This window comes from Mesorhizobium sp. M0598 (genome assembly GCF_040320865.1).
In the GTDB taxonomy this organism is placed as follows: Bacteria; Pseudomonadota; Alphaproteobacteria; order Rhizobiales; family Rhizobiaceae; genus Mesorhizobium.
On sequence record NZ_JAMYQL010000002.1, the window covers coordinates 1 to 109035 of the forward strand.

The window sequence follows — 109035 nt, forward strand, 5'->3', positions numbered from 1 at the left end:
ACGTAGTTCAGTCCCCAGGAAAAGGTCAGCCCGACCATGATGGCGGCGGCCGCCAGATCGACGGCGTCACGGCGGTCGAGCGTATCTGTGGCGACGCCCACCGCCGCTAGTCCTCCGCGCTCGCGTCGTCGAAACCGAGCAGGTTCCAGCTCTGGCGCATATGCGGCGGCATCGGTGCGGTGACGTCGACAAAGCCCTTGTCGGGATGCGGGATGACAATGCGGCGCGCGTGCAGATGCAGCCGGTTCTGCATGCCGCCTGGAAAATCCCAATTGGTGTCGGCCTCGAAATATTTGGGGTCGCCGATGATCGGGCAACCGATATGGGCGGCATGGACGCGAAGCTGGTGGGTGCGCCCGGTATAGGGTTCCATCTCCAGCCAGGACAGGGTCTGCGCCGCCTGCTCGACGATGCGATAATAGGACACGGCGTGATCGGCGCCCTTTTCGCCATGCTTGGCGATGCGCACACGATCGCCGTCGGGCGTCGGTTCCTTGATCAGCCAGGTCGAGATCTTGTCCTCGCGCTTCGGCGGCACGCCCTTGACCAGCGCCCAGTAGGTTTTCTTCGTCTCACGCGCCCGGAACGCTTCGGCGAGCTTCATGGCGGCGAGCCTTGTACGAGCGACAACCAGCACACCCGACGTGTCGCGGTCGAGCCGGTGCACCAGACGCGGCTTCTCGCCCTTCTGGTTGCGCCAGGCTTCCAGCATGTCGTCGACATTGCGGGTGACGCCAGAGCCGCCTTGCACCGCCAGGCCGGCCGGCTTGTTGAAGACGAAGACCTTCGGGTCCTCATGGATCAGCATCTTGGCCAGGACATCGGCGTCGCCCTGGTTGCGGATCGAATGACCGGTGAGCGGGCTTTCACCTTTCTTGTCGACTTCGAGCGGCGGCACTCGCACCGTCTGGCCGGCTTCGACGCGGGTATCGGCCTTCACCCTGCCGCCGTCGACGCGGATCTGGCCGGAACGCAGCAGCTTCTGCAGATGACCGAAACCGAGACCGGGGAAATGGCTCTTGAACCAGCGGTCGAGCCGCATGCCCGCCTCGCCGGCGTCCACTGTGATCTGTTCAACGCCTGCCATGATTCCAATCGCCGTTTTGCAGGCATGCAACGGCATTCGCCGGTACCCGCAATCTCACTCGGTTATTCGTTGTCGGTTCCATATTGCAGAACCTGAACTTTCTCCAGCGTAATCAAACCACTTGTCATGATTGTTTCAAGCACGGGCAGGAAAGCGGCCAATTTTTCCTCGTCATCGACGATCTCGATGACGAGTGGCAGATCCTCCGATAGGCGGAGGATCTTCGTGGTGTGAAGCCGGCTGGAATGGCCGAACCCCATCGCGCCGCGCAGGACGGTCGCGCCGGCTATCTGCATTTCGCGGGCCCTCAGCACGATAACCTCATACAGCGGACGGCCATCTGCCTTGTCGTTTTCGCCGATAAATATGCGCAGCAATTGTGCCTGGGTTGGTATCTTCATTGCCTGGACCCTCTCAGCCGGTTGAGCCGAACTGCAAAGATGTGGCCAAGCCAGACGGCGGCAAGCCAGGCCACCACGGAGATCGCGATATTGAGTCCCGCCGCCACAAGCCTCCCGCCTTGCGCGAGGGTGAGTGTTTCAAGGCTGAAAGCGGAGAAGGTCGTCAGGCCGCCGCAGAAGCCGGCCATGAAGAATTGACGTTGCAGCGGACCGGCGAAGACGCGACCATCCGGTCCCGTCAATGTCGCGTAGAAGCCGATGAGGAACGAGCCAACAATGTTGACGAGGAGCGTGCCGAAGGGAAATCCAGCGCCCCACAGGGCAGTGCTCGTCGATGAGGCAAGCGCCCGCAACACACCGCCGATCATGCTGCCTGCGGCTACGGTCGCATAGAGCCGAACCGTTTCGTTGGTTCTGCGACGGCCAATGAGGCGCGCCGCATGCCCTGCCGCAGTGTCCGTCCCGTCGTGGCGGAGCTTCCGCAGGCCGCTCACGGCGCCCCGCCGCCAATCAGAAGACTTCCCGCAGCAAAGCCCAGCGTCACGCCGCCGAGGCTCAGAAAAACCGAAAGCAGCACATTTCCGCCGGCGCGCCGCCATTCGCCCTCGCGCGCCAGCGCCAGCGTCTGCAGGCTGAAGGAAGAAACCGTGGTGTAGCAGCCGAGGCCGCCGGTAACGGTAAAGGCCCAGATGGCGGGCATGCCGTCGCGCGCCACCGCATGCGCAACGACACCGATTGCAAACGCTCCCGAGACGTTGACGGCCATAGTGCCCCAGGGAAAGGTCTCGCCGACCCGGCGGGCGACGAAGCCGGACAGGAAGAAGCGGGCCATTGCACCGATCGCGCCACCAAGGCAGACAAGCAACAGATGATACATCGTGCTTCCTCGCGCCGGTCACACCACGGTGTCAGGCGGCTCCGGCCTTCTTCGGCTTGCTGGAGCCGATCATCTTCCAGTTCTTGTAGAACATGGCATTGATGCGCTCGACGCTGACCGAAACGATGGCGAGAAGAGCGGCGATCAGGCCCGGGAATGGCGATGGCCGGATGATGTCCATGAACACGCAGTAGCGGCGCCCATCATATTCGTTGACCGAGCGGTGCAGCAGCGTGTCGTCGAAAATATAGAGCGGATTGTCGTGCCAGTAGTTCCTGGCGTTGTTGCACTCGACGAAAACCTCGGCCTTCACCGGGAGAAGATTGTAGAGAATGCGCAGACTGAGCCGCAGCGGTCCGAAATGCCAGGAGGTCGATTCCCTGCCCCTGAACACCGACACGGCGATGGTCTTGATGTATTTGAAATCCTTGTTGAATTCGGCAACGTTGTCGATTTTGTGCTTGCCATACCACTGGTAGACATACATGCCGCGCCGGCCGCTGCCGAAATTGGCGTCGATATCGGCGATGATCTCGTCCTTGCGCGCTTTGAAGACGTCGAGAACCTCGTTGACCTCACGCTGATAGTCCGGAGGAAACTGGTCCAGTTTCCAGACACCGCGGTTTCTGTAGCACAGCAGATCGACCAGCAGATTGAAGGGCGAAAGCAGCCAGGTGAAGATGCCGTTGCCGAGGAAATAACCACTGAACAGGGCCCAGTTCTTGTTGTCGTTGCGCAACACGTCGATCAGGCCGAGGACAATGAAAATTGTCGTCAGGATGGGAATGAAATAGAAGCCGAGCGCCAGCAGCGGGATCGCTATGGCGAACTTCCGGAGGGTCTTGCGAGTTTTTTTTGTCATTTTTCCACGCGCCAGGCGCGATTCCGTTCTGAATATCGTCGGTACGTTTCTGGCCTGTCCGCCGGCCGAAGGCGCATCTTGATAGGGTTTTTTATCCCGCCAGACAACGGCGATCACACCAGTGTGCGACTGGCAGCTACTTTTCCCGCTCGCTGCGCAGCTTCGCCCAATAATCCAGCCGCTTCCTGATATCGCGCTCGAAGCCGCGCTCGGGCGGGTCATAGAATGTCTGCCTTCCCATCTTCTCCGGAAAATAGTCCTGGCCGGAAAAAGCGTCGGGCTCGTCGTGGTCGTAGCGATAGCCGGCGCCGTAATCTTCCTGTTTCATCAGCTTGGTCGGAGCATTGAGAATGTGCTTGGGCGGCAGCAGCGAACCGAATTCCTTCGCCGCCTGTGTGGCGGCCTTGAACGCGGTATAGACTGCATTGGATTTCGGCGCGGTGGCGAGATAGACGGTCGCCTCGGCGAAGGCCAGTTCGCCCTCGGGCGAGCCCAGATAGTCATAGGCGTCCTTGGCGGCGTTAGCGACGACGAGCGCCTGCGGGTCGGCCAGCCCGATATCCTCCATCGCCATGCGCACCAACCGGCGCCCGAGATAAAGCGGATCTTCGCCGGCGTCGAACATGCGGGCCAGATAGTAGAGTGCCGCGTCGGGGTCGGAACCGCGCACCGATTTGTGCAAGGCGGAGATCAAATTGTAGTGGCCATCCTGTCCCTTGTCGTAGATCGGCGCGCGGCGCTGGACGATGCGCTGCAGGGCTTCGGCGTCGAACACCTCCTTTGATTTCGCTGCGCGCCAGACCTCTTCGGCGAGCGTCAATGCCGCGCGGCCGTCGCCGTCGCTCATGCGGATGAGCATCGCCCGCGCGTCTTCATCGAGCGGCAGCGCCCTGCCCTCTGCCTCCTCGGCCCGCGCCAGCAGCTTGGCGATACTGTCCTCGCCAAGTGAGTGAAAGACCAGCACACGCGCGCGCGACAACAGCGCGGCGTTAAGCTCGAAGGACGGTTTCTCCGTGGTGGCGCCGACCAGCACGACGGTGCCGTCTTCCATCACGGGCAGAAAACTGTCCTGCTGGGCGCGGTTGAAGCGATGGATCTCGTCGACGAACAGCAGTGTCTGGCGGCCGTTCGAGCGGCGCAGCTTCGCTGCCTCGAACACTTTCTTCAGGTCGGCAACGCCGGAAAACACGGCCGAGATCTGTTCGAAGGCGAGGCTTGTCTCGCCGGCAAGCAGCCGTGCGACCGTGGTCTTGCCGGTGCCGGGCGGGCCCCAGAAGATCATCGAGCCGAGCGAGCCGGAGCCGATCAGCCGCGTCAGCGCGCCGTCGGATCCGGTCAGATGCTCCTGGCCGACGACCTCGCCGAGGTTCTTCGGCCGCAGACGGTCCGCCAGCGGCCTGCCGGGCGGCGTCTTTTCCGGTTCATCGACACTGAACAGATCGGCCATGCAACTTCTTCTGCCTGGAGCCCGATCATGCTGACGTTCGGGCTCAGTAACGCAACACCTGGCGCAGTATCTGCCCGCCGCGCTCGACGGTAAAGCGCCACCAGCGCGTATCCTGCTGGGCTACCTGTTCCAGGGTCGCCGCCTTGTCGATCGTCAGGCCATTGACCTCACGCACGATGTCGCCTGGCTGGAAGCCAAAATCGGCAGCAGGCGAATCGCGGTTGATGTCGACCACGGTGACGCCTTTGACATCGGTGCGCAGACCGAGCCGTTGGGCAAGCCGTGGCGACAGTTCAGCAACCTTGGCACCGGAAAACGGGCTGCGGCCGCGCAATGTGAGTTCCGCAGCTTTGGCGCCCTCAGGCGGCCGTTCCAGCGCGATGTCCATCGTCGCCTGCTGACCCTTGCTCAGAACGCCGAAGCTGGCATTCGTACCAATCGACAGCGTCGCCATCCGGTAGTCCAGCGCCCCGACGCTCTCGACCGGCTTGCCATTGAGCGACAGCACTACGTCGCCCGGCTTGAGCCCTGCCTTGGCGGCGGGTCCTGCCTCTTCGACCGAAGAAACCAGCGCGCCGGTCGGTTTGTCGATGCCAAGCGATTCGGCAATCTGCGGCGTCACCGCCTCGAACTCGGCACCGGCATACGGCCGCTCGAAGAAGTCGAGCCCGGCCTTGGCCGCGTCGGCGAAGGCGCGAACCATGTTCGAAGGGATGGCAAAGCCGATGCCGATCGAGCCGCCGCTACGGCTATAGATCGCCGTGTTGATGCCGATCAGCTGCCCTCCCATGTTGACCAGCGCGCCACCGGAATTGCCGGGGTTGATGGCGGCGTCGGTCTGGATGAAGAAGCTGGAATCGGAGACGCCGATATGGCTGCGCGCCACCGCCGAAATGATGCCGCTGGTGGTGGTCTGGCCGACACCGAACGGATTGCCGATCGCCAGCACCAGATCGCCGACCTCGAGCGCGTCGGAATCGCCGATAGCGATCACCGGGAACGGCTTGTCAGAAGAAATCTTGAGCACGGCGAGATCGAGCGTCTCGTCCTTAAGCAGTACCTTGCTGTCGAATTCGCGCCCATCGGCGGTCGCGACCTTGACCTGGTCAGCGTCCTTGACGACGTGGAAATTGGTGACCACGATGCCGGTCGGATCGACCAGCACCCCCGAACCGAGCGAGGACTGCGCGCGCGGCTGCGAGCGGCCGAAGAACTCCTCGAAGAACGGATCGCCGTCGAAGGGCGACGTCACCTTGGCGGTCTGCGAGGCGTAGACATTGACCACGGCCGGCGCCGTCTGCTTGACCAGCGGCGCGAAGGACAGCTGCACCTCCTCGCGGCCGAACGGCACGCGCTTGTCGGGGCCGGAGGTGGCGTTTTCGCCTTCGACGCCATGCAATAGATCCGTCAGCACGTCGGACAAACCGGGATCTGGCTTGGTCTCCTCCGCTAGCGCGTGCCTCGCCGCCGGCACGACGGCCAACGCCATCAAGGCGCAGATCAGAACTATGGACAGCCGTTTAACGCGCATTCCGAATCCTCCAAGTCGGGCGCCATTGTCCTGACGATTGTGCAAAATGAAAGGCTAAGCCGCTGAAATCGGATTATTTTGGGTGGCAAACCAGCTATAGGTGAGCTTGAAACTGGAAAACCTTGTCGGCCCTTATGAGAAAACAACTCGTTTCATTCCGTGACTTTTTGAAGACCGGCACTTTGGGGCCTGTTATCCCCGGCATGAAAATGATCGAAATTGCCGAAGCGTTCGGCGCGCCGGATGATTGGATCACCAAGTATGCCGAGACGATTCCCGTCTATTGGATATATGGTCAGCTCGAAGCTTCCTTTGATAACGAGCCGCCTCACGATCTGAATTGGTTTCAGATCGAACATGTGCATGCCATCCGCGGCAAGACCGAGCGCATAACCGACCAATTTGCTCTTTCAATGGATGGGTTCGACAGCAGAACAAAGCCATCGGAATTCCTGAACGCGGGCCTGTGGACACCAGAAGAAGCTATGGTCTTCTACATCGCATCGAGGAACGACATCGACCTGAACATCTGCGCGGGTCCGATCCAGATTTATTTCCGCGTTGATACCGACTTCATCGAAGATCGGGACGCCGAAAAATATCTGAACGGCGTGACTGTGTCCCAATTGATAAGCGATATCGATCACCGAACGGAGATCGACAGTGTTTATTCCTATTCGCATCCAGCAATCGAGCAAATAACAAACGCGATTGATTGGAAGTCAATAAGCGGAAGAAACTACCTCAACTTTGCTCGGCAAGAGGTAGCCGCCCCAATGGAAAAGGGGCCGCAGGCCCCTTAAACTCACTCAGAAAAACCAAGCCTTATGCGGCTGCGGCTTCCTCTTCGGTGCCTTCGGCCTCGATGCGGGCACGGTCGCCGGCGCCCTTGGCCGAGGTGTCGCGGTCGACGAATTCGATGACGGCCATTGCGGCATTGTCACCGTGGCGGAAGCCCGCCTTCATGATGCGCAGATAGCCGCCATTGCGGGTGGCGTAGCGCGGCGCGATGGTATCGAACAGGCGCTTGACGACGCCTTCATTGCCGATCTGGGCAATCACCTGGCGGCGAGCGTGCAGGTCGCCGCGCTTGCCGAGCGTCACCAGCTTCTCGACGATCGGACGCAAATCCTTCGCCTTCGGCAGCGTGGTGAGGATCTGCTCGTGCTCGATAAGCGACACGGCAAGGTTGGCAAACATCGACTTGCGATGGCTTATGCTGCGGGCGAACCGGCGGCCTTTAAATCCGTGGCGCATGGCTCTTCTCCTTCATTGCGGTTTCAAGAGGCCTGAGCCCCAGTTGGTTAGCCGCATGATCTTGTCCGAAAAGTCTGCAACTTTTTGCTGCGCTGACCTTCGGTTCGGGATCATGCTCAATATTGGTCTTCGTAACGCTTGGCGAGGTCTTCGATGTTTTCCGGCGGCCAGTCCGGCACTTCCATGCCGAGATGCAGGCCCATCGCCGCCAGGACTTCCTTGATCTCGTTCAGCGACTTGCGGCCGAAGTTCGGGGTGCGCAGCATCTCGGCTTCGGTCTTCTGGATCAGGTCGCCGATATAGACGATGTTGTCGTTCTTCAGGCAGTTGGCCGAACGCACCGAAAGCTCGAGCTCGTCGACCTTCTTGAGCAGCGCCGGGTTGAAGGCAAGCTCGGTAACCTGTTCGGCGGCGACTTCCTTCTGCGGCTCGTCGAAATTGACGAACAGGCCGAGCTGGTCCTGCAGGATGCGAGCGGCGAAGGCCACCGCGTCCTCGCCCGAAATCGAACCGTCAGTCTCGATGGTCATAGTCAGCTTGTCATAGTCGAGAACCTGGCCCTCGCGGGTGTTCTCGACCTTGTAGGAGACCTTCTTGACCGGCGAATACAGGCTGTCGACCGGGATCAGGCCGATCGGCGCGTCCTCGGCGCGGTTACGGTCGGCCGGCACATAGCCCTTGCCGGTATCGACCGTGAATTCCATGCGGATTTCAGCGCCTTCGTCCAGCGTGCAGATGACGTGATCGGGATTGAGGATCTCGACGTCGCCGACCGTCTGGATGTCGCCGGCGAGAACCGCGCCCGGTCCCTGCTTGCGGACGACCATGCGCTTGGGGCCGTCGCCTTCCATGCGGATGGCGATTTCCTTGATGTTCAAGACGATGTCGGTCACGTCCTCGCGGACGCCGGCGATGGACGAGAATTCATGCAGAACGCCGTCGATCTGCACGGCGGTTACAGCCGCGCCACGCAGCGAAGACAGAAGCACCCGGCGCAGCGCGTTGCCGAGGGTGAGGCCGAAGCCGCGCTCGAGCGGCTCGGCGACCAGCGTGGTCAGCGTCTTCTTCTTCGACGAGAACTCGATCTTGTTCGGCTTGATCAGTTCTTGCCAATTTTTCTGGATCATAGTGCTTTCCTTCCGTTGTCCCGCCACCATCCAATCGTGGCGGGCGACCTGGAATGCCGTGGAGGAGCGCCCTTGAGGCGCTCGCGCGGCGTTCGGTAAATTCTAAAGCGCGTCGCGCTTTAGGTTTTTGCTTTTATGCATGTCGCTGCCCCAAAACCGCTTTACACTTTTGGGCGACATGCATTAGACGCGGCGCTTCTTGCGCGGGCGGCAGCCATTGTGCGGGATCGGCGTCACATCACGGATTGAGGTGATGGTGAAGCCGGCAGCCTGCAGCGCGCGCAGCGCCGATTCTCGACCGGAGCCGGGTCCACAGACCTCGACCTCGAGCATGCGCATGCCGTGTTCCTGGGCCTTCTTGGCAACATCTTCTGCGGCCATCTGGGCAGCGAACGGGGTCGACTTGCGCGATCCCTTGAAGCCCTGGGCTCCGGCCGACGACCAGGCAATCGAGTTACCCTGCGCGTCGGTGATGGTGATCATCGTGTTGTTGAAGGTCGAATTGACGTGGGCAACGCCCGACGAGATGTTCTTGCGTTCGCGACGGCGAACACGAGCGGCTTCCTTGGCCATGATGGTCCTTTCAGTTGATCTCTACACCGCCGTAATGCCAGCGGCTCCACCTGGTGAATGGTGAATGGTAAAATGGTGAATGGCCACAACGTCGGCTCTTGGCCTTCGTCACCATTCACTATTCACCCTTGACCATTCACAAATTACTTCTTCTTTCCGGCAATCGACTTAGCCGGGCCCTTGCGGGTGCGTGCATTGGTATGCGTGCGCTGGCCGCGAACCGGCAGCGAGCGGCGGTGACGCAGGCCGCGGTAGCAGCCGAGGTCCATCAGCCGCTTGATGTTCATCGACACTTCGCGGCGCAGGTCGCCTTCGACCTGGTAGTCGCGGTCGATGGTCTCGCGGATCTGCAGGACTTCGGCGTCGGTCAGCTGGTTGACGCGGCGCTCGGCCGGGATGCCGACCTTGTCGACGATCTCCTGGGCGAACTTCTTGCCAATGCCGTGAATGTATTGAAGCGCGATGACGACGCGCTTGTTGGTCGGAATATTGACGCCGGCTATACGAGCCATGTTCTTCTCTTCTCCATATAGGCCGGACGAGCCGGCGCTTCAAGTTGCCCCGCGTCCGGTGGAGGCCGGCCCTTGCGGGAGTTTCCAGTTCAAAGCGGCCTGCCTTGCCCTTGCGGACAAGCAAGCCTCATGCCTGATAGGAAGACGGGCCGCCATACCCCAGCGGACCGCTCCAGTCAAGCGCAATCGTTCGATTCTCTAGCCGGCCGCCTGGCCAACTTTCCGGGTCGTCGCCCTGAGCACCGCCTCGATCTGCTGCGTCACCGCATCGATGTCGGCCATGCCATCGACGCCCCTGAGTTTGCCCTTGGCGTAGTAGTACCCGATCAGCGGCGAGGTTTTCTTGTAATATTCCCTCAAGCGTTCCTCGAACACCGCTGGGCTGTCGTCCTTGCGCACCGGCAGGCCTGCGGCCTTGGCGTCTTCGGCGCGCTTGACGATTCGGCCAACCAGCGCCTTGTCATCGACGACAAATTCGATGACAGCATCGAGCTCCAGTCCGCGATCCGACAGCATTTCCTCAACGGCGTCCGCTTGCACCAGGGTTCGCGGGTACCCGTCAAGGATGAAGCCGTTTGCGCAATCAGCTTGATCGATGCGCTCGGCCACGATGGCGTTGACGATAGCGTCGGACACCAGTTCGCCAGCGTCCATCACCGCCTTGGCGCGCTTGCCGACTTCGGTGCCAGCCTGGACAGCAGCACGCAGCATGTCCCCCGTAGAAAGCTGTGGGATGCCGTGTCGTTCTACCAGTCTTAGTGCTTGTGTCCCCTTGCCCGCCCCCGGCGGTCCAAGCAATATCAACCTCATCTGGCCTTTTTCCCCCCGCGCAGCTTCGACTTCTTGATCAGGCCCTCATACTGGTGCGCGATCAGGTGACCCTGAATCTGCGCCACCGTATCGAGCGTTACACTGACCACGATCAGGAGCGAAGTGCCACCAAGGTAGAACGGTACGCCAGTCGCTGAAATCAGGAACTCGGGCAGCAGACACACCAGCACCAGATAAATGGCGCCGACGACGGTGATGCGGGTGAGCACATAGTCAATATAGTCCGCAGTGCGCTCGCCCGGACGATAGCCCGGGATGAAGCCCGAATGCTTCTTGAGCTGGTCGGCGGTGTCCTTCGGATTGAAGACGATCGCCGTATAGAAGAAGGCGAAGAACACGATCATCGCCGCGTAGAAGGCCATATAGAGCGGCTGGCCGTGGCCGAGCGCCGCCAGGATGGTGCTGGCCCATGCAGGCATATTGGTGGTCTGCGAGAAGCCGGCAACCGTTGCCGGAAGCAGCAGCAGCGACGAGGCGAAGATCGGCGGAATGACGCCGGAGGTGTTAAGCTTCAGCGGCAGATGCGAGGTATCGCCCTGGAACATGCGATTGCCGACCTGGCGCTTGGGATACTGGATCAGCAGGCGGCGCTGGGCGCGCTCGAAGAAGACGATCAGCGCGATGACGATGATGGCCAGCACGATGATCGCCAGGATCAGGCCGGTCGACAAGGCGCCGGTGCGGCCAAGCTCCAGCGTGCCGGAGATGGCGCGCGGCAGGCCGGCGACGATGCCGGAGAAGATGATCAGCGAAATGCCGTTGCCGATGCCGCGAGCAGTGATCTGCTCGCCAAGCCACATCAGGAACATGGTGCCGCCGACCAGCGTGACGACGGTAGAGATGCGGAAGAACATGCCGGGATCGTTGACGATGCCGTTGCCGCCCTCAAGCCCGACCGAAATGCCGTACGCCTGAACCAGCGCCAGAAGCACGGTGCCGTAGCGCGTGTACTGGTTGATGATCTTGCGGCCCTGCTCGCCTTCCTTCTTCAGCGCTTCCAGCGACGGAATGACCGAGGTCATCAGCTGCATGATGATGGAGGCCGAGATATAGGGCATGATGCCGAGGGCAAAGATCGCCATGCGCTGCACGGCGCCGCCGGCGAACATGTTGAACATGCCGAGCACGCCCTTGCTCTGCGACGAGAAGGCCTGGGCGAAAGCGTCGGGATTGATGCCGGGCAGCGGAATATAGGTGCCAAGGCGGTAGACGAGCAGCGCACCGATGGTGAACCAGATGCGCTTCTTCAGATCCTCGGCTTTGGCGAAGGCCGAAAAATTCAGATTCGAGGCCAGTTGTTCAGCAGCCGAAGCCATGCCTGATTCTCCGCTTGGTCACGCTCGATGCCCGCAGCTCAGGCGGCGCGTGTCACCGAAGCTCACGAGATAAGCTCCGGACTGCAAACATGCAAGCGGCCGCGTTGATGCGGCCGCCACATCTGTCAGATCAAAGCACGACCGCAGGCAAAACCGAATTCCACCTTTGCCGACCGTGCTTCAAATTGCCGTTACTCGGCGGCTGCCTGCTCAGGCAACTTCACCGAGCCGCCGGCCTTTTCGATCTTCTCGATCGCGGCCTTGGAAGCACCGGCAACGTCGAAGGCAAGCTTGGCCTTGATGTCGCCGTCCGAGAGGATGCGCACGCCGTCCTTGACGCGACGGATGACGCCGGCCGCAACCAGCGCCTCGGCCGTCACAACTGTCTTAGCATCGAGCTTCTTGGCATCGAGCGCGGCCTGGATGCGGGCCAGCGACACGACGGTGAAGCTCTTGGCGAAGATATTGTTGAAACCGCGCTTCGGCAGGCGGCGGTAGAGCGGCATCTGGCCACCCTCGAAGCCGTTGACGGCGACGCCGGAGCGCGCCTTCTGGCCCTTGACGCCGCGACCGGCGGTCTTGCCCGAACCGGAACCGATGCCACGGCCGAGACGCTTCTTGGAGTGCGTCGCGCCGTCCTTGTCACGCAGATCATTGAGTTTCATCTGGGTTCTCCTGCGCTCTGGCTCAGCCCTCGTCCACGACGCGGACGAGATGCTGGACGGCAGCGATCATGCCGCGCACCGAGGGCGTATCCTCCAGCGTGCGCTGCTTGTGCATCTTGTTGAGGCCGAGGCCGACCAGCGTTGCGCGCTGCTCCTTCGGCCGGCGGATCGGCGAACCGATCTGCTCGACGGTGATGGTCTTGGTTGCTTTCTTGGCCATGGTCAGATCCCTGGTCAGCGTCGACTATTCTTCAGCCGCAACGGCGGTGCCGCGGCGGGCCTGAAGGGTCGAATACTTGATGCCGCGCGCGGCAGCCACATCCTTCGGATGCATCTGGCTCTTCAGCGCGTCGAAAGTGGCGCGAACCATGTTGTAGGGGTTCGAAGAACCCATCGACTTGGCGACCACGTCATGCATGCCGAGCGTCTCGAAAACGGCGCGCATCGGGCCGCCGGCGATGATGCCGGTACCTTGCTTGGCGGCGCGCAGCAGAACGCGTCCCGCGCCCCAGCGTCCCTCGACGTCGTGGTGCAGCGTGCGGCCTGAGCGCAGCGGCACGAAGATCATGTCGCGCTTGGCCGATTCGGTCGCCTTGCGGATCGCCTCCGGCACTTCGCGCGCCTTGCCGTGGCCGAAGCCGACGCGGCCCTTCTGGTCGCCGACGACGACAAGTGCCGCAAAGCCGAAGCGCCGGCCGCCCTTGACGACTTTGGCGACACGGTTGATGTGGACGAGCTTGTCGACCATGCCGTCGTCGCGCTCTTCGCGATCACGGCCGCGGCCGCCATCCCTACGTTCCTGTGCCATATCCTGTTCCTTGTTTTTTTCCGGAAGCACGGTTGATGATGATATCCGGCACCTCTGCGGGTCGCCGGGGGCGAAAACTCTTTTTTCCTTCGCATGATCTTATCCGAAAAGTCTGCAACTTTTTGCTGCGCTGACCTTCGGTTCGGGATCATGCTCTAGAAGCTCAGACCACCTTCACGGGCAGCCTCGGCCAGCGCCTTGACGCGGCCGTGGTAGATATAGGCGCCGCGGTCGAAGACGACTTCCTTGACGCCGGCCTTCGAGGCGCGTTCGGCGATCAGCTTTCCGATGGCAGCTGCAGCCGCGGTGTCGGCGCCGGTCTTGAGCGAGCCCTTGAGCTCCTTCTCGAGCGTCGAAGCAGCCGCGATGGTGTGGCCCTTGGCGTCGTCGATCACCTGGACGTAGATGTTCTTCGACGTGCGATGGACCGACAAGCGCGGACGATCGCCGGCAACCTTCTTGATCTGGCGGCGGACGCGCTGGGCGCGGCGTTGGGTGGATTCTTTCGAGCCCATGATATCAGTTCCTTGCCTTCAAAAAACGGGGGCAACCATATGCGGTAGGACGAGCCTCCCGCGACCGCTCCCCGCGGCGTTAAAATTACTTCTTCTTGCCTTCCTTGCGGACGATCTTCTCGCCAGCATAGCGAACGCCCTTGCCCTTGTAGGGCTCGGGGCTGCGATACTCGCGGATCTCGGCGGCAACCTGGCCGACCTGCTGCTTGTCGATGCCGGTCACGGTGATTTCCGTCGGCTTCGGCACCGAAATCGTCACGCCCTGCGGCGTCTCGTAGACGACGTCATGGCTGAAGCCGAGCGCCAGCTGCAGGTTCTTGCCTTGCATGGCGGCACGATAGCCGACGCCGGTGATCTCGAGCTTCTTTTCGAAGCCGTCCTTGACGCCCTGCAGGATGTTGACGATCTGCGTGCGTGACATGCCCCACTTGGAACGGGCAGTCTTGGTCTGGTCGCGCGGCTGGACAGCGATCTCGCTGCCTTCCATCTTGACCAGCACTTCGTCGTTCACCACGAACTTCAGCTCGCCCTTCGGACCCTTCGCCGTCACGGTCTGGCCGTTGACGGTCGCGGTCACGCCCTGCGGCAGCGAAACGGGTTTCTTTCCAATACGAGACATTTTGTTGTCCTCGTCACTTCTCTTGTTTCAGGTCTCGGCTTTCGGGACTAGATCCCGAAAACCTGTTTCCAACCGGGTCACATACCAGATCAGAAGATCTGGCAGAGGATTTCCCCGCCGACATTCTGTTCACGCGCTTCGTGGTCGGCCATCACGCCCTTCGGCGTCGAAAGGATGGCGATGCCGAGGCCGTTGGCGACGTGCGGTATCGACTTGGCCGAAACGTAGACGCGGCGGCCGGGCTTCGAGACCCGAGCGATTTCGCGCACCACCGGCGCACCATCGAAATACTTCAGCTCGATCTCGATTTCGGACTTGCCGTTGTCGAAGTCGGTCTGGCTGTAGTCGCGGATATAGCCTTCCGCCTTCAGCACGTCGAGGACGCGGGTACGCAGGCGCGAGGCCGGCGTCGAAACGCTCGACTTCTTGCGGCCATACGCGTTGCGGATGCGGGTCAGCATATCGCCGAGAGGATCGCTCAATGACATGTTATGTCCTCCTTACCAGCTCGACTTGACCAGGCCCGGGATCTGGCCGTTATTGCCGAGATCACGAAGCGCGATACGCGATACTTTGAGCTTGCGATAATAGGCACGCGGACGTCCGGTGACTTCGCAGCGGTTGCGGATGCGGGTCTTAGCCGAGTTGCGCGGCAGCGCCGAAAGCTTCAGCTGGGCGCGGAAGCGCTCTTCCATCGGCTTGGACTGATCCATGATGATCGCCTTGAGCACCTTGCGCTTGGCAGCGAACTGGTCCGCAAGCTTGCGGCGCCTGTTGTTCTTCTCGACTGAGCTGGTCTTTGCCATTTCAGATTTTCCTTTTCTCGCTGCCGTTACTGGCGGAAGGGGAAGTTGAAGGCCTTGAGCAATGCCCTGGCTTCGTCGTCCGTCTTCGCAGTCGTACAAACGATGACGTCCATGCCCCAGATCTGATCAACCTTGTCGTAGTTGATCTCCGGAAACACGATGTGTTCCTTGATGCCCATGGCATAGTTGCCACGGCCATCGAAGCTCTTCGGATTAAGTCCGCGAAAGTCGCGGACGCGCGGCAGTGCGATGTTCACGAGGCGGTCGAGGAACTCGTACATGCGTTCCTTGCGCAGCGTGACCTTGGCGCCGATCGGCATCTTCTCGCGGACCTTGAAGCCGGCGATCGAGTTGCGGGCGCGGGTGACAACGGCCTTCTGGCCGGCGATCATCGCAAGGTCTTCCGCGGCGATCGAAGGCTTCTTCGAATCGCCAGTCGCCTCGCCGACGCCCATGTTCAGCACGATCTTGTCGATGCGCGGAACCTGCATCTCGTTCTCGTAGCCGAACTGCTCCTGCAGCGCCTTGCGGATGGTCTCGTTGTAGACCTGCTTGAGGCGCGGCGTGTTCTGGGCAGTTGCCTGCTTGGTTTGAGCCTTAGCCATTGATGACTTCTCCCGAGCGCTTGGCGACGCGCACCTTCTTGCCGTCCTTCTGGAAGATGAAGCCGACGCGGGTCGGTTTGCCATCCTTGGGGTCGGCCAGCGCGATGTTCGACAGCTGGATCGGCGCTTCCTTGGTGATGATCCCGCCCTCTTGGGACTGGGACTGCTTCTGGTGACGACGGATCAGGTTGACGCCGCGCACCAGCGCGGTGTCATCCTTCGGCTGTACCGAAAGGACTTCGCCCGAACGGCCCTTGTCCTTGCCGGCCAGCACGACGACCTTGTCGCCTTTTCTAATCTTTTGCATTGGTCCGGCTCCTTACAGCACTTCAGGCGCGAGCGAGATGATCTTCATGTGGTTCTTGGCGCGGAGTTCGCGCGGAACCGGTCCGAAGATACGCGTGCCGATCGGCTCTTTCTTGTTGTCGACGAGAACGGCTGCGTTCTTGTCGAAACGGATCACGCTGCCGTCCGGGCGGCGGATGTCCTTGGCCGTGCGAACCACGACCGCCTTCATCACATCGCCCTTCTTGACGCGGCCGCGCGGGATGGCTTCCTTGATCGACACCACGATGATGTCGCCCACGGAAGCGTATTTCCGCTTCGAGCCGCCCAGCACCTTGATGCACATGACACGACGGGCGCCGGAATTATCCGCGACGTCGAGGTTTGTTTGCATCTGAATCATGACTGGCCGCCTTCTTCTTTTCTAACGGGACGGGTTTCTCACCCCTCCCCGGTCTGTCCAAAATTCGTTTCGTTAGCCCTGATCAGGCCTGGTCCGAAGACACCACGACCCAGCGCTTGTCCTTGGAAATCGGCTTCGATTCCTGGATGAACACCTGATCGCCGACCTTGTGGGCGTTGTTCTCGTCGTGCGCCTTGTACTTCTTGGTCATGCGCACGGTCTTCTTCATCACGGGATGCGTGAAGCGCCGTTCGACCTTGACGACAACCGTCTTCTCGTTCTTGTCGCTGACGACGGTGCCCTGCAGAATGCGCTTTGGCATGGTTTTCGTCCTTAAGCCTTCTTGGCCGCGGACTTTTCCGCAGCGATGGTCTTGATACGCGCAATGTCCTTGCGGACCTGCCTCACGCGCGCGGTCTTCTCAAGCTGGCCGGTGGCCTTCTGGAAGCGCAGGTTGAACTGCTCCTTCTTCAGGCTGGCCAGGTCGTCGGTCAGCTGGTCCTGGGTCTTGGTCCGGATGTCTTCGGCTTTCATGATCAGCCCGTCCTTATTCTGCGATGCGCTGTACGAAGCGCGTCCTGACCGAGAGCTTGGCCGCGCCGAGACGCAGCGCCTCACGGGCGGTTTCCTCGTTGACGCCGTCGATCTCGAACATGATGCGGCCCGGCTTGACGCGTGCCGCCCAGTAGTCGACCGCGCCCTTGCCCTTACCCATACGGACTTCGGTCGGCTTCGACGTCACCGGCACGTCCGGGAAGATACGGATCCACACGCGGCCGGCACGCTTCATCTCGCGGGTGATCGCGCGGCGGGCCGCCTCGATCTCACGCGCGGTGACGCGGTTCGGCTCAAGCGCCTTCAGCCCGAAACCACCGAAATCCAGGTTGGTGCCGCCCTTGGCGGTACCGTGGATGCGGCCCTTGAACTGCTTGCGGAACTTTGTGCGCTTTGGCTGCAGCATCGTTCTAACTCCAAATTCCTAAATGTCTTACGCGTTTTCGCGACGGCGACCGCGTTCGCGCTCACCACCACCGCCATGCGCATGATCGCCCTCGGTGGCGCGGCGCTCCGAAGCCATCGGGTCGTGCTCGAGGATTTCGCCCTTGAACACCCAGACCTTGACGCCGCAGATGCCGTAGGCCGTATTCGCCTCGGCCGTGCCGTAGTCGACGTCGGCACGCAGCGTATGCAGCGGCACGCGGCCTTCGCGATACCATTCCATGCGCGCGATCTCGGCGCCGCCGAGACGGCCGGCGCAGTTGATGCGGATGCCTTCGGCACCGAGGCGCATCGCCGACTGCACGGCACGCTTCATGGCGCGGCGGAACGCGATGCGGCGCTCGAGCTGCTGTGCGATCGACTGGGCGACCAAGGTCGCGTCGATCTCCGGCTTGCGCACTTCGACGATGTTCAGATGCGTCTCGGACTTGGTCATCTCCATCAGCTTCTTGCGAAGCTTCTCGATGTCGGCGCCCTTCTTGCCGATGATCAGGCCCGGACGCGCCGCATGGATGGTGACGCGGCACTTCTTGTGCGGACGCTCGATCACGACCTTCGAGATCGCAGCCTGCTTGAGTTCCTTCTCAAGATATTTGCGGATCTTGATGTCCTCGTGCAGCAGCTTGCCGTACTCGCCGGTGTTCGCGAACCAGCGCGAATCCCAGGTGCGGTTGATGCCGAGACGCAGACCGATCGGATTGACTTTCTGGCCCATTATGCGGCCTCCCCTTTTTCTTCGACTTCACGAACGACGATCGTGAGGTGCGAGAACGGTTTCTCGATACGGCTGGCGCGACCACGGCCACGGGCATGGAACCGCTTCATGACGATCGACTTGCCGACATAGGCTTCCGCCACGATCAGCGCATCGACGTCGAGGTCGTGGTTGTTTTCCGCGTTGGCGATCGCCGATTCCAGCGTCTTCTTGACCGTGCCGGAAATCCGCTTGGCCGAGAATTCGAGATCGGAAAGCGCTGTCGCGACCTTCTTGCCGCGGATCAGCGCGGCAACGAGGTTCAGCTTCTGCGGGCTGATACGGATCGTGCGCAACACGGCGCGCGCTTCGTTGTCAGCAAGCCTGCGCGGAGCTTTGGCCTTGCCCATGATTATTTCCTCTTCGCCTTCTTATCCGCGCCGTGACCGTAATAGGTCCGGGTCGGAGCGAATTCACCGAACTTGTGACCGACCATGTCCTCGTTCACCGAGACGGGAACGTGCTTCTGGCCGTTGTAGACACCGAAGGTGAAGCCGACGAACTGCGGCAGGATGGTGGAGCGGCGGCTCCACATCTTGATCACCTCATTGCGACCACCTTCACGAACCTTGTCCACCTTCTTCAGAAGGTAGCCGTCGATGAAGGGGCCTTTCCAAATCGAACGAGTCACTTGGCGTTACCTCTTCTTAGCTCTTGCGCTGATGGCGCGAGCGCAGGATGAACTTGTCGGTCGCCTTGTTGGACCGCGTCTTCTTGCCCTTGGTCGGCTTGCCCCAGGGCGAAACCGGATGGCGGCCACCCGAGGTGCGGCCTTCGCCGCCGCCATGTGGATGGTCGACCGGGTTCATGGTCACGCCGCGATTGTGCGGACGTTTGCCGCGCCACACGGTGCGGCCTGCCTTGCCGTCATTGATGTTGCCGTGGTCCGGGTTAGACACGGCGCCGACAGTGGCCATGCAGGAGCCGTGGACGACACGCTGCTCGCCCGAATTGAGGCGCAGGATCGCCATGCCCTGGTCGCGGCCGACGAGCTGGCCATAACCGCCGGCCGAACGGGCGACCTGAGCGCCCTTGCCGGGCTTCAGTTCGATATTGTGGACGATCGTGCCGACCGGCATCGAAGCCAGCGGCATCGCGTTGCCCGGCTTCACGTCGACCGATTCACCGGCCACGATCTTGTCGCCGGGAGCCAGACGCTGCGGGGCGATGATGTAGGACAACTCGCCATCGTCATACTTGATCAGCGCGATGAAGGCGGTGCGGTTCGGATCGTACTCGATACGCTCGACCGTGCCGACGACGTCGAACTTGCGGCGCTTGAAGTCGATGATACGGTAGGTGCGCTTGTGACCGCCGCCGATGAAGCGGGCCGTGATGCGGCCGTAATTGTTGCGGCCGCCCGACTTGGTCAGGCCTTCGGTCAGGCCCTTGACGGGCTTGCCCTTGTAGAGGCCCGAGCGGTCGACGATGACCAGCTGACGGGTGCTCGGCGTTACCGGGTTGAATTTTTTCAGTGCCATTGTTCTGTCCTCGCGACCTTGCTCAGAGACCCGTCGCGACGTCGATCGACTGGCCTTCGGCCAGCGTCACAACCGCCTTCTTGACGTCGCTCTGGCGGCCGATCGTGCCGCGGAAGCGCTTGATCTTGCCCTTGCGGACAAGCGTGTTCACGGCCATCACCTTGACGCCGAACAGCGCTTCGACGGCGGCCTTGATTTCCGGCTTCGACGCCTTCTTGGCGACATTGAAGACGACCTGGTTCTGCTCGGAAGCCATGGTCGACTTTTCGGTGATCGCCGGCGAGACGATCACGTCGTAATGACGAAGGTCGGTCATTTGAAGCGCTCCTCGAGAGCCTCGACGGCGGCCTTGGAAAGGACCAGCGTGCCGCGGCGCAGAATGTCGTAGACGTTGATGCCCTGGATGGGCAGCACGTCGATGTTCGGGATGTTGGTCGCCGCCAGCTTGAAATTCTTGTCAAGCTCGGCGCCGCCGATCACCAGGGCGTTGCTCAGGCCCAGCGTCGCGAAATTCGCGATCAGTGCCTTGGTCTTGGCCTCGGTCAGCTTCAGCTCGTCGATGATGATGATCGACGCGCTCTTGGCCTTGGCCGAAAGCGCATGCTTGAGGCCGAGCGCGCGCACCTTCTTCGGCAGATCGTGCTCATGGCTGCGCACGACCGGGCCGTGGGCCTTGCCGCCGCCGCGGAACTGCGGAGCGCGAGCCGAATGGTGACGGGCGCGGCCGGTACCCTTCTGCTTGTACATCTTGGCGCCGGTGCGGGCGATTTCCGCGCGACCCTTGGCCTTGTGGGTGCCCTGCTGTTTCTTGGCAAGCTGCCAGCGCACGACGCGCTGCAGGATGTCCTCGCGCGGATCAAGGCCAAAAATCTCTTCGGAGAGCTTCAGCTTGCCGGCGTCCTTGCCGCCAAGCGTTGTGATCTTGAGGTCCATTATTCCGCTCCCTCTGTGGCCGGGGCCTCGTTCGTGGCGGCACCGTCAGTCGCAATGGCGCGGATCGCGGCTGGCTTCGGCGCATTGGCCGGAAGCGCCACCTTGGCCGCGTCGCGGACCAGAATCCATGCACCCTTCGAACCCGGGACCGCACCGCGGATCAGGATCAGGCCGCGATCGGCATCGGTCGAGACGACCTCGACATTCTGCGTGGTGACGCGGGTGTCACCCATGTGGCCGGCCATATGCTTGCCCTTGAACACCTTGCCCGGATCCTGGCGCTGGCCGGTCGAGCCGTGTGTACGGTGCGACACCGAGTTGCCGTGCGTCGCGCGGCCGCCACCCATGTGGTGCCGCTTGATGACGCCCTGGAAGCCCTTGCCGATCGTGGTCCCCGTCACATCGACCTTCTGGCCGACGACGAAGTGCTCGACGGTGATCTCGGCGCCAACATCGATCATGTTGTCGGCGGAGACGCGGAACTCGGCAACCTTGGCCTTGGGCTCGACGGAAGCGGTCGCGAAATGGCCGCGCATCGCCTTCGACGTGTTCTTCACCTTGGCAAGGCCAACGCCGAGCTGGACGGCGGTATAGCCGTTCTTCTCCTGCGTGCGCTGCGCCACGACCTGGCAGTTCTCCATCTGGAGAACAGTGACGGGAACATGTTCCCCGGCATCGTTGTAGATGCGGGTCATTCCCACCTTCTTTGCAATCACACCTGAACGCATCGGTTCAATTCCTTTAGAGTTCCCTGTCGGGGCTGTCGCCCCTCCACGCCTCTTGTTCCTTCAGAGTTCCGGGTCGCCCCGCTGACCTCTGGTTCCTTAGAGCTTGATCTCGACGTCGACACCGGCGGCCAGGTCGAGCTTCATCAAAGCATCGACCGTCTGCGGGGTCGGGTCGACGATGTCGAGCAGACGCTTGTGCGTGCGCATCTCGAACTGCTCGCGGCTCTTCTTGTCGACGTGAGGCGACCGGTTGACCGTGAACTTTTCGATCCGCGTCGGCAGCGGAATGGGGCCGCGGACGTTGGCGCCGGTGCGCTTGGCGGTCGACACGATTTCCCGCGTCGAGGCGTCGAGCACCCGGTGATCAAACGCCTTCAGGCGGATGCGGATATTCTGTCCGTTCATGCGTCACTTCCTTGTTCTGGCGCGGCGCGGGCAGCGCCCGCGACAGATCGGTTTAAGTCCAAATTACTCTTTGATGGTGACGACGATGCCGGCACCGACGGTGCGGCCGCCTTCACGGATGGCGAAGCGCAGCTTCTCTTCCATGGCGATCGGCACGATCAGCTCGACATCGACGGTGATGTTGTCGCCCGGCATCACCATCTCGGTGCCTTCCGGCAGCGACACGATGCCGGTCACGTCCGTCGTGCGGAAATAGAACTGCGGACGGTAGTTGGTGAAGAACGGCGTATGGCGGCCGCCCTCGTCCTTGGTCAGGATGTAGGCTTCGGCAACGAACTTCTTGTGCGGCTTGACGGTGCCGGGCTTGGCCAGGACCTGGCCGCGCTCGACGCCTTCACGGTCGACACCGCGCAACAGCGCGCCGATGTTGTCGCCGGCCTGGCCCTGGTCGAGCAGCTTGCGGAACATCTCGACGCCCGTGCAGGTCGTCTTGGTGGTCGGACGGATGCCGACGATCTCCAGCTCCTCGCCGACCTTGACGACGCCGCGCTCGACGCGGCCGGTCACCACCGTGCCACGGCCCGAGATCGAGAACACGTCCTCGATCGGCATCAGGAACGGCTTGTCGAGCGGACGCACCGGCGTCGGAATGTAGGCATCGACCGCAGCCATCAGTTCGCGGATGGCGTCCTCGCCGATCTTCTTGTCGCTGTCTTCAAGTGCGGCAAGCGCCGAACCCTTGACGATCGGAATGTCGTCGCCGGGGAACTCGTTCTTGGTCAAAAGCTCACGCACCTCGAGCTCGACCAGCTCGAGCAGCTCGGCGTCGTCGACCTGGTCGACCTTGTTCAAGAACACCACGATCGAGGGCACGCCGACCTGGCGGGCGAGCAGGATGTGCTCGCGCGTCTGCGGCATCGGGCCGTCGGCGGCCGACACCACCAGGATCGCGCCGTCCATCTGCGCGGCACCGGTGATCATGTTCTTGACGTAGTCGGCGTGGCCGGGGCAGTCGACATGGGCATAGTGGCGGTTGGCGGTCTCGTATTCGACGTGCGCCGTCGAAATGGTGATGCCGCGCGCCTTCTCTTCGGGCGCCGCATCGATCTGGTCGTAGCGCTTGTATTCGCCAAAATACTTGGTGATCGCCGCCGTCAGCGACGTCTTGCCATGATCGACGTGACCAATCGTGCCAATGTTCACATGAGGCTTAGTGCGCTCGAATTTACCTTTTGCCATGTGATCTCTCCATTCCTGCCAGCCCGTGCGGGCCTTGAATTAAGTTACTGATGCAACTCGTTTCGAGTTACGCGTATTTCTTCTGGACTTCCTGGGCGACCGCGGTCGGGACCGGCTCGTAGTGGTCGAACTGCATCGTGTAGGCCGCGCGGCCCTGGCTCATCGAGCGAAGGTTGTCCACGTATTTGAACATGTTGGCGAGCGGCACCATCGCGTTGATGACCACAGCCACGCCACGGGCTTCCTGGCCCTGGATCTGGCCGCGACGGCCGTTCAGGTCGCCGATAACGCTGCCGACGTAATCTTCCGGCGTCACCACTTCGACCTTCATGATCGGCTCGAGCAACTGCACGCCAAGCTTGGGCGCTGCTTCACGGAAGCAGGCGCGGCCGGCGATTTCGAAGGCCAGAACCGACGAGTCCACGTCGTGGTAGGCGCCATCAATCAGCGTCGCCTTGACGCCGATCATCGGGAAGCCGGCGAACGGGCCCGAGGTCATGACGCTGTTGATGCCCTTTTCGACACCGGGGATGTATTCCTTCGGCACAGCGCCGCCGACGATCTTGGTTTCGAACTCGAATTCGCTGCTTTCCGGATTCGGCTCGAACAGTATCTTGACGCGGGCGAACTGGCCGGTACCGCCGGTCTGCTTCTTGTGCGTGTAGTCCTGCTCGTGCTTGCGGGTGATCGTCTCGCGGTAGGCCACCTGCGGCGCGCCGACATTGGCCTCGACCTTGAACTCGCGGCGCATGCGGTCGACGATGATGTCGAGGTGAAGCTCGCCCATGCCGGAAATGATCGTCTGGCCCGATTCCTCGTCGGTCTTGACGCGGAAGGACGGATCCTCGGCGGCCAGGCGGTGAAGGGCGAGACCCATCTTTTCCTGGTCGTTCTTGGTCTTCGGCTCGATGGCGATCTGGATGACCGGATCGGGGAATTCCATGCGCTCGAGGATGACCGGATGCAGCGGATCACTGAGCGTGTCGCCGGTGGTGGTGTCCTTGAGACCAGCGAGGGCGACGATGTCGCCGGCAAACGCCTCTTCGACGTCGGCGCGCGAATTCGCATGCATCTGCAACATGCGGCCGATGCGCTCTTTCTTGCCTTTCACGGTGTTGTCGACCGAGATGCCCTTGGTGAGCTTGCCCGAATAGATGCGGGCAAAGGTGAGCGAACCGACGAACGGGTCGTTCATGATCTTGAAGGCAAGCATCGACAGCGGCTCGTTGTCGTCGGCATGACGCTCGATCTCGGCGTCGGTCTTGGCGTCGACGCCCTTGATGGCCGGGACATCGGCCGGCGACGGCAGATATTCGACGACGGCGTCGAGCAGCGGCTGCACGCCCTTGTTCTTGAAGGCCGAGCCGCAGAACATCGGATAGAACTTCACCGCGATCGTGCCCTTGCGGATGAGCGCACGGATCTCGTCGTTGCTCGGCATCTTGCCTTCGAGGTAATTCTCGAGCGCCGTCTCGTCCATTTCGACGGCGGCCTCGATCATCTTCTCGCGGTATTCTTCGGCACGAGCCTTGAGGTCGGCAGGGATCTCGACGATGTCCCAAGCAGCGCCCAGCGTCTCGTCGCGCCAGACCAGCGCGTTCATCTCGACGAGGTCGACGACACCCTTGAACTCGGTCTCGGCGCCGATCGGCAGCTGCATGACGACGGCATGTGCACCGAGGCGCGAACCGATCATCTCGACCGAGCGGTAGAAGTCGGCGCCGATCTTGTCCATCTTGTTGCAGAAGATCATGCGCGGCACGCGGTACTTGTCAGCCTGGCGCCAGACGGTTTCCGTCTGCGGCTCGACACCGGCATTGGCATCGAGCAGCGCGATGGCGCCGTCGAGCACGCGCAGCGAGCGCTCGACTTCAATGGTGAAGTCGACGTGGCCGGGGGTGTCGATGATGTTGAAGCGGTGCATCTTGCCATCGCGACCCTTCCAGAAGGTCGTGGTCGCGGCGGACGTAATGGTAATGCCGCGCTCCTGCTCCTGCTCCATCCAATCCATGGTGGCAGCGCCGTCGTGGACTTCGCCGATCTTGTGCGACTTGCCCGTGTAATAGAGGACGCGCTCGGTGGTCGTCGTCTTGCCGGCGTCGATATGCGCCATGATACCGAAATTGCGGTAGTCTTCGATTTTATATTCGCGGGCCATGGGAGGTGCCTCTTCAGTCTCGTTCGCGCTTTACCAGCGGTAGTGCGCGAAAGCGCGGTTGGCTTCTGCCATCTTGTGGGTGTCTTCACGCTTCTTGACGGCGGTGCCGCGGTTGTTGGCCGCGTCCATCAGCTCGCCGGAGAGGCGGTCGACCATAGTGGTCTCGTTGCGGTTGCGGGCGGCGGCAATCAGCCAGCGGATGGCCAATGCCTGACGGCGCTCGGGGCGCACGTCGACCGGAACCTGGTAGGTGGCGCCGCCGACGCGGCGCGAACGCACTTCCACATGCGGCGCGACATTGTCGAGCGCCTGATGGAAGACGGTGACCGGCTCCTGCTTGGTCTTGGACTGAACCTGGTCGAGCGCGCCGTAGACGATGGTCTCGGCAACCGACTTCTTGCCGTCATACATGACGGCGTTCATGAACTTGGTGACGATCAGATCGCCGAACTTCGGGTCCGGATTGATCTCACGCTTTTCTGCACTGTGACGACGGGACATTTTTTCTCTGCCTCAATTCTACGCGGTGGCCTGGATCCCGGATCGTCGCTTGACGCCGCCCGGAACGACCTTGGCTACGCTTCGGTCACTTCGGACGCTTGGCGCCGTATTTCGAACGGCGCTGCTTGCGGTTCTTCACGCCTTGCGTGTCGAGCACGCCGCGGATGATGTGGTAACGGACGCCCGGAAGATCCTTGACGCGGCCGCCGCGGATCATCACCACCGAGTGTTCCTGAAGGTTGTGGCCTTCGCCGGGGATGTACCCGATCACTTCAAAACCATTGGTCAGGCGGATCTTGGCCACCTTGCGCAGCGCCGAGTTCGGCTTCTTCGGCGTCGTGGTGTAGACGCGCGTGCAGACGCCCCGCTTCTGCGGGTTCTGCTGCATGGCCGGGACCTTGTTGCGCTTCACCGGCGCAATGCGCGGCTTGCGGATCAGCTGGTTGACGGTAGGCATTAAACCCTCTTGTCTCTCAATTCCGTGTCTCGCCCGGTCAGGGCCGCTCAAAGCGTCATTTCCATACGCAAATTCGGGCCACAAACCGCGCCTCGCGGTCTTGCCCGAACAAATGGCAGAGGAAGCGGAAGCCGCTTCATGCACGCCGGAAATGTCTTTTCGCTCGTAAAACGAACCCTGTTTGAGGCAAACTCCAAAGCGTGTCGCTTCGGAAGCAAGAGCCTCACATCGGTTCTGACTGGGCGGCTTCTACTCGTATGGCCACTGTCCGTCAACCCCGGAGCGGCAAATATTGCGCTGAACCCGAGGCGTGGCAGCCATGCGAAAAGCGCATGTAATTTTCTTGCGCCGTTTTTCAAGAGGATGCCAGAAAGTGACCGGCTTGCCGCTGTTTCCAGGCCGTGCTTCGTGCGAAAAGGCGGCATGAGCAGCCCAAACCCCCTCGCCCGGAGGTACGAACCCGTGAATGACAATGAGGAGCGCCCGGTCACCATTATTACCGGCCGGGTGTGGAAGCGCAAAGGCGGCAAGCCGGAAGGCGTGCATGTGATGCTGGTCGCGCCGGACGACGATTCGGCGGTGCGCCGCGCTCTCGAATCGCTTGCCGCCGAAGGTTATGCCGAGGCAGAGCTCGATCAGATCGGCGACATGGACGGCGTGCCGGACGAGGAGCCGCATCTGTCCGCCTATCAGGGCGCGCTCGAAGGCGAAGTGTCGATCGTGACGTTCGATGTGCCGATCTGAAGAGATCTGAATCGCGGTCGATCTCACGGGCCAGCAACACAAGCCCGGCGACTTGCCCGGCACAAGTTCTCTGCTAAGAAGCGACCTCTGGCAAAACCAAGCACACTCAACCTGCGGAGCTCCCATGTCCTCTAATCCCATCAAGCTCGGCATCGTCGGCGTGGGGAAGATCGTCCGTGACCAGCATCTGCCGGCGCTGGCGAAGGACCAGGATTATCGCCTGGTCGCCGCAGCGAGCCGCCATGGCAAAGTCGAAGACATCCCGAATTTCCCGACGATCGAGGCGATGCTCGACGCAACGCCAGAGCTCGAGGCGGTGTCGCTGTGCATGCCGCCGCAGTTTCGTTACGACGCCGCGCGCTTGGCGCTCACGGCGAAAAAGCATGTCTTCCTGGAAAAGCCGCCCGGCGCCACGGTCAGCGAGGTCGAAGACCTGAAGGCGCTGGCGACAGCGAACGGCGTCTGCCTGTTCGCCAGCTGGCACTCGCGCTATGCGCCAGCTGTCGAAGCTGCGCGCGCATTCCTTGGATCGACAACGATCAGGTCGGCCGCCATCAATTGGAAAGAAGACGTGCGCCGCTGGCATCCGAATCAGGAATGGATCTGGGCTCCCGGCGGCTTTGGCGTGTTCGATCCCGGCATCAACGCGCTGTCGATCGCTACCCACATCCTGCCGCCGATGTTTATCAGCTCGGCAGAACTCGATTTCCCCGAAAACCGCGCGGCCCCCATCGCCGCCCATATCGCCTTCCGCACTTCGAACGGTCTGCCGGTGACGATGGAACTCGATTGGCGTCAGACCGGCCCGCAAAGCTGGGACATCCTGGCCGATACCGAGGCCGGATCGATGGTGCTTTCTGGCGGCGGCTCAAAGCTCGCCATCGATGGCCGCGTCGTTCACGAGGAGCCGGAAGCCGAATATCCGATGCTCTACAAGCGCTTCGCCGAGATCGTGCGCGCCGGCACCTCCGACGTCGATCTCGCGCCCCTGCAGCACGTCGCCGACGCCTTCATGCTCGGCAGGCGCAATGTGGTGGAAGCTTTTTTCGATTGACGAGTGGGCGCCGGCCGGATCGCAGGTCTGGTCGGCGCACCGCACAAAATCAATTGACGATCGCTATTGCAAAGCCGTCATAGCCCTTGGCGCCAACAGTCTGGATCGCGGTGCCTTCCAGACGTTTGTCGCTGCCAATGAACGAGAACGCCGCGCGTGCCCCTTCGACATTGGCGTCGCGACCATCTTCATTCACCACCGCGCCGTCACGGATGACATTGTCGCAGACGATGACGGTCCCCGGCCTCGAAAGACGCATGGCCCAGGACAGATAGTGCGGGTTGTTCGGCTTGTCGGCGTCGATGAAGATAAAGTCGAACGGCCCGGCATTCTCGGCGCCTAGGGCCGCAAGCGATTGAAGCGCCGGTCCGACCCGCAGTTCCACCCGGTCCGACACCCCTGCCCGTTCAAAGTTCGACCGCGCGACACTGGCGTGGTGCGAATCAAGCTCCAGCGTCACGACCTTGCCGTCCATCGGCAATGCTCGCGCCATCCAGATTGTTGAGTAGCCGCCCAATGTGCCGATTTCGAGTACCTTCTTTGCTCCCTGCATTCGCGCAAGAAGTGAGAGCAGCTTGCCTTGTGCCGGGGAAACGTCGATAGGCGGCAGGCCCTGATCATGGTTGGCCGCCAGAACGGCATCGAGGGCGGGATCCGCCTCGAAAAGAGCTTCGACAATGTAGTCGTCGACAGAAGCCCAAATCTTCCTGCTCATCGTTTCCTCTCCGATCCGCTTGAGGAACCAAAATGCGAAAAGGGGCCACTTAGGCCCCTTTCCTATCTTCTCTTGCTTGCGCGCTTACTGCGCGGCGTTAACCATGTCGGTCAGCATCGGCTCGGCGACCTCGACGCCGGACGCCTTGCGGCGCTCGTCGATGATCAACTCGTCGCGCGAGGTGGCGATGCGCCGGATCTGGCTCATCGTACCGCCGGTACCGGCCGGGATCAGCCGGCCGACGATGACGTTTTCCTTCAGCCCCTGCAGCATGTCGGTCTTGCCGGCAACCGCAGCTTCGGTCAGCACCCTCGTCGTCTCCTGGAAGGAGGCGGCGGAGATGAAGGACGGCGTCTGCAGCGAGGCCTTGGTGATGCCGAGCAGCACCGGCTGGCCTTCGGCCGGCTTCTTGCCTTCCTCGACCAGGCGCTCATTGACCTCTTCCAGCTCGATCACGTCGACGTGGTCGCCCGGAATGTAGGTCGAATCGCCCTGCGTGGTGATCTCGACCTTCTGCAGCATCTGGCGAACGATCACCTCGATGTGCTTGTCGTTGATCGACACGCCCTGCAGGCGGTAGACCTCCTGGATCTCGTTGACGAGGTAGGAGGCAAGCGCCTCCACGCCCTTGATCGCCAGGATGTCGTGCGGCGCCGGATTGCCGTCGAGGATGTAGTCGCCCTTCTCGATGACGTCGCCGTCCTGGAGATGGAACGGCTTGCCCTTCGGGATCAGGTATTCGACCGGCTCAAGCGTCGAGTCATGCGGCTCGATGATGATGCGGCGCTTGTTCTTGTAGTCGCGGCCGAAGCGGATCGTGCCATCGATCTCGGCGATGATGGCGTGATCCTTCGGACGGCGTGCCTCGAACAGTTCGGCCACACGCGGCAGACCGCCGGTGATGTCCTTGGTCTTGGCGCTTTCCATCGGGATACGCGCCAGCACGTCGCCGGGACGAACCTGTGCGCCCGGCTCGACCGAAAGAATGGCCTCGACCGAGAGCAGGAAGCGGGCGTCGCCGCCCTTCGACAGCTTGCCGACCTTGCCCTTGGCATCCTGGACGACGATCGCCGGCTTGAGGTCGTTGCCGCGTGGCGTCGAACGCCAGTCGATGACCTCGCGCTTGGTGATGCCGGTCGATTCGTCGGCGGTTTCCTGGACGGAAATGCCATCGACCAGATCCTCGAATGCCACCCTGCCCTCGATTTCGGTGAGGATCGGGCGGGTATAAGGATCCCACTCGGCGATGCGCTGGCCGCGTTTCACCTTGTCGCCATCGTCGACGAAGATGCGCGAACCGTAGGTAACGCGGTGCGTGGCGCGTTCCTTGCCGGCTTCGTCGAGGATCAGCACCGCCATGTTGCGGCCCATGACCATCAGCTGGCCGTCGGAGTTGCGCACCACGTTGCGGTTGCGGATCTCGACCTTTCCCTCATAGGAGGCTTCAAGGAACGAGGAATCCACCACCTGCGCCGTGCCGCCCATGTGGAAGGTACGCATGGTGAGCTGAGTGCCCGGCTCGCCGATCGACTGCGCCGCGATAACGCCGACAGCCTCGCCCTGGTTGACGGGAGTGCCGCGGGCCAGATCGCGTCCGTAGCAGACCGCGCAGACGCCGACCCTGACCTCGCAGGTCAGCGCCGAACGGATGCGAACCGACTGCACGCCGGCCTTTTCGATCAGTTCCACGTCACGCTCGTCCATCAGCGTTCCGGCCTTGACCAGAACCTCGCCGGTGACCGGGTGGGTGATGTCGTCGAGCGAGGTGCGGCCGAGAACGCGCTGACCAACCGAGGCGACGACCTGACCGGCATCGACGATCGGCTGCATAGTGAGGCCCTTGTCGGTGCCGCAGTCGAGCGAGTTGACGATGCAGTCCTGCGCCACGTCGACAAGACGACGCGTCAGGTAACCCGAGTTCGCCGTCTTCAAGGCGGTGTCGGCCAGACCCTTGCGGGCGCCGTGGGTCGAGTTGAAGTACTCGAGCACGGTGAGGCCTTCCTTGAAGTTCGAGATGATCGGCGTCTCGATGATTTCACCGCTAGGCTTGGCCATCAGGCCGCGCATGCCGGCGAGCTGGCGCATCTGAGTGGGCGAGCCGCGCGCACCGGAGTGCGACATCATGTAGATCGAATTCATCGGCTTCTGACGGCCGTTGTCCTCGAACTCGACCGCCTTGATGCGGGCCATCATTTCGTCGGCGACCTTTTCCGAGCACTTGGCCCAGGCGTCGACGACCTTGTTGTACTTCTCGCCCTGGGTGATCAGGCCGTCATTGTACTGCTGCTCGTATTCCTTGGCCAAAGCCTCGGTGTCGGACACCAGCTTGATCTTGGCGTCCGGGATCAGCATGTCGTCCTTGCCGAACGAAATGCCGGCGCGGCAGGCGTGGCTGAAGCCGAGAGCCATGATGCGATCGCAGAAAATGACCGTCTCCTTCTGACCGCAATGGCGGTAGACGGTGTCGATCATCTTGGAGATGTTCTTCTTGGTCATCTCCTGGTTGGCGGTCTCGTAGGGCACGTTGTGGTTCTTCGGCAGCAGCTCACCGATGATCATGCGGCCAGGCGTGGTGTCGTAGATCTTCGACACGACCTTGCCGTCGGCGTCGACCGTGCGGAAGCGCCCCTTGATCTTGGCATGCAGCGTCACCGCCTTGGTCTCGAGCGCGTGCTGGAGCTCGCCCATGTCGGCAAACACCATGCCCTCGCCCGGCTCGTTCTGGTTGACGATCGAGAGATAGTAGAGACCGAGAACCATGTCCTGCGACGGCACGATGATCGGCGCACCGGAAGCCGGGTGCAGGATGTTGTTGGTCGACATCATCAGCACGCGGGCTTCGAGCTGCGCTTCCAGCGACAGCGGCACGTGGACCGCCATCTGGTCGCCGTCGAAGTCGGCGTTGAAGGCCGTGCAGACCAGCGGGTGAAGCTGGATCGCCTTGCCTTCGATCAGGATCGGCTCGAACGCCTGGATACCGAGGCGGTGCAGCGTCGGTGCGCGGTTCAAAAGCACCGGATGCTCGCGGATGACCTCGTCGAGGATATCCCAGACCTCCGGACGCTCCTTCTCGACCAGCTTCTTCGCCTGCTTGACGGTCGAGGAGTAACCCTTGGCGTCGAGACGGGCGTAGATGAAGGGCTTGAACAGCTCGAGCGCCATCTTCTTCGGCAGGCCGCACTGGTGCAGCTTGAGCTCCGGACCGGTGACGATGACCGAGCGGCCGGAATAGTCGACGCGCTTGCCGAGCAGGTTCTGGCGGAACCGGCCCTGCTTGCCCTTCAGCATGTCGGACAGCGACTTCAGCGGACGCTTGTTGGCGCCGGTGATGACGCGGCCGCGGCGGCCGTTGTCGAACAGCGCATCGACGGCTTCCTGCAGCATGCGCTTTTCATTGCGCACGATGATGCCGGGCGCGCGCAGCTCGATCAGCCGCTTCAAGCGGTTGTTGCGGTTGATGACGCGGCGATAGAGGTCGTTCAGATCCGACGTGGCGAAACGGCCGCCGTCCAGCGGGACAAGCGGGCGCAGATCCGGCGGGATCACCGGAACCACCTTCATGATCATCCATTCCGGACGGTTGCCGGACTCCATGAAGTTCTCGACGACCTTGAGCCGCTTCACGTACTTCTACTGCTTGAGCTCGGAGGTGGTCGAAGCCAGCTCAGAACGCAGATCGCCGGCGATCTTCTCGAGGTCCATGCCGGCCAGAAGGTCGTGGATCGCCTCGGCGCCGATCATGGCGGTGAACGAATCCTCGCCATACTCGTCGACGGCCATCATGTACTCTTCCTCGCTGAGCAGCTGGTGCTCCTTCAGCGCGGTGAGGCCGGGTTCGGTAACGATGTAGTTCTCGAAGTAGAGGACCCGCTCGATGTCCTTCAGCGTCATGTCGAGCAGCGTGCCGATGCGCGACGGCAGCGACTTCAGGAACCAGATGTGGGCGACCGGTGCCGCCAGCTCGATATGGCCCATGCGCTCGCGGCGGACGCGCGACAGCGTGACTTCGACGCCGCACTTTTCGCAGATGACGCCCTTGTATTTCATGCGCTTGTACTTGCCGCACAGGCATTCATAGTCCTTGATCGGGCCAAAAATGCGCGCGCAGAACAGGCCGTCACGCTCCGGCTTGAAGGTGCGATAGTTGATGGTCTCCGGCTTCTTGATCTCGCCGAACGACCAGGACAGAATCTTCTCAGGGCTGGCAAGCGAGATCCGGATGGAATCGAACACCTGCGCAGGCGCCTGGGGATTGAAGAGATTCATGACCTCTTGGTTCATGCCGTTCTCCTTTTCGGGGTCCTCGAAAACCCCTTGCATCTAGCGCGGGCCAAACGCCCGCCGACTTGATCGGCCATCGGCCGAGAATTTGGTGCGTCCGGTCGCGGGAAGACCGCGGCCGGACGTCTTGCTTACTCGGCCGCGTCGGGCAGCCGGATCGGGTTGTCGTCGAGCTTGGTGTTCTCCAGCTCGACATTGAGGCCGAGAGACCGCATTTCCTTGACGAGAACATTGAAGCTCTCGGGGATGCCGGCCTCGAATGTGTCGTCGCCTCTGACGATCGCCTCGTAGACCTTGGTGCGGCCGGCGACGTCGTCCGACTTCACCGTCAGCATCTCCTGCAGCGTGTAGGCGGCGCCGTATGCTTCGAGCGCCCAGACCTCCATCTCGCCGAAGCGCTGACCACCGAACTGCGCCTTGCCGCCCAGCGGCTGCTGGGTAACGAGCGAGTACGGACCGATCGAACGCGCGTGGATCTTGTCGTCCACAAGGTGGTGAAGCTTGAGCATATATATGTAGCCCATCGTCACTTTGCGATCGAACGGCTCGCCGGTGCGCCCGTCATAGAGCTGCGACTGACCGCTGGTGTGCAGGCCCGCCTGCTCCAGCATGATATTGATGTCGGCCTCGTGCGCGCCGTCGAACACCGGTGTCGCGATGGAGACGCCGCGGCGCATCTGCTCGCTGAGGCGAACGATGCTCTCGTCGTCATATTCGCGGACCGGCTCGTTGCGGTCGTTGGAAGGCATGAAGCTCTCGAGCGTCTTGCGCAGCGGCTTGATGTCGCCCGCCGTCTTGTACGCGTCGATCAGATCGCCGATCTTCCTGCCCATTCCGGCGCAAGCCCAGCCCAGGTGCGTCTCCAGAATCTGGCCGACATTCATGCGGCTCGGCACACCCAGCGGGTTAAGCACGATATCGGCATGCGTGCCGTCCTCGAGAAAAGGCATGTCCTCGACCGGAACGATCCGCGACACGACACCCTTGTTGCCGTGCCGGCCGGCCATCTTGTCGCCGGGCTGCATCTTGCGCTTCACGGCCACGAAGACCTTGACCATCTTCATGACGCCCGGAGGCATCTCGTCGCCGCGCTGCACCTTCTCGACCTTGTCCATGAAGCGCTGCTCGAGCGCCTTCTTGGAATCGTCGTACTGGCCGCGCAGGGCTTCCAGTTCGCTCTGGAGCTTTTCGTTCTCCACGGCAAACTGCCACCACTGCGAACGCGGATACTCGTCGAGCGTGTCCTTCGACAGCTTCGAGCCCTTCTTGAAGCCCTTCGGCCCGGCAATCGCTTCCTTGCCGACGAGAACGTCGGAAAGACGCGAATAGACGTTGCGGTCGAGGATCGCCTGCTCGTCGTCGCGGTCCTTGGCGAGGCGTTCGATCTCCTCGCGCTCGATCGCCATGGCGCGCTCGTCCTTCTCGACGCCGTGGCGGTTGAAGACACGCACTTCGACGACGGTGCCGAAGGTTCCCGGAGGCATGCGCATCGAGGTGTCGCGCACGTCCGAGGCCTTTTCACCGAAGATGGCGCGCAGCAGCTTTTCTTCCGGCGTCATCGGGCTTTCGCCCTTCGGCGTGATCTTGCCGACCAGGATGTCGCCCGGCTGCACTTCCGCACCGATATAGACGATGCCGGCCTCATCGAGGTTCTTCAGCGCTTCTTCCGAGACGTTGGGAATGTCGCGCGTGATCTCCTCCGGCCCCAGCTTGGTGTCGCGGGCCATGACTTCGAACTCCTCGATGTGGATCGAGGTGAAGACGTCGTCGGCGACGATGCGCTCGGACAGGAGGATGGAATCCTCGTAGTTGTAGCCGTTCCACGGCATGAACGCGACCAGCACGTTACGGCCGAGGGCCAGATCGCCGAGCTCGGTCGACGGGCCGTCGGCGATGATGTCGCCCTTGTTGACCCGGTCGCCCATGCGCACCAGCGGACGCTGGTTGATGCAGGTGTTCTGGTTCGAACGCTGGAACTTCATCAGCCGGTAGATGTCGACGCCGGACTTGCCGGGATCGAGATCTTCCGTGGCGCGGATGACGATACGCGTCGCGTCCACCTGGTCGACGATGCCGCCGCGGCGGGCGCCGATGGCGGCGCCCGAGTCACGGGCGACGATCGGCTCCATGCCGGTGCCGACGAACGGCGCTTCGGCGCGCACCAACGGCACGGCCTGACGCTGCATGTTCGAGCCCATCAGCGCACGGTTGGCGTCGTCGTTCTCGAGGAACGGGATCAGGGCCGCGGCCACCGACACCATCTGCTTCGGCGACACGTCCATTAGATCGACGTTTTCGCGCGGCGCCATCATCACTTCGCCGGCGTTGCGGCAAATGACGAATTCGTCGACGAAATGACCATTCTTGTCGAGCTCGGCATTGGCCTGCGCGACGTGGTGCTTGGCCTCTTCCATAGCCGACAGGTAAACGACTTCATTGGTCAGCTTGCCGTTGACGATCTTGCGGTACGGGCTCTCGATGAAGCCGTATTTGTTGACGCGCGCGAAGGTCGCAAGCGAGTTGATCAGGCCGATATTCGGTCCTTCCGGCGTCTCGATCGGGCAGATGCGGCCGTAATGCGTCGGGTGCACGTCGCGCACCTCGAAACCGGCACGCTCGCGGGTCAGACCGCCCGGTCCAAGCGCCGAAAGACGGCGCTTGTGGGTGATCTCCGACAGCGGGTTGGTCTGATCCATGAACTGCGACAGCTGCGAGGAACCGAAGAACTCGCGCACGGCGGCAGCCGCCGGCTTGGCGTTGATCAGGTCCTGCGGCATCACCGTATCGATCTCGATCGAGGACATACGTTCCTTGATCGCGCGCTCCATGCGCAGCAGGCCGACGCGGTACTGGTTCTCCATCAGCTCGCCGACCGAGCGCACACGGCGGTTGCCGAGATTGTCGATGTCGTCGATCTCGCCCTTGCCGTCGCGCAGTTCGACCAGCGTCTTGACCACGGCCAGGATGTCGTCCTTGCGCAGCACGCGCACGGTATCCTCGGCCTTGAGCTCGAGGCGCATGTTCATCTTGACGCGGCCAACGGCCGACAGATCATAGCGCTCGCTGTCGAAGAACAGCGAGTTGAACATGGCTTCAGCGGTTTCCAGCGTCGGCGGCTCGCCGGGGCGCATGACGCGGTAGATGTCGAACAGCGCGTCCTGGCGGCTCTCGTTCTTGTCGACGTTGAGCGTGTTGCGGATGTAGGCGCCGACGTTGACGTGGTCGATGTCGAGGACCTTGATCTCATCGTCACCGGTGCCAAGCAGCACTTTCAGCGTCTTTTCGTCGATCTCGTCACCGGCTTCGAGGAAGATCTCGCCGGTCGCGTAGTTGACAATATCCTCGGCAAGGTAGTTGCCGAGCAGATCCTCGTCGGTCGCCTTGATCGCCTTGAGACCCTTTTCGCCAAGTGCCCTGGCCTGGCGGGCGGTGATCTTCTTGCCGGCCTCGACGACGACTTCGCCGGTGTCGGCGTCGACTAGGTCACCAACGGCCTTGAGGCCGCGGAAACGCTCGACGTTGAACGGGATGCGCCAATGGTCGCCGGCGCGCTTGTAGGTGATCTTGTTGTAGAAGGTCGACAGGATCTCTTCGCCGTCCATGCCGAGCGCCATCAGCAGCGACGTCACCGGAATCTTGCGGCGGCGATCGATGCGGGCATGCACGACGTCCTTGCTATCGAACTCGATGTCGAGCCACGAACCGCGATAGGGAATGACGCGCGCGGCAAACAGAAGCTTGCCGGACGAGTGCGACTTGCCCTTGTCATGGTCGAAGAAGACGCCTGGCGAACGGTGCATCTGCGAGACGATGACGCGCTCGGTGCCGTTGACGATGAAGGTGCCGTTCAAGGTCATGAGCGGCATGTCGCCCATGTAGACGTCCTGCTCCTTGATGTCCTTGATCGACTTGGCGCCGGTATCCTCGTCGATATCGAACACGATGAGGCGCAGCGTCACCTTGAGCGGCGCCGCATAGGTCAGATCGCGCTGACGGCATTCGTCAACGTCGAATTTCGGTCCCTCGAACTCATACTTCACGAATTCCAGCATCGAGGAGCCGGAAAAATCGGAAATCGGGAAGACCGACTTGAAAACTGCCTGCAGTCCCTCGTCAGGACGCCCACCCTTGGGCTCCTCCACCATCAGGAACTGGTCATAGGATGCCTTCTGAACCTCGATCAGGTTCGGCATCTCCGCAACTTCCGGGATCTTTCCGAAAAACTTGCGTACGCGTCTGCGGCCATTGAAAGTCTGGGTTTGGGCCATCGTCGCTCCTTAGCTCAATTCTCGGGACGAGCCTCGCCGCGGCTCGCCTTGCATCTCGGGCCACCTTGGCGGCCCTGTCTTGTTGCCCGCCGCCTGTCGGCGGCTTCTTGTCTTTTCACCCGCCGCCAATTGGCGGCGGGCCAGAAACGGGAGAAAACCCGTTTCCTGAAGGCCGGTTTGCGGCCCTCAGGAAAGAGGTTTTCGCACTCTTCGCGTTACGCAGCCTCCCTTCGACGCGAAAGGAGTGGCGGACGGCGCGACGCCGTCCGCCGGTACTCAACGCTTACTTCAGTTCGACCTTGGCGCCGGCTGCTTCCAGCTGGGCCTTGAACTTGTCCGCGTCGGCCTTGGAAACGGCTTCCTTGACCGGCTTCGGAGCCGCCTCGACCAGGTCCTTGGCTTCCTTGAGGCCAAGACCGGTGATGGCGCGAACTTCCTTGATGACGTTGATCTTCTGAGCGCCTGCCTCGGTGAGGACGACGTCGAATTCCGTCTTTTCCTCGACCGGAGCAGCAGCGGCCGCAGCGCCGCCGGCAGCGGCAACCGCCACCGGAGCAGCGGCGGAAACGCCCCACTTTTCTTCAAGAAGCTTCGACAGCTCGGCCGCCTCGAGGACGGTCAGCTTCGAAAGGTCGTCTACGATCTTTGCCAGATCAGCCATTGCAATGTTCCTTCATAAGGTTCGAACGTGTGTTTGTGATAGCGAGGAACGGCCTCATGCCGCCTCGTCCTTCCGGGCGTAAGCGCCGATGACGCGCGCGACCGAAGCCGCAGGCGCATTGACGATCTGGGCGATCCGGGTTGCCGGCGTGGCGATCATGCCAACCAGCCTGGCGCGCAGCTCATCGAGCGACGGAAGTGTGGCGAGTGCCTTCACACCGTCGGCATTGAGCGAGGTGGTACCCATTGCGCCGCCGAGAATGACGAGCTTGTCATTTCCCTTGGCGAAATCGGACGCGACCTTCGGCGCCGCAATCGGATCCTCCGAATAGGCGATCAGCGTCTGCCCCTTGAACAGCTCGATGATCGATGCGGAGTCCGTGCCCTGAAGAGCGATTTTGGCGAGACGGTTCTTCGCGACTTTGACGGTGCCACCGGCGGCGCGCATTTTCGACCGAAGGTCGTTCATTTGCGCGACGGTGATACCGGCGTAGTGGGCCACGACGACTGAACCAGCGCTTGAAAACGCATCATTCAGGCCCGTGACGAGTTCGCGTTTTTCCGCTCTGTCCACTGCCTATCTCCAGTTGACCCCTGCCCTCTACGAAGGACAGGCGTCGGGTTGCCTTTTGCCGGCCGGGCCATCCAGTAACGGATCTCCCGAACGACGCTCGAGGATCCTGCCCCCTTTCGCCACACCTGCCGGCAAGCCGGACGGTGCGCAGACAAAAGGCAAACACGGTTCGAACCTTTCATTGGAGCTTGTGGCTCCTTTGTCCGGTCTTCACCCGTCTCATGCAGGCCCGCATGAATTAAGGCCCACATCACCTAAGGCTTGGGGGCCGCCTGCAATCTCGGACAGGATGTCCGGAAGCCTTTCGACTTCCGGTACCGGGCCGCCGACAGGTCGGAGGCCCGGAATTCTTTCACGGATCAGCGTTTTAGCGGCCGATCCAATTGTTCGTATCAGGACGCTGCGAGCGTCGAGACGTCGAGCTTGAGGCCCGGGCCCATCGTCGAGGTGACCGACACCTTCTTGACGTAGTTACCCTTGGCACCAGCCGGCTTTGCCCTGGTCACCGCATCAGCGAAGGCACGGACGTTTTCTTCCAGCGCCTTGACGTCGAACGAGACCTTGCCGACGCCGGCGTGAACGATGCCGGCCTTCTCGACGCGGAACTCGACGGCGCCGCCCTTCGATGCCTTGACGGCGGCGGTAACGTCGGTGGTTACGGTGCCGACCTTCGGGTTCGGCATCATGCCGCGCGGACCGAGCACCTTGCCGAGACGGCCGACCAGCGGCATCATGTCCGGCGTGGCGATGCAGCGGTCGAAGTCGATCGTGCCCTTCTGGACGATGTCGACCAGATCCTCGGCTCCGACGATGTCGGCGCCGGCGGCCTTGGCCTCCTCGGCCTTGTCGCCACGCGCGAAGACGGCGACGCGAACGCTGCGGCCGGTGCCGTTCGGCAGGTTGACCACGCCGCGGACCATCTGGTCGGCATGGCGCGGGTTGACGCCGAGGTTCATCGCGACTTCGATCGTCTCGTCGAACTTCACCGAGGAGCGATCCTTGAGCAGCTTCAGCGCCTCACCCAAAGCATAAGCCTTGTTGGGATCGATGCCTTCGCGGGTCTTCGATACACGCTTTGCAATCTTTGCCATGATCTCAGCCCACCACTTCCAGACCCATCGAGCGGGCGGAGCCCTCGACCATGCGCATGGCCGCCTCGACGTCGTTTGCGTTCAGATCCTTCATCTTCTGCTCGGCGATGGCGCGCACCTTGTCGCGGCCGATCGTGCCGGCCTTGACCTTGCCCGGCTCCTTCGAGCCCGACTTCAGGTTCGCAGCCTTCTTCAGGAAGTAGCTCACCGGCGGCGTCTTCATGACGAAGGTGAACGACTTGTCCTGGTAGTAGGTGATGACGACCGGAACCGGCGAGCCCTTTTCCATTTCCTGGGTCTGCGCGTTGAACGCCTTGCAGAACTCCATGATGTTGATGCCACGCTGACCAAGCGCCGGGCCGATCGGGGGCGACGGCGTGGCCGATCCCGCGGAAACCTGGAGCTTGAGCTGGCCTGCAATTTTCTTAGCCATCTCTCTTCCTGCCTTTTCTCATGCCGGTCTTGCCGGCGGTTGCAGTCTGGTGGTGCGGTCCGCGCGGCCGGCTAAAGCCGCATTCGCCTCCCACCCGTTTTGGCCGCGCGATCTCCGCGCCGCCTTCCCTGCCGCCGAAACCGGTGCAGGGATTTCGGATCAGCCCTTCTCGACCTGTCCGAATTCCAGATCGACCGGCACGGCGCGCCCGAAGATCGATACTTCCACCTTGAGCCGCGCCCGCTCCTCGTCCACTTCCTGGACGAAACCGTTGAACGACGCGAATGGTCCATCCGAAACGCGGATCGCTTCGCCGATCTCGAACGTCACCGACGGCTTCGGCCGCTCGACGCCTTCCTGAACCTGGTTCAGGATACGCTGGGCTTCGGCTTCGGTGATCGGCACCGGCTTGGAGTCGCCCAGGAAACCGGTGACCTTCGGCGTGTTCTTGACGAGCGAGAACACGGCATCGGTCAGATTGGCTTTCAGCAGCACATAGCCCGGAAAGAACTTGCGCTCGGCATCGACCTTGCGGCCGCGGCGGATCTCGACGACCTTCTCGGTCGGCACCACGATCTGCTCGATGTCGGCGGACAGGCCCTTCTGCTTGGCCTTGTTCTCGATGTCCTCGGCGACCTTCTTTTCAAAGTTCGAGTAGGCGTGGACGATGTACCACCGCGCGGTCATTTCAAGACTTCTCCGTAATCGCCGGACTTACTGTCCGAGGCCGAGGATTTTTTCGACCGCAAAGCCCATGGCCACGTCTGCGGTAAAGAAAAAGATCATCGCGATGACCGCGAACACAAGGACCATCACCGTCGAGATCATCGTTTCGCGCCGCGACGGCCAAGTGACCTTGGCGGTCTCCGCGCGAACCTGCTGGAGAAAGGTGAAAGGATTTGTGGTTTTCGAAGCCATATGCCGCTCTGTCTGCAAGACCCGTTGGCCGGGTCTCCTGGATGATCCCGCTGGCCGGGACGTGCCGCTTGAGCGTGCGTTCGCGCCGAATCAGCGCAATCATTTCGCCCATGCAAATCAGACGCGTAAAGCCGGCTTCCCAGCTCCACGCGTCGCGTGTCTGTTTCGTCTACATAAAACCGATTCTTGATCCACGCAAGTGGCAAGTGTCCGCTTTATGGCCAAACGCCGCCTCGGAACCATCCAGTCGTTCCGTCCCGGCTATGCGGCCCTTATGCCGCAACTTATGCTATATGGCAAGTCACAAGCCGGTTTTCAAAGGCCGCACTGCAAAAGAATTGCTTTTAGGTATCCATTCGAAGAATGGCACGGGCAGCAGGGCTCGAACCTACGACCTGCGGTTTTGGAGACCGCCGCTCTACCAACTGAGCTATGCCCGTATGCGCATGTCGGCGCAGCAGGCGCTTCCTAAAAGCTTCCGCGCGCTCTGTAAAGAGCGACGTGCGCTACCCGGCCTTCATCTTCGAAAGTCCAGGCGTCCTCCCGGCCATTTCCCGTCGATCCTTTGATTGCTGACGATCAAGCCGACCCGGGGACGCACGATTTCCGGGTCGGTCAGATTGATGTATTTTCCCGCCAGCCCTTTCGCACCCTGGCGCCGGGCATCGATGAGCCCCTTGCGCACGCCATTATGCCAATCGAACAGCAGGTAAACTCTCTCTCCCGCCGTCTTCACCTCGCCCCGGCCGGACTTCCATTTATCCTCGGTATCGCCCGGGATCGTGGGATCGGCACCGCCGTTCCATCGGCTGGACCAGCTGCCTTCGATGGTGTCGTTGCGGTCGCGGTCGCGGTCGGTGCCCCATGCCTCGGCATTTTCATCGCTTGGAGTTCCCTCCAGTTTCACGCCGGCGGCGAACGCCGACACCTCCTCGTCGTCGGGAGTGGGGACGTCCATGAAGCCAAACGGATTTCGGATTCCGCGGTCGCTGTCAAAGACGCTGTCTGAATTTTTCTTGCCTTCCGATCTCATCGCAAAGCCTCCGGTTTTCAATGTGGCCCCGCCATTCGACGGCGACCTTAGACCGTTAGCCTGGAGGACCGAGACCTCCATAGCCACCCGTTTTCCTGGCCGGCAGGCTTTCGACCGATTCGCGCGCGGTCAGGTTCCCGAAGGCGGCTTGTAGGGGCCGCCCGGCACCCCCCAGCCCCAGGCCGGCATTGGTTCCGTCTCGGGGTCGCAGGTCGGGCCCTTGTTGGAGTTCATCTTGGCCAGCCGCGATCCCCATTCGACATAGGCCATGAAAGCCGAGCGGAATTCGGGATCGTCAGGCAGGCCGACCTCGTCGGCGGCGTCGGCGAGAAGGTTGATCCAGCGCCGGCGCTGCTCCTCGGTCAGATGCTTGCCGAGATGGTGCATCACCATCTCGCGATGGCCGCCGTGCTTTTCGCTGTAGGTTTTCGGTCCACCAAAAACTTCGCCGATGAAAGCCGCGACGTGAGCGGGATGGTCCGGCGACATGTGCTTGAACACCGGCCCGACGATGGGGTCCCGAGAGACGTTGTCGTAGAAGGTTTGGGTCAGGCGGTTCAGCGCTTCGGTGCCGCCTGCCCATTCAAACAATGTCGGGACATCCTGGCTCATTCGCGATCCCTCCGATGCTGGTCTTCAACCGCGCTGGACGATAGCGGAAACATCGAGCGCCGCTCAACCTGCCTCGATGGCCAGTGCAAGGTTGCGCTAAAGCTTCGCCGGCGTCTCTGCCTCGGCGCTGGCGGACGGCAGAACGCGGCAGTTGTCGGGCTTCGGCGACGACTTGCAGATGGTGGCGCCCGTCAGCGCGTCCACCGATTGCGGCCCCGTCGTCAGTCCAACCTTCAGCATTAGGTCTGGTTCGAGCTGGCGCTCGACCGAGCGCTGCTCGAGCGCGGCGAACAGACCGGGACCAATCGCCATGTCCTCGAGATAGGTCTTAATTATCTGCTGCTGTCCCATCAGGTACATGCCGAGCCGCGCTTGCGGACCGACAAACCGTCTGACGCCGCCGGCAAGCATGAGCGCGCAGGCCGAATCGCATGCCGCTCCCGAATCGACGGTCAGGCCGGCATAGGCGCCCTCTTTAGCCAAGCAACTCCACTCTCCCGGGTCGCAGCCAACGAAATCGGTGCGGGCGACGGCGATGTCGAGCTTCTTTTCGTGGATAAGTCGCCCCACCGCCAGAGCACTGAACAGGTCGCCTCCTTGTGAGCTGACCACCACCGGCAGCCGTCGGTTGCCAAGCATGGCGAGCAACTGGCGCAGCTTCTGCGGGGTCTGAGGCGCAATCGCGCCTTCGGCCGAGATCCATTCCGGGCAGTTTGGATTGCAAAGCGGGTTGCTGCCGCGGACCAGGACGAAGCGCATGTCTGCGACCTCCTTCGGCCGCGGGGTTTCGAGCCCTGCGGGTGCAGGCTCGGCTTTCGCCACCACTTCGCCGGCCGGCTTCGTGATATTCGCCGGCGCCGGCACCTCCCTGCAACTCGCCGGCAACGGATCGGACGTGCATAGGGTTGGCGCGGTCAGCAGGTCGACGGCATCCCGGCTGGTGACGAGATTCATTTGCAGCATGTCGTAGGGAGCCAATTGCTGGATACCGCTGGCCGGTGTGCTTTTCATGGTCTCGAGCACACCCAGGCCGACGCCCATCTCCTTCAGATAGGCCGCCAGCTTCCGCTCCAGCGGCTTGTTCATCTCATAGGTCTTGTAGCTGCCGGCGTTCTTCCGGCTGACGACCCTGGTGCTGAGTATCTTCTTCTTGCCTTTCACCATGCGATAAGTGGTGCGGTACAGCAATTTCGTCCGGATATAGGTCGTGGTGATCTGATGGACGCCGAGAAAGGCCCATTCCCCGACCACGCGCCGGATGCCACCGGAAAACATCAACGGACAGGCGGAATTGCAGATGGCGCCATCGGCATAAGCATTGCCAAAATAAACGGCGCCCTTGCCGTCGTTTTCCTTGCAGTTCTTCACATCTGGCAGACAGCCGACGAAGCGGGTTTTGCCAACGGCGATATCGAGCTTGTTCTTGCGGATCAGGCGACCAAGTGTCAGCGCCGCTTCGACATTGCCGCCGGGGGAATCGACGACGATCGGCAGCTTTCGGCCGCCAAGCGCTTTCAGCGCGCGTTTGAACAGGGCCGGCGTGCCGGCTTCTATCGAGCCTTCCGCCGATATCCATTCCGGACAGGTCGGCTCGCAGCCCGGCGCGCTGCTGCGGACGACGACGAACCGCATCGTCGGGCCGAAATCCGGCGCGGATTTTTCCGGCGTGGATTTCTTTGCATCCGCTGCGAAGGCAGCGTGGCCCATGGCAAGCAACGACACCAGGCAGATCAGCCCTAGCGACCACCATGCCTGACTATGCAAACGGCGCCATGGAACCATTCGGGCATCCCCCTCGATGCAACCTATACTAGTTATGGCAGAGGCGCTTGCAACAGGATTTGAAGCAATGCGGTTAATCCATTGCCAGAATATCAGAATCAAAAAGGGCGGCCCGAAGACCGCCCCTTTGCATCCGATCTCAACCGGCAGCGCCGGCGACTACTCTTTGATGGTGACGACGATGCCGGCACCGACGGTGCGGCCGCCTTCACGGATGGCGAAGCGCAGCTTCTCTTCCATGGCGATCGGCACGATCAGCTCGACATCGACGGTGATGTTGTCGCCCGGCATCACCATCTCGGTGCCTTCCGGCAGCGACACGATGCCGGTCACGTCCGTCGTGCGGAAATAGAACTGCGGACGGTAGTTGGTGAAGAACGGCGTATGGCGGCCGCCCTCGTCCTTGGTCAGGATGTAGGCTTCGGCAACGAACTTCTTGTGCGGCTTGACGGTGCCGGGCTTGGCCAGGACCTGGCCGCGCTCGACGCCTTCACGGTCGACACCGCGCAACAGCGCGCCGATGTTGTCGCCGGCCTGGCCCTGGTCGAGCAGCTTGCGGAACATCTCGACGCCCGTGCAGGTCGTCTTGGTGGTCGGACGGATGCCGACGATCTCCAGCTCCTCGCCGACCTTGACGACGCCGCGCTCGACGCGGCCGGTCACCACCGTGCCACGGCCCGAGATCGAGAACACGTCCTCGATCGGCATCAGGAACGGCTTGTCGAGCGGACGCACCGGCGTCGGAATGTAGGCATCGACCGCAGCCATCAGTTCGCGGATGGCGTCCTCGCCGATCTTCTTGTCGCTGTCTTCAAGTGCGGCAAGCGCCGAACCCTTGACGATCGGAATGTCGTCGCCGGGGAACTCGTTCTTGGTCAAAAGCTCACGCACCTCGAGCTCGACCAGCTCGAGCAGCTCGGCGTCGTCGACCTGGTCGACCTTGTTCAAGAACACCACGATCGAGGGCACGCCGACCTGGCGGGCGAGCAGGATGTGCTCGCGCGTCTGCGGCATCGGGCCGTCGGCGGCCGACACCACCAGGATCGCGCCGTCCATCTGCGCGGCACCGGTGATCATGTTCTTGACGTAGTCGGCGTGGCCGGGGCAGTCGACATGGGCATAGTGGCGGTTGGCGGTCTCGTATTCGACGTGCGCCGTCGAAATGGTGATGCCGCGCGCCTTCTCTTCGGGCGCCGCATCGATCTGGTCGTAGCGCTTGTATTCGCCAAAATACTTGGTGATCGCCGCCGTCAGCGACGTCTTGCCATGGTCGACGTGACCAATCGTGCCGATGTTCACATGAGGCTTAGTGCGCTCGAATTTACCTTTTGCCATAGTCTCTTTCCTTGGACGGCCTGGGGACGGCCTGGACCTTCAGTTCAGTCGAATGCGGGGCGATTAGCGACTAAGGCCGAAAAACACAAGTGCCTTGTCGCCGAGCGCGCTCGCCCGGCCCGAACGTGTGATCCGGTTTCGGAGAATGTGGCGCGGATATAGGAACGAACAAGGGCAAATGGAATGGTTGCGGCGGCGGCTGACGGCTTTGACGGATTTACAGCCGGATCTGGCCCATTGCCGCCCTGGCGCCGGTCTGATTTCGTGGGCCGATGCATTTCATCCCGACTGCCATACGAGGCCCGCTGTTCATGGTCGTTTCGACCGGGTCCTACATCGTCAACGACACGATGATGAAACTCGCAACCGCGGGACTGCCGCCCTATGAGGTGCTGTTCCTGCGCGGCGCTGCGGCAACATTGTGGGGCATTCCGCTGCTGTTCATGCTGGGTTATGGCAAGCAGATCCCGCTGATCCTCGACGCCAAGGTTTTGCGCAGGAACATGCTCGAACTGGGTGCGATCCTTTGCTACGTGGTGGCGCTCGCCAACATGCAGATCGCCGATTCGACCGCGCTCGGGCAGATCACGCCCTTGCTGATGCTGGTCGGCTCCTCGATGCTGTTTGGCGAACGGATCGGTGGGCTGCGCCTGGCGCTGATCGGGCTCGGCTTTATCGGCGCAGTGATGGTGGCACAACCGACAATGCAGGGGATTTCGGTCTATGCCCTGCTGGCGCTAGGCAATGCCGCCCTGTCCGCGGCGCGCGATCTGGCCGGACGCAAGGTCGCCGCCGACGTGCCGGGAATGGTCGTAGCTATTTCCGCGGTGATTGTGGTGCTCGCGGGCGCCGGGGCAGCTCATTTGCTTTCCGAGCAGTGGGTGGTGCCTGAAATCCGTCACCTGCTGCTGATGGGCGGCGCCGGACTGTTCCTGATCTTCGGCCACTTCTTCATCTTCATGGCCTATCGCGTCGGGCCGACCAGCGTGGTGGCGCCGTTCTACTATTGCTTTACCGTCTGGGCGGTGATTTCAGGCCTGGTGGTTTTCCGGCAGCTCCCGAATGCGCTGGCCATCTGCGGCATCCTGCTGGTGGTGGCCAGCGGGTTGACCATCGTCTCGCTCGACGAGCGCAAGCGCCGGTTGACCGTCGTCGCTTGAAACTGAAATCGGCCTGCACAATAGGAGGAGCGCGTGGCAAGCCCGGATGACAACCAGAATTCACGCAACCGCAGGCTTATCGGAAAGTGCCTGTGCGGCGCCGTTCAGTACGCGGTGGCGGACGCGTTCATCTATGCCGCGAACTGCCACTGCTCGAACTGTCGGCGCACCACCGGCTCGGCGTTCAAGCCATTCGCCGGCATCGAACGCGACAGGCTGAGCCTGACCAAGGGCGAGGACAATCTCATGATCTTCGGCGACGAAACCGGCCATGACGCGCACTGCCGGACTTGCGGCTCGTTGCTCTATTCCGTGGTCCGCGACGGTGCCTTCGTGCATGTCGCCATGGGAACCCTCGTCGACGAGCCGACCATCCGCCCGACGCAGCACATCTTCGTCGGCTCGAAGGCGAAGTGGTTCACGATCACCGACGATCTGCCGCAATACAGAGAACACGCGGTCGCCGGAGATGCCGGCGAATAGCTGACCGTTAGAAAACGCTCAACCAAATTATCGTTTCGTTTTCGCGTCGGCCGCCAACGAAACTATACTGTGCTCCGTCACTGAACTTATGTCGCGGGGATTTCTGTGGCGTTGCCGCCCGACTGGTTGCCCAATGTTGCGATGAAGCGCGTCATTTGCCATTGGACGGCGGGCTCGCATTCGGCCGGCGATACCGACAGGGATGCGTATCACATACTGGTCGAGGGGAATGGCCGCCTGGTCAGGGGCCGGCCTTCGATCGCGCTCAATTCAGGCCGGGTAAAACCGGGATATGCCGCGCACACGCTCAACTGCAACGGCGGCTCGATCGGGGTTTCGCTCTGCTGCATGGCCGGGGCGGAGCAAAGGCCGTTCGATGCCGGCCGCTATCCGATGACCAGGGCGCAGTGGGACGCGATGGCCGCCGTCGTCGCCGAACTCTGCAAATACTACCGCATCAAGGTCACGCCCAAAACGGTGCTGTCGCATGCCGAAGTCGAGAGTAATCTCGGCATCGAGCAGCGCGGAAAATGGGATTTCACCCGGCTGCCCTTCGATCCGACGATCAGCGGCGCAAGCGCCTGTGGCGAGCGGCTGCGCCGCGACGTGACGGTGGCAATGGGCGCGATGCCAAATCTACCGGTGAGGATTGGGCGCGATGCGGTATGGCAGCGATTGCTCGAGGAATTATGGCCGATCATGGTGAGAGGGCTGGAAGCCGGCCTCAACACGCTGATCCGCGAAATCCTCAAAAGGATCAGATAGGCGGTCGGCATTCGGGTGAATGCCGACGCAATTGCCGAGCGGCTTCTACAGAGCCCTCTTGCCGCTGAACTGGTGATAGGCCCACAGGACCACCACCGCACCGACCACGGCGACTATCAGGCTATAGATGTTGAGCCCGGTAACGCCCGACGCTCCAAAGGCGCTAAAGATGAGCCCGCCGACGATGGCGCCGACGATCCCAAGCACGATATCGAGCACAAGGCCTTGCCCGCTTTTATTGACGATCTTGCTGCCTATGAAGCCGGCGATGACGCCGAGAATAATCCAGCTTAATATTGACATTTTTCCTCTCCGTTCCCCGCGCTCGATTACTTCCACATTATTAAGCAAAGCTCAAGCCAACTTGAAAATCATGATTACGGAAAGCTCAAACCGGCTTGAAATTCGCCATGAATGCGTCATTGTCGGAGACGGACGGGCAATTTGACATGGAGATCCACAATGGGACTGTTTGACAATGCCGTTCCCGGCGGCAACGTCGCCAAGCCGCTGATGATCGCGCTCGGCGCACTTTTGGTGGGAAAAATGCTGAGCGGTGGAAGTTCCGCCCAGCCGGAGGCGGCGCAGAGCCCTGCCCCCGTCTCGCCTGATACAACCGCATCCGCCGACGGCGGACTGCTCGGCGGTCTGGGCGGACTGCTCGACAAACTGAAGGACGCCGGCCACGGCAACGTCGCCAATTCGTGGGTCGGTACCGGTCAGAACCAGCCGATCAACCCCAGCGATCTGGGCAGTGCTCTCGGGCCACAAATCATTCAGGAGATCGCGCAAAGGACGGGCCTGAACCAGCAGGATCTGCTCAAGCAATTGTCCGCGGCCTTGCCAGGGCTTGTCGACCAGTTGACGCCGAACGGGCAAGTGCCGCAGCAGAACCAGCTCGCGTCCATATTCAGCAAATTCGCGAGCTGACGCCTGTCCCAACGCCGCCTGCGGTTCGGGACAACGGTAACACAGATTAAGATGCGCGTCCGTCTGGACGCGCAACGAATACTTTGAACTATCGGCAAAGCGCTTCGCTTGGGGCTGCCTGCTTCGGCATCGTGCGCGAGGTGCGCCGCGGCTTAGGGGAAATCTGGAGCGGGTAGCGGGAATCGAACCCGCATATTCAGCTTGGAAGGCTGCTGCTCTACCACTGAGCTATACCCGCGCCTTTCAGTCAAGCATCGGATCCGCTCCGACGCTCGCTCTGCGTTTCAGGGCTTCCGGGCCGGCAGTGGTGGAGAGGGTTGGATTTGAACCAACGTAGGCATAGCCAACGGATTTACAGTCCGTCCCCTTTAACCACTCGGGCACCTCTCCAGTCTGCCGCCGGAGCCATGCAACGAGGCATCGACGCGTCGCGGCCGCCAAAGCAGCCCTTCCGCGAAGCGCCTTATGGCGGCAGCGCCCAAAACTGTCAACCGCAACAGTCCGGCAAAAAGCGCTGAATCTCACGCCTCGCCCGACAAGCAGCTTATGCAGCTGTATCCATGGCCGGACGACACGGCTATAGAAGCCGGCCATGAGCAACGACAACAAATCGAAGACCCCTAAAGACACCCACTACGCGAAGCTGCGCCGCGCGCATCGCGACGAGAAGAGCGGTGGCGCGCCTGCATTCAGGCCACGCCAGCCGGTGCCGCCCGGCGAGAACCCGGCGGATGGGCTGGTGCGGCTCTACGGGCTGCACACGGTGCGGGCCGCACTCGACAATCCGCGCCGCAAAATCAAGAAGATGCTGGTGACGCGCAACGCTGCCGAGCGACTGGCAATCGCCGACCTTGGCGCTTTGCCCTTCAACGCGGAACTGGTCGAACCCAGGGACATCGACAAGGTCACCGGCTCGGATGCCGTTCACCAGGGCGTGGTGATCGAGGCCGAGCCGCTGAAACCGAAGCGGCTCGATGCGCTCGGCGACACCAGGCTGGTGCTGGTGCTCGACCAGATCACCGATCCGCACAATGTCGGTGCGATCCTGCGCTCGGCGGTGGCTTTCGGCGCCGGTGCATTGATCACCACGGCGCGCCACAGCCCGCAGGAATCCGGCGTGCTGGCGAAATCGGCCTCCGGCGCGCTCGAGCATATCGATCAGATCGAGGTGAAGAACCTCGCCGACGCGCTGGGGCAGCTGCACGAGGCCGGATTCCAGACGATCGGCCTGGATTCGGACGGGCCGGCGGAGCTCGAAACGAGCTTTGCCGGAGAAAAGATCGCGTTGGTACTTGGCGCCGAGGGCAAAGGCCTGCGCCAGAAGACACGCGAGACGGTGACGACGCTCGCCCGGCTCGACATGCCCGGCGCCATCCGTTCGCTCAACGTGTCGAATGCCGCGGCGGTGGCGCTTTATGCGGCGAGGAAATTTTTGAAAGAGTGAATGGTGAATAGTGAATGGTGAGACTGTACGTAAGTCGTGACCAATCACTACCAACTACTCACCTATCTGCAACTGACTACCTATTCACCATTCACCATTCACCATTCACCATTCACTATTCACTATTCACCCACTTCACATCCCGCCATCCGCTCCAGCGCCCGAACCAGCGCCGAATGATCCTCCTTTGACCCGCCATTCGCCGCGCACGAGTTGAACAATTGCTGCGTCGTTGAAGTGTTGGGCAGGGCGACGCCGAGCGCTTTCGCGCCTTCAAGGGCGAGATTCAGATCCTTCTGGTGGAGTTCGATGCGGAAGCCGGGCGCGAAAGTGCGCTTGATCATGCGCTCGCCATGCACTTCCAGGATGCGCGAGTTTGCGAGCCCGCCCATCAGCGCCTGCCTGACCTTGGCCGGGTCGGCGCCGGCTTTCGATGCAAAAACAAGCGCTTCGGCGACGGCCTCAATGGTCAGCGCGACGACGATCTGGTTGGCGACCTTGGTGGTCTGTCCGACGCCGTTCGGTCCGACCAGAGTGATGTTCTTACCTATCTTCTCGAAGATAGGCCTGGCGCGTTCGAAGGCTTTTTCCTCACCGCCGACCATGATGGTCAGCGAAGCCGCCTTGGCGCCGACCTCGCCGCCCGACACCGGCGCATCGAGATAGTCGCAGCCGAGATCGTTGATCTTTTTTGCGAATTCCTTGGTCTCGATCGGCGAGATCGAGCTCATGTCGATGACCAGCTTGCCTTTAGTGAGGCCTGACGCGACGCCATTCTCAGCGAACAGCACGTCGGCGACCTGCGGCGTATCCGGAACCATGGTGATGACGATGTCGGCGGCACGTGCGACGGCATCATGGCCGGTGACGACCTTCAGGCCCTTGGCGACGAGGTCGGCCGGCGGTTTCGAGCGGTGGTCGCTGGCGACGACCTGATAACCGGCGTCTAGCAGATGCCCCGCCATCGGCGCGCCCATGATGCCGAGGCCGATGAAGCCGATGATTTCCATTTTTAGTTCTCCGTCGTACTTGTTAAGGCCGAGTTCTTTCGCGCCCCCTCTGGCCTGCCGGCCATCTCCCCCACGGGTGGGGAGATCGGCAATTTCGGCGTCGGCTTGTAACTTTCTAAACCTCGAAAATTGGCGAAAGCGGCGGCGACATCCAATTTCCCCCCTCGTGGGGGAGATGCCAAGTTTTGGCAAAGAGGGCAGGCCAGAGGGGGGCGCGCAGGAACGCGACGTGCGATACGCAGCGTCTACGCCGCCGCGCTGCCCTGCCCGGCCGCGTCCCGAAACCACCCGAGCCCGGTTTCCGTTCCGCCCTTGGGCTTGTACTCCGCACCGACCCAGCCGGAATAGCCGATGCGGTCGATGTGGTTGTACAGGAAGGGAAAATTGATCTCGCCCGTCCCCGGCTCATGACGGCCGGGATTGTCCGCAAGCTGGATATGCGCGATGCGGTTGAGGTTTGCCTCGATGGTACGGGCGAGATCCCCCTCCATGATCTGCATGTGATAGATATCGTATTGCAGGAACAGGTTCTTCGAGCCGACGCGGTCGATCAGCGCCAGGGCCTGATCCGAGTAATTCAGGAAAAAACCCGGAATGTCGCGGGTGTTGATCGGCTCGATCAGCAGCCTGATGCCGGCCTGCTCCAGCTTTTCGGCCGCGAAAGCCAGATTTTCGGCGAAGACGTCTTCCAGCACGGAGCGGTCGACGCCTTGCGGCGCGATGCCGGCGAGGCAGTTGACCTGCTCGCAGCCGAGCGCATGGGCATAGGTGACGACCTTGGCAATGCCCTGCCGGAACTCCGGCACGCGGTCGGGCAGGATCGCGATGCCGCGCTCGCCCTTGGCCCAGTCGCCGGCAGGCAGGTTGAACAGGACCTGCGTCAGCCCGTTCTTCTTCAACCTGGCCGCGACGACATCCGGCGCATGGTCGTAGGGGCCGATATACTCGACGCCCTTGAAGCCGGCGCGGGCGGCGGCATCGAAGCGGTCGAGGAAGTCATGCTCGCCAAAGAGCATCGAAAGATTGGCTGAGAACCGTGGCATGGCAGTAGTTCCTCATATGCGGCTTAATCGAGCATGACGATCGCCGTGGGGGCATCTTCATGGCGTTCGGCAAGCTCCTCGAATTCGGTGATCTTGTCGATTTCGGTACCCATCGAAACGTTGGTGACGCGCTCGAGGATGAATTCGAGCACCACCGGAACCTGGTGCTCGTCCATCAGGCGCTTTGCCTCTTCGAAGGCACCGGCGAATTCCTCCGGCCGGCGCACCCTGACGGCCTTGCAGCCCATCGCCTCGGCAACGGCGACGTGGTCGACGCCGTAGCCCGCCTCTGGATCGCCCTGTCGATTGACGTTCTCGAAGGCGAGGCTGACTTCGAAATCCATCGAAAAGCCGCGCTGCGCCTGGCGGATCAGGCCGAGATAGGCATTGTTCACGACGACATGGATGTAGGGCAATTTGTGCTGTGCGCCGGCCGCCAGTTCCTCGATCATGAACTGGAAATCATAGTCGCCGGACAATGCCACAATTGTGCGGTCCGGATCGGCGGCGCGAACACCGAGGGCTGCCGGCAATGTCCAGCCGAGCGGGCCGGCCTGGCCGCAATTGATCCAGTTGCGTGGCTTGTAGACGTGCAGGAATTGCGCCCCGGCGATCTGGGACAGGCCGATCGTGGTGACATAGGTGGTGTCGCGGCCGAACGCCTTGTTCATCTCCTCGTAGACGCGCTGCGGCTTCAGCGGCACCTGGTCGAAATGGGTCTTGCGCTTCATCGTCTTCTTGCGCTGCCGGCATTCGCCGGCCCAGCCCGACCAGTCGCGCAATTTTCCGGCCGTCCTCCACTCGGTGGCGACGTCGAGCAGCATCTTAAGCGCCGCACCGGCGTCCGAGACGACGCCGAGGTCCGGCGCGAAGACCCGGCCGATCTGCGTCGGCTCGATATCGACGTGGATGAATTTCTTGCCCTTGGTATAGACGTCGATCGAACCGGTGTGGCGGTTGGCCCAGCGGTTGCCGATGCCGAAAACGAAATCGGCTTCGAGCATCGTGGCATTGCCATAGCGGTGCGAGGTCTGCAGCCCGCACATGCCGGCCATCAGGCGGTGGTCGTCGGGGATCGCGCCCCAGCCCATCAGCGTCGGAATGACAGGCACGCCGGCGACCTCGGCGAACTCGATCAGCAGATCGGACGCATCGGCGTTGATGATGCCGCCGCCGGCGACGATGACAGGCTTTTCCGCCGCATTCAGCATCGTCAACGCCTTCTCGGCCTGGGCGCGCGACATTGCCGGCTTGAACGGCACCAGCGGCTCGTAGGCATCGATGTCGAACTCGATCTCGGTCAGTTGCACATCGACAGGCAAATCGATCAGCACCGGCCCCGGCCGCGACGAGCGCATCAGATGGAACGCTTTCTGCAGCGCCATCGGCACCAGATAGGGTTCCATGACGGTGACCGCCCATTTGGCGACGGGTGCAGCGATCGCCGCAATGTCGACGGCCTGAAAATCCTCCTTGTTGAGACGCGCGCGCGGCGCCTGCCCGGTGATGCAGAGGATGGGAATTGAATCGGCAGCGGCCGAATAGAGGCCGGTGATCATGTCGGTGCCGGCAGGACCCGAGGTGCCGATGCACAGACCGATATTGCCCGATCTGGCGCGGGTAAACCCTTCGGCCATATGCGAGGCCGCCTCGACGTGACGCGCAAGGATGTGGCGGATACTGCCCCTCGCCTTCAGTGCCGAATAGAGCGGGTTGATCGCAGCACCCGGCACGCCGAAGGCACAGGAGATGCCTTCCTTTTCGAGAACGAGAACCGCTGCGTCGACTGCGCGCATCCTGGCCATGTCAGCCTCCACGGAATTGTTGATAGCCGATGATGCCAGCGCACCAATGATTTTTCAATTTTTTCAGAATATTTTTCCATTTCTAGAAAACAGCTCTTGTTGGTTGAATTGATTGGCCTTTTTGTTTTCCATGAATTCGCTTCGTAAATCACTGGAAAACTTTTTCATTGCCTGTTTGGGCGAACAGGGCGAAGAATGGCCCGATGGAAACCACCGAAAAACGCCAGCGCGGCCGGCCGCGCGCCTTCAACGGGCCGTCCGAGGCCGCCTCGGTGCAGTCGCTGGACCGGGCGCTGCGGATCCTGGCAATCGTCGCCGATGGCAGTGGCCTGTCGCTGAGCGAGATCGCCGCCAGTTCCGGTCTGCCGGCATCCACCGCCTACCGCATGCTGACGACGCTGGAAAACCACGGCATGGTCGAGTTCGACGGCCCTGACCAACTGTGGTCGATCGGCGTCGAGACCTATCGCATGGGGGCGGCGTTCCTGCGCCGCCGCAAGCTGGTCGACCGCGCCCGTATCGTCATGCAGGAATTGATGGAGAAGACCGGCGAGACCGCCAATCTCGGCGTCGCCGAGGACGATTGCGTCGTCTTCGTCAGTCAGGTCGAGACGCACCAGGCGATCCGCGCCTTTTTCCGGCCGGGCACGCGCAGCTCTTTCCATGCATCGGGCATCGGCAAGGCGGTGCTGGCGTATCTCGAGCCGGAGCGCGTCGCCACCATCCTGCGCCGGGCCGGGCTGGAGCGCTTCACCGAAAACACGCTGTCCGATATCTCGGCTCTCGCCCGCGACCTGGTGACGATCAAGCTGCGCGGCTGGTCGGTTGACGACGAGGAGCGGCATCCGGGCATGCGCTGCGTTGCCGCCGCCATCTTCAATGAATTCGGCGAGCCGATCGGCGGCGTTTCGGTCTCCGGGCCGACAGTACGGGTCACGCCGGAACGGCTGGCCGAGATCGGGCCGCTGGTGCACGATGCGGCGGCGGAGGTGACGAGGATGATCGGCGGACTGCCGACCCCTCCCGGCCTTGGCAGCGAGCCGAGCGCATAGCAGCGCTGACCAGCGCGGAATGGTGCGACATCTGCCAGGATGGCCAGAGCTAGGCCCCGGGCACCGCGCTCTTGGTCGATAGGTCGTAGAAATCAAGCAGCATCGCCAGCCCAACTCCGCAGGCGGTGAAGATGAGGCCGGCAATGAAGATACGATTGGCGCGTTCATAAACGCGCCGTTGTAGAGACGTTATGTCGAGCAGCAACCGCAGCGCTCGTATCTGCAGGGCAATGCCGATCAAAATCGGCACGACGGCGGCCAGGTGATAGATTTCCCATGGTATCGGGTTGGCGGCCCAATGCGTGATGAAGCCCAGCGAGAACGCCAGCAGGATGCCGACTGTGGTGATTGTGCCGTTGCGGAAAACCGTCTCGATCGGCTCTTCGTTCGGATCGTGCTCGCCCAAGCGCCCTCTCCCTGTTTCGGTATCGGTGCAGATTAGGCTGTTGGGAAATCGCTGTATACTGCCGGGTTCCTGGTGAAATCAGAGACAAAATGATAGCTCAATTGCTTGGAGACTGAAGCTGGCGCTGCCCCTCATTGCCCTGCCGGGCATTTCTCCCCGTATAGTGACGGGGAGAAAGAAGCTGACCGCGACCTTGGCGCCCTCTTGCAGCGCTGGAGACTGGCGAAATCATCGCCGAGAGCGTCCCTTCTCCCCGTCACTATACGGGGAGAAGATGCTGGCAGGCAGATGAGGGGCAGCGCCGACACTGATAGTCAGTCGATTTCGACAAGAAGCCTATCGCCGAACAACAGAAAAAGGGCCAGTGGGGCGCCCTTCTTCCGGTTGCATGAAACGGTCACCTCCTCTCAAAATTGGCAGTAGTGGCTCTCAAAGCCGGCAGCGATGACGATAACCGTCGTAGCCGACATAGGTGTCCGAGTACGGGTCGTAGCTCTGGTAGCGATTGAGGCAGCGCCGGACGTGCCACGAGCCGCCGTCTTCCTCGATATAGACGGTGCGCGGCTGGGCCAGCGCGCTGCCGAGCAGGAAGCCGCCGACACCTGCGGCAATGCCGATGCCGAGGTGCTTGTGCTTGTGATGGGCGGCCGACGGCTGAACGGTGCCGACCAGCATGGCGGCGGCGACAGTGGTGGCGACGAGGCCCGAAATGATGGTGCGCTTGAACATGACGATCTCCTTGTTGTGGGAGGCGATCCAACCGCCTCTTGACCATCAGTCGTCGCAACAAGGAAAAAGGTTCGAAGGTCTTTTTGGATTTTTTCTCGGCGGGAGAAATCGCGCGGTCTGATGCGCGACCACGAACGGTCACGCCGTCGACAGTTCACCGGAACAACCGGCAGGCCTCAGCCCATGCCGGTGATATGGCGAAGCCAGAAGGCGAGCGCGATGAAACCGATGATGGTGGTGACGCCGGTCCAGTCGATATTGGCGCGCTTCAGGTCCTTGATGAGCTTCACCAGGAGAACCCAGGCCACGACGACGAGCGGGAGAATGATGACAAACCTGATCATGCGACTGCCTCGCTGATGCGATTGCACCTTCGATCAATATAGGAAGCGAATTGGCCGTTTTCAGGACGCCCTGGCGGCAGAACCGGCGCGTTCGCGGCAGCCGAAAACGGAGTTTTGTCTTTACTGGCGCGGCAGATATGGTAACCGGAGCGCCGTGCCCTTGTAGCTCAGCTGGTAGAGCAGCGGTTTTGTAAACCGAAGGTCGGCGGTTCGATTCCGTCCGGGGGCACCAGTACGGGCTTCTTGAGACCTCCGGGGCGCTTGATATCTGCTCATCCCCGATATCCACAGGCCGAGGCCGTCAGGATCGGTAGCACATCAGCTTCAACGCATATATTCCCTAGCGGAAACCATAGTTCCCTAGCGGAAAACCTAGGAGTCTTCGTTGGAGCAGAAACGCACGACCGCCCCCTTCATCAACGGCATATTTGGCGGATTTATCGTCTTCGCCTTCGCGTTCGGTTTCCGTTTCCTGCTAAGTCCCGATCCCGATCCAACATCAAGAGCAACGACAAGCCTTTCAGTACTGGCCTTTGCCATTTGTTTCGGCGCAGCCTTCCTCCGCGAGCACCGGCGCCAGATTGCCGCCGCCAGAGAATATATAAGCCGCCCAAGATCGTATTAGGGGCGTACGTGTCGGGACCGTCCTCGTCGGGTCACCAGAAACTTCCGTGAAATTGCTGGCACAATCTGTCGCCAGACAACGAGTTAGCATCTCATATCTAGAGACGCTGAGCCCGGGCGTGACTTCGCCGTTGCAGAGCCGTCATTTCGGCCCTCTCTCCCGACCTCGGCCATCTCGTACCATTCGATTAAATTGCTCCTGTGTATATTAGCACTCGCTCAATTAAGCGCGCCGACAATGTCGGTGCGGCGGGCCAAAAACCAAAGGGTGTTGTCATGCGAAGTGATTTCGCCGCGGCGCGCGAGCTTTTGGAGTGCGCACAAAACCGCCTCTGCGGTGCGGATGAAACGAGCCGACGCGTCAACGAGGCCCTCGACGCGCTGATTGAAGAAATAGCCATCGCGGAATTCCGCAAGGCGCCACTGACGGTCGTGCCGTTTCCGCGAGCGCGGCCGCCTAAGCATGTTCGGTAGAGCGCTGATCGCCCGCGTTGACGAAGAGCCGGCAACTGGTGTTTCCGCAATCGCCCGTTGGAGCGTCGTTGAACGACCAAGCCTTTGACGATAGAGTTGCCGGGCATTGGTGCTCTGAAACTCCGGAGCCGATCCATGTCACGCTGTGGAGATGTCTACGAGAACAAGGTGACCGGCGAATATGCGGTCATCCTGCGTGGCACCGAAGACCGCGGCCAGGGACCTGGCATCGCTCATCTGACCGCCCGGCCGGGAGCCGCAGTGGTGGGCGAGCACTTCCACCCGAATCTGACGGAACGGTTTGCCGTCCTCCGTGGCCGTCTCGACGCCTGCATCGCCGGGAAGACTTTGTCCCTGGGGCCTGGCCAATCCGCCACGGTCGAAGCAGGCGTCGCACATGATTGGTGGAACAGCAGCAAAACCGAAGAAGCGCATGTCCTGGTCGAAGTCGACCGGGCGCCAGGTGCGGACAATGTCGACCCGAACCGTTTCGAGCTGCTGATCGGCATGCTCTTCGGCCTGGCCAATGCCGGCAAGGTGGACAGAAAAGGTAGACCTTCGCCGCTTCAGGCAGCAGTCATCGCCAGAGAATTTGCCGACGTGATCGTCTTCACGCACCCGCCACCTGCGATTCAGCGAGTGGCGCTGGGGTTCCTGGCGCCACTCGGCCATCTGCTTGGCTATCACGCGATCGACCCCGTCTACTGCAAGCCGCACGGGCATGTCATGCCGGCTCCTGAAATCCTCGCTCGAGCAGGCCTAGTAGCCGGATGATCCGGGTCCATATTGGGCGCCCGGCATTTTTGTCGGCAGCCACACATAGGACTCGCGGCAAGCTCTATGAAGCACTCGCGACCTGACCGGATATGGCGACCCGGTCGAACGTGTTTCTCACCCTGACCGACTTGTAGACGTAGGCGACCCAGATGCCGGTCAGGACAAAAGAAACTGCGGGCATTACCAGCGCATCCCATGCAAGCACCAAGCTCACGGGAGCGCTCATAACCGCTGAGATCCATACCGCGTCCAGAATAAACACGATTGGTATTGCAAACCACTGATACAGGAATAGCTGCTTGAAGCGGTAACTCCGCAGCAGCATCGCAAAGAGCACAACCACCTGGAACACCACAAACGCCAGCAAGAGGGCAATCTCTCCGTAGACCGCCAAGGTGCCATTCGGGAGCGTCATGAGCTGTCGGTAGCCTTCACTCGATGAGCCCAATGAGACGAGCGTGCGTAGCGGGGAGAAAGCCTGAAGAATCGCAAGCAGCATAAGCCAGCCTCCGAAACCTACGAGAGCCGAAGTATCCTGTAATGGCTTTGCGGCTGACCGAACGGCAAAGAAAACAGGCACGCCGATCAGCAGCAGCACTATAGCCCAATGCCAGATGGAAATCTGCATCCAATCCCTCCCTTGATACCCTTTTAGGTTGTATCAGATTTCATCCTCAACTCAAGAGGCAACATCGAAAGGAAGCGCTGCTTGCAAGACCCGTCAACACTATATTTCCGGCATGATACTATTTCCGGCAGGATGCTGCCATGTCGCGAACTCTGATCGTCGTTGGTCTCAGCATAGTCGCCATAGGCCTGCTGTGGCCTTGGTTGGCCCGGACCGGCCTTGGCAGGCTGCCCGGCGATATCGTGATCGAGCGTGAGAACTTCAGGCTTTATGTCCCTATTACCACGGGGATACTGGTCAGCATCGTGCTCTCGGCCATTCTATGGCTGATCAACCGGTAGGCGATGCTCCGGCTGCGGCGATTTGTGTTGCAGGCCCAACTCGCCCTTGACCTTCTTACACTCCGATCGCCGCAACCAAAATCCGGTTCTGCCGTCGTATCGCCGCCCGCAACTCGGCAATCCTCGCCTCCTCGCGCTTCACGAATTCGATGAACATCATGTTCATGTTGTTGAAGATGAGCTCGCCGAGTGCCGGCCCGTCGATGTCGCGACGCACCAGGCCGAGCGCCTGCAGGCGGACGATCAGCGCGCGGATCTGCTCGGTCAGGGCGCGGTCCAGCCCCGTATAGGCCTGGCCGAACGGGCTGTCGGGCAGTTGCGTCGAGATCGCCATCGCCTGCCGCCACATCTCCTTGCTGAGATAATGCAGCGAGTGCTCGATATAGATGCCGAGCAGCGTATCGAGAGCGTCGCCGACATTGGCCGGTGGGTTGGCGACGACGCCGCGCCCGGCATTCAGCACCTCGTTGACCTCCATCGAGACGATGGCGCCGAGGATGTCGCCCTTGTTCTGGTAGTAATTGTAGATGGTACCGACCGAGACTTCGGCCTGCGCCGCGATGGTCTCGATCTTGGCGCCTTCATAACCGGCATCGCGGAAAAGCGCCGCCGCCGCCTCGATGATGCGGCGGTGCCGATCCGCCTTCTGCCTTGCCCGCAATCCGCTCATAACGGCTGTTTGCCACAAAAACAGAATTGACTCAATTTTAGAATTGGTTCAATTTTTCCTACAAGCCAAAAAGGCAAGGGAGAACACTCGATGTCCGTCAATCCAAAGACCCCCAATCTAACAGTCAGGAATCCGCTTTCCGTTCTGAAGAGCCATCTCCAAGGCGCGTGTGCCGCGGCAGCACTGCTGCTGGCGGCGGGCAGCCTCGCTCAGGCGCAGGATCTCAACGCGCTGATCTGGTGCGATCACGCCGATCCGGCGCTGCTGCAGCCGTTCGAGGAAGCGAACGGCGTCAAGGTCAATGTCAAGGAGTTTGAAGGCACCGGCGCCGGCCTGGCCATCGTCGATCAATCACAGCCCGGCGACTGGGACGTGATGGTGATCGACAGCATCGACATACCGCGCGGCGTCGAAAAAGGCCTGTTCGAGCCGCTACCGGAAGACAAGCTGCCGCTGGCTGACCTGTTTCCGCAGGTGAAGATGGATAGCTCCACCGTCGTCGACGGCAAGCGTTACGGCATCACTGAAAAGTTCGGCTACAACACGATCGGCTACAACAAGACCAAGGTCGACCCGGCCGACATGCAGTCGCTTGCCGCGCTGACCGGCGACAAATACAAGGGCAAGATCGCCATCTACGATTATTACCTGCCGGTCATCGGCATGGCCGCACTGGCGATCGGCAAAAAGACCGCCGACCTGACCGAAGCCGACCTTCCCGCCATCAAGGAAGAGCTGCTCAAAATGAAGGCCAACGCCAAGCTGGTCGGCGAAGTGACCGCCAGCCAGACGGCGCTGGCGACCGGCGAGGTCGACATTCTGGTCGGCGGCGGCGAATGGGTGACGGCGGGGCTGGCCAAGGAAAACCCTGCCCTGGACTTCTCTATCCCGAAAGAAGGCGCCGTGCTGTGGTCGCAGTCGCTGGCAATGTTCAAGGATTCCAAGAACAAGGAGCTGGCGCTTAAATTCATCCAGTACATTATGAGCCCCGAAGGCCAGGCGCGGCTCGCCACCTCGTCCTGCTATTGGGGCATGCCGGCCAACAGCAAGGCGGCGTTGAGCGACGAGCAGAAGAAGATCCTGCGCTTCGACGAGCAGCCGGAATTCCTCGCCCGCGCCCAGTCCTATCCGGCGCCGAACGCCGACCTCGACAAGAAGATGCAGGACGTCTGGACCGAAATGCTGCAGGCGCAATGACCGGCTGCCGGTCGTGAACGCCGTCAACGGTGGGCGTGCCCTGCCCTGGGCGCTGGTCGCGCCGGCGCTCGGCTGGACGCTGCTGTTTTTTGTGCTGCCCTTCGTCGCCATGGCGGTATCCAGCCTGACGGCACATGAAGGCGGCGGCTTCACGCTGTCCAACTACAGCCAGTTCTTTGCCAATCCGTCCTACTGGCAGGCGATGGTGAACTCGCTGCAGGTCACAGCGATCGTCACCGTGATCTCGGTGCTGCTTGCCTATCCTTTTGCCTGGATCCTGGCCGAACAGGTGCCGGAGCGCTGGCAGCGGCTGGCGCTGATGCTGGCGGTGCTGCCGTTCTGGACCTCCTATGTCGTGCGCTCCTATTCGTGGCTGCTGGTGCTGGCGCAAAACGGCGTCGTCAACCATGCGTTGACCGGCTCCGGCCTGTTCAGCGAACCGCTGCAGCTCGCCAATACGCGGCTGGCCACCGTCATCGGCTTCGTGCATTTCTTCGTCATGCTGTTGACGCTGACGATCTTCGCCAATCTGAAGCAGCTCAGCCCCAGCTATCGCAAGGCCGCCGCCGACCTCGGCGCCGGGCCGGTTCGGACTTTCCTGCATGTCGTTCTGCCGCTGACGCTGCCAGGCATCATAGTCGGCGCCTTCCTCACCTTCGTGCTATGCATCGGCGACTACATCACGCCGCAGATCCTCGGCGGCAACAACGAGCTGTTGATGCCGCAACTCGTCATGATGCAGATCGGCCGGCGCGGCGACTTTCCGCTCGCCTCGGCGCTGTCGATCATCCTGATGGCGGTGGTCACCATCGCCTACCTCGCCTGCGCCCGCTGGCTGAAGATCGAGCGGGCCTGACCATGCGCGCTTTCATCCGCCTCGTCTCCGGCCTTTACGCCATCGCAATCTACGGCTTCATCTTTCTGCCGGTCATCGTTCTGGTGCTGTTTTCGCTGCAGGCAACGTCGTTTCCGATCCCGCCCTTCACCGGGCCGTCGCTGCGCTGGTACGAGGCCGTGCTCGCCGACACGCGGCTGACTTCGGCTCTGGTCAATTCGCTGCTGGTGGCGGTCGTCTCCTCGGGTGCCGCCGTCACGTTGGGCTTTCTCTCCGCCTGGGGTTTTGCGCGCTTCGCCTTGCCGGGCTCGGGCCTGATGCGCGGGCTGATCACCTTGCCCTTGACCGTCAGCTATCTCATCATCGGCATGGGGCTGCTGGTGCTGTTCAACTGGGCCGGCGTGCCGAAGTCGCTCACTGCCGCCGGCATCGGCCACGTCGTGATCAACCTGCCGCTCTGCTTTGCCGTCGTCTACAGCCAGATGGGCGACCACCAGATCAACATCGAGCGCGCCGCGCGCGACCTCGGCGCGCCCGAATGGAAGGTGCTGCTGCTGATCACCGTGCCCGTCATGGCGCCGGCCATCTTCGCCGGCTTCTTCCTGTCGATGACCTTCTCCTGGGACGAATTCGTCATCTCGTTCCTGTTGACGCGCTTCGACACGACGCTGCCGGTCGAGATCTGGAACCTTCTCCGCTCCGGCCTCAATCCCAAGACCAACGCCGTCGGCTCGCTGGTCTTCGCCGTCTCCATCGTACTGGTGGTATTGTTCGAGCTGATGCTGTTGCGGAGGAAGCCGGCATGACCGCGCCACTGGTCGATATAAGCTCTGTCTCGCATCGCTTCGGCCAGCACACCGTGCTGAAGAACGTCTCGCTGACGATCGAGCCGGGCAGCTACACGATCCTGCTCGGGCCGTCCGGCTCCGGCAAGACGACGCTTCTGTCCATCCTCGGCGGCTTCGTCACGCCGAGCGAAGGCAAGGTGCTGATCCGCGGCGAGGACTGCACCGCCGTGCCACCGGCGAAGCGGCCGACGACCACCGTGTTCCAGGACTACGCGCTGTTTCCGCATATGAGCGTCGGCAGCAATGTCGGCTTCGGCCTGCGCATGCGGGGTGTCGATGCCGCAACCCGGGCAGCAAGGGCGCGCGAGGCGCTGGCGCTGGTCGGGCTCGCCACCGCCTTCGACAAGAAGCCGCACCAGCTTTCCGGCGGTCAGCGGCAGCGCGTGGCACTGGCGCGCGCCCTGGTGGTCGAGCCGGCGGTGCTGTTGCTCGACGAGCCGCTCGGCGCGCTCGACCTGAAATTGCGCCGGCAGATGCAGGACGAATTGAAGGCGATCCAGAAACGCGTCGGCACCGCCTTCATCCACGTCACCCACGACCAGGAAGAGGCGATGGCGCTGGCCGATCATTGCGTGGTGATGAATGACGGGCGCATCGAGGACGAAGGACCGCCCGAGCGCGTCTATGCCCGGCCAGCGACGCGCTTTTCCGCGACTTTCATGGGCGAAAGCACGCTGATATCGGGAACGGTGACCGAGGCGAAGAGCGGCAAAATCGCCGTCACCACGAAGCTTGGGTCGCTGTCGCTGCCCGGCACATTGCCGGCCGGCTCGACCGTTGCGCTGGCCATCCGCCCGGAGCATCTTGTCTTCGGCGCTGCTGGCGGTGCCGTGGCGCTCGGTACGGCCAAGGTCAGCGACGTCGTCTTCCAGGGCAGCTTCAAGCGTGTGCTGGGGACCTCCACGACCGACCCGGCGCTGCACTTCATCGCCAAGGTCGCGGCCGCATCGGCCGTCCAGCCGGGCGACGTTGTCGCGGTATCGTGCGATGCTGGCGACATCATCCTGCTTGCGGACCAAACATGAGCACGCTTCCAATCATCGACGCTCCTGACTGGTACGAAACTATCCGCATGGGCGATGGCGTGACGCTGATCCACGAGCCGTGGATCAAGCCGTTCTTCCGCTGCAACATCTGGCATGTGCGCGGCCGCGACCGCGATCTTCTGTTCGACACCGGCCTCGGCCATTTCAGCCTGCGCCGCCACGTGCCGCTGGTCACGCAGCGCAAGCTCACCTGCGTGGCCAGCCACACGCATTTCGATCATATCGGCTGCCATCACGAATTTCCCGACCGCTGCGTCCACCCGGCCGAGGCCGAAATCCTCGCCGATCCACGCAACGAATGGACGGTTGCCGACCGCTATGCCACCGACGAGATGTTCGACGGCATGCCGCAAGGCTGGGACACGAAGCGCTACCGGATCCTGCCCGCACCAGCCGGCCGGTTGCTCGAGCAAGGCGACATCGTCGATCTCGGCGACCGTGCCTTCGAGGTCATCCACACGCCCGGCCATTCACCCGGCGGCATTGCGCTCTACGAAAACAGGACGGGCATCCTGTTTTCCGGCGACATCATCTATGACGGCCCGCTGATCGACGACGTCTATCACTCCGATATCGACGATTATGTCGAAACGCTGCTGCGCATGCGCGATCTCGATGTCTCGGTCGTGCACGGCGGCCATTTCCCGAGTTTCGGCAAAGTTCGCTATCGCCAGCTTGTCGACGAGTATCTCGCGCAAAAGCGCCAGGCCGGCTGCCATCTGTTGCAAGCCCGATAAGCACTGGCGCTGTGGCGTCAAAGCGCCCTTTGCGGACAGGGTGTCCCCGCCGCGTCGCCGCAGCGTGAGGCCGTGGGCTCGGGTCTAAAGCTCTTTTCCTCCGACTGGCGCACCAGTTCCGCAAAAGCCAGGGCAAAACTTGCCAGCATCAGGAAGACAATAATCAAGCGTGCCAGCGGCAATAGATCGGCCTCGACTGGTTAGCCCCCACGCCGCCCGTCCGCTGCCGGCTAACATGATCGATCCGGCTTTACGAGAGTTTAAGGCGGGCCTTAACCATCACATCATTTTGTCCTCCGACATGATGCGCGAGTGCGGCTTGTTTGGTCGCCATCTCCAGGCACCTCCCTCCCTTTGCAGAAATGCCCACCCATGCTAACCCGGCGCTGGCGCGGCCCAGCAACCGGTCGCCGCCAATCGGTCGCCAGACGGTCGTCGCCAATCGGTTGTCGTTGAGAGCCATGAGCAAAACCGCCAGCCGTTTCGCCTTCGTCTCATCCGGTACAGCCGACGCCAATGCAGCGCTGGAAAGCCTTTCTGCGCGTTACGGCCAGGCATCCGTCGAAGAAGCCGAGATCGTCGTGGCGCTCGGCGGCGACGGCTTTCTGCTGCAGACCCTGCGTGAGACGATGAGCACGGGAAAGAAGGTCTACGGCATGAACCGTGGCACCATCGGTTTTCTGATGAACGAATACCGCGCCAGCGGCTTGACCGGGCGCATCGCGGCGGCCGTTGCCGAAACGATCCGTCCGCTGGAGATGCAGGCGGTGACGGCCGAAGGCGAGACGATTTCGGCGCTCGCGATCAACGAGGTCGCGCTTTGGCGCCAGTCGTATCAGACGGCCAAGATCCGCATCACCGTGGATGGGCAAGAGCGGCTGGAGGAATTGCACTGCGACGGCGTGATGATTGCGACGCCGGCCGGCTCGACCGCATATAATCTGTCGGCGCACGGGCCGATCCTGCCGCTCGACGCTCCGCTGCTGGCGCTGACCCCGGTCAGCCCGTTTCGTCCGCGCCGCTGGCGCGGCGCGCTGCTCTCCAACAAGGCGATCGTGCGTTTCGACATTCTGGAGCCGGAAAAGCGGCCGGTGAACGCCGCCGCCGACCACACCGAGGTCAAGGCGGTGACGACGGTCACGGTGAGGGAATCGCCGACGGCAACGGCGACGCTGCTGTTCGATCCCAACCATTCGTGGAACGAGCGCATTCTCGCCGAACAGTTCAGGTATTGAGCCGGCGTAGCGGCCACTGCGTAAATTAAGCATCGCGATTAAGGTTACGACTTCACAATCGCGCCAATGCCGCCCGTTTGTGTTGACAAATCGTGGGCTTGCGCCTACCTGCAATACCAATCTTGCAGGCGCGCGGCGCTTGCCGCGACTGCATATGTTGCGCCCCCGAACCAGCCAAAGACAGCCAAACTTGTCCTCAGACACCCAGATCGCTCAAGAAGCGTTGACCTTCGCAGACCTCGGCCTGTCGCCGAAGGTCCTTTCCGCAGTTACCGATGCCGGCTACACCGAGCCGACGCCGATCCAGGCTGGTGCTATCCCGCACGCCTTGCTCGGCAAGGACGTGCTGGGCATAGCCCAGACCGGCACCGGCAAGACAGCGTCCTTCGTCCTGCCGATGCTCACCCGGCTGGAAAAGGGCCGCGCCCGCGCCCGCATGCCGCGCACGCTGATCCTCGAGCCGACGCGCGAGCTCGCCGCGCAGGTGGAGGAAAACTTCGTCAAATACGGCAAGAACCACAAGCTCAATATCGCACTGCTGATCGGCGGCGTGTCCTTCGACGAGCAGGACAAGAAGCTCGAGCGAGGCGCCGATGTGCTGATCGCGACCCCCGGCCGCCTGCTCGACCATCGCGAGCGCGGCAAGCTCCTGCTCAACGGCGTCGAGATCCTCGTCATCGACGAGGCCGACCGCATGCTCGACATGGGCTTCATCCCCGACATCGAGCGTATCTGCGAGATGATCCCGTTCACCAGGCAGACGCTGTTCTTCTCGGCGACGATGCCGCCGGAAATCACCAAGCTCACCGAGAAATTCCTGCACGCACCGGTGCGCGTCGAAGTGTCGAAGGCAGCATCGGCCGCCACCAACATCATCCAGCGGCTGGTGAAATCCGGCCCGAAACCCTGGGACAAGCGCGAGACGCTGCGCAATCTGATGAAAGCCGAGGATGCCGAGCTGAAGAACGCCATCATCTTCTGCAACCGCAAGATCGAGGTATCGGAGCTGTTCCGCTCGCTGCTGAAATATGACTTCGACGCCGGCGCCCTGCACGGCGACATGGACCAGCGCGCGCGCATGCAGATGCTGGCCAATTTCCGTGACGGCAAGCTGCGCTACCTCGTTGCTTCGGATGTCGCGGCGCGTGGCCTCGACATTCCCGATGTCAGCCATGTCTTCAATTACGACGTGCCGATCCACGCGGAGGATTACGTCCACCGCATCGGCCGTACCGGCCGCGCCGGGCGCTCGGGCAAATCCTTCACCATCGCGACCAAGTCGGACACCAAATACATCGACGCCATCGAGCGGCTGATCGGCACGAAGATCGAGTGGCATGACGGCGATTTGTCGACGGTCGTTGCCAGCGAAGGCGGCGAGGATGAGGCCCCGCGCCGTGGCCGCGGTGCGCCACGCCGTGCCGGCCGCAAGGACGACGCCAAGGACAGGGGCGAGCGCAAACCGCGTGAACGCCACGCCAAGCGCAGCGAAGAAGCAGCGCCAGAAGCAGTTAGCGAGGAACAGCCGGTCGTGGCCGAAGCCACCGTCGCCGACATCGACGAGCGGCGTACCCGCAAAGAGGCGATCCGCTCGGAAAACAGCGAGCGCCAGGCTTCACCTGAACGCAAGGCTTCGCCCGATCGCAACGAACGGCGCGCGCCGGAACGGGGCGACACCAGGCCGCAGCGCGAGCGCCCTGCCCGCCAGCGCCAGGAAGACAATGACGCGACCGTCGGCTTCGGCGACGACATGCCGGCCTTCATGCGGATCGTCGCCAAGGTCTGACACGGCTCGCGCGCGGCCCCGCCGACGCGCGAAGCATTGTCGCCAGTCAATCCGGCAGGCCCGCCTTGCGAAGGCCTTCGATATATCTGATGCGATCGTCCGGTCGATAAAACGGCGGCAGCACCTCGGCGAGATTCGAAAGCCGCAGCGAAGGATCGAGCTCGCAGACCCGGGCCATCATCTGCTGCGCTTCCGACAGGCGCCCCGCAAGGGCATGACTCGCCGCCACTACACGCATCGCGCTCACGTAGTTTGGTTGGTACCGCAGCGACTTTCCCGCCCAAGCGGCGGCGTCATCGTAGTGGCCGGCACAAAAATGAGCGAGCCCGGTGTTGAATTGCCAAGCGAACAGGCGTGGATCCAATGGGCTTAGGCGCATGGCAAGCGCGGCGTGCTCGACGGCCTTGCCTGGCTCGCCAAAGCAAGCCCTGACCCAGCTGCTTAGGCCCCACGCGGCCGCTAGATTCGGGTTGAGAACGAGCGCGCGATCGATGCAAGCCGCACTGTCGTCAAGGTCGCCACCTACGTAGCCGAGCACGTATCCACCGAAGGAAAGCGCAATCGCATCGTCCCTTCCGAGTTCGACCGCTCTCCTAGCCAGTCGAGTAGCCTCGGCATTCTCTTTCGCGCGGTCGACCATCCAGCCGTTGCTTTTTCGGGTAGCGTAGCACCGCGCCGCCCGCGCATAGGCTGCGGCAAACTCCGGGTCACGATCGATCGCCTTCATGAAGAGGCGCAAGGCATCGTCAATGGCCGATCTACTAGTGATCGTCCGGTCAAAGGCCGCCAGCCCGCGGAGATAGTAGTCATAGGCGTCGAGGCTTTCTGTCGGTTTGCGTTTGGCACGCTCGATCTCAGCCTCCTCCATTTTCGGCGTGATTGCGCCGACAATGCTCGAGGCGACCTGGTCCTGCAGATTGAAAACTTCGGCGAGCGTTCCATCAAAACGGTCGGCCCAGAGATAGGCCCCCGTCGAGGTGTCGATGAGCTGCCCGGCGATGCGCAGGCGGTCGCCCGCCCGGCGAACACTTCCCTCGACCACATAGCGCACGCCCAGCTCACGCCCGACCTGCTTTATGTCTATGGACCGTCCCCTGTAGGTGAAGCTCGAATTCCGTGCGACCACGAACAGGTGACGAAAGTGAGCCAAGGCGGTGACAATGTCTTCCACCATGCCGTCGGCGAAATATTCCTGCTCCACATCACCGCTTAGATTCTGAAACGGCAGCACCGCAATCGACGGCTGGTCGTCGCGCCTCGTCGGGGCCGCCAGAACCTGCGCCAGTGATGCGGCGCCAGAGCTTGGCTCCGGCCGCTGACGTTCAGTTCTTTCACGGGACTGCAGGGAAGCCGGAAGTGAGCTTGTCTGCTCCTCTGGGTCCGCATTCAGATGTTTTTTTAAAGCTGCCCGACACAGCTCGAACTGGCGCAAGGCCGCGTTTTCGTGACCTCGATGAGCGTGGATGCGGATAAGCGCCCGATGGGCTGCCTCCGCCGTCGGATCCGAGGCGAGCAATCTCTCCGCGAGCCCTTCGCAGGCCGTCTCTTCCGCTGAGCCGGGTGCGGGCAGCGCCAGGCTCAGCCGATCGACCAACTGCAGCGCCTTGCGCTGATACTTACTCAGAAAGGGTCCAAACCACTCGTCCAGTTCGTCAGGAATCGTTTGCCCGGCAAGCAGCTCACCGCGATAGAGATCCGCAGCGAAGGCGAGATCGGTGGTCCGGCCCTCCTCCAGCTTCCGGTCGAACACCGAGATGTCCGCCTCATCCGGACCGGCAATCAGCACGACGGTCTCCTGATCCCCATCGATGTAGACGGTGGCATCCAAGCTGGCCGGGAACGAGCGCCTAATGTCGACAAGCGCTTGCCGCAGACTATTGCGGGCCTGCCCATTGCTTCGCCCCGGCCAAAAGGCTTCGGAAAGCTGCTCGCGACGATGGCCGCGGCGGCCTGCCAGAACCAGAGCAGCAAAAAGAAGCGAAGTCTTGCGTGTGGCGAACCGGACGGGCCGTTGCTCCGGGGAAGCAACCTCGAGGCCACCAAGCAACCGGATGCGCACAAATCGTCTCCAGACTTCGACCGCAGCGACAGAATAGCATCTCGGCGGATCGATTTAACACCGATTTAACGGCGGATCGTCGGACTCCTCCCAATTGTTCACGCACAGCCGAACAGCCCGAAAACACCTGCGTGGCACGCTCCCACCCGCAAACTCGAAACGGGAGACTAAGAAATGGCTCACACGGGAACTCGCGCCGGCAGCAGCGCGTCCAAACGCCGCTTGCTTGGGTCTGGCCTGAAAAGCGCAGCAATGATGATCACTGCCTTCACGGGGTGGCGGCGGACCGTCGCAAGACGCAGGGCATTGGCAAATTTGACGACCGATCAGCTGAATGACATCGGCCATTCGGAGGTCCATCAACCCGTGGTCAACGCCGCCAAGGCAGTTCTGATCACGAACTTGATGTCGATGAGGTAAGATCGGCGCTCAAATTGGTTTTGCGCCCTAAAGGTTCTTGAGCTCCAGGCGGGATGCCAGCAGGTCCAGAAAAGCGCGAACTTTGGCGGAGGACGACCTGCCCTCCGGCCACACGGCGTGTATCGGCACCGGTACCGGCTCGAATTCGGTTAGAACCAGTTCCAGGCGGCCATCGTCCACGAGGTGTTTTATCTGCCAAAGCGGCGAGTAGCCCAGACCCAATCCGTGAACCGCGGCCGCATAGATGGATATCATCAAATTCGACCGGAAAGTGCCAGCGACCTTCACCGGCCGGGGCTTGCCTTCAATCTGAAACATCCATTCGCCCGGGCGACCATCGACCGTTCGTACGATGCAATCATGCCGAGGCAATTCAAGCGGATGGGCCGGTCGGCCGCGTTGCAGAAAGTAGGCAGGTGCGCCGAACACGACACGCCGCAACGCCCCCAGCCGCTTCGCACGTAAATTGGAATCCGGCAAATTGCCGATCCGGACCGCCAAATCGAGACCCTCGGCATCAAGATCGACAAATTCATCGGAAAGCTGGAGGTCAACCTCAACCCGGGGATATGTCCGCATATAGTCGGCGATAACCGGCACGAGGAAGTCCGGGCCGAACAGAACAGGGGCACTCACACGCAGGATGCCCGACGGCTCCGACCGTCGGTTGGCCGCCTGAAGCCTGGCTTCGTTAATTTCCTCGACGGCGGGTTTGATGCGCTGGAAAAAGGCCGCTCCGGCTTCGCTCGGCGTCGAGCGGCGTGTCGTCCTGTGCAGAAGCTCGACCCCGATGGATTCCTCCAACGTTGCCAAGGACCGGCTGACCGACTGCAGCGAGCGGTTCAGCCGGCGTGCGGCAGCCGTCAGGCTGCCATGCTCGACAATGGCAATGAAGGCTTCGAAATCATCTATCCGGCTCATCGCTCATCGCTCATTCTCCCGACAATCGGGATAAACTATCGCAAACTCGATCAATTGTAACGCAGTTCGCTAGATTTTATCTTCTCTGCACAGGCCGAAAGGCAGACTCGAGGGAAGGAGATCATCATGCGAACACCCAGTCCAACGGTCATGGTCGTAGGCGCCGCAGGCCGCGTTGCCGGTTTGGTGGTGCCTGAACTCGTCGGCCGCAATGCCAGGATTCGGGCGCTTGTTCGTGACGCCGCGAGTGCCGAAAAAGCCCGGAAAGCCGGCGCATCCGAGATCGCGATCGGAGATCTGCGCAACCATCGGAGCCTTGAGCAGGCCGTGAAAGGTGTCGACGGTGTCTTTCACATCGGACCGGCCTTTGCTCCCGACGAAGCCGCCATGGGGGTTGCCATGGTTGAGGCGGCGGCGCGAGCAGGCGTTCGAAAATTCGTCTTTTCGTCCGTGATCCAGCCGACCAATACGAGGCTGGAAAACCATGCAAGCAAGGTACCCGTCGAAGCTGCCCTCTATTCGACGAACATGGAATACACCGTTCTGCACCCGGCCAATTTCATGCAAAATATCGCGCCGGCCTGGCCGTCCGTCGTCGAGCACGGCGTTTTCGCCGAGCCGTTTCCAAGGACGGCGAAGCTCGCCCGCGTCGACTATCGCGATGTGGCTGAAGTGGCGGCAATCGCACTGACCGAAGCGCGTTTGTCCTATGCGACCCTCGAGCTGTGCGCCGACGGTATGCACAGCCGCGAAGAGGTCGTCGCCATGATGAGCGAAGCGCTTGGCCGGCCGGTTTCGGCCGGCGAGCCGACATTTCAGGACTGGGCGGCGAAGGCCCGCCTTCCCTATACCGACCGGCAGTTGCAGATGCTGGCCAAAGTACACAGCCACTACGCCAAATACGGCCTCGGCGGGAACAGCCTGACGTTGCGTGCCGCGCTTGGCCGCGAGCCGCGTTCGCTGCGAAGCTTCATTCGGGAATTGGCGCTGCAGGCGGCATATGCCGCCTGATCGTCCTCACAGTAACGCTGACGCATATTTTTTGATTGGGAGATTTCGATGCAAGCATCACCGGATCGAGCCTTCAAGTTGAGAAAGCTGCCGCCCTCCTACGGCGCGGTGGTGATGCCGTTGGTTCTTTCGATTCTGATGTCCTCGATTGTCTCGGCGGTTTCGACGGCAATCGGCGCAGGCTGGACGAACGGGTTCATAGTGGCCTGGAGCTATGCGTGGGGCGCTTCATGGCTTGTTGCGTTTCCCAGCCTGCTGATTGTGCTTCCGATCGTGCGCCGGATCGTTGCCGCAATTGTCGATCAGCCGGCCCGGTCCTGATATCGCGAACGAAGGGCCCCGGCGGCCGGTGGTCCGGCATAACCATTAGAGCGGCCCCTTGCGGGGCCGCTCTCGGTTCATGTGCTTGCCTCAGGTAAGCGGCGACAGCTGGATCTCGACGCGGCGGTTCTGAGCCCGGCCGGCAGCCGTCGCGTTGGAGGCGATCGGACGCGTCTTGCCGAAGCCGGTGACGGCGAAGCGGCGGGAATCGACGCCCTGTCCGGACAGATAGTTGGCGACCGCCAAAGCACGGCGCTGCGACAGGTCGAAATTGTGCTCGTCGCCGCCGGTCGAGTCGGTGTGGCCGAACACGTCGACCGTGGTCTGCCGGAACTTTTTCAGCACAAGGGCAACCGAATTCAGCACCGGATAGAAACCGGCCTTCACCGCGTCCTGGTCGACGTTGAAGGTGATGTCGGACGGCATATTGAGGATGATCTGGTCGCCGGTGCGGGTGACGCTGACGCCGGTGCCCTGAAGCTGTCGGCGCAGTTCGGCCTCATTCTGGTCCATGGTGGCACCAATGGCACCGCCGGCAAGCGCGCCGATGCCCGCGCCGATCAGCGCGTTGCGGCGGTCGTTACCGCCGGCAAGCATGCCGAGCCCGGCACCCGCCAAAGCACCGAGACCGGCGCCGGCAGCGGTGTTGGAAACCTTCTGTTCCCCGGTGTAGGGATCGGTGGTGCATGCGCTCACGAGCACAGCCGTCGCCACGATGGCGAGCACAATCTTTTTCATATGGTGGTCCCTCTCCATTCCACGGCCGCGCAACGGCGCACCGCATCAGCCCCTTCCAGCGACTTGTACCATGAAATGCGGCGAAAAGCGGACCAGCAAAAGCCGTTGCCGCGGCTTTCCCCGGCTCAATTCCACATGCCTGCAGCGGCTCGCGCGACCACCCCAATTCGACCGGCTACCAGAGATTCTTGCCGTCGATGACCACCACTTCGACCTTGTCGAGATCGAAATCGTCGAACAGCCGCGAGTTCACGCTGATCTTCGGATTGTCGAAATTCGGCTCGCCTGTCGACCAGTCCGGCGTTTCGGTGAAGGTGCCGCAGCCGCAGGTGGCGCAAAAACCGTGTTTTATGGTTTTCGATCCCCACTGGTAGAATGAAACATTCTCCGGCGGGCTGGTAAGCCTGAATTGCGAAGGGGTGTAATAGGCCCACAACGAACCGCGTTTCGAACAGAAGGAACAGGTGCATCGCGTCACTGTCTGCGGCGCTTGCGAAACCTCGAACGTCGTCGCCTTGCAGTGGCAGCTTGCCTTGATGGTCATGAATTCCCTCACAATGCCGCCGCCCCGTACGGCAAAGGCAGCATAAAGAAACGCTCCTGACAACTGCCGGTCAGCAGGCTTGTGAGCCTGCGATGCACAGATCGAAGGCCCATCGATCCAAAACCGCTGCACGCGCTCGGGTCAGCCCGTGGGCAAGCTTTTGGGCGTCATGCGCTAGTAGGACGATGGGGGCACAAACAGGCAGATGGTCTTTCCGTCATTGGCACCGGCAACGGAGCACCAATGATATTCGCCGTCGGGCGAATTCTTGATCCGCTTGTCGCTATAGGCCACGACTTCCCCGGTTCCTTTGATGACATAACCCTCGGGACGTTCGCTGATCGATGTCTGAGAGACCTCGCGGCAATCATAGCCCGAGCAGCAGGAGAACGGATAGCTCCAGCCTTGCGGCATTGCCGCGGTCGGCTTGGCATCATGCGCCAGAGCAGGCGCCGCAAATGGAATGGCGGCAGCAATCAAAACCACTGCCGCGACAAGTGAATTCAGGAGTCGGCGCGCCGTGCGGGCGACTGGGGCCGGTCTGGTTGTGAGAGCAGGCATGAGCGCAGTTCCTATCAACGGTTGTCAAGCATTTCGCTTGCCCGTTCCCGGAACGTGTCTTCCCAGTGGCCGGATCGTCAGGTCGCAGATACGCCGCGTCCGGCCATAAATGCTTTTTTCCTCCCCAGCGCATGAATGCTGGGCTGATTCCTTGGTTGGCGCAAGGAATTGCTGTCGCAACCGAACGCCGACCTCTGCAGCCGGAACCAACCTGCCGTCCTGATTGACGAAACCTGGTCAACCCCGGCAGCGGGATCGCCAATAACGGCATTTGGCTCGCGCTGGTTCCAGGCTTGGCACCGGCAGGCCCGAGGCATCCGCGTCAAAAGCCGAAATCGATTTTGAAAAACTCTACGAAAAACAAAGTTGTAGAACGACAGGTAGGTGCAAATTGAGAGCTCGTCACTCTCGCACGATGGCCGTAACTCTCGCGTGATGAACCCACATTCCTGCCGGATTGGTGCCCGGCGGCCTTAGTCGATATCGGCCACCGTTTCGCCGGCGCCACCCTCGATCCGCTGCGACAGTGAGGCTTCCATGAAATCATCGAGGTCGCCGTCGAGCACGCTCGACGGGCTGGTGCTCTCGACACCGGTGCGCAGATCTTTCACCAGCTGATAGGGCTGCAGCACGTAGGACCGTATCTGGTGGCCCCAGCCGATATCGCTCTTCGACGCTTCCGTGGCGCTCGCCACGGCTTCGCGCTTCTTCAGCTCTTCCTCGTAAAGCCGCGAGCGCAACATTTCCCACGCCTTGGCCTTGTTCTTGTGCTGGGAGCGCTCCGCCTGGCAGGCGACCGCGATGCCGGTGGCGAGATGGGTGATGCGCACGGCCGAATCGGTGGTGTTGACGTGCTGGCCGCCCGATCCCGACGACCGATACGTGTCGATACGGACGTCGGATTCGGAAACGTCGATGTCGATCGTATCGTCGATGACGGGATAGACCCAGACGCTGGCGAAGGAGGTGTGGCGGCGCGCATTGCTGTCATAGGGCGAAATCCGCACGAGACGATGCACGCCGGATTCCGTCTTCAGCCAGCCGTAGGCGTTGTGGCCCTTGATCAGCAGCGTGGCGGACTTGATGCCGGCTTCTTCACCGTCATGCACTTCCAGCACTTCGACCTTGAAGCGGCGGCGCTCGGCCCAGCGCGTATACATGCGCAGAAGCATCGAGGCCCAGTCCTGGCTTTCGGTGCCGCCGGCGCCGGCATGAACTTCCAGATAGCTATCGTTGGCGTCCGCCTCGCCCGACAACAGCGTTTCGATCTGGCGCGCCTTGGCCTCGCCGCGCATCGAGCGGATCGCCGCTTCGGCCTCCGCGATGACGCCCTCGTCGCCCTCTTCCTCGCCAAGCTCGATCAGGCCGATATTGTCTTCCAGGGCCTGGGTGAGGCCTTTGACCGCGGCAATGCCTTCCTCGAGGCCCTGACGCTCGCGCATCAGCTTTTGCGCTTCCAGCGGCTCGTTCCAGAGGCTCGAATCCTCGGCACGGACGTTCAGGTACTCAAGCCGCTTTATGGCTTGGTCCCAGTCAAAGATGCCTCCTCAGCAGGGTGATTGCCTGCCTGATCTCGTCGACAATGTTTTGCGTTTCCGCGCGCATGGCTGGCTGTTCTGTCCTGTTGCTGGATGGCGGCTTGATGGCGCGATACATAGGGACGGCACCGGCCCCTGTAAAGCGGAATGGGCCGGCTCGACCATGATCGTCAAGCCGGCCCGACCTGATGTAGCGATTGTCAGTAGAGCCCGCCGCCGCCCGACTGGATGGCCTGGTTGGCCTGCGGCGACAGCGCTCCGCCGGTGGCGTTGGAGCCGTCCGCACCCATGCCGATCACCCAGTAGCTGTCGGCGGGACCGGTACCCGGCTTGAAGGCTTCGATGATGGTTCCGGCATCGCCCGCGTTGGCCCGCATGCCGGTCTTGCGATTGATCGCAATCAGCTTCATGCCTTCCGGAACCTTGAAGTCGACATTGGGCGTGCCGTCCAGCGCCACGCGCATGAAATCCTTGAAGATCGGCGCGGCAAGGCCGCCGCCGGTCGCGCCCTTGCCAAGACCTTTCGGCTGATCGTAGCCCATATAAAGGCCGACAACGAGGTTCGGCGTATAGCCGATGAACCAGGCATCCTTTTCGTCGTTGGTCGTTCCGGTCTTGCCGGCGATGTGACGGCCGAGCTCGTTGATGGTGGCGCCGGTACCGCGTTGCACGACGCCCTCCATCATCGATGTGATCTGGTAGGCGGTCATCGGATCGAGCACCTGCTCGGAGTTGTCGACCAGTTCCGGCTCTGGCTGGTCCTGCCACTCGGCGGCATTGCAGTTCGAGCAGCCGCGTTCGTCCTGCCTAAAGACGGTCTTGCCGTAGCGATCCTGGATGCGGTCGATCAGCGATGGCTTGATCGACTTGCCGCCATTGGCCATGATCGAATAGGCCGACACCATGCGCATCACCGTCGTCTCGCCGGATCCCAGCGCCATCGGCAAATACGGCGCCAGGTGGTCGTAGACGCCGAAACGCTCGGCATATTCCACGACCAGCTTCATGCCCATGTCGTTGGCAAGCCGCACCGTCATCAGGTTGCGTGATTTCTCGATGCCGGAACGCAAGGTCGCTGGGCCGGCCACCGTTCCGTCGTAGTTCTTGGGCGTCCAGGTCGTGTTGCCGCTCTGGATGGTGATCGGCCCGTCCATGATCACCGAGGCGGGCGTATAGCCATTGTCGAGGGCGGCGGAATAGACGATCGGCTTGAACGACGATCCCGGCTGGCGCATGGCCTGCGTCGCCCGGTTGAACTCCGACTGCGCGTAGGAGAAACCGCCGACCATGGCCAGGACGCGTCCGGTATGCGGGTCCATGGCGATCAGGCCGCCTTCCACTTCGGGAACCTGGCGCAAGCTGTAGCTGTTGTCCGAGCCGTCGTTCTTCTGCACGAAAATCACATCGCCCGGCTTCAGCACGTCGGCGGGCGACTTCGCCTTGACGGTCCTGCCGTCGACCACGTGGCGCATGGCGAAGCTCATGTCTTCCTTGCTGACAGTGCCTTCGACGCGGTCCTTGACGATTTCGCCGGAGATCTGGCGCGTCGGCTGCAGGCCGATGGACAGGCCGGTGGCCGAGCTGTCGAGCACGACGGCGAGCGACCATTCCGGCACGTCCTCCAACCGCTTGACGTTGCCCAGCGGCACGCCCCAGTCGCCGGAAACGTCGATGCTCGTGACCGGCCCGCGGTAGCCGCGCAGCGTGTCGAACTTCATAAGTCCGTTCTGCATGGCCTTGCGGGCAATCAGCTGCATCTTCGGATCGAGCGTCGTACGGACGGAAAGGCCGCCCTCGTAGAGCGCATTCTCGCCATAGCGCGCGATGATCTGGCGACGCACTTCCTCGGTGAAATACTCCCCGGCGAAGAGATAGTTGCCGGTGCGGCGCGGCGTGACGCCGAGCGGCTCGGCCTTGGCCTTCTCGCCTTCCTCATGCGTGACGTAACCGTTCTCGACCATCTGGTCGATCACCCAGTTGCGGCGCTCCAAGGCGCGATCGGCATGCTTGAAGGGATGGTAGTTGTTCGGCCCCTTCGGCAGAGAGGCGAGATAGGCGGCTTCGGCCACGGTGAGCTCGTTCACCGATTTGTCGAAATAGGTTAGCGCAGCACCGGCGACGCCATAGGCGCCGAAGCCGAAGAAAATCTCATTGAGATAGAGCTCGAGAATGCGATCCTTCGAGTAGGCCTGCTCGATGCGGAAGGCGAGGATCATCTCCTTGATCTTGCGCTCGTAGGTCTGGTCTGAAGACAACAGGAAGTTCTTCGCCACCTGCTGGGTGATGGTCGAGGCGCCGACCTGGCGCTTTCCCGAGCCAACATTCTGCAGGTTGACGACAATGGCCCGGCCAAGGCCGGTCACGTCGATGCCGGGGTGATTGTAAAAGTTCTTGTCCTCGGCCGACAGGAAGGCCGCCTTGACACGGTCCGGGATCGCCTGAATCGGCAGATAAAGCCGCCGCTCACGCGCATATTCGGCCATCAGCGCGCCATCCGACGCGTGGATGCGGGTCGTCACCGGCGGCTCGTATTTGGCCAGCACCTCGTAGTCGGGCAGGTCCTTCGACAAATGGCCGATATAGATCGCCACGCCCGCCGCGACCAAAAGGGCCAGCGTCGTGCCGATGCCGAAGAAATAGCCAATGAGACGAATCATACCCGCTCCAGTCCTTGGTTCGGGAATTTCCTAAACGAAGCCGCCCTTCGCGCAAGCTTTCGGGCCAATCCCAAACCGTAATCGCAAAACCCATGTCGCGACCATGTGGGCAAAATACGGCAGCGTGGAATTTCGGTTTCGAATGCCGGAAATAAAAGCACAGGGTGTTGTCGCCGTGCAACGCTGCTTCAGGTTGTGGGCGCCGGCGGACATTTCAGCCTCCGGCCCCCGTTCCGCTCTTGGCCGAAGCAAACAGGGCAACGGCGTTGGTTATGCTCTGGGTCGCCTTGTTGCGCCAATCGGCGCTGAGCAATTGCGCTTCGTCCTTGGCGTTCGACAGATAGCCGAGTTCGACCAGCACGGATGGAACGTCCGGCGCTTTCAGCACCTTGAAGCCGGCAGAACGCTGCGGGTTGTTGATCAGACCGACGCTGGTGGAAAGCTGGCCGACGAGAGTATGGGCGAAGCTCATCGAAAAATTATGCGTCTCGCGGCGGATCAGGTCGATCAGGATATCGGTCACTTCCTTGCTGTCGTCCTTGATCTCCATGCCGGCGAACTGGTCGGAAAGATTTTCACGGTCGGCAAGCGCCTGCGCCTCGGGATCGGAAGCCTTGTCGGACACGGTGTAGACCGTTGCGCCGCGAATGCCCTTGAGGCTGATCGTGTCGGCATGGATCGAGATGAGCAGGTCGGCCTCATGCTGGCGGGCAATGCGCACGCGGTCGTCGAGCCGCAGGAACACGTCCGTTTCGCGCGTCAGGAACACGTCGTATTTGCCGCCGGCGGCGAGCTTGTCGCGCAGTTCCATGGCGAAGGCGAGCGTCACGTTCTTCTCGACCGTCCCGTTCAGGCCCTCGGCGCCGCCGTCGATGCCGCCATGGCCGGGATCGATGACGACGGTGAAACGATGGCCCGGATTGGATACCGGCCCGGTACCGACCCTGCCGGCCTTGTCGGCGGAGACCGTCGAACCGGTGGTCAGCGCCTGATTGGCGAGCGCTGCGTCGAATTCCCGCTGCGAGGCCGCCGACATGTCGATGGCGATGCGGTAGCCGTTGCCGTCATCGTTCTTGAGCACGTCGAGATTGTCGACGGCGAACGGTCCCTTGCCGGTGAGAATCAGCCGCGATTTCCCCTCGCCGAGTCCGCCGTAACGCACGGCGCGGACAAGCCCGCGCGGCTTCATATCCTTGGCATTGAGGGCGAATCTCGTGGCCGGGAGATCGATGACCAGGCGATTGGGGCCGCGCAGCAGGAACCATTTGATGTCGGGCTCGCGGTCGAAATTGATGACGATGCGCATCTTGGTGGCATCGCCGGCCATCTTGTAGCTTATGGCACCGAGCGGTGCGTCGGCAGCACGCGAAAGCGGCGAAAAGACCAGGCAAGCCAGGATCAGCGGCAGCAGGCAGGCGGTGCGGAAGAACCAGCCTCCATGATGACGGCCCTTGTCTGCGAAGCCTGCCAGTCCCATCTTTCTACCAATCGCTCCCGTTGGCGTCATGCCCGATCGCTTGTCGAAGTGCCTTATTGCTTGTCAAAGTGCTGGCAGGCCGCGAACTCGATTAACGATTGGTATCCAGAGAAGGTTAACCAAGCCTTTTCATGGAAGGCTTGGGACCGGGGCTTCCACTGCGGAACGGCTTTTTGCCGGCATCGGGAATCGGGGTTGCCTTCCAACCCGCCAAATCATAAAAGCGATGGTGGATCACTGCAATCCTGGAACCGTCCTCCTCCGCAGCTTCCTGCTACAGGTCAGACGCAAGACGGCTCCTTTCGCTTCAGGCGAAGAAGGCATCGGTGATCGCGACGATTTTCGCAGGCGTGCTCCCGTGGCGGGGGAATCGCCTGCGTGAGCAAAACGGCCGGGATTGTCCCGTGCCGGCTCTGTATGAGCAAACAAGCTGGTCCGGTTTTTCCCGGGCTTTGGTTCAAAAGGTTCTGCTGGTGACGATGGCTTCAAGCGCAATCATGGAAAGGTCCGCAACAAACCGCGCCACTACGGCTGCGGGCGGCACCGCCATGGCGCTCAGGCAGCGGCCGGCGGACGTTCAATTGTCCGGCACCCATGTTCCAGGTCCACGGCAGCGGGCAGTGTCCTGCAAGCTGCGGCCGACGGCTGCCGGGAGGAAACGAAATAATGCCCAACAAAATGCTGATAGACGCCTCCCACCCGGAGGAAACACGCGTTGTCGTCGTTCGCGGTAACCGTATTGAAGAATTCGACTTTGAATCCCAGGACAAGAAGCAGCTCAAAGGAAACATCTATCTCGCCCGCGTAACGCGCGTCGAACCTTCCCTTCAGGCAGCCTTTGTCGAATATGGCGGCAACCGTCACGGTTTCCTCGCCTTCAGTGAAATACATCCCGACTACTACCAGATTCCGGTCGCCGACCGTCAGGCGCTGCTGCGTGCGGAAGCCCAGGAAGCCCAGGACGAAGAGGACGAGGAAGCCGCCGAAGGCGAGGACCGCCAGAGCCGCGACCGTGGCAAGCGCGGACGCCGGCGCGGCGGCAAGAGCCGCGACCGCGGCGAGCACAGGCGCGAGGCAGGCGCGGCCGACGGTGAGAATAGCGAGAACGGCGAAGGTGCCGTCGCAGAAAAGCTGGATGCCGTTGCCGACAACACCACGTCCGACACTGCCGGACAGAGCGAGGATGCCGCTGGACAGAGTGAAGAAGTCGCCGATAGCGGCGAGACCGAGCCTTCCGAAGGCGGATCGAGTTCCATCGCTGCCAGCGTCGATGCCGACGTAATCTCCGAAGCCGTCCCGCAAGTCGAGACAAGCGGGGCCGAGACAAGCGGCGAAGCGACGTCCGAAGACAATGATCGCGGCATGCTGGAGGAGGTCCAATCCTCGCATCCGGACGATCACGAGATCGAATCGGTCGGCGCTGAAGACGCGCTCGAAGAAGTACGCAACCGCCGCAAGCCGGTGCGCCGCCAGTACAAGATCCAGGAAGTGATCAAGCGCCGGCAGATCCTGCTGGTGCAGGTCGTCAAGGAAGAGCGCGGCAACAAGGGTGCAGCGCTGACCACCTACCTGTCACTGGCCGGCCGCTATTCGGTGCTGATGCCGAACACGGCACGCGGCGGCGGTATTTCGCGCAAGATCACCAATGCGCAGGACCGCAAGCGGCTGAAGGAAGTGGTCGCCGATCTCGAAGTGCCGCAAGGCATGGGTGTCATCCTGCGTACGGCAGGCGAAAGCCGCACAAAGGCAGAGATCAAGCGCGACTACGAATATTTGATGCGGCTTTGGGAAAACGTCCGCAATCTGACGCTGCAATCCACGGCCCCTGCCCTGGTTTACGAGGAAGGCAGCCTGATCAAGCGCTCGGTGCGCGACCTTTACAACAAGGATATCGACGAGATCCTGGTTTCCGGCGAAGAAGGCTACCGCGAGGCCAAGGACTTCATGCGCATGCTGATGCCGAGCCACGCCAAGGTGGTTCAGCCGTTCCGCGACACGACGCCGATCTTTGTGCGCAACGGCATCGAAGCGCAGCTCGACCGCATGCTGCAGCCGCAGGTGACGCTGAAGAGCGGCGGCTACATCATCATCAACCAGACGGAAGCGCTGGTCGCCATCGACGTCAATTCGGGCCGTTCCACCAAGGAGCACTCGATCGAGGACACCGCACTTCACACCAATCTGGAAGCCGCCGAGGAAGTCGCCCGGCAATTGAGGCTGCGCGATCTCGCCGGCCTGATCGTCATCGACTTCATCGATATGGAGGAGAACCGCAACAACCGCTCCGTCGAGAAGCGGCTGAAGGATCACCTCAAGAACGATCGTGCCCGCATCCAGGTCGGCCGCATCTCGCATTTCGGCCTGATGGAGATGTCGCGCCAGCGCATCCGTGCCAGCGTGCTGGAATCGACCATGAAGCCTTGCCCGCATTGCGGCGGCACCGGCCATGTGCGCTCCGATTCGTCGGTCGCGCTGCTGGTGGTGCGGGCAATCGAGGAATTCCTGCTCAAGGATTCGCGCAGCCACATCACGGTGCGGACGCCGGCGGCGACCGCGCTCTATGTGCTCAATCACAAGCGCGGCACGCTGGTGGAATTCGAGCACCGCTTCGGCGTGACCATCACCATCGAAGCCGATGACGCGGTCGGTGCACAACACTATGCCATCTTCCGCGGCGCGCTGGCCGAAAAGCCGGAAGGCTTTGTCGAGGCGCGCACGTTCCCGGCCTATGTTGAGCCGGAAGAACCCGAGGACGAGATCGTCATCGAAGAGGAAGACGAGGCACCGGTGCAGGCCGAGCAGCCACGCCCTGCCCAGCAGCCGCAGCAGCCAAGGTCCGGCGAGGACGGCGAAGGCCGCGATCGCAAGCGCCGCAAGCGCCGCAGACGGCGCGGCGGCAAGGATCGTGAACACGGGGATCGTGAACACGGGGAACGCGAACATGGCGATCGCGAGCATGGCGCTGCTGTGGAAGGTGCTTCCGTTTCGGCGCCGATAGACGATGCCTTCGTAGCCGCCGGCGATCAAGGCGCCGAAGCGGAACGTGAAGCGCCGGCCGGTGTTGCCGAAACGGCGGAAGCGGCGGACGACGGTCACGGCAAGAAGCGCCGGCGCGGCAAGCGCGGCGGCAAGCGCAATCGCCGTGAGGACGGCGAGGACGGCTTGGAAGCTGCCCCCGGCGAGCCAGCCGCCATGACGGAAGGTGCCGTGTCGGAAGAAGAGCCCGTAACCGGCGAGCCGGAAGGTGCGCCGCCGGCCGAAGAGCTTGCGGTGCTCGCTCCGGCGAACGACGACATGCCGAGCGCCGAAAAGCCGAAGAAGCCGCGCCGTGCCGCCAAGCCGAAGAAGGTTGCGGCGGATGCAGTTGCCGAGATTGCGGGCGCCGAGACATCGGCTGCCGAGGCCGCCTCCGTGGCTTCCGGCGAGACCGCTGCGCCGGCTTCGCAGGAGACTGAAGTGGCGGCTGCCGAGGAAACGCCGAAGGTCCGGCCGTCGCGGCGCAAGCCCGTACCGGTGGATGCTCCGGTCGTGCCGGTCGTCTCCTCGATCGTCCCGGACGAGGCAAAGACCGACGAGGCAAAGACCGAGGAAGCAAAGGCCGAGGACAAGCCGAAGCGTGCCGGCTGGTGGCAACGGAAGGGCTTTTTCTAAGCCTTTCCGTGCATTAGCCAGACTTTCTGATTAAAAAAATCCCGCGCTGCCGATCGGCTGCGCGGGATTTTTTTGTCCCAATTCAGGCGACAGGCACCAGAGCGGAATGCATTCAAATTGAATGGGGCATTCCGCTCTAACTGTTTGTTTTGCCGCATTTGTGCGGACGCCAAATGATTCCATTTGGCTGCAAAATGCTTATGGCGCGAAGATCGACCAGTTCATCGTCTTCGCCAATTTTTCCAACGCGATCGAGCCCAGCCTGGAATTGCCGTTGGCATTAAGGCCAGGCGACCAGACGGCAAGCGAGGCGACGCCCGGCACGATCCCCAATATGCCGCCGCCAACGCCGCTCTTGCCGGGAATGCCGACGCGGAAAGCGAAGTCGCCGGAGCCGTCATAGTGGCCGCAGGTCAGCATCATCGCGCCGATGCGGCGGGCGCGCTCTGCCGAGACGACGGAATGCCCAGTCGCCGGGTTCTTGCCGCCATTGGCAAGGAAGCGGCCGGCCAGGGCCAGTTGCCGGCAGCTCATGGCGATAGCGCAATGGTGGAAATAGACGCCCAGCGCCAGTTCCGGCGCGTGATTGAGATTACCGAACGATTTCATGTAATTGGCAAGCGCGAAATTGCGAAAGCCGGTGGCGCGTTCGGACGCCGCGACCTCGCGGTCGATGATGATGGTGTCGTCATCGGCCAGGAACTGGATGAAGCGCAGGATCTCGCCGATCGCCTCGCGCGGCTGATGGCCGGCGAGCAGGATGTCCGAGACCACGATGGCGCCGGCATTGATGAACGGATTGCGCGGAATGCCGTTCTCGTGCTCGAGCTGGACGATCGAGTTGAACGGATTGCCCGAAGGTTCGCGCCCAACCCGCTGCCACAGCGCGTCGCCGACATTGCCGAGCGCCAGCGTCAGCGTGAACACCTTTGAGATGCTCTGGATCGAAAACGCCTCGTCGGCGTCGCCCGCGGTCAGCACGCGGCCGTCATTGGTCACCGCGGCAATGCCGAATTTTTTCGGGTCGATCTTGCCGAGCTGGGGAATATAGCTGGCGACGTCGCCGCGATCGGTACGCTCCGCCATTTCGGCAGCGACCTCGCGCAACGCATGTTCGAGTTGGGGCGCCTGATCAAGCTCCAGCATCGTCGCCCCCGCTACTTCAGCCAGCGTTCGATACGCGCCATCGCCTCGACCATGTCGTCGTGGCTGCCGGCATAGGAAAAGCGCATCGTGCGATGGCCTTGCAGCGGGTCGAAATCGCGGCCCGGCGTCGCCGCCACATGCGCCTCGGCCAGCATCCGGCGCGCAAACGCCATGCTGTCATTGGTGTGCCTGGTGACGTCGCAGAAGGCGTAGAACGCGCCGTCCATGGGCGCGGCCAAAGCAAAGCCGAGCTCCGGCAGGCGTTGCATCAGGAGCTCGCGGTTCCAGGCATAGCGCGCCTTCACCGCTTCCAGCTCTGGCGTCGCCTTGAATGCCTCGATCGCGGCAATCTGGGACAGTTCGGGCGGCGAGATGTAGAGGCTCTGGGCGATGCGCTCGACTGGCCGCACCAGTTCCTGCGGCAGCACCATCCAGCCGATGCGCCAGCCGGTCATGCAATAATATTTCGAGAAGGAATTGATCACCGTCACATCCGCGCCGAAAGCAAGCGCCGTCGTGTCGGGCGCCGCATAGGCCAGCCGGTGATAGATTTCGTCCGAGATGACGGCGATGCCGAGCTCTTGCGCCGTCTCGACCAGCGCCTCGAGATCGCCGGCGGGAATGACCGCGCCGGTCGGGTTGGCCGGGCTGGCGAACAGCACGCCCTTCAGCGGTTTTTCGCGATGCGCGGCTTGCAGGTGCTCGGCATGCAGATAGGCGGCGCCGTCCAACTCGATCTCGGCGATGTCGATGCCGAGCGCGGCCATGATGTTGCGATAGGCAGGATAGCCGGGCGCAGCGATGGCGACGCGGTCGCCTGGATCGAACATTGCCAGGAAAGCGAGGTTGAAGGCGGCCGACGATCCGGTGGTGACGGCTATCCGCTCGGGCGAAACGTCAAGCCCGTAGTGCTCGCCATAATGCGCCGCGATCGCCTTGCGCAGGCCGGCGAGGCCCAGCGCGTCGGTATAGCCGATGCGGCCTGCTTTCAAGGCATTGGCCGCCGCTTCGCGAACCCCGGCCGGCGCCGGATCGGAAGGCTGGCCGACGGCCATGGAAACGACCGGCAGGCCCTTGGCTTTCAGCCGATTCGCCTCGGCCAGGATGTCCATGGCATGGAACGGTTCGACCGCGCCGCGGCGCGAAAGCGAAACAACCATTTTTCAATCCACCACACTTGTCCGCACGTGCCGGCCATGCTGGCCGCGCCGCACAAATGCCCGATTGGTGTGGGGATCACAAGTTCGGTAAGTTTAGGCTGCCGACTTTTCATCCTTCGCCCACTCGTCTACCAGTGGACCTGCCATGTTGAGCCGACCCAAATCGACGATCGCCAGAACAGCGCGCGCCCTCGCGACGCTTTCGCTTGCCGCGGTGGTCGCCATGGCCGGCTCGGTCAATGCCTTTGCGCAGAATGTGCCGGTTGTGCGCGATGCCGAGATCGAGGCGCTGGTGCGCGATTACGCGCGGCCGATCTTCAAGGCGGCGGGCTTGTCGGGCGACGCCATCAACATCGTGCTGGTCAACGACCAGAGCTTCAACGCCTTTGTTGCCGGCCGCCGCCTGTTCATCAACACCGGCGCGCTGATGACGGCCGAAACGCCCAACGAGATCATTGGCGTCATTGCCCACGAGGCCGGCCATATCGCCGGCGGACACCAGCAGAAATTGCGAGAACAGCTCGAGCGCGCCAAGACGATGGCGATCCTGGCGACGCTGCTTGGCGCCGGCGCCATGGTGGCCGGCGCCACCAGCAACAGCCGCGGTCTCGCCGGCGCCGGCATGGGCGTGGTGGCCGGCGGCGGCGAGATGGCGCAACGCAGTATCCTCGCTTATCAGCGCACCGAAGAGATGACCGCCGACCGTTCGGCGATCACCTATCTCAATGCAACCGGCCAGTCCGGCATGGGCATGTTGAAGACGTTTGGCCGCTTCCAGAACGCATTGTCGCTCTCGGGCGCGCAAGTCGATCCCTACAGGATCAGCCATCCGATGCCGCAGGAGCGTATCGCCAATCTCGAAGTGCTGGTGAAGCAGAGCCCTTACGTCGACAAGGTCGACCCACCGGCACTGCAGCAGCGCCACGACATGATGCGCATCAAGATCGCCGCCTACATGCAGGGCCAGGCGGCGGCGTCGCGATTGATGCGCAAGAACCCCGGCAGCCTCGCCTCACGCTATGGCGACGCGCAGATGACCTATCTTTTCGGCAATCTGGCGTCGGCGCTCACCAAGACCAACGCGTTGATCAAGGAACAGCCGAAAAATCCCTATTTCCAAGAATTACGCGGCGACATCCTGATGAAGGCGAACCGGCCGAAGGATGCGGCGGACGCCTATGCCAAGTCGGTCAGCCTCGATCCGGCGCGATCCGGGCTGCTGCCGGTCTCTTACGGCCAGGCGCTGATGGCGATCGGCACGCAGGATTCGCTGAAGAAGGCGGTGGCGCAGATCAACACCGGCCTCGGACGGGATCGCGAAAACGCCGCCGGATACCGCTATCTGGCACAGGCTTACGGGGAACTCGGCAACATCCCGGCCGCCGAGCTTGCAACCGCCGAAGGGCATTTCTATTCCGGCGACTACAAGAATGCGAAAATCTTCGCCATGCGGGCGCAGCAGAGCATGAAGCGGGGCGAGCCGGGCTGGCTTCGCGCGCAGGACATTATAAACTACGCACCATCAGGTAAGAAGAAGTGAACCTTTCGGACGCAGGCTGCGACACAGCCAAAGCGAGCGGACCGGAACACGGGCAAGAGGATCGAGGATCATGACCAAGGCAATTCTGCTGGGCACTACCGGAGTGGCAGCGGCTCTCGCCATGCTGGCGTTCGGCTTCGTCGCCGGCAATCCGCAGACGGCGAAGGCCGGCACGGCGCAGCTTGCCCAGACGGCGTCCTCGGGTACCAAGCTCGACCGTGCCGAAGTCGAAGGTATCGTCCGCGACTATCTGCTGAAGAACCCGGAAGTGCTTCTGGAGGCCCAGCAGGCACTCGAGGCCAAGCAGAAGGAAGAACAGCGCGTCGCCAGTCTCGGCGTCATCAAAGACGCCAAGGACCAGATCTTCAATTCCTCATTCGACGGTGTTGTCGGCAATCCGAACGGCAAGGTCACCATCGTCGAATTCTATGATTATAATTGCGGCTACTGCAAACGCGCCATCGACGACATGCGCGCGCTGACCAAGGCCGATCCGGACCTGCGCTTCGTACTCAAGGAGTTCCCGATCCTCGGCCCGGATTCGCAGAAGGCGAGCGTCGTCTCGATGGCCTTCCATTTGATGAAGCCGGAGAAATACGGCGAATTCCACAATGCGCTGCTCGGCGGCCAGGGGCGCGCCACCGAGGCGGCGGCAATCAAGGTGGCGCTGTCGCTCGGCGCCGACGAGGCGGCGCTGCGCGAAAAGATGAAGGACCCGAGCATCACCGAGGCCTTCTCCAAGACCTATGACCTCGCCACCAAGCTCGCCATCACCGGAACGCCGTCCTATGTCGTCGGCAACGAGGTGGTGTTCGGCGCGCTTGGCCAGGAAGTGCTGGCCGAAAAGATCGAGGCGGCGAAGGCCGCGCTCTGATCAGCGTTCGGGTTTCGATTAGGCTGCGGGTTTCCGGCACCGGCCGTTTTCCGGCTGCTGTGGACGGCGAAAGAACGCACTTGCGCTCTTTTCGCCAGCGTCTATGCCCATTATAGAGGGTCCGGCGCGCCGGCTTAGCCGCGCCGGGAAAGGTCGGCATTTTTTGAAAACGGTTTTCGTCCTGAACGGCCCCAATCTCAACGCGCTCGGCAAGCGCGAGCCGGGCATCTATGGCGGCAAGACGCTTGCCGCGATCGCCGACGATTGCAAGCAGACGGGTGCTGCACTTGGGCTGGAGATCGATTTCCGCCAGTCGAACCATGAGGGCGACCTCGTCGACTGGATCTACGAGGCCGCCCACAAGGCCGCCGCGATCGTCATCAATCCGGGCGCCTACGGCCATACCTCGATCGCCATTCACGATGCCATCCGCGCTGTCGCGCCGCTGCCGGTCGCTGAGGTGCATCTCTCCAACATCCACGCGCGGGAACCATTCCGCCACGTCTCCATGGTCGCGCCGGTCGCCGTCGGCATGATCTGCGGGTTCGGGCCGCTCGGCTACACGCTGGCGCTGCAGGCGCTGGCTGCACGCCTATGACCGGCCAACAAACAGAAGGCTCGAAAATGTCGATAAAGAAGAACGGTGTTGACCAGCAGCTGATCCGCGATCTGGCGGGCATACTGAACGACACCAACCTGACCGAGATCGAGGTCGAGCTGGGCGATCTGAAGGTGCGCGTCTCGCGGCAGGCCCCGGCCGTCCATGCCGTCGCCACCGCTCAGCCGGCCTATGCCCCGGCAGCCGCGCAGCCTGCGGCAGCGGCCGCGCCGGCGACGCCCGACGTGTCGAAGAACGCCGTTGCCTCGCCGATGGTCGGCACCGCCTATCTGGCACCGTCGCCCGACGCCAGGCCGTTCATCGAAATCGGCCAGAAGGTCAAGGAAGGCCAGACGCTGCTGATCATCGAAGCAATGAAGACGATGAACCAGATCCCCTCGCCGCGCGCCGGCACGGTGACGGCGATCCTGTTTGAAGATGCGCAGCCGGTCGAATATGGTATGCCGCTCGTCGTGATCGAGTAGAGCCGGGAACAGGCGAAAGATGTTCCAGAAAATCCTCATCGCCAATCGCGGCGAAATCGCCCTCAGGGTGCTGCGCGCCTGCAAGGAGCTCGGCATCCAGACGGTGGTGGTGCATTCGACCGCCGACGCCGACGCCATGCATGTGCGTCTCGCCGACGAGAGCGTCTGCATCGGCCCGCCGCCGTCGCGCGACAGCTATCTCAACATCCACCAGATCGTCGCCGCCTGCGAGATCACCGGCGCCGACGCGGTGCATCCCGGCTACGGTTTTCTGTCGGAGAACGCCAAGTTCGCCGACATCCTCGCCGCGCACAACATCACCTTCATCGGCCCGACCGGCGACCATATCCGAATCATGGGTGACAAGATCGAGGCCAAGCGTACCGCAAAACGCCTCGGCATTCCCGTGGTGCCCGGCTCCGACGGCGCGGTCACCGAGGATAAGGAAGCCAAGCGCATTGCCGCCGCGATCGGCTACCCCGTAATCATCAAGGCGTCGGCCGGCGGCGGCGGGCGCGGCATGAAAGTGGCGCGTAGCGAGGCCGATCTCGAGGTGGCGCTGCAGACGGCACGCTCGGAGGCGGGTGCGGCCTTCGGCGACGACGCAGTCTATATCGAGAAATATCTGCAGAAGCCGCGCCATATCGAAGTGCAGGTGTTCGGCGACGGCGCCGGGCGCGGCGTGCATTTCGGCGAGCGCGACTGCTCGCTGCAGCGCCGCCACCAGAAGGTCTGGGAAGAAGCGCCCTCGCCGGCGCTCAATGCCGAGGAGCGCGCGCATATTGGCGGCGTCTGCGCCAGGGCGATCGCCGATCTCGGCTATTCCGGCGCCGGCACCATCGAATTCCTCTATGAGGACGGCGAGTTCTATTTCATCGAGATGAACACGCGCCTGCAGGTCGAACATCCGGTGACCGAGGCGATTACCGGCATCGACCTCGTGCACGAGCAGATCCGCGTCGCCTCGGGCGGCGGACTTTCGGTGCGCCAGGAGGACATCCGCTTCCACGGCCATGCCATCGAATGCCGCATCAATGCCGAGGATCCGCGCACCTTCACCCCCTCGCCGGGCACCATCACCCATTTCCACACGCCGGGCGGCCTCGGCATCCGTGTCGATTCCGGCGTCTATTCCGGCTACAAGATCCCGCCCTACTACGACAGCCTGATCGGCAAGCTGATCGTGCATGGCCGCAACCGCGTCGAATGCATGATGCGGCTGCGGCGCGCGCTCGACGAATTCGTCGTCGACGGCATCAAGACGACGCTGCCACTGTTTCGCGACCTCGTTGGCAACGCCGACATCGCCAATGGTGACTACGATATCCACTGGCTGGAAAAATACCTGGCCGAAGGCGAGTGACACAGGGGCGAAGCGATGACCCGTCCCTACGCACCCGGTTATCGCATCCCGACCGACCTTTTGCTCAAAGCCTATGCCTCCGGCGTCTTCCCGATGGCCGAAAGCGCCAATGACCCCGAAGTATTCTGGGTGCGGCCGGAGACGCGCGGCATCATTCCGCTCGACGGGTTCCACATACCGAAAAGCCTGAGAAAGACGATCCGCAAGAACCTGTTCGAGTTCCGCATCGATTTCGACTTCGAGGCGACGATCGAGGCCTGTGCCGAAAGGCGCGAAGAACGTCGGTCAACCTGGATCAACGCGCCGATCCGCGAAGCCTATATCGAGCTGCATCGGATGGGCCATTGCCATTCGGTCGAGGCCTGGCACAACGACCGATTGGTCGGGGGGCTCTACGGCGTATCGCTCGGCCGCGTGTTCTTCGGCGAGAGCATGTTCGCCAGGGAGACCGACGCGTCAAAGGCCTGCCTGGTTCACCTCGTCGAACGCCTGAAGGCGCGTGGCTTTGCACTGCTCGATACGCAGTTCACCACCGAGCATCTCAAACGCTTCGGTGCAATCGACGTGCCGCGCGGCAAGTACGAGAAGATGCTGGCCGAGGCGCTGAAGGGCGAGGCCGTGTTTTTTCCATAACTTGGAATGGTTCATCGTTTCACAGAAACGCAATTCCGGACGGAAAGCCGTTCACACTTTCCTGGAATTGCTCTTGCGGCCGGTCAGCCTTTTGCTGCCGTCACCAGCGGCGTCTGTGCGTGGAACATCATCTTCCAGCCATTGACGCGGTGGACATAGCCGGTGCTGACCAGCGCCGCATAGGCTTCGCCATCTCGCCGCGTCGCACGCGCCTCGTAGGTCAGCATGACGATGTCGCTGCCCGGCTCGATGATGCCCTTGAGGTCGATGTCGAGATCGCGCCAGCGGTTCGGGTCCGTGGCAGTTGCGGCCAGATCGGTATTGCTCATCACCCGCGCCATCTGCGGGAAGGCCACCAGGCAGTCGGTATCGGCATTGGCCTTGAAATAGTCGGCACCGCCGCTCCAGAATCCCCTTTCGATGTCGAGAAGTTCGTTCTTGTTGGCCATCATCATGGCAACCTCCTCCGTAGAGAGGCACCAACGCTCGGGCAACGCGGCGGTTCCGCAGGGCGCGGTATCCGCCGCGCACTGACAGATTCTAGTTGGTTTTGGGGGCGGCGGGTGCCGGCACATCGGACTTCTGCTTGCAGCCCTTCAGCCAGATATCATAGACGGCATGCTCGACGGCGTTGATCCCGGGGCTTTCGGCAAACATCCAGCCGGTGAAGATACGGCGTATTTTCCGGTCGAGCGTGATCTCGTCGACCTCGACGAACGAATCCGTCTTCGGCTCTTCGTTTTCGGGCCGCGAATAGCAGATGCGCGGCGTCACCTGCAAAGCGCCGAACTGAACCGTCTCGTCGATATAAACATCGAAGGTGATGATACGGCCGGTGATCTTGTCGATGCCGGCGAATTCAGCGACTGGATTGGTGATGCGCTCGGATACTGCCGGTGCTGCAGGCGCCACCGACGCGTCCGGCGCAGGCGGCACCAATTCCTGCGCAGCAGCAAGCGCCACCATAGAAGCGAGAACGACCGCGGTTAATCCGCCCGTCAACATTCGACTGAACATGCTCATGCAAGGTCCGGTGGTTTGCGCCCGGGGTGATTCTCTTAACGCCAAGGCTAGTTGCTGCTGTCGGATCAGCAAACAGCTAAACAGCAATTGTGGCGACAAAGGACCGCCCTCGTGCGGACCGCCTCCGTGGGGACCGCGCGCGTGTCGCGGCGATCGATCACGAACCAGGCGTCCAGGCGTCGTAGTCGCCCGTCACCTGCGGACGATGCTGGTTGGTCAGCACCGAGCCTTTCGGGCGATAGGCCGCGGGGCTGCCGGTGAGGTTCGGCACATGCGGCTTTTGCCAGTCGCGTGGCTTGTAGTCTTCGCTTGGCGGCGCAACGTCGACACGATGATGTATCCAGCCATGCCAGCCGGGCGGAATCGCCGAGGCTTCCGAATAGTCGCGGTAGATGACCCAGCGACGGGTGCGGCCTTCCGAATCGACGCCGCCCTCATAGTAGACGTTGCCGACCTCGTCCTGCCCGACCTTCTTGCCGTGCCGCCAGGTGTGGAAGCGCGTTCCCAATGTCTGGCTATTCCACCAGGTGAAAAACTGCAGAAGGAAAGTTTTCATCCAAATCCTCGTGGCAAGTCCTTGTGGCAAGTCCTCGCGGCGGCTGCGGCGCCTGTTCCTGCTTATGGCGTCACGGCATTGCGAAGGCAAGGGTCTTGCCGCAACCGGCGAGCAAATGGCTGACGGGAAAGCGAAACGATCATGTTATTTTCGCGGCCGTCCGAAGCAGATGAAATAGGTTGTTGGCAACCTTACGCAGCGTTATTCTAGCAGTTGATGCTTCGTTGCCTCAAGGAGGCAAATGAGAGGGGCTCATGTCATCGCTGGCGGGCACGGCCGGTCGCGCGTTGCCGCAGGTCGTTGAGGCGATCTACGATTCGATTGCCGACGTCGACCGCTGGCAGGCGACACTCGAGGCCATCTGCAACCTGGCGGAAGGCCAGCTTGCCATGCTCGCCGTCATCGACACGATCAGCAGCTCCGCGCGGTTTTCGGTGTCTTGCGGCGATCCCGCAGTTCTTGAGCCGTTGAAGCATGACTACGGCTCGCAAGTGCCGTTCTATGCGGCGGTTCCCAAGATGGAGATCGACGTGCCGTTCACCGTCGATTCGATCTACGCCCTGCAAGGCCCGGATACGCGACAGAGATGGCTGGAAAGCCGCATCGTGCGCGAATGGGTGCAACCCAACCGGCTGGACGATTTCTTCTGGGTGGCGTTGATGAAGCGGCCGACCCGGATCGGCACGTTGATGGTGGTGACCGACAAGGACAGGCGCCAGATTTCCCGCGAGGATATCGAGCTTGTCTGCCTGTTGGCACCGCATGTGCGGCGCGCGGTGACCATCGGCGATCTGTTCGAGGCCGAGCGGCGCAAGGCCGAAATCTTCCGCTCCATCATCGAAAGCCTCGACCATCCGGTGCTGATCGTCGCCGAAGACATGACCATCATCTTCGCCAACCCGTCAGCCGAAGCGCTGCTCGCCGAAAATATCTCGGTCTCTTGCGTGCGCGGACAGCTTTCCTTCACCTATGCCAAAGCCAACGCCGCGATCGGCCGTGCCGTCCAGCTCGGCACGCGCGACGAATTCGCGCTCGGACCTTGCGGCATCAACATTCCCCTGGCCAGGACGGTCGTTCCGGCGGTGGCCCATGTCATGCCGCTGGCGCGGCGTGAAATCTCGGCGCGCATCTCGCAACGCGCCGCCGCAGCGATCTTCATCGCCGCGGCCGGTTCGACACCGACCCCGGCGCTGGACGCCATTGCGGCGCTGTTCGGACTGACCGCGGCAGAAAGGCGCGTCGCCGGTCACGTTGCCGCCGGCCTGACGCGAAAGGAAATCGCCGCGGCCGGCGGCGTCTCGGACGGCACCGTCAAGTCGCAGCTGGCGACGATCTTCGACAAGACCGGTACAGGCGATCAGCGCGAGCTCGAACTGTTGATGCGCGAATTGTCGCCACCCTTGCGCTCCAGTTGATTTTGCTCAGGTTCCCCGGACCGGCAGCGGTCCAAAAGACTCGGCCGGCAAGTTTTTCAAGCCCTTGAGACCATCGTCCGCAAAATCTGCGAAACGAAACCGGCATCGTTGCAATTCGGCCAAAATCATGGTGCGGTCGTTCGCGGTCCAGAAACGCGGCATTATGCTCGGCTGGAATGAAAATGGTTTCTGGCGCGGATCTCGATCTTTGACACCGACATCTACCGAGCGGCTGCTCCCCTACCTCTGTCTGCTTGGGCTGATCGTAATCGCGGTCGCTTTCCGGCCACTGCTGCCCGTCGACGAAACGCGATATCTCAGCGTCACCTGGGAAATGTATCTGAGCGGACAGATCTTCGTCCCGACGATGAATTTCGCGCCCTATCTGCAGAAGCCGCCACTGCTGTTTTGGCTTATCGACCTTGTCTGGAACATTTTCGGCGCCAGCCGGCCGGCGGCGATGCTGGTCATCTTCGCCGCCTCCTCGCTCGTCATCTGGCTGACGACGGCGTTGGCAAAGACCCTGTTTCCGGGCCGCGACGACATCGCGCGGCGCATCCCCTGGCTGGTTGCCGGAAGCAGCGTGTTCGTCATCTATTCGACGCTGATCCTGTTCGACCTGTTGCTGACGGTCTTCGTGCTCGCCGCGCTGTTGTCGTTGATTGCCTTTGCCCGCAGCGGCAACCGCTGGCAGGCCGTTCTGGCCGGGCTGTTCATCGGCATGGGCGTGCTGACGAAAGGCCCGGTGGTGCTGATCCATATCGGCGCGCCCATCCTGTTCTACCCGTTCTGGCGCGACCGGCGGGCGGGACTGACGACACCGAACTTCCTCGCTGGAGTGGGCCTGGCAGTGCTCGCCGCGCTGATTCCGGTGGCGATCTGGCTGGTGCCGGCGACCATCCTGACAAAAGGCAATTTCGTCTACGATCTCGTCTGGAACCAGTCGGCGGGACGTGTCACCGGCAATTTGCGCAATTCGCATGGCCGGCCGTTCTATTTCTATCTGCTGCTGCTGCCCGTCATGTTCATACCGTGGATCTTCATACCCGAGGTGTGGCGGTTGAAGCTGCGCACGCGGATACGCAGCCTGATCGACGAGAAGTCGCCGGATCTGCGCGCCTTGCGCCTGCTGTCATTCTCGTTCGTTGCCGTGTTTCTCGTGTTCAGCGCGATATCCGGCAAGCAGCCTCATTATGTCGTGCCGATGTTGCCGTTCGTGGTCATCCTGTTCGGCTATTTCATGGCGGAGATCCCGCTCGCCAGGCTGAAGAGCTCGGCCATCGTCATGCTTGTCATTTTCGGCATCGGCCACGCGGTGGCATCGGCAACCGCGTTCAAACGCTATGATCTGACGCCGCTCGCCAATTTCATCGACGAGCGAAAGGATGCGGACTGGGCCGTAGCTTTCGACTATCAAGGCGAAGTCGGCTTCCTGGCCCGGTTGCAAAAGCCATTCGAAACCACCGACAAACCGGAAGAATGGCTTGGCTCGCATCCCAGCGGCTATGTCATCGACAAAGTTTCCAAGGATCCCGGCACTGCAGGGCAAATCGCGTTCCGGCTTCGCGTCGAACGCGGCTATCTCGTCGTGCTGAAGGGACAGAATTGACGATCGTCACCGGTATGCGAGTTCGTCCCCCGCGCGGGAGATGAAGGCGTTGCTGCTTCGTGGTTCCATCGCTCGATAGAACCGGGAGGTATTCATGCGCAAGCTCATCTCGACGACGCTTTTTGCCTTATCGCTCGCTGTGGCCGGCCTTGCCGCCGATCCGGCATGGAGCTTCAAATGTCAGTCCGGAACGATTGGGCAAGGCAGTTGCTCCTGCTCCGGGACCGCCGACTGCACCGATATGCGGCATTCCAAAATGTGCAAGGGCGACCTGAACTGCGGTTCGGGCAAATGCTCCTGCACGGCCGCATTGGTAGTCGACCCCGGCCCGAAGACCCCCAAGCCCAAGGTCGTCGCGCCGAAGGTGACAACCAAAGGCGTCGTGAAGCAGTAGATATCCAATCCGAAAGGACGGCGGCTCGACGTCGCTGGGCCGGCCCGATGTTTCGCGGTTCATCCCCCGTGCGGGCGATGAACCGCCATCGAACAAATGCTGCTGTCTAGCCGGAGGGTGGTTTCCAACCGAAAGAGCGAGGATACCATGTTGAAAACCTGCACGATGCTGTTCTTCGGCCTGATGGCGGCCACCGCGGCCGCCCAGCCGCCGCCTTCGGGGCCGCCGGTTCCCAGTGCGGCACTTGCCCCATGCAATGCCACACAATCGAACAGGCCCTGCAAAGCCGAACTCGGCGTGTTCCTGATCACCAATACCGTCCGCAACCTGGCGCAAGCCAAGGTCGACGCCACCAACGCACAGCTGGCCGCCCAGGGACGATCGTCACGCGCATCGATCGAATCGCTGAAGCAATGGCGGCCGTCGCGCTTTGCGACGCAGATGCTGAACCAGCCGAACAGCTGGTTTGTCAAAGTTCCTTACATCCTGACCATCAAAGTCTCGATCCCGGTGACCTCCGACCGCCACATCGGCATTCCCATAGACGTCAACGTCTTCTGCAGCGGCTGGCAGACCGATTCCAGCCAGGTCATCATCCGCTCGCAACCCGGCCCGGCGAGCTTCGAGGGCGGCAACATCCTCGAAGACGTTTTCAACGTCGGCAATTACATCGACGCTCAGGTACGCAGCTCGTTTTCGGCACCTCTGCCGGTGACGACGCCGGTTCCAAATTCGAAATGCTCGGCAATAGACGGCTCCGATGCCGGCACACAGGCCACCGGCGATGATCTCATCTTCTGGACGGTGCCGCGGCGCAACCTGGTGGTGACGGACGCCATAGCCAAGCCGACGGTTGAAGTGACCTTCGACAGCCTCACACGCCTGCCAGCCCGCGACTTCCACAACAATGTCGTCTATGCGGAATCCGAGGCCATAAACCTCAACGTCTATGCCAATGAGGACGGCGTTCAGAAAGCCCTAACGATGCGCGAAGGCGACGTGGCTGCGCTGAACCTTCCCGTACTCAGGCTCGACGCGCGAAAATACGATTCGCTGGTCGTCATCGGCAATGTCGACCAGCCGCCGAACGATCCCAGAGACAGCGCCTTCGCGGTAGCGGCCAAGACTGCGGGATTCGGTGCCGGTTCCAAGATCATGCAGATCCCGAAGTGGTATTCGAGGCCGCCGGACCAGTTCAATCCCAAGCCTACATGGATCAGAGTTCCCGGCTATGAGCTGCACTATACGGTGCGCTATCTCAACAGCGGCGGGCTGGCCGTCGACGGTGGAACCAGTACGGTCCGGCCTCCAAAAGTCGCCGTTCCGATAGAGACGCTCATCAAGCCGAAAACGCCCTGACGCGGCCGCTCGCGGATGACGGCGGCGGTTCAGACCGCTACCGCCTTCCCCCGCGCGGCAGATGCGGCAGCACCGGCATCATGGCCTGATCTTGCCGGAACAAACGCGCCGCTGCGCCACGAGCGAGCGGCGCCATCGATGGAGACAAACGATGCAGCACCTTCCCCTCACCATGCCCGCCGTCCGGATCATTGCGGCAATCTCGCTGCTTGCCTTCCCGACCTTCCTGCCGGTCACGAGCCCGGCGAAGGCGCTGCCGGTCAGCCAATCCTGCCGGATCACCACCTATTACAAGACTGCGGCAAAGGCGACGGAGGTTGGCGTGCGCTCGACGTGCCAGGGCGTCAAAAAATGGGGCGTCACCTCGAAATATTACGAGGTGGAAAAAATCGAAGCCGCCACGCCCCCGCACACGTCGGGCGGCGGCGGCAGCCTGCCATGCGAGTTTCTCGCTGCCGGCTGCTCCAACCTGCCTGAGAAACGCAACTGAGCGCCAGGCAAACGAGCTAGCCGATCGCCTTCTCCAAAACCAGCGCCGGCAAGCCCGAGGCGCCGCCGCAATCGGCCGTGTTGCCGGCGGGCAAAAACCCTCGCGAGCGGTAAAAGGCGACGGCCGGAGCATTTGCTTCCTCGACCTCGACGCGCAGCGTCCGGGCCTCCGGAAAGCTGGCCTCGATCTCGTCCAGCAGCGCCTGGCCGATGCCTTGCCTCTGCCAGGCCGGATGCACGTAAAGCTGGTTCAGCATGACGATCGCGGGATCCGTGGTGGCGGCGGCGAAGGCCATGCCGCCGATGGTTTTGCCGTCGTCGGCGACCAGGAACTCCGAGTTCGGCCGCGTCAGCCGTGCCTTGAGCGCGGCGATCGAATGCCATTCATCGGTGATTTCGGTAACCCGCGCCGCGCCGTAGATGGCGTCATAGGTGGCATGCCACGTCTCGATCAGCAATGCGCGCACCGCCGCCAGATCGCGCTCGCCGGCGGTGCGGACGAACATCCTACTCGATCCCGAGCCTGGCCTTGACCAACTCGTTGACCGCCTGCGGATTGGCCTTGCCGCCGGTCGCCTTCATCACCTGGCCGACGAACCAGCCGGCCATGGTCGGCTTGGCGCGCGCCTGTTCGACCTTGTCCGGGTTGGCCGCGATCACCTCGTCCACCGCCTTTTCGATGGCGCCGGTATCGGTGACCTGCTTCATGCCGCGGCTTTCGACCAGCTGACGCGGATCGCCGCCCTCGTTCCAGACGATCTCGAACAGATCCTTGGCGATCTTGCCGGAGATGGTGCCTTCCTTGATCAGGTCGATGACAGCACCAAGCTGATCGGGTGAAACCGGAGCATTTTCAATACTCTTGCCGGCTCTGTTCAACGCACCCAGCAAATCGTTGATGACCCAGTTGGCGGCAAGCTTGCCATCGCGACCAGCGGCCACCTTCTCGAAATAATCGGCGACCGCCTTTTCCGATACCAGGATCGAGGCGTCGTAGGTCGACAGGCCGAGCGAAGCGATCAGCCGCGCCTTTTTGGCATCGGGAAGTTCCGGCAGGTCCTTTGCCAGCGCGTCGACATAGGCCTGGTCGAATTCCAGCGGCAGAAGATCGGGATCGGGGAAATAGCGGTAGTCGTGCGCTTCCTCCTTGGAGCGCATCGAGCGCGTTTCGCCCTTGTTGGGGTCGAACAGCCGCGTTTCCTGGTCGATCTTGCCGCCGTCCTCCAGGATGGCGATCTGGCGGCGCGCCTCGTAGTCGATGGCCTGGCCGATGAAACGGATGGAGTTGACGTTCTTGATCTCGCAGCGCGTGCCGAATTCACCGCCGGGCCGGCGTACCGAGACGTTGACGTCGGCGCGCAGCGAGCCTTCGTCCATATTGCCGTCGCACGTGCCGAGATAGCGCACGATGGTGCGCAGCTTGGTGACATAGGCCTTGGCTTCATCGGCGGAGCGCATATCCGGCTTCGAAACGATCTCCATCAGCGCCACACCGGAGCGGTTGAGATCGACATAGGACATCGTCGCATGCTGGTCGTGCATCGACTTGCCGGCGTCCTGCTCCAGGTGCAGGCGCTCGATGCCGACCTCGATGTCCTCGAATTCGCCCTGCCGGTCCGGGCCGACCGAGACGATCACCTTCCCCTCGCCGACGATCGGCTGCTTGAACTGCGAGATCTGGTAGCCCTGCGGCAGGTCGGGATAGAAATAGTTTTTCCTGTCGAAGACCGATTTGTGGTTGATCTCGGCCTTCAGGCCCAGCCCGGTGCGGATCGCCTGCTTGACGCATTCCTCGTTGATGACCGGCAGCATGCCGGGCATCGCCGCGTCGACCAGGCTGACATTGGCGTTGGGCGCGGCGCCGAAAATGGTCGAGGCGCCGGAAAACAGCTTTGCCTGCGAGGTCACCTGCGCGTGGACCTCGAGGCCGATGATGATCTCCCAGTCGCCGGTGGCGCCGGGAACCAGGCGCTTGGCGTCGGGCGTGCGGGTGTCGATAATGCTCATAAGGGCCTGCATATTGAAATTGCGGATATGCGAGAACGCATATTTTGATGTGCAACTTCGCTAGTGCAAACCGCCAAAAGAGACAAGCGCAAAGCCGCAGGCGCCGACGCGGCACAGGCCCGCACCTGCCGCGACGAACTGCGATAGCAGCTTGAAAAATCGACCTGCCGGCAACCCGGCCGCCGTCACCTATGCCGTGGCGATATAGGCCCTGATCTCCTCGGCCTCGCGCTCGACATCCTCGATGCGCCGCTTGACCACGTCGCCGATCGACACGATGCCGTCGAGCAGCCCGTTCTTTTCCACCGGCAGATGGCGGAAGCGGCCCTTGGTCATGATCTCCATAACCTCGTTGACGGTGTGGTTCTCATTGCAGATCTTCACCTTGGGCGTCATCGCCGAGCGGACGGCAAGGTCGAGCGCCGCCGCCCCCTCTTTGGCGAGAACCCGCACCACATCGCGCTCGGAAAGAATGCCGACGATCTTGTGATCGCCGTTGGTGATGACCAGCGCGCCGATCCTGTGTTCGGAAAGCATGCGGATGGCTTCGCTGAGCTTTTCGTTCGGCCCGAGCGTCACCACGTCGTGGCCTTTTGCCTCGAGAATTGCCTTAACAGTCATGGCGTCCTCCTCTGCATTTCCTGCCGGCTCCTGCCCTGGCCGGCTTGCCCTGGGATGAACATGGTGCGCCGCGAACGGTTGCATTTCAAGTGCGGCCGTCTCAGGTCTCCGGCTCGTCCGCCTGCCGGGGCACCTGCTCTCGCCGATCAAAAAACCGCAGGCCGAAAAAGCCGGCAAGAAAGCCGCCAATATGGGCTTCCCAGGCGATCTGGCCGTCAATGCCAGGCGCCAGGCCGAAGAGGCCGGTCGCGAGGTTGATCACCATCCACATGGCGAGAAAGGTGACGACGCCGCGCGAGCGCAGCACCGCCGCCATCGGCAAAGGCTGGCCGGCGAAGGCGGCCTTGCCCGACGATCGGTCAATGCGGAAGCCGTAGCGTGCCGCCGCGCCCATCATGCCGGAAATCGCGCCGGAGGCGCCGACCAGCGGCGCCTCGCCAAGCGGGTGCATGGCCCAGAACAACGCCACCGCCGCCAGTCCGGTCGCGGCGAAGAACAGGCTGAAGCGCAGCGCGCCGAAGCGGTTGGCCAACGGTGAGCCGAAGGCCGCGAGCCACACCATGTTGATGGCAAGATGGGCAAAGCCGCCATGCAGGAAGGCATAGGTAAAGGGGCTCGAAAACGCGAAGAAATCCAGATCGAAGCGGCCCGAATAGCGGATGGGGACAAAGGCAGCCCGGACAAGCAGTTCGAAGTCCTGGTCGTCGGTCAGCCAATAGACCCGGATCAGATGGACCGCGACGCAGATGCCGATCACCGCCAGCACCACGGGCGGCAGGTTGAACACCGGTTCGCGGCGCTGCTCCGGTTCGCGGGCGGCAGGCCCACCCTGACCCTGCTCGATCTCCGGTGGGCTTTCTGGGTCGCTCATATGGCTTGCACTCAGTCGCTGGATTGGACTTGGCGAGCATGTAGATCACGGCCAACCGAATCACAAACGGCGAATCAGCAGCCCCGAATCAAAAAAAGAAGCCGTCCAAGGTTTCCCTTGAACGGCTGGTCGAGCCCCCTTGCTCCCCCTGAACTCTTGACTGAAGTGCTGCCGATCGTCGCAAAACGACCGCTTCTGGAGTGGTTTTGGTGTGCCACAGGCCTGGCCGGCGCGCAACGTAAACCAGTTGTTAACCTTAACCGCCCCGACCCGTGAACAAGTATTAACGATGCTGGCACGCATCCTGCTCCGCAACGCATGTAGGTCTTCGGAGGGCGCCCTTCTGTTCACCGATGGGACATCAGAAGACAGAATGCGCGGAGCAGCATTAGCATGAACCAGACCGGATCGATCACGCTGTTCCATTATTGGAACCGGTTGCGTGACGGACGCCCTGCCCCGAAGCGCTCGGAAGTCGAACCCGCCGACATCAAGTCGCTGCTGGCCGACACGTTCATCCTGGAAAAGGACACGCGCGGCGAAGCGGTGTTCCGGCTCGCCGGCACCAGGCTCTGCGCGGTCTATGGCCGCGAACTCAAGGGGTTTTCATTCCCTTCGCTGTGGCGCGAGAAGGACCAGCGGCTGATCTCGAAGCTGACCGATGGCGTCTTCGACCTGAAATCGGTGGTGCTCATCACCTACGAGGGTTTCAGCCGCAGCGGCCGTTCCAACAGGTTCGAGCTGCTCGCGCTGCCGCTCGACGGCGGTGTCGAGAGCCCGCGTTGCCTCGGTGTTATAAGCGCCGTCGAAAAGCCCTTCTGGCTGGGCGCCGACCCGGTTCTCGACGCGTTGATCGATTCGATCCGCGTCATCGATCCCGACAAGGAGCCGATGTTCCCGGGGAACCGTCCGGCGATCGAGGTTCCCTCGCTCGCCCCATCGGAATTCGACCCGCCCGAGACGATTTCGGCGCTCGGCCAGGCCCGCCGCATCCGTCACCTGGTCGTCTTCGACGGCGGACGCGAGGAATGATGCCCAAAGCTTAAAGCAACAGCGCCGGGCTTTCCCCTTTGTTAACCTGCTTTGTTGTAGTTTTCCGCTGAAATTCCCCGCATCCATGCGCGGAATGCCGAACGGGGTATGGCAGTGATGAGGTCAGCGGCGGTCGACCATGCGCCGTCCCAAGCTGAAAGGCGTAACTTTCAGCGCGTCCGCGTGAAAATTTACGGACGTTTCATGCTGGAAGACCGCACCGAACATCCCTGCCAGGTGGTCGACATGTCGCCCGGCAACGTCGCGTTGCGCACCGAGCGCGCCGGCCTGGCTGGCGAAAAGGTCATTGCCTATATCGATCACATCGGCCGCATCGAAGGCGTCATCACCCGCACTTTGCAGGATGGCTTTGCGATGACCGTCATCGCATCGGACCGCAAGAGGGACAAGCTCGCCGCGCAACTGACCTGGCTTGCCAACAAGCACGAGCTCGACCTGCCGGAAGACCGCCGCCATGAACGCGTGGCGCCGCGCAATCCGACGAGCGTGCTGCAGCTTGCCGACGGGCGCCAGTACCAGTGCCGCATCATCGACCTGTCGCTGTCGGGCGCGGCGATCGAGATCGACGTCAAGCCGGCCATCGGCGTCCAGGTGATGCTGGGCACCATGCGCGGCCAGATAGTGCGCCATTTCGAAGATGGCGTCGCCATCGAGTTCGCCGTCATCCAGCGGCCGGAAACGCTCGATACCGAATTCAGCTCGTCGCGCGGCTGACGCGGAAGCGTCAGCACTATAGGGAAGAGAGAGGCTGGCGATCCTTCGCGCCCCCCTCTGTCTTGCCCTCTTTGCCACCACTTGGCATCTCCCCCACGAGGGGGGAGATCGGCTTTCAAAACGGCTTTCACCAATCTCAAGCGTCGCAGGAATGAGCGGGACGCCGGAACTGCCAATCTCCCCGCTTGTGGGGGAGATGTCCGGCAGGACAGAGGGGGGGCGCTGTCCCGCTGTCGCGGATGCACCCAAAGGGCACCCTAACAATTCTATACTCACTTGCATCAAATTTTACACATATTCTATTGGCGTTTTACTTAATGTCTACTTCGCGCTTTTGCGTCAAATAAATCCAGCCGTGTCATTGTCTCCTCAAACGGGGAGACTGAATAATGAACAGGATGAGGGGCAAGCTGTTGCTGGCGGCAATAGCGATGCAGCTTTTCGGTTGGGGGACTGTAAACGCGGCGGAGCCGGCCTTCATGCACACCGGCGGCCGCACCACGCAGCCGGTCGGACACTACGAAATGTGCCAGCAGCTTCCGCAGGAATGCAATCAGAGGACGCCTGGCCGGGCACCCGTCGAGCTGACCCGCAAGCTGTGGGCAACGATCGTCAAGGTCAACAATTCGGTCAACAGCAGGGTCGCGCCGCGCACCGACATGGAAATGTGGGGCAAGGAGGAAGTCTGGTCCTTTCCCAATAGCGGCTTCGGCGACTGCGAGGACTATGCGCTGGAAAAGCGCCGCGAGCTGATGAGCATCGGCGTGCCGGCCGGCGATCTGCTGATGACGGTGGTGCGCCAGCGCAATGGCGACGGCCATGCGGTGCTGACCGTGCGCACCAGCCTTGGCGAGTTCATCCTCGACAATCTCCAGCCCAAGGTGCTGTCCTGGACCAATACCGGCTACACCTACCTGAAGCGCCAGTCCGAGCGGAATTCCGGCGCCTGGGTGACGATCAACGACGGCCGCTCCGACGCGGTCGCCAGCGTCCGCTGAGGGCGCCAAGGCATGTCGCCCAAAAGTGCGTAGCGGTTTTGGGATAACGACATGCATAAAACAGAGGTTAAGTGCGTCGCATGACTTCGCGCTTTAGGAGAAACCCGGTCGAGTCCCCACCCTCCCCGTCCCCAACGACCGGGTTTAAGGAGCCGGCCCCGTCCCCGGGCCGGCTCCACCATTTCTGGCGGAACACATCTCGATACAGTTATCTCGGCTTTGCCTCCAACTGCGCTTCGTCATCCAAGCTGTCTCACGATCGTTTGTAGGATACGAGCTGCCGTTTGCCGTCGAAACGCTGTTACCTGCCCCTGATACGGAACGCGTCGACAAAGGCGGAAAACGCCGGAGAGGGATGGCGTCGGCTTGGATAGTACAGGTGGTAACCTTGGAACGTCGGGCACCATTTGGTGAGGACTTCCTGGAGAAGGCCACTCTCAATGTGTGGAAGGACGAGTTCACGCGGTAGATAGGCCAAGCCCACTCCGTCAAGCGCAGCCTGGATCGCCGGCCCCATGTTGTTAAGCGTCAGTTGCCCCTCGACCCGAGCACTGAACTCGCGCGCTCCTTCCCGCAATTCCCAGGCATAGACCGATCCTGACGTCGGCAGCCGGTAGTTGATGCAGTTATGGTCGGTCAGCTCCTGCGGCGTCTCCGGCGGTGTCCGGTGGGCGAAGTAATGGGGTGAGCCGACCACAGTGTAGGTCACGTCGGCTCCGATGCGCACGGCTACCATATCCCGGGCAATGGACTCGCCCAGACGCACGCCGGCATCGAACTGGCGCTCGACGATGTTGGTGAAGGCGTTGTCGACCACCAACTCGACATTGATATCGGGGAAGTCGCTCAGGAACTTTGGCAGCCGGGCGCGGAAGACAATGTCGACCGAATCGTCGGTGCACACTAGGCGAATGTTGCCGGACGGCCTGTCGCGAAGGACGCCGAGAGCGCTGACCTCAGCCGCGATGCCTTCGAAATGCGGTTCGATGCCTTCCTTGAGGCGTTGACCGGCCGCCGTCGGGGCCACGTCGCGCGTGGTGCGAGACAGAAGACGGACGCCAAGCCGCGACTCCAGCGACTTGATGGTGTGGCTAAGGGCCGAAGGAGTGACCCCGAGCTTGGCGGCTGCTCGGGTGAAGCTCCGCGTCCGGGTGATCTCCAGGAACGCGCGCATTTCGGCGAACTCGTCGCGTGGCATTGATGAGCCTCATTCACAACCACATCAAAATTATACCCGCTAGTCGCATTTGGCCAGCCCGACTACTTAGTTCGGGAACGGACAGGAGACTGCCTTATGACCATCGATTTCGTGCTGGACGAGGCCACTGCTGCTGACAGCGGGACGACCCCATGGTCTGCGGTGGTCTGCCTGTCGCTGCTGACCTTCCTTCTGGTCGGACTGGAGTTCCTCCCGGTGAGCCTGCTCACCCCGATCGCTCAGGATCTGGCCGTCTCCGAGGGTCAGGCAGGCCAGGCAATCGCGGTATCCGGATTCTTCGCCGTGGTTACCAGCCTCTTCGGCAACTCGCTGTTGCGAAACGTCGATCGACGGACGGTGGTTCTGGTCTATACGGCAGTGCTGGCCGCATCGAGCCTGGCGGTGGCGCTTGCTCCCAACTTCCTGGTCTTCCTGGCCGGGCGGGCGCTGGTGGGCATCGCGATCGGCGGTTTCTGGTCACTGTCGACGGCCATTCTGGCCCGCCTGGCCGCGGGACCCGACCTGCCCAAGGCCATTGCCTTGCTCCAGGGTGGCACTGCCTTCGCATTGGTGATCGCCGCGCCCGTCGGCAGCTTCCTCGGATCGCTGATCGGATGGCGGGGAACCTTTTTCGTCACTGTCCCCATCGGCCTTGCGGCGCTCGTGTGGCAGTTGGCCGTTCTCCCGAAGATGCCGCCGATAGAGATCGCCTCGGTGTCGAGCATGTTCGGCCTGCTGCGGAATCGCAGATTCGCCATCGGCATGGGCGCGACCGGGCTCGCTTTCATCGGGCAGAACGCGCTCTCGATCTATCTGCGGCCGTTTCTGGAAAACGTGACGGGCCTTGAGGTCAACACCCTCTCACTGGCTCTATTGGGCGTCGGCCTCGGTGGCGTGGCGGGACTGTCGATTGTCGGCTTCATACTCCGGCGGCACCTCACAGCCGTGCTGATCGGGCTGCCGAGTGCACTCGCGGTCTTCGCTCTACTGCTGATTGCCTTTGGACCGTTTGCACGCGCCACGGCCGGCCTGCTGGTTCTTTGGGGACTGTTCGCTACCCCGATCCCGGTGGCGTGGAACACCTGGATGACCACGCTCATCCCTGAAGACCTGGAGGCCGGGGGCGGACTCCAGGTCGCCCTGATCCAGTTCGCGATCGCAGGCGGCGCTATTGCAGGAGGCCTGCTGTTCGACGTGGCCGACTGGTGGAGCGCCTTCCTTCTCGCCGCCGTCCTGCTCACGGGCTCGGCCTTGCTCGCCGCCTCGGCCGGCCCCCGCACCTGAACTCTTTCAATTCTTGTCTAGGAGAATCTCATGTCCGAAGGAATCGAGAACAAGGTCGTCGTCATCACCGGTGCCAGCAGTGGCCTCGGTGAAGCGACGGCACGCCATCTTGCCGCACGAGGCGCTTCCGTGGTCCTGGGTGCACGGCGGTCACGCCGCATCGACGCCCTTGTCCAGGAACTGACCGCCGCTGGGCACAAAGCCAAGGCCGTTACTACGGACGTCACCGACGCCGGCCAGGTCCAGAACCTGGTGAACACGGCGGTCCGGGAATTCGGCCGCATCGACGTGATGCTCAACAATGCGGGCCTCATGCCGTTGGCCCCGCTCGAACGGCTCAAGGTCGACGAATGGGACCGGATGATCGACGTCAACATCAAGGGCGTCCTTTACGGCATCGCGGCCGCGCTTCCGTACATGAAGGAGCAGCGATCGGGGCACATTATCAATGTCTCATCCGTATACGGCCATGTGGTCGACCCGGGTGCGGCGGTCTATTGCGCCACCAAGTTCGCGGTGCGTGCGCTATCCGAGGGTCTGCGGAAAGAGGTGAAACCCTACAATATCCGCACCACGGTGATCTCGCCGGGCGCTGTCAGCACAGAGTTGCTCGAGCATATCAGCGAGAAGGATATCCAGCAGGGGACCAGGGACTTCGTGAGCAACATCGCCGTGGGGCCAGATACGTTTGCCCGAACGGTCGCCTTCGCGATCAACGAGCCCGACGACGTCGATATCAACGAGATCTTGTTCCGGCCGACCGCCCAGCCGGTTTGACTTGGAAGGGGTTATGCTTCGATATCTTAAGGCCCGGCTCCGCCATTTCCGGGTCGGCTATGCCTTCCTCAGCCCGGCCCTAAACCGCCTGCCGTTGGCCACATAATGCGCGGCCGAGGCGCGCAGCCTGGCGATTGCGGCCTCGTCGAGCATCCTGACGACGCGCGCGGGTGAGCCGACGATCAGCGAATTGTCGGGGAATTCCTTGCCTTCGGTGACCAGCGCGCCGGCGCCGACCTGCGAGTTGTTGCCGATCTTCGCGCCGTTCAGCACGATGGCGCCCATGCCGATCAGGCTGTTGTCACCGATGGTGCAGCCATGCAACAAGGCGCGATGGCCGATCGTGCAGCCTTGGCCGACGGTCAGCGGAAAGCCGGCGTCGGTGTGCATGATTGTGTGCTCCTGCACGTTTGTGTCGGCGCCGATGACGATCGGCTCGTCGTCGCCGCGGACGACGACGCCGAACCAGAAGCCGGCATTGCGGCCGATCCTGATATTGCCGATCAGCGTGGCATCGGGCGCGATCCAGTTGCTGTCGGCGTCCTCGAAGGCGGGCGCTTTTCCGTCAATCGCGTAGATCGGCATTGCTGTCTCCAGATTGTCTCACACCGACAAGCTGCCAGACCCTAGAAGCGAAGCCGCCCAGGACGCAATGGCGATCACCACCATGCCCAGCGCCAGCGCCCAGATGGTCGCCGTACAGCCGCAGGAGACCAGCCCCGGCACCGAGATGCGACGCTCGCGCCAGGCGTCCAGCGCCTCGTTGGCGAACATCAGCGGCCCGGCGCAAGCCGTCGCGGCGAGCGAGCGCAGCATGTGCTTCGACGATACATACGGCTGGACGAAGGCAAGCCTACGGCCGGCGATCAGTTCCATCGCCGATCCGGCCAGGCCGCAAGCCGTCAGCCCAGCCATAAAA

General features: G+C 62.1%; 119 protein-coding genes, 4 tRNA genes and 2 pseudogenes (1 of these 125 only partly in view). 41 read left to right on the top strand and 84 right to left on the bottom strand.

Annotated features, from left to right (window positions below; all coding sequences use genetic code 11):
* The 8 genes and pseudogenes from NKI59_RS02925 to NKI59_RS02960 all read right to left on the bottom strand — a co-directional run.
* A pseudogene (locus NKI59_RS02925) lies at positions 1-101 on the bottom strand (EamA/RhaT family transporter); the annotation flags it as partial.
* Positions 102-106: 5 nt separating this feature from the next.
* The gene (locus tag NKI59_RS02930; protein ID WP_352458558.1) at positions 107-1087 is read right to left on the bottom strand and encodes an RluA family pseudouridine synthase; all 981 of its coding nucleotides are present in this window, start codon (positions 1085-1087) and stop codon (positions 107-109) included.
* A gap of 62 nt (positions 1088-1149) precedes the next feature.
* A complete protein-coding gene (locus NKI59_RS02935; RefSeq protein WP_254817158.1) occupies positions 1150-1488 on the bottom strand; it encodes a DUF190 domain-containing protein in 339 nt (112 codons plus the stop codon).
* Positions 1485-1856 (bottom strand): fluoride efflux transporter CrcB, encoded by a 372-nt coding sequence (crcB, locus tag NKI59_RS02940; protein WP_245274632.1) that lies wholly within the window; start codon positions 1854-1856, stop codon positions 1485-1487. The genes NKI59_RS02935 and crcB (NKI59_RS02940) overlap by 4 nt, the downstream gene beginning before the upstream one ends.
* Before the next feature lie 122 nt (positions 1857-1978).
* The gene (crcB, locus tag NKI59_RS02945; RefSeq protein ID WP_352593858.1) at positions 1979-2365 is read right to left on the bottom strand and encodes a fluoride efflux transporter CrcB; all 387 of its coding nucleotides are present in this window, start codon (positions 2363-2365) and stop codon (positions 1979-1981) included.
* Between the two features lie 31 nt (positions 2366-2396).
* Positions 2397-3227, bottom strand: coding sequence for an aspartyl/asparaginyl beta-hydroxylase domain-containing protein (locus NKI59_RS02950; RefSeq protein WP_352702295.1), 831 nt, complete (start codon positions 3225-3227; stop codon positions 2397-2399).
* A 136-nt stretch (positions 3228-3363) separates the two neighbouring features.
* Positions 3364-4674: a replication-associated recombination protein A gene (locus NKI59_RS02955; protein ID WP_352702297.1), complete on the bottom strand. Its 1311-nt coding sequence runs from the start codon at positions 4672-4674 to the stop codon at positions 3364-3366.
* Between the two features lie 43 nt (positions 4675-4717).
* Positions 4718-6205 carry a DegQ family serine endoprotease gene (locus NKI59_RS02960; protein WP_352702298.1) on the bottom strand — a complete coding sequence of 496 codons (1488 nt, stop codon included), beginning with the start codon at positions 6203-6205 and terminating at the stop codon, positions 4718-4720.
* A gap of 134 nt (positions 6206-6339) precedes the next feature.
* On the opposite strand from NKI59_RS02960, the gene NKI59_RS02965 reads away from it, so the two are divergent.
* A complete protein-coding gene (locus tag NKI59_RS02965; protein WP_352702301.1) occupies positions 6340-7008 on the top strand; it encodes a hypothetical protein in 669 nt (222 codons plus the stop codon).
* Positions 7009-7030: 22 nt separating this feature from the next.
* On the opposite strand, the gene rplQ is transcribed toward NKI59_RS02965, so the two are convergent.
* From rplQ to rpsL, 31 genes are all read right to left on the bottom strand, one after another.
* Positions 7031-7462: a 50S ribosomal protein L17 gene (gene rplQ / locus NKI59_RS02970; RefSeq protein ID WP_023675127.1), complete on the bottom strand. Its 432-nt coding sequence runs from the start codon at positions 7460-7462 to the stop codon at positions 7031-7033.
* A 116-nt stretch (positions 7463-7578) separates the two neighbouring features.
* Positions 7579-8589 (bottom strand): DNA-directed RNA polymerase subunit alpha, encoded by a 1011-nt coding sequence (locus NKI59_RS02975; protein ID WP_023675128.1) that lies wholly within the window; start codon positions 8587-8589, stop codon positions 7579-7581.
* A gap of 183 nt (positions 8590-8772) precedes the next feature.
* Entirely contained in the window at positions 8773-9162 is a 390-nt protein-coding gene (gene rpsK, locus NKI59_RS02980; protein WP_006205444.1) for a 30S ribosomal protein S11, read from the bottom strand.
* Between the two features lie 143 nt (positions 9163-9305).
* Positions 9306-9674, bottom strand: a complete 369-nt coding sequence (gene rpsM, locus NKI59_RS02985) for a 30S ribosomal protein S13 (protein WP_006205445.1) — start codon at positions 9672-9674, stop codon at positions 9306-9308.
* 198 nt (positions 9675-9872) lie between these two features.
* Positions 9873-10484 carry an adenylate kinase gene (locus NKI59_RS02990; RefSeq protein ID WP_352458551.1) on the bottom strand — a complete coding sequence of 204 codons (612 nt, stop codon included), beginning with the start codon at positions 10482-10484 and terminating at the stop codon, positions 9873-9875.
* Entirely contained in the window at positions 10481-11821 is a 1341-nt protein-coding gene (gene secY, locus NKI59_RS02995; protein WP_023675130.1) for a preprotein translocase subunit SecY, read from the bottom strand. Before secY ends, NKI59_RS02990 begins: the two co-directional genes overlap by 4 nt.
* Positions 11822-12012: 191 nt before the next feature.
* Positions 12013-12486: a 50S ribosomal protein L15 gene (gene rplO, locus NKI59_RS03000; protein WP_023675131.1), complete on the bottom strand. Its 474-nt coding sequence runs from the start codon at positions 12484-12486 to the stop codon at positions 12013-12015.
* Positions 12487-12508: 22 nt separating this feature from the next.
* The gene (gene rpmD, locus NKI59_RS03005; RefSeq protein WP_006205449.1) at positions 12509-12706 is read right to left on the bottom strand and encodes a 50S ribosomal protein L30; all 198 of its coding nucleotides are present in this window, start codon (positions 12704-12706) and stop codon (positions 12509-12511) included.
* Between the two features lie 24 nt (positions 12707-12730).
* Entirely contained in the window at positions 12731-13294 is a 564-nt protein-coding gene (rpsE, locus tag NKI59_RS03010) for a 30S ribosomal protein S5 (protein WP_006333394.1), read from the bottom strand.
* A gap of 155 nt (positions 13295-13449) precedes the next feature.
* Complete coding sequence (rplR, locus tag NKI59_RS03015) at positions 13450-13809, bottom strand: 50S ribosomal protein L18 (protein WP_023675132.1); 360 nt, start codon at positions 13807-13809, stop codon at positions 13450-13452.
* Between the two features lie 85 nt (positions 13810-13894).
* The gene (gene rplF, locus NKI59_RS03020; protein ID WP_023675133.1) at positions 13895-14428 is read right to left on the bottom strand and encodes a 50S ribosomal protein L6; all 534 of its coding nucleotides are present in this window, start codon (positions 14426-14428) and stop codon (positions 13895-13897) included.
* Positions 14429-14517: 89 nt separating this feature from the next.
* Positions 14518-14916: a 30S ribosomal protein S8 gene (gene rpsH / locus NKI59_RS03025; RefSeq protein ID WP_006205453.1), complete on the bottom strand. Its 399-nt coding sequence runs from the start codon at positions 14914-14916 to the stop codon at positions 14518-14520.
* Between the two features lie 12 nt (positions 14917-14928).
* The gene (gene rpsN / locus NKI59_RS03030) at positions 14929-15234 is read right to left on the bottom strand and encodes a 30S ribosomal protein S14 (RefSeq protein WP_023675134.1); all 306 of its coding nucleotides are present in this window, start codon (positions 15232-15234) and stop codon (positions 14929-14931) included.
* A gap of 26 nt (positions 15235-15260) precedes the next feature.
* On the bottom strand, positions 15261-15839 hold the full coding sequence (gene rplE, locus NKI59_RS03035; protein ID WP_008875670.1) for a 50S ribosomal protein L5: 579 nt from the start codon (positions 15837-15839) through the stop codon (positions 15261-15263).
* Positions 15832-16146, bottom strand: coding sequence for a 50S ribosomal protein L24 (rplX, locus tag NKI59_RS03040; RefSeq protein ID WP_254817150.1), 315 nt, complete (start codon positions 16144-16146; stop codon positions 15832-15834). Before rplX ends, rplE begins: the two co-directional genes overlap by 8 nt.
* A gap of 12 nt (positions 16147-16158) precedes the next feature.
* On the bottom strand, positions 16159-16527 hold the full coding sequence (gene rplN / locus NKI59_RS03045; protein ID WP_006205457.1) for a 50S ribosomal protein L14: 369 nt from the start codon (positions 16525-16527) through the stop codon (positions 16159-16161).
* Between the two features lie 82 nt (positions 16528-16609).
* Positions 16610-16849 carry a 30S ribosomal protein S17 gene (gene rpsQ / locus NKI59_RS03050; RefSeq protein ID WP_023675136.1) on the bottom strand — a complete coding sequence of 80 codons (240 nt, stop codon included), beginning with the start codon at positions 16847-16849 and terminating at the stop codon, positions 16610-16612.
* A gap of 11 nt (positions 16850-16860) precedes the next feature.
* Entirely contained in the window at positions 16861-17061 is a 201-nt protein-coding gene (gene rpmC / locus NKI59_RS03055) for a 50S ribosomal protein L29 (RefSeq protein ID WP_006205459.1), read from the bottom strand.
* 13 nt (positions 17062-17074) lie between these two features.
* Positions 17075-17488, bottom strand: a complete 414-nt coding sequence (rplP, locus tag NKI59_RS03060) for a 50S ribosomal protein L16 (RefSeq protein ID WP_006205460.1) — start codon at positions 17486-17488, stop codon at positions 17075-17077.
* A 27-nt stretch (positions 17489-17515) separates the two neighbouring features.
* The gene (gene rpsC, locus NKI59_RS03065; protein WP_023675137.1) at positions 17516-18241 is read right to left on the bottom strand and encodes a 30S ribosomal protein S3; all 726 of its coding nucleotides are present in this window, start codon (positions 18239-18241) and stop codon (positions 17516-17518) included.
* On the bottom strand, positions 18241-18630 hold the full coding sequence (gene rplV / locus NKI59_RS03070; protein WP_006205462.1) for a 50S ribosomal protein L22: 390 nt from the start codon (positions 18628-18630) through the stop codon (positions 18241-18243). The genes rpsC and rplV overlap by 1 nt, the downstream gene beginning before the upstream one ends.
* Positions 18631-18632: 2 nt before the next feature.
* Positions 18633-18911 (bottom strand): 30S ribosomal protein S19, encoded by a 279-nt coding sequence (gene rpsS / locus NKI59_RS03075; RefSeq protein ID WP_006205463.1) that lies wholly within the window; start codon positions 18909-18911, stop codon positions 18633-18635.
* Positions 18912-18927: 16 nt separating this feature from the next.
* A complete protein-coding gene (gene rplB, locus NKI59_RS03080; RefSeq protein ID WP_023675138.1) occupies positions 18928-19761 on the bottom strand; it encodes a 50S ribosomal protein L2 in 834 nt (277 codons plus the stop codon).
* 22 nt (positions 19762-19783) lie between these two features.
* A complete protein-coding gene (locus tag NKI59_RS03085; protein WP_023675139.1) occupies positions 19784-20077 on the bottom strand; it encodes a 50S ribosomal protein L23 in 294 nt (97 codons plus the stop codon).
* Positions 20074-20694: a 50S ribosomal protein L4 gene (rplD, locus tag NKI59_RS03090; RefSeq protein WP_023675140.1), complete on the bottom strand. Its 621-nt coding sequence runs from the start codon at positions 20692-20694 to the stop codon at positions 20074-20076. Before rplD ends, NKI59_RS03085 begins: the two co-directional genes overlap by 4 nt.
* Positions 20694-21422, bottom strand: a complete 729-nt coding sequence (gene rplC / locus NKI59_RS03095; protein WP_352684842.1) for a 50S ribosomal protein L3 — start codon at positions 21420-21422, stop codon at positions 20694-20696. Before rplC ends, rplD begins: the two co-directional genes overlap by 1 nt.
* 96 nt (positions 21423-21518) lie before the next feature.
* Positions 21519-21827, bottom strand: a complete 309-nt coding sequence (rpsJ, locus tag NKI59_RS03100; RefSeq protein ID WP_006205468.1) for a 30S ribosomal protein S10 — start codon at positions 21825-21827, stop codon at positions 21519-21521.
* Positions 21828-21890: 63 nt separating this feature from the next.
* The gene (gene tuf, locus NKI59_RS03105; RefSeq protein WP_254817137.1) at positions 21891-23066 is read right to left on the bottom strand and encodes an elongation factor Tu; all 1176 of its coding nucleotides are present in this window, start codon (positions 23064-23066) and stop codon (positions 21891-21893) included.
* Between the two features lie 67 nt (positions 23067-23133).
* Complete coding sequence (gene fusA / locus NKI59_RS03110; protein WP_023680448.1) at positions 23134-25224, bottom strand: elongation factor G; 2091 nt, start codon at positions 25222-25224, stop codon at positions 23134-23136.
* 30 nt (positions 25225-25254) lie between these two features.
* On the bottom strand, positions 25255-25725 hold the full coding sequence (gene rpsG / locus NKI59_RS03115; protein WP_008875664.1) for a 30S ribosomal protein S7: 471 nt from the start codon (positions 25723-25725) through the stop codon (positions 25255-25257).
* A gap of 85 nt (positions 25726-25810) precedes the next feature.
* The gene (rpsL, locus tag NKI59_RS03120) at positions 25811-26182 is read right to left on the bottom strand and encodes a 30S ribosomal protein S12 (protein ID WP_006333356.1); all 372 of its coding nucleotides are present in this window, start codon (positions 26180-26182) and stop codon (positions 25811-25813) included.
* A 462-nt stretch (positions 26183-26644) separates the two neighbouring features.
* Here rpsL and NKI59_RS03125 point away from each other — a divergent pair, with 462 nt between their 5' ends.
* Both NKI59_RS03125 and NKI59_RS03130 read left to right on the top strand, forming a co-directional pair.
* Positions 26645-26926, top strand: a complete 282-nt coding sequence (locus NKI59_RS03125; RefSeq protein ID WP_023680447.1) for a transcriptional regulator — start codon at positions 26645-26647, stop codon at positions 26924-26926.
* 124 nt (positions 26927-27050) lie between these two features.
* A complete protein-coding gene (locus tag NKI59_RS03130) occupies positions 27051-27980 on the top strand; it encodes a Gfo/Idh/MocA family protein (RefSeq protein ID WP_352702303.1) in 930 nt (309 codons plus the stop codon).
* A 49-nt stretch (positions 27981-28029) separates the two neighbouring features.
* Here the strand turns inward: NKI59_RS03130 and NKI59_RS03135 are convergent, their stop codons facing one another.
* The 14 genes and pseudogenes from NKI59_RS03135 to tuf (NKI59_RS03200) all read right to left on the bottom strand — a co-directional run bounded on the left by NKI59_RS03135 (position 28030) and on the right by tuf (NKI59_RS03200) (position 45682).
* Positions 28030-28695 carry an O-methyltransferase gene (locus NKI59_RS03135; protein ID WP_352702305.1) on the bottom strand — a complete coding sequence of 222 codons (666 nt, stop codon included), beginning with the start codon at positions 28693-28695 and terminating at the stop codon, positions 28030-28032.
* An 84-nt stretch (positions 28696-28779) separates the two neighbouring features.
* A pseudogene (rpoC, locus tag NKI59_RS03140) lies at positions 28780-32976 on the bottom strand (DNA-directed RNA polymerase subunit beta').
* 131 nt (positions 32977-33107) lie between these two features.
* Entirely contained in the window at positions 33108-37244 is a 4137-nt protein-coding gene (gene rpoB / locus NKI59_RS03145) for a DNA-directed RNA polymerase subunit beta (protein WP_023680443.1), read from the bottom strand.
* Positions 37245-37527: 283 nt separating this feature from the next.
* The gene (rplL, locus tag NKI59_RS03150) at positions 37528-37905 is read right to left on the bottom strand and encodes a 50S ribosomal protein L7/L12 (protein ID WP_023680442.1); all 378 of its coding nucleotides are present in this window, start codon (positions 37903-37905) and stop codon (positions 37528-37530) included.
* 54 nt (positions 37906-37959) lie between these two features.
* Complete coding sequence (gene rplJ / locus NKI59_RS03155) at positions 37960-38478, bottom strand: 50S ribosomal protein L10 (protein ID WP_008875657.1); 519 nt, start codon at positions 38476-38478, stop codon at positions 37960-37962.
* Positions 38479-38870: 392 nt separating this feature from the next.
* Entirely contained in the window at positions 38871-39569 is a 699-nt protein-coding gene (gene rplA, locus NKI59_RS03160) for a 50S ribosomal protein L1 (protein ID WP_352702307.1), read from the bottom strand.
* Between the two features lie 4 nt (positions 39570-39573).
* A complete protein-coding gene (rplK, locus tag NKI59_RS03165) occupies positions 39574-40002 on the bottom strand; it encodes a 50S ribosomal protein L11 (protein WP_023680440.1) in 429 nt (142 codons plus the stop codon).
* Between the two features lie 159 nt (positions 40003-40161).
* Complete coding sequence (nusG, locus tag NKI59_RS03170) at positions 40162-40689, bottom strand: transcription termination/antitermination protein NusG (protein WP_006333333.1); 528 nt, start codon at positions 40687-40689, stop codon at positions 40162-40164.
* 27 nt (positions 40690-40716) lie between these two features.
* Entirely contained in the window at positions 40717-40920 is a 204-nt protein-coding gene (secE, locus tag NKI59_RS03175; RefSeq protein ID WP_023680439.1) for a preprotein translocase subunit SecE, read from the bottom strand.
* Between the two features lie 364 nt (positions 40921-41284).
* Positions 41285-41360, bottom strand: a tRNA-Trp gene (locus tag NKI59_RS03180).
* Between the two features lie 77 nt (positions 41361-41437).
* Entirely contained in the window at positions 41438-41953 is a 516-nt protein-coding gene (locus NKI59_RS03185; protein ID WP_352702309.1) for a hypothetical protein, read from the bottom strand.
* A gap of 129 nt (positions 41954-42082) precedes the next feature.
* Positions 42083-42565, bottom strand: coding sequence for a group II truncated hemoglobin (locus NKI59_RS03190; protein ID WP_352702311.1), 483 nt, complete (start codon positions 42563-42565; stop codon positions 42083-42085).
* A gap of 96 nt (positions 42566-42661) precedes the next feature.
* Complete coding sequence (locus NKI59_RS03195) at positions 42662-44347, bottom strand: COG3904 family protein (RefSeq protein WP_352702314.1); 1686 nt, start codon at positions 44345-44347, stop codon at positions 42662-42664.
* Positions 44348-44506: 159 nt separating this feature from the next.
* Positions 44507-45682, bottom strand: a complete 1176-nt coding sequence (tuf, locus tag NKI59_RS03200; RefSeq protein ID WP_254817137.1) for an elongation factor Tu — start codon at positions 45680-45682, stop codon at positions 44507-44509.
* 272 nt (positions 45683-45954) lie between these two features.
* Here tuf (NKI59_RS03200) and NKI59_RS03205 point away from each other — a divergent pair, with 272 nt between their 5' ends.
* The 3 genes from NKI59_RS03205 (at position 45955) to NKI59_RS03215 (ending at position 48090) form a co-directional block, all read left to right on the top strand.
* The gene (locus NKI59_RS03205) at positions 45955-46842 is read left to right on the top strand and encodes a DMT family transporter (protein WP_352702316.1); all 888 of its coding nucleotides are present in this window, start codon (positions 45955-45957) and stop codon (positions 46840-46842) included.
* A 33-nt stretch (positions 46843-46875) separates the two neighbouring features.
* A complete protein-coding gene (locus NKI59_RS03210; RefSeq protein WP_352702318.1) occupies positions 46876-47325 on the top strand; it encodes a GFA family protein in 450 nt (149 codons plus the stop codon).
* A gap of 105 nt (positions 47326-47430) precedes the next feature.
* Entirely contained in the window at positions 47431-48090 is a 660-nt protein-coding gene (locus tag NKI59_RS03215; protein ID WP_352451060.1) for a peptidoglycan recognition protein family protein, read from the top strand.
* A gap of 45 nt (positions 48091-48135) precedes the next feature.
* On the opposite strand, the gene NKI59_RS03220 is transcribed toward NKI59_RS03215, so the two are convergent.
* Positions 48136-48393, bottom strand: a complete 258-nt coding sequence (locus NKI59_RS03220) for a GlsB/YeaQ/YmgE family stress response membrane protein (protein WP_023717513.1) — start codon at positions 48391-48393, stop codon at positions 48136-48138.
* Between the two features lie 159 nt (positions 48394-48552).
* Here NKI59_RS03220 and NKI59_RS03225 point away from each other — a divergent pair, with 159 nt between their 5' ends.
* Positions 48553-49020 (top strand): YidB family protein, encoded by a 468-nt coding sequence (locus NKI59_RS03225; protein WP_352702320.1) that lies wholly within the window; start codon positions 48553-48555, stop codon positions 49018-49020.
* 164 nt (positions 49021-49184) lie between these two features.
* On the opposite strand, the gene NKI59_RS03230 is transcribed toward NKI59_RS03225, so the two are convergent.
* Positions 49185-49258: transfer RNA gene (locus tag NKI59_RS03230), tRNA-Gly, on the bottom strand.
* 67 nt (positions 49259-49325) lie between these two features.
* Positions 49326-49410, bottom strand: a tRNA-Tyr gene (locus NKI59_RS03235).
* 202 nt (positions 49411-49612) lie between these two features.
* Between NKI59_RS03235 and NKI59_RS03240 the strand changes: the two genes are divergently transcribed.
* Complete coding sequence (locus NKI59_RS03240) at positions 49613-50464, top strand: TrmH family RNA methyltransferase (protein ID WP_352702323.1); 852 nt, start codon at positions 49613-49615, stop codon at positions 50462-50464.
* Between the two features lie 122 nt (positions 50465-50586).
* On the opposite strand, the gene NKI59_RS03245 is transcribed toward NKI59_RS03240, so the two are convergent.
* From NKI59_RS03245 to gcl, 3 genes are all read right to left on the bottom strand, one after another.
* Positions 50587-51474, bottom strand: coding sequence for a 2-hydroxy-3-oxopropionate reductase (locus NKI59_RS03245; protein ID WP_352702324.1), 888 nt, complete (start codon positions 51472-51474; stop codon positions 50587-50589).
* 245 nt (positions 51475-51719) lie between these two features.
* On the bottom strand, positions 51720-52517 hold the full coding sequence (hyi, locus tag NKI59_RS03250; RefSeq protein WP_352702326.1) for a hydroxypyruvate isomerase: 798 nt from the start codon (positions 52515-52517) through the stop codon (positions 51720-51722).
* 23 nt (positions 52518-52540) lie between these two features.
* Positions 52541-54322 carry a glyoxylate carboligase gene (gene gcl, locus NKI59_RS03255; RefSeq protein WP_352702328.1) on the bottom strand — a complete coding sequence of 594 codons (1782 nt, stop codon included), beginning with the start codon at positions 54320-54322 and terminating at the stop codon, positions 52541-52543.
* A 203-nt stretch (positions 54323-54525) separates the two neighbouring features.
* Here gcl and bhcR point away from each other — a divergent pair, with 203 nt between their 5' ends.
* The gene (gene bhcR / locus NKI59_RS03260) at positions 54526-55374 is read left to right on the top strand and encodes an HTH-type transcriptional regulator BhcR (RefSeq protein WP_352702330.1); all 849 of its coding nucleotides are present in this window, start codon (positions 54526-54528) and stop codon (positions 55372-55374) included.
* 49 nt (positions 55375-55423) lie between these two features.
* Here bhcR and NKI59_RS03265 read toward each other — a convergent pair whose 3' ends face one another.
* The 3 genes from NKI59_RS03265 to NKI59_RS03275 form a co-directional block, all read right to left on the bottom strand.
* Positions 55424-55780 (bottom strand): hypothetical protein, encoded by a 357-nt coding sequence (locus NKI59_RS03265; protein ID WP_352451067.1) that lies wholly within the window; start codon positions 55778-55780, stop codon positions 55424-55426.
* Positions 55781-56209: 429 nt separating this feature from the next.
* Positions 56210-56509: a BA14K family protein gene (locus NKI59_RS03270; RefSeq protein WP_352578232.1), complete on the bottom strand. Its 300-nt coding sequence runs from the start codon at positions 56507-56509 to the stop codon at positions 56210-56212.
* Positions 56510-56685: 176 nt separating this feature from the next.
* Entirely contained in the window at positions 56686-56853 is a 168-nt protein-coding gene (locus NKI59_RS03275; RefSeq protein WP_352492505.1) for a hypothetical protein, read from the bottom strand.
* Between the two features lie 156 nt (positions 56854-57009).
* On the opposite strand from NKI59_RS03275, the gene NKI59_RS03280 reads away from it, so the two are divergent.
* The 4 genes from NKI59_RS03280 to NKI59_RS03295 all read left to right on the top strand — a co-directional run bounded on the left by NKI59_RS03280 (position 57010) and on the right by NKI59_RS03295 (position 58725).
* Positions 57010-57085, top strand: a tRNA-Thr gene (locus NKI59_RS03280).
* A gap of 153 nt (positions 57086-57238) precedes the next feature.
* A complete protein-coding gene (locus NKI59_RS03285; RefSeq protein ID WP_156937488.1) occupies positions 57239-57478 on the top strand; it encodes a hypothetical protein in 240 nt (79 codons plus the stop codon).
* Between the two features lie 275 nt (positions 57479-57753).
* The gene (locus NKI59_RS03290; RefSeq protein ID WP_084641813.1) at positions 57754-57951 is read left to right on the top strand and encodes a hypothetical protein; all 198 of its coding nucleotides are present in this window, start codon (positions 57754-57756) and stop codon (positions 57949-57951) included.
* 135 nt (positions 57952-58086) lie between these two features.
* The gene (locus NKI59_RS03295; protein WP_352702332.1) at positions 58087-58725 is read left to right on the top strand and encodes a cupin domain-containing protein; all 639 of its coding nucleotides are present in this window, start codon (positions 58087-58089) and stop codon (positions 58723-58725) included.
* 64 nt (positions 58726-58789) lie between these two features.
* Here NKI59_RS03295 and NKI59_RS03300 read toward each other — a convergent pair whose 3' ends face one another.
* Complete coding sequence (locus NKI59_RS03300) at positions 58790-59356, bottom strand: DUF2569 family protein (RefSeq protein WP_352451071.1); 567 nt, start codon at positions 59354-59356, stop codon at positions 58790-58792.
* Between the two features lie 140 nt (positions 59357-59496).
* Here NKI59_RS03300 and NKI59_RS03305 point away from each other — a divergent pair, with 140 nt between their 5' ends.
* Positions 59497-59697 carry a DUF2905 domain-containing protein gene (locus NKI59_RS03305; RefSeq protein WP_023679908.1) on the top strand — a complete coding sequence of 67 codons (201 nt, stop codon included), beginning with the start codon at positions 59497-59499 and terminating at the stop codon, positions 59695-59697.
* Between the two features lie 55 nt (positions 59698-59752).
* On the opposite strand, the gene NKI59_RS03310 is transcribed toward NKI59_RS03305, so the two are convergent.
* Positions 59753-60367 carry a TetR/AcrR family transcriptional regulator gene (locus tag NKI59_RS03310; RefSeq protein WP_352702335.1) on the bottom strand — a complete coding sequence of 205 codons (615 nt, stop codon included), beginning with the start codon at positions 60365-60367 and terminating at the stop codon, positions 59753-59755.
* 90 nt (positions 60368-60457) lie between these two features.
* On the opposite strand from NKI59_RS03310, the gene NKI59_RS03315 reads away from it, so the two are divergent.
* From NKI59_RS03315 to NKI59_RS03345, 7 genes are all read left to right on the top strand, one after another.
* Positions 60458-61564 carry a polyamine ABC transporter substrate-binding protein gene (locus tag NKI59_RS03315; protein WP_352702338.1) on the top strand — a complete coding sequence of 369 codons (1107 nt, stop codon included), beginning with the start codon at positions 60458-60460 and terminating at the stop codon, positions 61562-61564.
* Positions 61565-61577: 13 nt separating this feature from the next.
* The gene (locus NKI59_RS03320; RefSeq protein WP_502901020.1) at positions 61578-62420 is read left to right on the top strand and encodes an ABC transporter permease; all 843 of its coding nucleotides are present in this window, start codon (positions 61578-61580) and stop codon (positions 62418-62420) included.
* A 2-nt stretch (positions 62421-62422) separates the two neighbouring features.
* On the top strand, positions 62423-63205 hold the full coding sequence (locus NKI59_RS03325) for an ABC transporter permease (RefSeq protein ID WP_352702340.1): 783 nt from the start codon (positions 62423-62425) through the stop codon (positions 63203-63205).
* Positions 63202-64272 (top strand): ABC transporter ATP-binding protein, encoded by a 1071-nt coding sequence (locus tag NKI59_RS03330; RefSeq protein ID WP_352702342.1) that lies wholly within the window; start codon positions 63202-63204, stop codon positions 64270-64272. The genes NKI59_RS03325 and NKI59_RS03330 overlap by 4 nt, the downstream gene beginning before the upstream one ends.
* Positions 64269-65030, top strand: a complete 762-nt coding sequence (locus NKI59_RS03335) for an MBL fold metallo-hydrolase (protein ID WP_352702344.1) — start codon at positions 64269-64271, stop codon at positions 65028-65030. Before NKI59_RS03330 ends, NKI59_RS03335 begins: the two co-directional genes overlap by 4 nt.
* A 461-nt stretch (positions 65031-65491) precedes the next feature.
* A complete protein-coding gene (locus NKI59_RS03340) occupies positions 65492-66265 on the top strand; it encodes an NAD kinase (protein ID WP_352702346.1) in 774 nt (257 codons plus the stop codon).
* Positions 66266-66455: 190 nt separating this feature from the next.
* The gene (locus tag NKI59_RS03345) at positions 66456-68051 is read left to right on the top strand and encodes a DEAD/DEAH box helicase (RefSeq protein ID WP_352451079.1); all 1596 of its coding nucleotides are present in this window, start codon (positions 66456-66458) and stop codon (positions 68049-68051) included.
* A gap of 46 nt (positions 68052-68097) precedes the next feature.
* Here NKI59_RS03345 and NKI59_RS03350 read toward each other — a convergent pair whose 3' ends face one another.
* The gene (locus NKI59_RS03350) at positions 68098-70110 is read right to left on the bottom strand and encodes a BTAD domain-containing putative transcriptional regulator (RefSeq protein WP_352702348.1); all 2013 of its coding nucleotides are present in this window, start codon (positions 70108-70110) and stop codon (positions 68098-68100) included.
* 174 nt (positions 70111-70284) lie between these two features.
* Between NKI59_RS03350 and NKI59_RS03355 the strand changes: the two genes are divergently transcribed.
* Positions 70285-70530, top strand: coding sequence for a hypothetical protein (locus tag NKI59_RS03355; protein ID WP_352683323.1), 246 nt, complete (start codon positions 70285-70287; stop codon positions 70528-70530).
* A 27-nt stretch (positions 70531-70557) separates the two neighbouring features.
* On the opposite strand, the gene NKI59_RS03360 is transcribed toward NKI59_RS03355, so the two are convergent.
* Complete coding sequence (locus NKI59_RS03360) at positions 70558-71451, bottom strand: LysR family transcriptional regulator (protein ID WP_352683325.1); 894 nt, start codon at positions 71449-71451, stop codon at positions 70558-70560.
* A gap of 126 nt (positions 71452-71577) precedes the next feature.
* On the opposite strand from NKI59_RS03360, the gene NKI59_RS03365 reads away from it, so the two are divergent.
* Positions 71578-72462, top strand: a complete 885-nt coding sequence (locus tag NKI59_RS03365) for an NmrA/HSCARG family protein (RefSeq protein ID WP_352683327.1) — start codon at positions 71578-71580, stop codon at positions 72460-72462.
* A gap of 48 nt (positions 72463-72510) precedes the next feature.
* Positions 72511-72783: a DUF2798 domain-containing protein gene (locus NKI59_RS03370; RefSeq protein WP_352683329.1), complete on the top strand. Its 273-nt coding sequence runs from the start codon at positions 72511-72513 to the stop codon at positions 72781-72783.
* A gap of 90 nt (positions 72784-72873) precedes the next feature.
* Here NKI59_RS03370 and NKI59_RS03375 read toward each other — a convergent pair whose 3' ends face one another.
* The 6 genes from NKI59_RS03375 to NKI59_RS03400 all read right to left on the bottom strand — a co-directional run bounded on the left by NKI59_RS03375 (position 72874) and on the right by NKI59_RS03400 (position 80298).
* Positions 72874-73521, bottom strand: coding sequence for a YiaD family glycine zipper/OmpA-like lipoprotein (locus tag NKI59_RS03375; protein ID WP_352683331.1), 648 nt, complete (start codon positions 73519-73521; stop codon positions 72874-72876).
* A 175-nt stretch (positions 73522-73696) separates the two neighbouring features.
* On the bottom strand, positions 73697-74065 hold the full coding sequence (locus tag NKI59_RS03380) for a GFA family protein (RefSeq protein ID WP_023679923.1): 369 nt from the start codon (positions 74063-74065) through the stop codon (positions 73697-73699).
* A gap of 174 nt (positions 74066-74239) precedes the next feature.
* Complete coding sequence (locus NKI59_RS03385) at positions 74240-74626, bottom strand: hypothetical protein (RefSeq protein ID WP_031212810.1); 387 nt, start codon at positions 74624-74626, stop codon at positions 74240-74242.
* A 473-nt stretch (positions 74627-75099) separates the two neighbouring features.
* A protein-coding gene (prfB, locus tag NKI59_RS03390; RefSeq protein ID WP_352702352.1) for a peptide chain release factor 2 occupies positions 75100-76231 on the bottom strand; the annotation gives its coding sequence in 2 pieces (ribosomal slippage) (positions 75100-76164 and positions 76166-76231; 1131 coding nt in all).
* Between the two features lie 133 nt (positions 76232-76364).
* Complete coding sequence (locus tag NKI59_RS03395) at positions 76365-78821, bottom strand: penicillin-binding protein 1A (RefSeq protein ID WP_352457450.1); 2457 nt, start codon at positions 78819-78821, stop codon at positions 76365-76367.
* Positions 78822-79035: 214 nt separating this feature from the next.
* On the bottom strand, positions 79036-80298 hold the full coding sequence (locus NKI59_RS03400; RefSeq protein ID WP_352593831.1) for an N-acetylmuramoyl-L-alanine amidase: 1263 nt from the start codon (positions 80296-80298) through the stop codon (positions 79036-79038).
* A gap of 666 nt (positions 80299-80964) precedes the next feature.
* Between NKI59_RS03400 and NKI59_RS03405 the strand changes: the two genes are divergently transcribed.
* Positions 80965-83949, top strand: coding sequence for an Rne/Rng family ribonuclease (locus tag NKI59_RS03405; RefSeq protein WP_352702354.1), 2985 nt, complete (start codon positions 80965-80967; stop codon positions 83947-83949).
* A gap of 198 nt (positions 83950-84147) precedes the next feature.
* Here the strand turns inward: NKI59_RS03405 and NKI59_RS03410 are convergent, their stop codons facing one another.
* Together NKI59_RS03410 and NKI59_RS03415 are read right to left on the bottom strand one after the other, a co-directional pair.
* Positions 84148-85095, bottom strand: coding sequence for a glutaminase (locus tag NKI59_RS03410; RefSeq protein ID WP_352702356.1), 948 nt, complete (start codon positions 85093-85095; stop codon positions 84148-84150).
* Positions 85096-85106: 11 nt separating this feature from the next.
* Positions 85107-86255, bottom strand: coding sequence for a pyridoxal phosphate-dependent aminotransferase (locus tag NKI59_RS03415; protein WP_352457445.1), 1149 nt, complete (start codon positions 86253-86255; stop codon positions 85107-85109).
* 145 nt (positions 86256-86400) lie between these two features.
* Between NKI59_RS03415 and NKI59_RS03420 the strand changes: the two genes are divergently transcribed.
* The 6 genes from NKI59_RS03420 (at position 86401) to aat (ending at position 91748) form a co-directional block, all read left to right on the top strand.
* Complete coding sequence (locus tag NKI59_RS03420; protein ID WP_352472763.1) at positions 86401-87795, top strand: M48 family metalloprotease; 1395 nt, start codon at positions 86401-86403, stop codon at positions 87793-87795.
* Positions 87796-87865: 70 nt separating this feature from the next.
* Positions 87866-88669, top strand: coding sequence for a DsbA family protein (locus NKI59_RS03425; protein ID WP_352636991.1), 804 nt, complete (start codon positions 87866-87868; stop codon positions 88667-88669).
* 163 nt (positions 88670-88832) lie between these two features.
* A complete protein-coding gene (gene aroQ, locus NKI59_RS03430) occupies positions 88833-89267 on the top strand; it encodes a type II 3-dehydroquinate dehydratase (RefSeq protein ID WP_352702358.1) in 435 nt (144 codons plus the stop codon).
* Positions 89268-89293: 26 nt separating this feature from the next.
* Entirely contained in the window at positions 89294-89752 is a 459-nt protein-coding gene (accB, locus tag NKI59_RS03435) for an acetyl-CoA carboxylase biotin carboxyl carrier protein (protein ID WP_023674823.1), read from the top strand.
* Positions 89753-89771: 19 nt separating this feature from the next.
* Positions 89772-91115, top strand: a complete 1344-nt coding sequence (accC, locus tag NKI59_RS03440; protein WP_023674822.1) for an acetyl-CoA carboxylase biotin carboxylase subunit — start codon at positions 89772-89774, stop codon at positions 91113-91115.
* A gap of 15 nt (positions 91116-91130) precedes the next feature.
* Positions 91131-91748, top strand: coding sequence for a leucyl/phenylalanyl-tRNA--protein transferase (gene aat / locus NKI59_RS03445; RefSeq protein WP_023674821.1), 618 nt, complete (start codon positions 91131-91133; stop codon positions 91746-91748).
* A gap of 83 nt (positions 91749-91831) precedes the next feature.
* On the opposite strand, the gene NKI59_RS03450 is transcribed toward aat, so the two are convergent.
* The 3 genes from NKI59_RS03450 to NKI59_RS03460 all read right to left on the bottom strand — a co-directional run bounded on the left by NKI59_RS03450 (position 91832) and on the right by NKI59_RS03460 (position 93327).
* Positions 91832-92200 (bottom strand): hypothetical protein, encoded by a 369-nt coding sequence (locus NKI59_RS03450; RefSeq protein WP_352683424.1) that lies wholly within the window; start codon positions 92198-92200, stop codon positions 91832-91834.
* 88 nt (positions 92201-92288) lie between these two features.
* The gene (locus NKI59_RS03455) at positions 92289-92771 is read right to left on the bottom strand and encodes a DUF2155 domain-containing protein (RefSeq protein ID WP_352702360.1); all 483 of its coding nucleotides are present in this window, start codon (positions 92769-92771) and stop codon (positions 92289-92291) included.
* Between the two features lie 157 nt (positions 92772-92928).
* On the bottom strand, positions 92929-93327 hold the full coding sequence (locus tag NKI59_RS03460; protein ID WP_023674818.1) for an NADH:ubiquinone oxidoreductase subunit NDUFA12: 399 nt from the start codon (positions 93325-93327) through the stop codon (positions 92929-92931).
* Positions 93328-93581: 254 nt separating this feature from the next.
* On the opposite strand from NKI59_RS03460, the gene NKI59_RS03465 reads away from it, so the two are divergent.
* The 5 genes from NKI59_RS03465 (at position 93582) to NKI59_RS03485 (ending at position 98594) form a co-directional block, all read left to right on the top strand.
* Positions 93582-94742, top strand: a complete 1161-nt coding sequence (locus NKI59_RS03465; RefSeq protein WP_352702362.1) for a helix-turn-helix transcriptional regulator — start codon at positions 93582-93584, stop codon at positions 94740-94742.
* A 208-nt stretch (positions 94743-94950) separates the two neighbouring features.
* A complete protein-coding gene (locus NKI59_RS03470; RefSeq protein ID WP_352702365.1) occupies positions 94951-96351 on the top strand; it encodes an ArnT family glycosyltransferase in 1401 nt (466 codons plus the stop codon).
* Between the two features lie 94 nt (positions 96352-96445).
* Positions 96446-96745, top strand: a complete 300-nt coding sequence (locus NKI59_RS03475) for a hypothetical protein (RefSeq protein WP_352702367.1) — start codon at positions 96446-96448, stop codon at positions 96743-96745.
* Positions 96746-96895: 150 nt separating this feature from the next.
* Positions 96896-98104: a hypothetical protein gene (locus NKI59_RS03480; protein WP_352702369.1), complete on the top strand. Its 1209-nt coding sequence runs from the start codon at positions 96896-96898 to the stop codon at positions 98102-98104.
* Between the two features lie 151 nt (positions 98105-98255).
* On the top strand, positions 98256-98594 hold the full coding sequence (locus NKI59_RS03485) for a hypothetical protein (RefSeq protein WP_352702371.1): 339 nt from the start codon (positions 98256-98258) through the stop codon (positions 98592-98594).
* A 16-nt stretch (positions 98595-98610) separates the two neighbouring features.
* Here the strand turns inward: NKI59_RS03485 and NKI59_RS03490 are convergent, their stop codons facing one another.
* The 4 genes from NKI59_RS03490 to NKI59_RS03505 form a co-directional block, all read right to left on the bottom strand.
* Positions 98611-99099: a GNAT family N-acetyltransferase gene (locus NKI59_RS03490; RefSeq protein WP_352702373.1), complete on the bottom strand. Its 489-nt coding sequence runs from the start codon at positions 99097-99099 to the stop codon at positions 98611-98613.
* 1 nt (position 99100) lies between these two features.
* The gene (gene gatB / locus NKI59_RS03495; RefSeq protein ID WP_352702376.1) at positions 99101-100600 is read right to left on the bottom strand and encodes an Asp-tRNA(Asn)/Glu-tRNA(Gln) amidotransferase subunit GatB; all 1500 of its coding nucleotides are present in this window, start codon (positions 100598-100600) and stop codon (positions 99101-99103) included.
* A gap of 189 nt (positions 100601-100789) precedes the next feature.
* Entirely contained in the window at positions 100790-101221 is a 432-nt protein-coding gene (locus NKI59_RS03500) for a CBS domain-containing protein (protein ID WP_023674810.1), read from the bottom strand.
* A 100-nt stretch (positions 101222-101321) separates the two neighbouring features.
* Positions 101322-102092 (bottom strand): rhomboid family intramembrane serine protease, encoded by a 771-nt coding sequence (locus NKI59_RS03505; RefSeq protein ID WP_352541382.1) that lies wholly within the window; start codon positions 102090-102092, stop codon positions 101322-101324.
* Positions 102093-102485: 393 nt separating this feature from the next.
* Here NKI59_RS03505 and NKI59_RS03510 point away from each other — a divergent pair, with 393 nt between their 5' ends.
* The 3 genes from NKI59_RS03510 (at position 102486) to NKI59_RS03520 (ending at position 104857) form a co-directional block, all read left to right on the top strand.
* A complete protein-coding gene (locus tag NKI59_RS03510) occupies positions 102486-103124 on the top strand; it encodes a PAS domain-containing protein (RefSeq protein WP_352702378.1) in 639 nt (212 codons plus the stop codon).
* Positions 103125-103241: 117 nt separating this feature from the next.
* Positions 103242-103859, top strand: a complete 618-nt coding sequence (locus tag NKI59_RS03515; protein WP_352702380.1) for a PilZ domain-containing protein — start codon at positions 103242-103244, stop codon at positions 103857-103859.
* 398 nt (positions 103860-104257) lie between these two features.
* Positions 104258-104857 carry a transglutaminase-like cysteine peptidase gene (locus NKI59_RS03520; RefSeq protein WP_352702719.1) on the top strand — a complete coding sequence of 200 codons (600 nt, stop codon included), beginning with the start codon at positions 104258-104260 and terminating at the stop codon, positions 104855-104857.
* 301 nt (positions 104858-105158) lie between these two features.
* Here the strand turns inward: NKI59_RS03520 and NKI59_RS03525 are convergent, their stop codons facing one another.
* Positions 105159-106055, bottom strand: a complete 897-nt coding sequence (locus NKI59_RS03525) for a LysR family transcriptional regulator (RefSeq protein WP_352702383.1) — start codon at positions 106053-106055, stop codon at positions 105159-105161.
* A 96-nt stretch (positions 106056-106151) separates the two neighbouring features.
* Between NKI59_RS03525 and NKI59_RS03530 the strand changes: the two genes are divergently transcribed.
* Together NKI59_RS03530 and NKI59_RS03535 are read left to right on the top strand one after the other, a co-directional pair.
* The gene (locus tag NKI59_RS03530; protein ID WP_352702385.1) at positions 106152-107339 is read left to right on the top strand and encodes an MFS transporter; all 1188 of its coding nucleotides are present in this window, start codon (positions 106152-106154) and stop codon (positions 107337-107339) included.
* A 30-nt stretch (positions 107340-107369) separates the two neighbouring features.
* Positions 107370-108116 (top strand): SDR family oxidoreductase, encoded by a 747-nt coding sequence (locus NKI59_RS03535; RefSeq protein ID WP_352683362.1) that lies wholly within the window; start codon positions 107370-107372, stop codon positions 108114-108116.
* 57 nt (positions 108117-108173) lie between these two features.
* Here the strand turns inward: NKI59_RS03535 and NKI59_RS03540 are convergent, their stop codons facing one another.
* Both NKI59_RS03540 and NKI59_RS03545 read right to left on the bottom strand, forming a co-directional pair.
* A complete protein-coding gene (locus NKI59_RS03540; RefSeq protein ID WP_352683365.1) occupies positions 108174-108701 on the bottom strand; it encodes a gamma carbonic anhydrase family protein in 528 nt (175 codons plus the stop codon).
* A gap of 18 nt (positions 108702-108719) precedes the next feature.
* On the bottom strand, positions 108720-109035 hold the 3' portion of the coding sequence (locus NKI59_RS03545; protein WP_352683367.1) for a DUF6949 family protein. Its footprint extends 29 nt past the window's final position; the window shows 316 of its 345 coding nt (coding positions 30-345); its start codon lies beyond the right edge, outside the window — the gene reads right to left on this strand; it ends in the stop codon at positions 108720-108722.

What these genes read in the sequence shown, in the direction of transcription:
- NKI59_RS02930 (WP_352458558.1), bottom strand. Translation starts at nt 1,087, where the DNA reads ATGGCAGGCGTTGAACAGATCACAGTGGACGCCGGCGAGGCGGGCATG.
- NKI59_RS02935 (WP_254817158.1), bottom strand. Translation starts at nt 1,488, where the DNA reads ATGAAGATACCAACCCAGGCACAATTGCTGCGCATATTTATCGGCGAA.
- crcB (WP_245274632.1), bottom strand. Translation starts at nt 1,856, where the DNA reads ATGATCGGCGGTGTGTTGCGGGCGCTTGCCTCATCGACGAGCACTGCC.
- crcB (WP_352593858.1), bottom strand. Translation starts at nt 2,365, where the DNA reads ATGTATCATCTGTTGCTTGTCTGCCTTGGTGGCGCGATCGGTGCAATG.
- NKI59_RS02950 (WP_352702295.1), bottom strand. Translation starts at nt 3,227, where the DNA reads ATGACAAAAAAAACTCGCAAGACCCTCCGGAAGTTCGCCATAGCGATC.
- NKI59_RS02955 (WP_352702297.1), bottom strand. Translation starts at nt 4,674, where the DNA reads ATGGCCGATCTGTTCAGTGTCGATGAACCGGAAAAGACGCCGCCCGGC.
- NKI59_RS02960 (WP_352702298.1), bottom strand. Translation starts at nt 6,205, where the DNA reads ATGCGCGTTAAACGGCTGTCCATAGTTCTGATCTGCGCCTTGATGGCG.
- NKI59_RS02965 (WP_352702301.1), top strand. Translation starts at nt 6,340, where the DNA reads ATGAGAAAACAACTCGTTTCATTCCGTGACTTTTTGAAGACCGGCACT.
- rplQ (WP_023675127.1), bottom strand. Translation starts at nt 7,462, where the DNA reads ATGCGCCACGGATTTAAAGGCCGCCGGTTCGCCCGCAGCATAAGCCAT.
- NKI59_RS02975 (WP_023675128.1), bottom strand. Translation starts at nt 8,589, where the DNA reads ATGATCCAGAAAAATTGGCAAGAACTGATCAAGCCGAACAAGATCGAG.
- rpsK (WP_006205444.1), bottom strand. Translation starts at nt 9,162, where the DNA reads ATGGCCAAGGAAGCCGCTCGTGTTCGCCGTCGCGAACGCAAGAACATC.
- rpsM (WP_006205445.1), bottom strand. Translation starts at nt 9,674, where the DNA reads ATGGCTCGTATAGCCGGCGTCAATATTCCGACCAACAAGCGCGTCGTC.
- NKI59_RS02990 (WP_352458551.1), bottom strand. Translation starts at nt 10,484, where the DNA reads ATGAGGTTGATATTGCTTGGACCGCCGGGGGCGGGCAAGGGGACACAA.
- secY (WP_023675130.1), bottom strand. Translation starts at nt 11,821, where the DNA reads ATGGCTTCGGCTGCTGAACAACTGGCCTCGAATCTGAATTTTTCGGCC.
- rplO (WP_023675131.1), bottom strand. Translation starts at nt 12,486, where the DNA reads ATGAAACTCAATGATCTGCGTGACAAGGACGGCGCGACGCACTCCAAG.
- rpmD (WP_006205449.1), bottom strand. Translation starts at nt 12,706, where the DNA reads ATGGCCAAGAAAGCAACCAAGACCATCACCGTCGAGCAGATCGGTTCG.
- rpsE (WP_006333394.1), bottom strand. Translation starts at nt 13,294, where the DNA reads ATGGCACAGGAACGTAGGGATGGCGGCCGCGGCCGTGATCGCGAAGAG.
- rplR (WP_023675132.1), bottom strand. Translation starts at nt 13,809, where the DNA reads ATGGGCTCGAAAGAATCCACCCAACGCCGCGCCCAGCGCGTCCGCCGC.
- rplF (WP_023675133.1), bottom strand. Translation starts at nt 14,428, where the DNA reads ATGTCTCGTATTGGAAAGAAACCCGTTTCGCTGCCGCAGGGCGTGACC.
- rpsH (WP_006205453.1), bottom strand. Translation starts at nt 14,916, where the DNA reads ATGTCATTGAGCGATCCTCTCGGCGATATGCTGACCCGCATCCGCAAC.
- rpsN (WP_023675134.1), bottom strand. Translation starts at nt 15,234, where the DNA reads ATGGCAAAGACCAGCTCAGTCGAGAAGAACAACAGGCGCCGCAAGCTT.
- rplE (WP_008875670.1), bottom strand. Translation starts at nt 15,839, where the DNA reads ATGGCTAAGGCTCAAACCAAGCAGGCAACTGCCCAGAACACGCCGCGC.
- rplX (WP_254817150.1), bottom strand. Translation starts at nt 16,146, where the DNA reads ATGCAAAAGATTAGAAAAGGCGACAAGGTCGTCGTGCTGGCCGGCAAG.
- rplN (WP_006205457.1), bottom strand. Translation starts at nt 16,527, where the DNA reads ATGATTCAGATGCAAACAAACCTCGACGTCGCGGATAATTCCGGCGCC.
- rpsQ (WP_023675136.1), bottom strand. Translation starts at nt 16,849, where the DNA reads ATGCCAAAGCGCATTCTGCAGGGCACCGTCGTCAGCGACAAGAACGAG.
- rpmC (WP_006205459.1), bottom strand. Translation starts at nt 17,061, where the DNA reads ATGAAAGCCGAAGACATCCGGACCAAGACCCAGGACCAGCTGACCGAC.
- rplP (WP_006205460.1), bottom strand. Translation starts at nt 17,488, where the DNA reads ATGCTGCAGCCAAAGCGCACAAAGTTCCGCAAGCAGTTCAAGGGCCGC.
- rpsC (WP_023675137.1), bottom strand. Translation starts at nt 18,241, where the DNA reads ATGGGCCAGAAAGTCAATCCGATCGGTCTGCGTCTCGGCATCAACCGC.
- rplV (WP_006205462.1), bottom strand. Translation starts at nt 18,630, where the DNA reads ATGGGCAAGGCCAAAGCTCCGCGCAGGCTTGCTGACAACGAAGCGCGC.
- rplB (WP_023675138.1), bottom strand. Translation starts at nt 19,761, where the DNA reads ATGGCACTGAAAAAATTCAACCCGGTAACGCCGAGCACCCGTCAGCTG.
- NKI59_RS03085 (WP_023675139.1), bottom strand. Translation starts at nt 20,077, where the DNA reads ATGACCGACCTTCGTCATTACGACGTGATCGTCTCGCCGGCGATCACC.
- rplD (WP_023675140.1), bottom strand. Translation starts at nt 20,694, where the DNA reads ATGGACCTCAAGATCACAACGCTTGGCGGCAAGGACGCCGGCAAGCTG.
- rplC (WP_352684842.1), bottom strand. Translation starts at nt 21,422, where the DNA reads ATGCGTTCAGGTGTGATTGCAAAGAAGGTGGGAATGACCCGCATCTAC.
- rpsJ (WP_006205468.1), bottom strand. Translation starts at nt 21,827, where the DNA reads ATGAACGGACAGAATATCCGCATCCGCCTGAAGGCGTTTGATCACCGG.
- tuf (WP_254817137.1), bottom strand. Translation starts at nt 23,066, where the DNA reads ATGGCAAAAGGTAAATTCGAGCGCACTAAGCCTCATGTGAACATTGGC.
- fusA (WP_023680448.1), bottom strand. Translation starts at nt 25,224, where the DNA reads ATGGCCCGCGAATATAAAATCGAAGACTACCGCAATTTCGGTATCATG.
- rpsG (WP_008875664.1), bottom strand. Translation starts at nt 25,725, where the DNA reads ATGTCCCGTCGTCACAGTGCAGAAAAGCGTGAGATCAATCCGGACCCG.
- rpsL (WP_006333356.1), bottom strand. Translation starts at nt 26,182, where the DNA reads ATGCCTACCGTCAACCAGCTGATCCGCAAGCCGCGCATTGCGCCGGTG.
- NKI59_RS03130 (WP_352702303.1), top strand. Translation starts at nt 27,051, where the DNA reads ATGTCCTCTAATCCCATCAAGCTCGGCATCGTCGGCGTGGGGAAGATC.
- NKI59_RS03135 (WP_352702305.1), bottom strand. Translation starts at nt 28,695, where the DNA reads ATGAGCAGGAAGATTTGGGCTTCTGTCGACGACTACATTGTCGAAGCT.
- rpoB (WP_023680443.1), bottom strand. Translation starts at nt 37,244, where the DNA reads ATGGCCCAAACCCAGACTTTCAATGGCCGCAGACGCGTACGCAAGTTT.
- rplL (WP_023680442.1), bottom strand. Translation starts at nt 37,905, where the DNA reads ATGGCTGATCTGGCAAAGATCGTAGACGACCTTTCGAAGCTGACCGTC.
- rplA (WP_352702307.1), bottom strand. Translation starts at nt 39,569, where the DNA reads ATGGCAAAGATTGCAAAGCGTGTATCGAAGACCCGCGAAGGCATCGAT.
- rplK (WP_023680440.1), bottom strand. Translation starts at nt 40,002, where the DNA reads ATGGCTAAGAAAATTGCAGGCCAGCTCAAGCTCCAGGTTTCCGCGGGA.
- nusG (WP_006333333.1), bottom strand. Translation starts at nt 40,689, where the DNA reads ATGACCGCGCGGTGGTACATCGTCCACGCCTACTCGAACTTTGAAAAG.
- secE (WP_023680439.1), bottom strand. Translation starts at nt 40,920, where the DNA reads ATGGCTTCGAAAACCACAAATCCTTTCACCTTTCTCCAGCAGGTTCGC.
- NKI59_RS03185 (WP_352702309.1), bottom strand. Translation starts at nt 41,953, where the DNA reads ATGAGATCGGAAGGCAAGAAAAATTCAGACAGCGTCTTTGACAGCGAC.
- NKI59_RS03190 (WP_352702311.1), bottom strand. Translation starts at nt 42,565, where the DNA reads ATGAGCCAGGATGTCCCGACATTGTTTGAATGGGCAGGCGGCACCGAA.
- NKI59_RS03195 (WP_352702314.1), bottom strand. Translation starts at nt 44,347, where the DNA reads ATGGTTCCATGGCGCCGTTTGCATAGTCAGGCATGGTGGTCGCTAGGG.
- tuf (WP_254817137.1), bottom strand. Translation starts at nt 45,682, where the DNA reads ATGGCAAAAGGTAAATTCGAGCGCACTAAGCCTCATGTGAACATCGGC.
- NKI59_RS03205 (WP_352702316.1), top strand. Translation starts at nt 45,955, where the DNA reads ATGCATTTCATCCCGACTGCCATACGAGGCCCGCTGTTCATGGTCGTT.
- NKI59_RS03220 (WP_023717513.1), bottom strand. Translation starts at nt 48,393, where the DNA reads ATGTCAATATTAAGCTGGATTATTCTCGGCGTCATCGCCGGCTTCATA.
- NKI59_RS03225 (WP_352702320.1), top strand. Translation starts at nt 48,553, where the DNA reads ATGGGACTGTTTGACAATGCCGTTCCCGGCGGCAACGTCGCCAAGCCG.
- NKI59_RS03240 (WP_352702323.1), top strand. Translation starts at nt 49,613, where the DNA reads ATGAGCAACGACAACAAATCGAAGACCCCTAAAGACACCCACTACGCG.
- NKI59_RS03245 (WP_352702324.1), bottom strand. Translation starts at nt 51,474, where the DNA reads ATGGAAATCATCGGCTTCATCGGCCTCGGCATCATGGGCGCGCCGATG.
- hyi (WP_352702326.1), bottom strand. Translation starts at nt 52,517, where the DNA reads ATGCCACGGTTCTCAGCCAATCTTTCGATGCTCTTTGGCGAGCATGAC.
- gcl (WP_352702328.1), bottom strand. Translation starts at nt 54,322, where the DNA reads ATGGCCAGGATGCGCGCAGTCGACGCAGCGGTTCTCGTTCTCGAAAAG.
- bhcR (WP_352702330.1), top strand. Translation starts at nt 54,526, where the DNA reads ATGGAAACCACCGAAAAACGCCAGCGCGGCCGGCCGCGCGCCTTCAAC.
- NKI59_RS03270 (WP_352578232.1), bottom strand. Translation starts at nt 56,509, where the DNA reads ATGTTCAAGCGCACCATCATTTCGGGCCTCGTCGCCACCACTGTCGCC.
- NKI59_RS03275 (WP_352492505.1), bottom strand. Translation starts at nt 56,853, where the DNA reads ATGATCAGGTTTGTCATCATTCTCCCGCTCGTCGTCGTGGCCTGGGTT.
- NKI59_RS03290 (WP_084641813.1), top strand. Translation starts at nt 57,754, where the DNA reads ATGCGAAGTGATTTCGCCGCGGCGCGCGAGCTTTTGGAGTGCGCACAA.
- NKI59_RS03295 (WP_352702332.1), top strand. Translation starts at nt 58,087, where the DNA reads ATGTCACGCTGTGGAGATGTCTACGAGAACAAGGTGACCGGCGAATAT.
- NKI59_RS03300 (WP_352451071.1), bottom strand. Translation starts at nt 59,356, where the DNA reads ATGCAGATTTCCATCTGGCATTGGGCTATAGTGCTGCTGCTGATCGGC.
- NKI59_RS03305 (WP_023679908.1), top strand. Translation starts at nt 59,497, where the DNA reads ATGTCGCGAACTCTGATCGTCGTTGGTCTCAGCATAGTCGCCATAGGC.
- NKI59_RS03310 (WP_352702335.1), bottom strand. Translation starts at nt 60,367, where the DNA reads ATGAGCGGATTGCGGGCAAGGCAGAAGGCGGATCGGCACCGCCGCATC.
- NKI59_RS03315 (WP_352702338.1), top strand. Translation starts at nt 60,458, where the DNA reads ATGTCCGTCAATCCAAAGACCCCCAATCTAACAGTCAGGAATCCGCTT.
- NKI59_RS03325 (WP_352702340.1), top strand. Translation starts at nt 62,423, where the DNA reads ATGCGCGCTTTCATCCGCCTCGTCTCCGGCCTTTACGCCATCGCAATC.
- NKI59_RS03330 (WP_352702342.1), top strand. Translation starts at nt 63,202, where the DNA reads ATGACCGCGCCACTGGTCGATATAAGCTCTGTCTCGCATCGCTTCGGC.
- NKI59_RS03335 (WP_352702344.1), top strand. Translation starts at nt 64,269, where the DNA reads ATGAGCACGCTTCCAATCATCGACGCTCCTGACTGGTACGAAACTATC.
- NKI59_RS03340 (WP_352702346.1), top strand. Translation starts at nt 65,492, where the DNA reads ATGAGCAAAACCGCCAGCCGTTTCGCCTTCGTCTCATCCGGTACAGCC.
- NKI59_RS03355 (WP_352683323.1), top strand. Translation starts at nt 70,285, where the DNA reads ATGGCTCACACGGGAACTCGCGCCGGCAGCAGCGCGTCCAAACGCCGC.
- NKI59_RS03360 (WP_352683325.1), bottom strand. Translation starts at nt 71,451, where the DNA reads ATGAGCCGGATAGATGATTTCGAAGCCTTCATTGCCATTGTCGAGCAT.
- NKI59_RS03365 (WP_352683327.1), top strand. Translation starts at nt 71,578, where the DNA reads ATGCGAACACCCAGTCCAACGGTCATGGTCGTAGGCGCCGCAGGCCGC.
- NKI59_RS03370 (WP_352683329.1), top strand. Translation starts at nt 72,511, where the DNA reads ATGCAAGCATCACCGGATCGAGCCTTCAAGTTGAGAAAGCTGCCGCCC.
- NKI59_RS03375 (WP_352683331.1), bottom strand. Translation starts at nt 73,521, where the DNA reads ATGAAAAAGATTGTGCTCGCCATCGTGGCGACGGCTGTGCTCGTGAGC.
- NKI59_RS03380 (WP_023679923.1), bottom strand. Translation starts at nt 74,065, where the DNA reads ATGACCATCAAGGCAAGCTGCCACTGCAAGGCGACGACGTTCGAGGTT.
- NKI59_RS03385 (WP_031212810.1), bottom strand. Translation starts at nt 74,626, where the DNA reads ATGCCTGCTCTCACAACCAGACCGGCCCCAGTCGCCCGCACGGCGCGC.
- NKI59_RS03395 (WP_352457450.1), bottom strand. Translation starts at nt 78,821, where the DNA reads ATGATTCGTCTCATTGGCTATTTCTTCGGCATCGGCACGACGCTGGCC.
- NKI59_RS03400 (WP_352593831.1), bottom strand. Translation starts at nt 80,298, where the DNA reads ATGGGACTGGCAGGCTTCGCAGACAAGGGCCGTCATCATGGAGGCTGG.
- NKI59_RS03405 (WP_352702354.1), top strand. Translation starts at nt 80,965, where the DNA reads ATGCCCAACAAAATGCTGATAGACGCCTCCCACCCGGAGGAAACACGC.
- NKI59_RS03410 (WP_352702356.1), bottom strand. Translation starts at nt 85,095, where the DNA reads ATGCTGGAGCTTGATCAGGCGCCCCAACTCGAACATGCGTTGCGCGAG.
- NKI59_RS03415 (WP_352457445.1), bottom strand. Translation starts at nt 86,255, where the DNA reads ATGGTTGTTTCGCTTTCGCGCCGCGGCGCGGTCGAACCGTTCCATGCC.
- NKI59_RS03420 (WP_352472763.1), top strand. Translation starts at nt 86,401, where the DNA reads ATGTTGAGCCGACCCAAATCGACGATCGCCAGAACAGCGCGCGCCCTC.
- NKI59_RS03425 (WP_352636991.1), top strand. Translation starts at nt 87,866, where the DNA reads ATGACCAAGGCAATTCTGCTGGGCACTACCGGAGTGGCAGCGGCTCTC.
- accB (WP_023674823.1), top strand. Translation starts at nt 89,294, where the DNA reads ATGTCGATAAAGAAGAACGGTGTTGACCAGCAGCTGATCCGCGATCTG.
- accC (WP_023674822.1), top strand. Translation starts at nt 89,772, where the DNA reads ATGTTCCAGAAAATCCTCATCGCCAATCGCGGCGAAATCGCCCTCAGG.
- aat (WP_023674821.1), top strand. Translation starts at nt 91,131, where the DNA reads ATGACCCGTCCCTACGCACCCGGTTATCGCATCCCGACCGACCTTTTG.
- NKI59_RS03450 (WP_352683424.1), bottom strand. Translation starts at nt 92,200, where the DNA reads ATGATGGCCAACAAGAACGAACTTCTCGACATCGAAAGGGGATTCTGG.
- NKI59_RS03455 (WP_352702360.1), bottom strand. Translation starts at nt 92,771, where the DNA reads ATGAGCATGTTCAGTCGAATGTTGACGGGCGGATTAACCGCGGTCGTT.
- NKI59_RS03460 (WP_023674818.1), bottom strand. Translation starts at nt 93,327, where the DNA reads ATGAAAACTTTCCTTCTGCAGTTTTTCACCTGGTGGAATAGCCAGACA.
- NKI59_RS03465 (WP_352702362.1), top strand. Translation starts at nt 93,582, where the DNA reads ATGTCATCGCTGGCGGGCACGGCCGGTCGCGCGTTGCCGCAGGTCGTT.
- NKI59_RS03475 (WP_352702367.1), top strand. Translation starts at nt 96,446, where the DNA reads ATGCGCAAGCTCATCTCGACGACGCTTTTTGCCTTATCGCTCGCTGTG.
- NKI59_RS03485 (WP_352702371.1), top strand. Translation starts at nt 98,256, where the DNA reads ATGCAGCACCTTCCCCTCACCATGCCCGCCGTCCGGATCATTGCGGCA.
- NKI59_RS03490 (WP_352702373.1), bottom strand. Translation starts at nt 99,099, where the DNA reads ATGTTCGTCCGCACCGCCGGCGAGCGCGATCTGGCGGCGGTGCGCGCA.
- gatB (WP_352702376.1), bottom strand. Translation starts at nt 100,600, where the DNA reads ATGAGCATTATCGACACCCGCACGCCCGACGCCAAGCGCCTGGTTCCC.
- NKI59_RS03500 (WP_023674810.1), bottom strand. Translation starts at nt 101,221, where the DNA reads ATGACTGTTAAGGCAATTCTCGAGGCAAAAGGCCACGACGTGGTGACG.
- NKI59_RS03505 (WP_352541382.1), bottom strand. Translation starts at nt 102,092, where the DNA reads ATGAGCGACCCAGAAAGCCCACCGGAGATCGAGCAGGGTCAGGGTGGG.
- NKI59_RS03510 (WP_352702378.1), top strand. Translation starts at nt 102,486, where the DNA reads ATGAACCAGACCGGATCGATCACGCTGTTCCATTATTGGAACCGGTTG.
- NKI59_RS03515 (WP_352702380.1), top strand. Translation starts at nt 103,242, where the DNA reads ATGAGGTCAGCGGCGGTCGACCATGCGCCGTCCCAAGCTGAAAGGCGT.
- NKI59_RS03520 (WP_352702719.1), top strand. Translation starts at nt 104,258, where the DNA reads ATGAGGGGCAAGCTGTTGCTGGCGGCAATAGCGATGCAGCTTTTCGGT.
- NKI59_RS03525 (WP_352702383.1), bottom strand. Translation starts at nt 106,055, where the DNA reads ATGCCACGCGACGAGTTCGCCGAAATGCGCGCGTTCCTGGAGATCACC.
- NKI59_RS03530 (WP_352702385.1), top strand. Translation starts at nt 106,152, where the DNA reads ATGACCATCGATTTCGTGCTGGACGAGGCCACTGCTGCTGACAGCGGG.
- NKI59_RS03535 (WP_352683362.1), top strand. Translation starts at nt 107,370, where the DNA reads ATGTCCGAAGGAATCGAGAACAAGGTCGTCGTCATCACCGGTGCCAGC.
- NKI59_RS03540 (WP_352683365.1), bottom strand. Translation starts at nt 108,701, where the DNA reads ATGCCGATCTACGCGATTGACGGAAAAGCGCCCGCCTTCGAGGACGCC.